General features: G+C 43.1%; 87 protein-coding genes and 5 pseudogenes (1 of these 92 only partly in view). 26 read left to right on the top strand and 66 right to left on the bottom strand.

The genetic code is table 11. The features are described 5' to 3' along the window. Positions 1-199: 199 nt before the first annotated feature. On the bottom strand, positions 200-4,402 hold the full coding sequence (locus G4V62_RS02960) for an S-layer homology domain-containing protein (protein WP_165199262.1): 4,203 nt from the start codon (positions 4,400-4,402) through the stop codon (positions 200-202). Between the two features lie 560 nt (positions 4,403-4,962). Here G4V62_RS02960 and G4V62_RS02955 point away from each other — a divergent pair. Next, on the top strand, positions 4,963-5,412 hold the full coding sequence (locus G4V62_RS02955; protein ID WP_165199261.1) for a C40 family peptidase: 450 nt from the start codon (positions 4,963-4,965) through the stop codon (positions 5,410-5,412). A gap of 629 nt (positions 5,413-6,041) precedes the next feature. Here G4V62_RS02955 and G4V62_RS02950 read toward each other — a convergent pair. From G4V62_RS02950 to nagA, 4 genes are all read right to left on the bottom strand, one after another. Further along, a complete protein-coding gene (locus tag G4V62_RS02950) occupies positions 6,042-6,227 on the bottom strand; it encodes a YwzD family small protein (RefSeq protein ID WP_165199260.1) in 186 nt (61 codons plus the stop codon). A 480-nt stretch (positions 6,228-6,707) separates the two neighbouring features. After that, complete coding sequence (locus G4V62_RS02945; RefSeq protein WP_165199259.1) at positions 6,708-7,430, bottom strand: GntR family transcriptional regulator; 723 nt, start codon at positions 7,428-7,430, stop codon at positions 6,708-6,710. Then, complete coding sequence (nagB, locus tag G4V62_RS02940; RefSeq protein ID WP_165199258.1) at positions 7,423-8,178, bottom strand: glucosamine-6-phosphate deaminase; 756 nt, start codon at positions 8,176-8,178, stop codon at positions 7,423-7,425. The genes G4V62_RS02945 and nagB overlap by 8 nt, the downstream gene beginning before the upstream one ends. Then, positions 8,175-9,359 carry an N-acetylglucosamine-6-phosphate deacetylase gene (nagA, locus tag G4V62_RS02935; protein WP_165199257.1) on the bottom strand — a complete coding sequence of 395 codons (1,185 nt, stop codon included), beginning with the start codon at positions 9,357-9,359 and terminating at the stop codon, positions 8,175-8,177. The genes nagB and nagA overlap by 4 nt, the downstream gene beginning before the upstream one ends. Positions 9,360-9,533: 174 nt before the next feature. Here nagA and G4V62_RS02930 point away from each other — a divergent pair, with 174 nt between their 5' ends. After that, positions 9,534-10,349: a SurA N-terminal domain-containing protein gene (locus tag G4V62_RS02930; protein WP_165199256.1), complete on the top strand. Its 816-nt coding sequence runs from the start codon at positions 9,534-9,536 to the stop codon at positions 10,347-10,349. Between the two features lie 76 nt (positions 10,350-10,425). On the opposite strand, the gene G4V62_RS02925 is transcribed toward G4V62_RS02930, so the two are convergent. From G4V62_RS02925 to G4V62_RS02895, 7 genes are all read right to left on the bottom strand, one after another. Beyond that, entirely contained in the window at positions 10,426-11,610 is a 1,185-nt protein-coding gene (locus G4V62_RS02925) for a hypothetical protein (protein WP_165199255.1), read from the bottom strand. 174 nt (positions 11,611-11,784) lie between these two features. Next, the gene (locus G4V62_RS02920; protein WP_165199254.1) at positions 11,785-12,216 is read right to left on the bottom strand and encodes a hypothetical protein; all 432 of its coding nucleotides are present in this window, start codon (positions 12,214-12,216) and stop codon (positions 11,785-11,787) included. Positions 12,217-12,531: 315 nt separating this feature from the next. After that, complete coding sequence (locus G4V62_RS02915; RefSeq protein WP_312855419.1) at positions 12,532-13,161, bottom strand: O-methyltransferase; 630 nt, start codon at positions 13,159-13,161, stop codon at positions 12,532-12,534. A 316-nt stretch (positions 13,162-13,477) separates the two neighbouring features. Then, entirely contained in the window at positions 13,478-14,815 is a 1,338-nt protein-coding gene (locus G4V62_RS02910; protein WP_165199252.1) for a TolC family protein, read from the bottom strand. A gap of 80 nt (positions 14,816-14,895) precedes the next feature. Beyond that, on the bottom strand, positions 14,896-18,171 hold the full coding sequence (locus G4V62_RS02905) for an efflux RND transporter permease subunit (protein WP_165199251.1): 3,276 nt from the start codon (positions 18,169-18,171) through the stop codon (positions 14,896-14,898). 1 nt (position 18,172) lies between these two features. Then, positions 18,173-19,579: an efflux RND transporter periplasmic adaptor subunit gene (locus G4V62_RS02900; RefSeq protein ID WP_165199250.1), complete on the bottom strand. Its 1,407-nt coding sequence runs from the start codon at positions 19,577-19,579 to the stop codon at positions 18,173-18,175. Continuing rightward, the gene (locus G4V62_RS02895; RefSeq protein ID WP_165199249.1) at positions 19,563-20,465 is read right to left on the bottom strand and encodes a TetR/AcrR family transcriptional regulator; all 903 of its coding nucleotides are present in this window, start codon (positions 20,463-20,465) and stop codon (positions 19,563-19,565) included. The genes G4V62_RS02900 and G4V62_RS02895 overlap by 17 nt, the downstream gene beginning before the upstream one ends. Positions 20,466-20,617: 152 nt before the next feature. On the opposite strand from G4V62_RS02895, the gene G4V62_RS02890 reads away from it, so the two are divergent. Continuing rightward, on the top strand, positions 20,618-22,087 hold the full coding sequence (locus tag G4V62_RS02890; protein ID WP_165199248.1) for a hypothetical protein: 1,470 nt from the start codon (positions 20,618-20,620) through the stop codon (positions 22,085-22,087). Between the two features lie 415 nt (positions 22,088-22,502). On the opposite strand, the gene G4V62_RS02885 is transcribed toward G4V62_RS02890, so the two are convergent. From G4V62_RS02885 to G4V62_RS02830, 12 genes and pseudogenes are all read right to left on the bottom strand, one after another. After that, positions 22,503-22,685: a hypothetical protein gene (locus G4V62_RS02885; protein ID WP_165199247.1), complete on the bottom strand. Its 183-nt coding sequence runs from the start codon at positions 22,683-22,685 to the stop codon at positions 22,503-22,505. A 131-nt stretch (positions 22,686-22,816) separates the two neighbouring features. After that, positions 22,817-23,467, bottom strand: a complete 651-nt coding sequence (locus G4V62_RS02880; protein WP_165199246.1) for a response regulator transcription factor — start codon at positions 23,465-23,467, stop codon at positions 22,817-22,819. Between the two features lie 33 nt (positions 23,468-23,500). Then, entirely contained in the window at positions 23,501-24,019 is a 519-nt protein-coding gene (locus G4V62_RS02875) for a sensor histidine kinase (RefSeq protein WP_165199245.1), read from the bottom strand. Next, positions 24,016-25,833 (bottom strand): hypothetical protein, encoded by a 1,818-nt coding sequence (locus G4V62_RS02870; protein ID WP_165199244.1) that lies wholly within the window; start codon positions 25,831-25,833, stop codon positions 24,016-24,018. The genes G4V62_RS02875 and G4V62_RS02870 overlap by 4 nt, the downstream gene beginning before the upstream one ends. A gap of 96 nt (positions 25,834-25,929) precedes the next feature. Further along, a complete protein-coding gene (gene comX / locus G4V62_RS02865; protein WP_165199243.1) occupies positions 25,930-26,100 on the bottom strand; it encodes a competence pheromone ComX in 171 nt (56 codons plus the stop codon). A gap of 384 nt (positions 26,101-26,484) precedes the next feature. Further along, positions 26,485-27,353: pseudogene (gene galU / locus G4V62_RS02860) on the bottom strand (UTP--glucose-1-phosphate uridylyltransferase GalU). 198 nt (positions 27,354-27,551) lie between these two features. Continuing rightward, positions 27,552-27,704: a hypothetical protein gene (locus tag G4V62_RS02855; protein WP_165199242.1), complete on the bottom strand. Its 153-nt coding sequence runs from the start codon at positions 27,702-27,704 to the stop codon at positions 27,552-27,554. 393 nt (positions 27,705-28,097) lie between these two features. Next, positions 28,098-29,052 (bottom strand): annotated as a pseudogene (gene manA / locus G4V62_RS02850) (mannose-6-phosphate isomerase, class I). 171 nt (positions 29,053-29,223) lie between these two features. After that, entirely contained in the window at positions 29,224-30,195 is a 972-nt protein-coding gene (locus tag G4V62_RS02845; RefSeq protein WP_165199241.1) for a sugar phosphate isomerase/epimerase family protein, read from the bottom strand. Positions 30,196-30,238: 43 nt separating this feature from the next. Continuing rightward, the gene (locus G4V62_RS02840) at positions 30,239-30,976 is read right to left on the bottom strand and encodes a sugar phosphate isomerase/epimerase family protein (RefSeq protein WP_165199240.1); all 738 of its coding nucleotides are present in this window, start codon (positions 30,974-30,976) and stop codon (positions 30,239-30,241) included. Positions 30,977-31,203: 227 nt separating this feature from the next. Further along, positions 31,204-33,540, bottom strand: a complete 2,337-nt coding sequence (locus tag G4V62_RS02835; protein ID WP_165199239.1) for a methyl-accepting chemotaxis protein — start codon at positions 33,538-33,540, stop codon at positions 31,204-31,206. A gap of 145 nt (positions 33,541-33,685) precedes the next feature. After that, entirely contained in the window at positions 33,686-34,060 is a 375-nt protein-coding gene (locus tag G4V62_RS02830; RefSeq protein ID WP_212508643.1) for a single-stranded DNA-binding protein, read from the bottom strand. Between the two features lie 546 nt (positions 34,061-34,606). On the opposite strand from G4V62_RS02830, the gene G4V62_RS02825 reads away from it, so the two are divergent. Next, positions 34,607-34,756 (top strand): hypothetical protein, encoded by a 150-nt coding sequence (locus G4V62_RS02825; RefSeq protein ID WP_165199238.1) that lies wholly within the window; start codon positions 34,607-34,609, stop codon positions 34,754-34,756. Between the two features lie 198 nt (positions 34,757-34,954). Further along, complete coding sequence (locus G4V62_RS02820) at positions 34,955-35,278, top strand: helix-turn-helix domain-containing protein (protein WP_212508642.1); 324 nt, start codon at positions 34,955-34,957, stop codon at positions 35,276-35,278. A gap of 128 nt (positions 35,279-35,406) precedes the next feature. Here G4V62_RS02820 and G4V62_RS02815 read toward each other — a convergent pair whose 3' ends face one another. Beyond that, positions 35,407-36,672 carry an S-layer homology domain-containing protein gene (locus G4V62_RS02815; protein ID WP_165199236.1) on the bottom strand — a complete coding sequence of 422 codons (1,266 nt, stop codon included), beginning with the start codon at positions 36,670-36,672 and terminating at the stop codon, positions 35,407-35,409. 248 nt (positions 36,673-36,920) lie between these two features. Between G4V62_RS02815 and G4V62_RS02810 the strand changes: the two genes are divergently transcribed. Next, complete coding sequence (locus G4V62_RS02810; RefSeq protein ID WP_165199235.1) at positions 36,921-37,106, top strand: hypothetical protein; 186 nt, start codon at positions 36,921-36,923, stop codon at positions 37,104-37,106. A gap of 70 nt (positions 37,107-37,176) precedes the next feature. Here the strand turns inward: G4V62_RS02810 and G4V62_RS02805 are convergent, their stop codons facing one another. From G4V62_RS02805 to G4V62_RS02790, 4 genes are all read right to left on the bottom strand, one after another. Next, on the bottom strand, positions 37,177-38,244 hold the full coding sequence (locus G4V62_RS02805) for a Ger(x)C family spore germination protein (RefSeq protein ID WP_165199234.1): 1,068 nt from the start codon (positions 38,242-38,244) through the stop codon (positions 37,177-37,179). After that, entirely contained in the window at positions 38,234-39,331 is a 1,098-nt protein-coding gene (locus tag G4V62_RS02800; protein WP_165199233.1) for a GerAB/ArcD/ProY family transporter, read from the bottom strand. Before G4V62_RS02800 ends, G4V62_RS02805 begins: the two co-directional genes overlap by 11 nt. A 21-nt stretch (positions 39,332-39,352) precedes the next feature. Further along, positions 39,353-40,861 carry a spore germination protein gene (locus tag G4V62_RS02795; RefSeq protein ID WP_165199232.1) on the bottom strand — a complete coding sequence of 503 codons (1,509 nt, stop codon included), beginning with the start codon at positions 40,859-40,861 and terminating at the stop codon, positions 39,353-39,355. Between the two features lie 206 nt (positions 40,862-41,067). Next, complete coding sequence (locus G4V62_RS02790) at positions 41,068-41,190, bottom strand: DUF4025 domain-containing protein (RefSeq protein WP_165199231.1); 123 nt, start codon at positions 41,188-41,190, stop codon at positions 41,068-41,070. Between the two features lie 146 nt (positions 41,191-41,336). On the opposite strand from G4V62_RS02790, the gene pdxK reads away from it, so the two are divergent. Next, positions 41,337-42,140 carry a pyridoxine/pyridoxal/pyridoxamine kinase gene (pdxK, locus tag G4V62_RS02785; RefSeq protein ID WP_165199230.1) on the top strand — a complete coding sequence of 268 codons (804 nt, stop codon included), beginning with the start codon at positions 41,337-41,339 and terminating at the stop codon, positions 42,138-42,140. A gap of 128 nt (positions 42,141-42,268) precedes the next feature. On the opposite strand, the gene G4V62_RS02780 is transcribed toward pdxK, so the two are convergent. From G4V62_RS02780 to G4V62_RS02730, 11 genes are all read right to left on the bottom strand, one after another. Next, complete coding sequence (locus tag G4V62_RS02780) at positions 42,269-43,771, bottom strand: potassium/proton antiporter (protein WP_165199229.1); 1,503 nt, start codon at positions 43,769-43,771, stop codon at positions 42,269-42,271. A 129-nt stretch (positions 43,772-43,900) separates the two neighbouring features. After that, on the bottom strand, positions 43,901-44,296 hold the full coding sequence (locus G4V62_RS02775) for a hypothetical protein (protein WP_165199228.1): 396 nt from the start codon (positions 44,294-44,296) through the stop codon (positions 43,901-43,903). A gap of 275 nt (positions 44,297-44,571) precedes the next feature. Beyond that, complete coding sequence (locus tag G4V62_RS02770; protein ID WP_165199227.1) at positions 44,572-46,158, bottom strand: extracellular solute-binding protein; 1,587 nt, start codon at positions 46,156-46,158, stop codon at positions 44,572-44,574. A gap of 141 nt (positions 46,159-46,299) precedes the next feature. Then, positions 46,300-47,670 carry an extracellular solute-binding protein gene (locus G4V62_RS02765; RefSeq protein ID WP_165199226.1) on the bottom strand — a complete coding sequence of 457 codons (1,371 nt, stop codon included), beginning with the start codon at positions 47,668-47,670 and terminating at the stop codon, positions 46,300-46,302. Continuing rightward, complete coding sequence (locus G4V62_RS02760; RefSeq protein ID WP_165199225.1) at positions 47,667-47,894, bottom strand: hypothetical protein; 228 nt, start codon at positions 47,892-47,894, stop codon at positions 47,667-47,669. The genes G4V62_RS02765 and G4V62_RS02760 overlap by 4 nt, the downstream gene beginning before the upstream one ends. Positions 47,895-48,029: 135 nt before the next feature. Next, positions 48,030-49,400 carry a type 2 periplasmic-binding domain-containing protein gene (locus tag G4V62_RS02755; RefSeq protein ID WP_165199224.1) on the bottom strand — a complete coding sequence of 457 codons (1,371 nt, stop codon included), beginning with the start codon at positions 49,398-49,400 and terminating at the stop codon, positions 48,030-48,032. Beyond that, positions 49,397-49,627 (bottom strand): hypothetical protein, encoded by a 231-nt coding sequence (locus G4V62_RS02750; RefSeq protein WP_165199223.1) that lies wholly within the window; start codon positions 49,625-49,627, stop codon positions 49,397-49,399. The genes G4V62_RS02755 and G4V62_RS02750 overlap by 4 nt, the downstream gene beginning before the upstream one ends. A gap of 342 nt (positions 49,628-49,969) precedes the next feature. Further along, the gene (locus G4V62_RS02745; RefSeq protein ID WP_212508641.1) at positions 49,970-51,586 is read right to left on the bottom strand and encodes an extracellular solute-binding protein; all 1,617 of its coding nucleotides are present in this window, start codon (positions 51,584-51,586) and stop codon (positions 49,970-49,972) included. A 52-nt stretch (positions 51,587-51,638) separates the two neighbouring features. Next, a complete protein-coding gene (locus G4V62_RS02740; protein ID WP_165199222.1) occupies positions 51,639-52,538 on the bottom strand; it encodes a carbohydrate ABC transporter permease in 900 nt (299 codons plus the stop codon). A gap of 15 nt (positions 52,539-52,553) precedes the next feature. Beyond that, a complete protein-coding gene (locus G4V62_RS02735; RefSeq protein ID WP_246218224.1) occupies positions 52,554-53,471 on the bottom strand; it encodes an ABC transporter permease in 918 nt (305 codons plus the stop codon). A gap of 504 nt (positions 53,472-53,975) precedes the next feature. Beyond that, the gene (locus G4V62_RS02730) at positions 53,976-56,225 is read right to left on the bottom strand and encodes a helix-turn-helix domain-containing protein (RefSeq protein WP_165199220.1); all 2,250 of its coding nucleotides are present in this window, start codon (positions 56,223-56,225) and stop codon (positions 53,976-53,978) included. Between the two features lie 265 nt (positions 56,226-56,490). Here G4V62_RS02730 and G4V62_RS02725 point away from each other — a divergent pair, with 265 nt between their 5' ends. Next, on the top strand, positions 56,491-56,862 hold the full coding sequence (locus G4V62_RS02725) for an Hsp20/alpha crystallin family protein (protein WP_165199219.1): 372 nt from the start codon (positions 56,491-56,493) through the stop codon (positions 56,860-56,862). 172 nt (positions 56,863-57,034) lie between these two features. On the opposite strand, the gene menC is transcribed toward G4V62_RS02725, so the two are convergent. Continuing rightward, positions 57,035-58,168 (bottom strand): o-succinylbenzoate synthase, encoded by a 1,134-nt coding sequence (gene menC / locus G4V62_RS02720; protein WP_165199218.1) that lies wholly within the window; start codon positions 58,166-58,168, stop codon positions 57,035-57,037. Then, positions 58,165-58,797 (bottom strand): uracil-DNA glycosylase, encoded by a 633-nt coding sequence (locus G4V62_RS02715; protein WP_165199217.1) that lies wholly within the window; start codon positions 58,795-58,797, stop codon positions 58,165-58,167. Before G4V62_RS02715 ends, menC begins: the two co-directional genes overlap by 4 nt. 102 nt (positions 58,798-58,899) lie before the next feature. Between G4V62_RS02715 and G4V62_RS02710 the strand changes: the two genes are divergently transcribed. The 3 genes from G4V62_RS02710 to G4V62_RS02700 are packed head-to-tail and all read left to right on the top strand — an operon-like array spanning position 58,900 to position 60,864. Continuing rightward, on the top strand, positions 58,900-59,322 hold the full coding sequence (locus G4V62_RS02710) for an HIT family protein (RefSeq protein WP_165199216.1): 423 nt from the start codon (positions 58,900-58,902) through the stop codon (positions 59,320-59,322). A 57-nt stretch (positions 59,323-59,379) separates the two neighbouring features. Further along, positions 59,380-60,468, top strand: a complete 1,089-nt coding sequence (serC, locus tag G4V62_RS02705) for a 3-phosphoserine/phosphohydroxythreonine transaminase (protein ID WP_165199215.1) — start codon at positions 59,380-59,382, stop codon at positions 60,466-60,468. Between the two features lie 15 nt (positions 60,469-60,483). Further along, the gene (locus tag G4V62_RS02700; protein WP_165199214.1) at positions 60,484-60,864 is read left to right on the top strand and encodes a YtxH domain-containing protein; all 381 of its coding nucleotides are present in this window, start codon (positions 60,484-60,486) and stop codon (positions 60,862-60,864) included. Positions 60,865-61,234: 370 nt separating this feature from the next. On the opposite strand, the gene G4V62_RS02695 is transcribed toward G4V62_RS02700, so the two are convergent. Genes G4V62_RS02695 through G4V62_RS02685 form a run of 3 tightly spaced genes read right to left on the bottom strand, consistent with a single transcriptional unit; the run spans position 61,235 to position 64,291 of the window. Beyond that, positions 61,235-62,209 (bottom strand): glycine betaine ABC transporter substrate-binding protein, encoded by a 975-nt coding sequence (locus tag G4V62_RS02695; RefSeq protein ID WP_312855420.1) that lies wholly within the window; start codon positions 62,207-62,209, stop codon positions 61,235-61,237. 50 nt (positions 62,210-62,259) lie between these two features. Beyond that, positions 62,260-63,108: an ABC transporter permease gene (locus G4V62_RS02690; RefSeq protein ID WP_165199213.1), complete on the bottom strand. Its 849-nt coding sequence runs from the start codon at positions 63,106-63,108 to the stop codon at positions 62,260-62,262. Next, complete coding sequence (locus tag G4V62_RS02685) at positions 63,074-64,291, bottom strand: quaternary amine ABC transporter ATP-binding protein (protein ID WP_165199212.1); 1,218 nt, start codon at positions 64,289-64,291, stop codon at positions 63,074-63,076. The genes G4V62_RS02690 and G4V62_RS02685 overlap by 35 nt, the downstream gene beginning before the upstream one ends. A gap of 414 nt (positions 64,292-64,705) precedes the next feature. Here G4V62_RS02685 and G4V62_RS02680 point away from each other — a divergent pair, with 414 nt between their 5' ends. The 5 genes from G4V62_RS02680 (at position 64,706) to G4V62_RS02660 (ending at position 68,227) form a co-directional block, all read left to right on the top strand. After that, entirely contained in the window at positions 64,706-65,161 is a 456-nt protein-coding gene (locus G4V62_RS02680; protein ID WP_165199211.1) for a GbsR/MarR family transcriptional regulator, read from the top strand. Positions 65,162-65,465: 304 nt separating this feature from the next. After that, the gene (locus G4V62_RS02675; protein WP_165199210.1) at positions 65,466-66,011 is read left to right on the top strand and encodes an HTH-type transcriptional regulator Hpr; all 546 of its coding nucleotides are present in this window, start codon (positions 65,466-65,468) and stop codon (positions 66,009-66,011) included. 316 nt (positions 66,012-66,327) lie between these two features. Next, complete coding sequence (locus G4V62_RS02670) at positions 66,328-66,870, top strand: DUF3267 domain-containing protein (protein ID WP_165199209.1); 543 nt, start codon at positions 66,328-66,330, stop codon at positions 66,868-66,870. A gap of 117 nt (positions 66,871-66,987) precedes the next feature. After that, on the top strand, positions 66,988-67,176 hold the full coding sequence (locus tag G4V62_RS02665; RefSeq protein ID WP_212508640.1) for a hypothetical protein: 189 nt from the start codon (positions 66,988-66,990) through the stop codon (positions 67,174-67,176). 136 nt (positions 67,177-67,312) lie between these two features. Next, a complete protein-coding gene (locus tag G4V62_RS02660) occupies positions 67,313-68,227 on the top strand; it encodes a peptidylprolyl isomerase (protein WP_165199208.1) in 915 nt (304 codons plus the stop codon). 110 nt (positions 68,228-68,337) lie between these two features. Here G4V62_RS02660 and G4V62_RS02655 read toward each other — a convergent pair whose 3' ends face one another. The 10 genes and pseudogenes from G4V62_RS02655 to G4V62_RS02610 form a co-directional block, all read right to left on the bottom strand. Further along, positions 68,338-68,556 (bottom strand): sporulation YhaL family protein, encoded by a 219-nt coding sequence (locus G4V62_RS02655; protein ID WP_165199207.1) that lies wholly within the window; start codon positions 68,554-68,556, stop codon positions 68,338-68,340. 56 nt (positions 68,557-68,612) lie between these two features. Next, a complete protein-coding gene (yhaM, locus tag G4V62_RS02650; RefSeq protein WP_165199206.1) occupies positions 68,613-69,563 on the bottom strand; it encodes a 3'-5' exoribonuclease YhaM in 951 nt (316 codons plus the stop codon). Between the two features lie 27 nt (positions 69,564-69,590). Beyond that, positions 69,591-70,136, bottom strand: coding sequence for a GbsR/MarR family transcriptional regulator (locus G4V62_RS02645; RefSeq protein WP_165199205.1), 546 nt, complete (start codon positions 70,134-70,136; stop codon positions 69,591-69,593). Between the two features lie 524 nt (positions 70,137-70,660). Further along, positions 70,661-70,738: pseudogene (locus G4V62_RS19720) on the bottom strand (YjcZ family sporulation protein); the annotation flags it as partial. Positions 70,739-70,899: 161 nt separating this feature from the next. Beyond that, positions 70,900-71,001, bottom strand: a complete 102-nt coding sequence (locus G4V62_RS02635; RefSeq protein ID WP_165199203.1) for a YjcZ family sporulation protein — start codon at positions 70,999-71,001, stop codon at positions 70,900-70,902. A gap of 156 nt (positions 71,002-71,157) precedes the next feature. Continuing rightward, a complete protein-coding gene (purU, locus tag G4V62_RS02630) occupies positions 71,158-72,054 on the bottom strand; it encodes a formyltetrahydrofolate deformylase (protein WP_165199202.1) in 897 nt (298 codons plus the stop codon). Beyond that, positions 72,005-73,552, bottom strand: a complete 1,548-nt coding sequence (locus G4V62_RS02625; protein WP_165199201.1) for a coproporphyrinogen III oxidase — start codon at positions 73,550-73,552, stop codon at positions 72,005-72,007. The genes purU and G4V62_RS02625 overlap by 50 nt, the downstream gene beginning before the upstream one ends. 94 nt (positions 73,553-73,646) lie before the next feature. Then, positions 73,647-74,512: pseudogene (locus G4V62_RS02620) on the bottom strand (Cof-type HAD-IIB family hydrolase). Between the two features lie 150 nt (positions 74,513-74,662). Then, positions 74,663-75,016 carry a YlbF/YmcA family competence regulator gene (locus tag G4V62_RS02615; protein WP_165199200.1) on the bottom strand — a complete coding sequence of 118 codons (354 nt, stop codon included), beginning with the start codon at positions 75,014-75,016 and terminating at the stop codon, positions 74,663-74,665. 68 nt (positions 75,017-75,084) lie between these two features. After that, entirely contained in the window at positions 75,085-76,272 is a 1,188-nt protein-coding gene (locus G4V62_RS02610; RefSeq protein WP_165199199.1) for a DUF445 domain-containing protein, read from the bottom strand. Between the two features lie 84 nt (positions 76,273-76,356). Here G4V62_RS02610 and G4V62_RS02605 point away from each other — a divergent pair, with 84 nt between their 5' ends. The 3 genes from G4V62_RS02605 to G4V62_RS02595 all read left to right on the top strand — a co-directional run bounded on the left by G4V62_RS02605 (position 76,357) and on the right by G4V62_RS02595 (position 79,311). Further along, positions 76,357-77,712 (top strand): YheC/YheD family endospore coat-associated protein, encoded by a 1,356-nt coding sequence (locus G4V62_RS02605; RefSeq protein ID WP_165199198.1) that lies wholly within the window; start codon positions 76,357-76,359, stop codon positions 77,710-77,712. A gap of 48 nt (positions 77,713-77,760) precedes the next feature. Beyond that, positions 77,761-77,955: a hypothetical protein gene (locus tag G4V62_RS02600; protein ID WP_165199197.1), complete on the top strand. Its 195-nt coding sequence runs from the start codon at positions 77,761-77,763 to the stop codon at positions 77,953-77,955. Between the two features lie 258 nt (positions 77,956-78,213). After that, on the top strand, positions 78,214-79,311 hold the full coding sequence (locus G4V62_RS02595) for an oligosaccharide ABC transporter ATP-binding protein MsmX (RefSeq protein ID WP_165199196.1): 1,098 nt from the start codon (positions 78,214-78,216) through the stop codon (positions 79,309-79,311). A gap of 134 nt (positions 79,312-79,445) precedes the next feature. Here the strand turns inward: G4V62_RS02595 and G4V62_RS02590 are convergent, their stop codons facing one another. Next, positions 79,446-79,649, bottom strand: coding sequence for an alpha/beta-type small acid-soluble spore protein (locus tag G4V62_RS02590; protein WP_165199195.1), 204 nt, complete (start codon positions 79,647-79,649; stop codon positions 79,446-79,448). Between the two features lie 203 nt (positions 79,650-79,852). Between G4V62_RS02590 and G4V62_RS02585 the strand changes: the two genes are divergently transcribed. Then, entirely contained in the window at positions 79,853-80,071 is a 219-nt protein-coding gene (locus G4V62_RS02585) for an alpha/beta-type small acid-soluble spore protein (RefSeq protein ID WP_165199194.1), read from the top strand. A gap of 52 nt (positions 80,072-80,123) precedes the next feature. Here G4V62_RS02585 and fumC read toward each other — a convergent pair whose 3' ends face one another. From fumC to G4V62_RS02555, 6 genes are all read right to left on the bottom strand, one after another. Then, positions 80,124-81,518 (bottom strand): class II fumarate hydratase, encoded by a 1,395-nt coding sequence (fumC, locus tag G4V62_RS02580; protein ID WP_165199193.1) that lies wholly within the window; start codon positions 81,516-81,518, stop codon positions 80,124-80,126. Positions 81,519-81,654: 136 nt separating this feature from the next. Then, positions 81,655-81,975 carry a thioredoxin family protein gene (locus G4V62_RS02575; RefSeq protein WP_246218214.1) on the bottom strand — a complete coding sequence of 107 codons (321 nt, stop codon included), beginning with the start codon at positions 81,973-81,975 and terminating at the stop codon, positions 81,655-81,657. An 8-nt stretch (positions 81,976-81,983) separates the two neighbouring features. Continuing rightward, positions 81,984-82,466: a peptide-methionine (S)-S-oxide reductase MsrA gene (msrA, locus tag G4V62_RS02570; protein ID WP_165199191.1), complete on the bottom strand. Its 483-nt coding sequence runs from the start codon at positions 82,464-82,466 to the stop codon at positions 81,984-81,986. Positions 82,467-82,596: 130 nt separating this feature from the next. Then, positions 82,597-83,625, bottom strand: a complete 1,029-nt coding sequence (locus tag G4V62_RS02565) for a TolB family protein (protein ID WP_165199190.1) — start codon at positions 83,623-83,625, stop codon at positions 82,597-82,599. 22 nt (positions 83,626-83,647) lie between these two features. Then, complete coding sequence (locus G4V62_RS02560) at positions 83,648-84,490, bottom strand: permease prefix domain 1-containing protein (protein WP_165199189.1); 843 nt, start codon at positions 84,488-84,490, stop codon at positions 83,648-83,650. Then, complete coding sequence (locus G4V62_RS02555) at positions 84,480-84,821, bottom strand: PadR family transcriptional regulator (RefSeq protein ID WP_165199188.1); 342 nt, start codon at positions 84,819-84,821, stop codon at positions 84,480-84,482. Before G4V62_RS02555 ends, G4V62_RS02560 begins: the two co-directional genes overlap by 11 nt. Positions 84,822-85,514: 693 nt before the next feature. On the opposite strand from G4V62_RS02555, the gene ectA reads away from it, so the two are divergent. The 4 genes and pseudogenes from ectA (at position 85,515) to thpD (ending at position 88,983) form a co-directional block, all read left to right on the top strand. Beyond that, positions 85,515-86,072: a diaminobutyrate acetyltransferase gene (ectA, locus tag G4V62_RS02550; protein WP_165199187.1), complete on the top strand. Its 558-nt coding sequence runs from the start codon at positions 85,515-85,517 to the stop codon at positions 86,070-86,072. Next, positions 86,069-87,357: pseudogene (gene ectB, locus G4V62_RS02545) on the top strand (diaminobutyrate--2-oxoglutarate transaminase). The gene ectA and the pseudogene ectB overlap by 4 nt, the downstream one beginning before the upstream one ends. A 277-nt stretch (positions 87,358-87,634) precedes the next feature. Then, on the top strand, positions 87,635-88,021 hold the full coding sequence (locus G4V62_RS02540; RefSeq protein ID WP_165199186.1) for an ectoine synthase: 387 nt from the start codon (positions 87,635-87,637) through the stop codon (positions 88,019-88,021). 59 nt (positions 88,022-88,080) lie between these two features. Next, positions 88,081-88,983 carry an ectoine hydroxylase gene (thpD, locus tag G4V62_RS02535; protein WP_212508638.1) on the top strand — a complete coding sequence of 301 codons (903 nt, stop codon included), beginning with the start codon at positions 88,081-88,083 and terminating at the stop codon, positions 88,981-88,983. Between the two features lie 39 nt (positions 88,984-89,022). Here the strand turns inward: thpD and G4V62_RS02530 are convergent, their stop codons facing one another. Beyond that, entirely contained in the window at positions 89,023-90,423 is a 1,401-nt protein-coding gene (locus G4V62_RS02530) for a SpoVR family protein (protein WP_165199270.1), read from the bottom strand. A gap of 333 nt (positions 90,424-90,756) precedes the next feature. Here G4V62_RS02530 and G4V62_RS19715 point away from each other — a divergent pair, with 333 nt between their 5' ends. Beyond that, entirely contained in the window at positions 90,757-90,999 is a 243-nt protein-coding gene (locus G4V62_RS19715) for a YhdB family protein (RefSeq protein WP_165199185.1), read from the top strand. 193 nt (positions 91,000-91,192) lie between these two features. Here G4V62_RS19715 and G4V62_RS02520 read toward each other — a convergent pair whose 3' ends face one another. The 3 genes from G4V62_RS02520 to G4V62_RS02510 form a co-directional block, all read right to left on the bottom strand. Continuing rightward, on the bottom strand, positions 91,193-92,932 hold the full coding sequence (locus tag G4V62_RS02520; protein WP_165199184.1) for a phospho-sugar mutase: 1,740 nt from the start codon (positions 92,930-92,932) through the stop codon (positions 91,193-91,195). 163 nt (positions 92,933-93,095) lie between these two features. Further along, positions 93,096-93,944: a MeeY/MeeF family manganese export membrane protein gene (locus G4V62_RS02515; protein ID WP_165199183.1), complete on the bottom strand. Its 849-nt coding sequence runs from the start codon at positions 93,942-93,944 to the stop codon at positions 93,096-93,098. 265 nt (positions 93,945-94,209) lie between these two features. Continuing rightward, positions 94,210-94,683, bottom strand: a complete 474-nt coding sequence (locus G4V62_RS02510) for a hypothetical protein (RefSeq protein ID WP_165199182.1) — start codon at positions 94,681-94,683, stop codon at positions 94,210-94,212. Positions 94,684-94,873: 190 nt separating this feature from the next. Between G4V62_RS02510 and G4V62_RS02505 the strand changes: the two genes are divergently transcribed. Continuing rightward, positions 94,874-95,023, top strand: partial view of a TrkH family potassium uptake protein gene (locus G4V62_RS02505; protein ID WP_165199181.1) — the beginning only. The gene runs 1,224 nt beyond the window's last position; the window shows 150 of its 1,374 coding nt (coding positions 1-150); the start codon lies at positions 94,874-94,876; its stop codon lies off the right edge, out of view.

The following is a 95,023-nucleotide window of genomic DNA, read 5'->3' as shown; positions in this document are numbered from 1 at the left end:
CTCTCTTGTTTTCGACAACTCAAGTGTAGTAAAGATATAGGAGCTTGTGTGTATTTTTTTGTTCTTTTTTTCGTAAACCCCAACAAATATTGTAGAGCCGTATTTTTTTTCTTTTTTCGTGAAGCCCAACACATATTATAAAGCCAAAAAAGTTGGATACCGAGTTAAATCTCGGTATCCAACTAATCATAAGGAGTATTTACAGATTAATAGTAACTTCTGCAGTTAAATCATCCGCATCTAATCCATTATCCGCAGTAACTTTAATCGTGATTGAAGATAGATCATCGTTGACAGTTACATTGTCTACACTAGTTGGTACTTGACCATTAGCGGCTGATGTAACAACAACTTCAGTAGCATTTTGAATATCTTCTTTAGTAACGTCGCCTTCAACTGTAAGATCGGCTGTGATTGTAGCCTCAGTAGCAGTATTACCAGAAATACTTACATTGCTTGCAGATGCTTCAGGAGCTGGCGCTGGCTCAAGTCCTGAAACTTCACCAGTTGCTGAAGTTTCACCATCTACAACGCTAACTGTAACTTTTTGGCCATTTTCAAGCTTACCCTCAGTTACTGTAAATACTACATTCCCAAGGCTGTTAATAGAGACATCAGTAATCTCTACTCCTTCTACAGGTTCTCCTGCTTCAGTTTCTACTACAATTTTAAATTCTTCAGCAGTTAAATTATTGATTTCATTGGTTACGTTAGCTTTAAACGTATTTGAACCAAATTCATCAAGTGTCTCGCCAAGTTCAGGAATAACTACTAATTCTTCAGATTGAGCAGAAGTGTCGTCATTTGTGTTAGTCACTTCTAGCTTTTGACCATCTTTTAGACCAACATCTTCACCCAATGTTACAGTCGCAGTAGCACCATTAGAAGCTACTTTAACAGTCGCATCAACATCTTCAGAAACAGTTTGACCTTTATGGTCTAAAATGTTTACAGTGTAAGCATCTGCTTCAAAGTTTTTTACATCAGCAGTTTCACTACCAAAATCAATTGTTGCTGATTTTCCATCAGCAGCTAATTCAACAGTGTCTACTGCTGGGGCATTATCTGTTGCTAATGCATCAAAGTTTAGTGATTTCGTTGACACACGGTAGTTGAAGTCTTCAACATTTGTACCGTCAGCGTATTCGAGTGCATCAGTATCTCCGTCGAAATCAACGTCAACATACTCATCTACGTTAGTTTCTCCAGATTGATTACCTTCACCGAATTCAGGGAACACTTTGATTGTCATAATGTCATCATCATTATTATCAACAAATTGGTATGTTCCTTCAGCTTCTTGAGTGGAGTACTCGATCTCTTCGCCGTCAGAACCAGTCAGTGTGAATTCACCGCTATCTGCTAGATCAGCGCCAATGAATTCAACATCGTCAGTGAATACAAGGTTAAATTCAAAGTATCCTAGGTCAGTGCCATCAGCAGCAACATAGTTCATGTCTCTGTTAGCGAAATTAGTGTTCGTCTCGTCAATGACGTCTCCGTCTCTTTCTTCACCTACAGAAAACTCTTCGCCTTTATCTCCGTACTCTACAGAAGTTAAGCCAAATGGTGTTTCGAAGGCTTCTGGCTCAGCAGTAATCTTGTCACCAACAGAGATATCATCTTCAAGTGTCAATTCAACGATTGTTCCACCAGACAACAACTTAGCTTTGTCAACATCATGACCACCCACACGGATGTCATTCTCGTCAACTGTGTCAACTGCTTTGTTTAGTGTAAGTTTCACTTTGTCGTCATCTGTTTTTACTGCATCTACAATTGTTACTTGGTTAGACTTTTCGTCTTTCTCAAGTACTTTAATCTCATCTTGATCAGTCTCATTTGAACGGTTGCCATAGTCATCTTCAAGATTGTCGAAGCTTAGTGTTAGGCTATCTCTGTCTTCAGAATCGAAAAGAAGCGCTTTATAGTCTTCTGGCTCATCTGCTTCAATCGTCACTTTAGCAGCGTAACCATTGTCAGAAGCTGTAACTGAAACGTCAAACTCATCTTCTTCATCTAGAGCACCAAGAGTATATTCACCATTGTCGATGTTTTCATCGCCATCGTACTTAACTTCTACTTTATAGTTTTCTAGGTTTTCGATAGAGTAACGATCGTCACCAGTTACCATTTTGCGACCGAAATCAACGATGAATTCTAGTTCTTCATCATTTCCAGTTTCGAAAGCTAATGTGTTTTCTAACACTTCTTGTGCGTCAAAGTCATCGTCAGCATCTACGTCGAAATCGTCAGTAAGTGTATCAATCGCATTTCCGAAAGTATCTTCTAGATCAGATACTTCAAGATCATACGTACCAGAAGGAAGTTCATCTTCAAGAGTGATGACGACACCATTGTCGTTTTCATCATCGATATCAATCAACTTGATATCTTCGATGTCGACATTGATTTCATCTCCGTCTTCATCAGTGATCTTGTAGTTGTCTTCATCTTCAGCAGAATCTTCGTCAAGCTCTTTGTTGAACTCAACTGTGATTTCTTTATTATCATAATCGATGTCTTCAATTTCAGGAGCAGAGTTGTCTTCTCCAACTTCTACTGTGTACTCAAGAGTTTTGTCTTGATCGTTACCCCAGTAGTCTTCTAGCGTGCCAGAAGCTACATAAAGTTTTGCAGATCCTTCAGGAAGAGCATCTTCAGATTTGAAAGTAAGTTTTACTTCATTTCCGTTGATCACATCTGCTGTATCAGCTCTATTAGAAGTATTTGTGTGATAAAAATCATCTGCATCAAGATTGTCACTGCTCAAGTCTTTGTTAAAGACAAGTGTGATTCCCGTTTGTGAAGCGTTACGGAAGCCAACGATTTCGATTTCTTCGTCGTTCTCCTCAACTTCTACGTCAACTCTTTCTGGAGATACGTTAAAGCCAGCAAGGTCTTCAACCTCATTGTCAACGTCAACTGTTACTGTGTCGCCGTTAGAGAAGTTTGCACCACTCAATTCGATGACTGCAACGTCGTTACGCGTACCTACTTTGACTTCACGGATGTTTTTCTCGTCGCCATCTTCTTCAACTGTGAAGATGTCATCCCAGTCACTGTCTCTTGCATCAAGGTCAGATACGTCCATCGGCTCAGAGAAGAATACTTTTACAGCATCTTCACCAATGACTTGAACGTCTGTTACTTCAGGAATTGTGCTGTCGCTGTATTCAACGTCAAACGTTTCTTCTTCACCAAGAACGTTCTTGTCAACGATCACTTTTCCATCAGTTTGGTTTTCGACACCTTTGATAATGCTGTTGTCATCTTTGTTACCAAGAGTAAGCAATGCTTTGTTTCCGTCGATGACTACGTCAACAACTTCAACTTCATCGTCGTCTTGGTCTTCAAGATCGTCGCCATCTTCATCTTCGAAAGAGTAGTTTTCAGGGTTGCTTGCCTGTACTTTGTCGAATTCGCTGTTAGAGAATGTAACTTCGACTTGACCAAGGTTGATTGCTTCAACAGAGTCGATGACAGTTTCAGCGTAGTTAAACTCAGCTTCAACGTCGTTCACTGTCAAAGTACCTTCTTTGCCGTCAAGGCTTTCGTGAGTCAAAGTAACTGTTAGGCCATCTTCAGATACTTCGGATAGCTCAACTTCAACTTCTTCGCCGTCAACGAGTACTTCGAAGTTCTTCGCAGATAGTTCTTCGCCTTCTTCACCTTCGAAAGCTTCTGGAAGAGTTACTGTAGTTGTCGTGCTGTTTGTAGATTCAACAGACTCAACTTCGACAAGATCAACAAGCTCGCCGTAACCAGCTTGAACTGATTTGTAAAGGAAAGCTGCAGCTTCTGCACGAGTTACGTCAGCGCCAGGTACATAAGTTGTAGCTGTGCGGCCTTCAACGATTCCAGCTTCTACTAGTGCAGCGATTGAATCTTCTGCCCAGCCGTAGCCTTCAAGGTCTGTGAATGGTGTGTTTGTAGAAGTAGCTTCTACGCCGAATGAGCGAGAGATAACTTCTGCAAGCTCAGCACGGTTAATTGATTCGTTTGGTTGGAAAGTGCCGTTTGGATAGCCTTCGAAAAGACCAGCGTCAACAGCAGCTGCAACCGCACCGTAGTACCAGCTGTCAGCGTCTACATCAGAGAAGCCAGGAGCTGTTACATTTTCAGTGTCTAGGTCTAGGTAGTTTGCATATAAAGTAGCGATTTGTGCACGAGTCATAGACTCATCTGGAGCGTAGATGCCGTTTCCAACACCTTCGATAACTCCTTCTGCTGCTAGGCTGTATACAGCTTCTGCGAACCATGCATCTGCAGGTACGTCAGAGAATGATACGTCTTGTGCGTTGGCAACTGCAGGAGCAGCCGCGCCAATGGCACCGGCAGCAACAGTGGCAGTGGTTGCTGTAGCTAAAAATTTACGAAATGACTTTGGTTGATACGCCATGCCAATAATTTCCTCCCTTAATATGTAGCTTTTTTTAGTTTATATAGTTCACCGCTCCAAATGCGAAGCGGGGGAACCCAAAATCAATGAAACTCAAAATCTAGTATAATTTTCTATGCGAACCATGTCAACTCTCGAAAAGCGATCTTTGTTAGATTTACTAATGACTGGTAGGTTCGCTTCGATATGCCTAGTGTACCTTAACCTTCCATAGATTCAAAGACCAAAATTATGGAAATTTGTCCACTGACCATCCAGCAACGCTTTATTTTGTTAGCTTGCTGAGACATACCCTAGCATAATTACGCAGAAGAGGCAACCTCTTCCTTGTAAATCCATCATACCACGTTCTTTTCATAAATCGACAGTTGTTGTCGTTTTGTTACGAAACTGTAAAAAAATAAGAGGCTTCTTATGATAGACTACCGTCAGAGAGAAAAAACAGAAAAAGTTACCTGTTTTACCACATGAGGGTTCAAAAGGTAGATATATAGAATAAACGCTTTTGAGTCGCCTCTACATAAGAAAGAACAAAAACAAAACATAGGGTGGGTTCTACAATGTTCAAGAAAATCGCGACAGGAATTGCTGCTTTTTCAATCGCAGCTTCATTATTCGTACCAACAGCAGACGCAAGTTCATCAAATGAAATCATCTCAACAGCAAAAGATTACATCGGAACACCTTACGCTTACGGTGGCACATCGGCTGCTACAGGATTTGACTGCTCTGGCTACATTAGCACAGTCATGGATTCTCACGACGTGTGGGTGCCACGGACAACAAGTGCACAATTCAGCGCTGGGACAAGCGTTGCTAAATCAGACTTGCAAGAAGGTGACCTCGTCTTCTTCAATACGACCGGTAACGGCGTATCACATAGCGGTATCTACATTGGAAATGGACAGTTCATTCACTCCGCGACATCGAATGGTGTGTCGATCTCCGATATCGATGACCCTTACTACTGGGGTTCACGCTACATTGGCGCTCGCCGCGTCCTCAACTAATCTGTTACATAATGATTTACCACAAGCCCATGGGTGTTAAACCCTTGGGTTTTTCTTTTGCGACTAGGAATGGTAAGAATTTTACACTCGCTAGTCAGTGTATGAGCATTTTTGGAAATCAGACGCGTTTTTTCTTTACGATTCCATGACAGCCGTTAAGAAATTGATATATTTGCAATCTCTTTCCTGTATTGATCTTCTCACGTATATAGACGGATTGCGGCGTAGAAAAGTTTCACCTTTTTATTATTTTTTTATGATTTCCCGATCGATTGTACTCAAATGGAAACAAGTCGTTGTCGAGTTTCTTCCTTATTATATAGATAAAAAAAAGCACCCCGGCGATCGTGTGCTTTTTAATCGTGGCCTATACTGCTGAAAGTCAGCTTTTTTCTTCTTTCTTTTGCCTTGTAGCTTCTGATCGTAGAAAGTCTTTTTGTAAAAACAGCGGCGTCAAAAGAGTGCTTATCGCTAAAGTCATTTGGACGTTGACATCAAAATATGCATCCGAGTTTCTTCATATATTAAAACGCTTCTTCAAGCTTCCAAAGTTGTCTCCGCACACTTTTCGCTAAACGCAATCACTGCCTTACCTAAGTTTACATCGCTGCAACGAAAAAGGTGCGTTTTTAATCGTTTGTCTGCCGTTCGCTAATCAGCAACGGCTGCAGCTCTCCGATCATCACCCGCACTAATTCTTCCACTGTCATCGCCTCGGACGTTTCCGCTTTTTGGTACGCCTCGCGCAGCACGTCGATCATAGAATGGTGGTCGACCGTTGTCCTGAATAATGAGTCCTTCTTTGCCTGAGACATTTGTTCACCCCGTCTGTTATCATCACAATCCTTGAATTTCTGTATCTATGTCTTTATCTCTCTTTCGACACGAAGTACACCTTTTCTGTCTGTTGGTGCTACTTTGTAAAGATGTTCGCTTCTTTTGCATCAATTGACACAATCTTACATCACTCTCACGCTTTCGACAAGGTCATCTTTGAAAATGGCATGACGGCGCCAACTGCACGTTCAAACAAATGTAACATCTCGTGTAACTGTTGATATAAACCCTTTGAAGAACGTCGCTTGTCACCACGTGTTTATGGTGAAAGCTCATCCAAATCAATCTTAAGATTTTATCGATCGTAACATGTAAAAAAACCTGCAATTCTGCAGGCTTCGGAGTGTAGACAAAGTCATTCGTTTGTTTTGAAAAAAAGGTAGCGCCGGCTTTATGGAAAACAATTGTCACCCTCAGGTGCAGTGTAACAAGGCGGGTACGACCAATTGGTCACTGGCTTAACGTTTCATTTCCGTCATAAATTTATATTGGTCGGCTTTTAAGGTTGTTTTCGTCCATTCAATGGGCACCTGCTCGTCATTGTACGTACAGCGGGTTATGACGAGGAGGGGCTCTCCGACATCAATCTGGAGCTTTTTTGCCTGTGAGCGATCGGCGACAGCCGCTTCGATCTCCTGACGCGCGTGGTCGATCGTCATGCCGCAGTCGTTTTCGATGTACGCATATAAAGAGGTTTTCGCCTGCTGTGGTGTCCAATTGGGGAATAACGTAACCGGCAAACACGTCTTTTCAATCGCGAGCATGTCTTTGCCGACGTGACGTAACCGTTCAAAAATATGACCGTCTTGTGCATTCGAGAGCTTTAATGCGTCGCGCATGACAGCGGGAGGCTGTTTTTTTTCATAGGATAAAAGGGTCGATTGTAAGCTGAGTCCCCTTTCCTTCATTTCTTCGGTAAAGCTTTTGACACCTAAGAGCGTTTTGGCGAATTTTCGTTTGGCGACAAAGGTGCCTTTTCCTTTTTTCCGCGTGACATAACCGTCGTGGACGAGCTCGGTTATGGCTTGCCGGGCGGTCATGCGACTGATCTGAAAAGACTGGGCGAGCTCGCGTTCGGAAGGTATCATCTCTCCCGCCGCGAGCTCGCCCGTTATCATCGCCGTCTTCAGGCGCTCGTAAAGCTGATAATACATCGGCACCGAAGACGATTTATCAAGCATGCACGTCTTCCTCACCTGGCACTTTCGCAGCTGCATACGCTTCTTGGTCAACGATCATCGTGACGTCAGGGTGGTTACGCAGCGCTGTCGCCGGTACGTCCTCACGAATGGTTCCGTACAATACTTCCGCTAGTGCTTGTCCTTTCTTTGCTCCTGAAATTAAGAGAAGGATCTTTTTCGCTTCGAGAATGCTTTCGATGCCCATTGTAATCGCATGGGTCGGGACCTCATCAATTGAAGCAAAATAGCGGGCATTTGCTTCGCGCGTCGATTCATCAAGGGCAATGACGTGCGTGCGTGTGTTAAATGGTGTGCCTGGCTCATTAAAACCGATATGTCCGTTCGTGCCAATCCCGAGAAGCTGGAGGTCAATGCCGCCGGCGTTTTTAATTTTTTCTTCATAGGCTTTGATTTCCGCATCGATATCTTCGGCCATGCCGTCTGGAATGTGTGTGTTTTCCCGGTCGATATCGACATGGTTAAACAGTCTGTCCTCCATATAGTAACGATAGCTGTTTTGATCGCTTGCCGGTAAGCCGACGTATTCATCGAGATTAAACGTCGTCGTGTTTTTAAAGCTGACCTGACCTTCGTTGGCCGCTTTGACGAGCTCGCGGTATGTCGTCTCCGGTGTCCCGCCTGTCGCGAGTCCAAGCACAGGCGCTTCCTCTGTCTTCATGATCTCCATCATGATTTTTGCAGCTTCGACGGCCATTTCGGCACTGTGATCGACAACTTTAATGTTCATTCGTCTTCTCCTTCTTTCTTCGCAAATGATAATGTTCCACGGCAATACGTTTCAATCACCGAGAACGAGTCGTCCATGACGACGATGTCAGCATCTTTCCCGACAGCAAGGCTGCCTTTGCGGGCGAGGACGCCGAGCTCCTGCGCTTGATTATAGGCGGTCATCGGCAGCAGGTCGCGCAAGCTTTTCCCGGAGTATTCCACCATATTTTTCAAACCGTCGACCATACGTAAAATACTTCCGGCGAGGGCGCCGTTTTCTAAAACCGCTCGATCATCCGTGACCGTCACACTCTGTCCGCCTAAATCGTAATTGCCACGTTTTAAACATTTTGCCCGCATCGCATCGGTAATGAGCACGAGCTTGTCCGGACCTTTCATCCGCAATGCGAGATCAAGCATTTCCGGACGGGAGTGAATGCCGTCCGCGATTAACTCGGCGGTAATGCGGTCGTTCATATAAACAGCCCCGACGACACCAGGCTCACGATGGTGCAGCCCTTTCATCCCGTTATACAAATGCGTTGCATGCGTCACGCCGTGGTTGACGGCTTCCATCACTTCTGTGTAATCAGCATCGGAATGACCGATCGACGCGATGACGCCGTTTGCCTTTAAATAAGCCGTCAACGCATGGTCTTGATCAAGCTCAGGTGCTAACGTGACGAGCTTAATATGTCCACCCGCAAGTGCTTGCCAGTTTTTAAACACGTCAACACTCGGCGTGACCATATGCTCTTTTGGCTGAGCGCCACAACGCTTTTCGTTTAAAAACGGCCCTTCTAAATGCACCCCTAACACTTCTGCGTGACCAGGCTTTTGCTCGGTTTCAATATAGTTTTTCGCATTGGCTAATGCGGCTTCAATCGCTTCCTGCTCCTGGGTTATCGTCGTCGCGAGAAAACTCGTCGTTCCTTCTTCCGGCAGACCACGGCTCATCGTATCGAGCGCTTCTGTCGTTGCGTCCATCGTATCCGCGCCGTGCGTCCCGTGAATATGAACATCGATCATGCCCGGGATCACGTGGACGGGCTTATCGTAGGAAATGACGCTCGCGCCTTCAGTAGACAGGCGTCCTGCTTCGCCAATGCCGACGATGCTGCCGCGTTCAAATGCAATTTCTCCGTCTTCGATCACACCTCGTTCAGTATAGACTGTAACGCCACGAAGTATTGTTTTCATCGTTTTGTACCCATCCTTTGTTTAAAAATGCCGTGCATCCTCTTTCTTCTCTCTATTATATGCCGATGAAGCACAGGCTGTCTATACCAGTGGTCGACTCTTTTTTGACAGAACCCCATCTCTCTGTGGTACGATACGAACCATTACGTAGAATGCTTGAAAGGAGATTGTTTTATGTCAAAAAAATGGACCACACTTTTGTTCACGGTGCTATTAACGATGGCGGCGTGCTCAAACGATGATACGAAAGCCCCTGAGGAAGGTGAGCAGGCACCTGAAAATGGCGCTGAGCAAACTGAATCAGGAGATGTTGCTCTGACGGAAATCCCTGATGTCGTGGCGAAGGTCAATGATACAGAAATTCAAAAAGACCGTCTTGAAGATCAAATCGAAGCCCAGCTCGGGCAATACGGGCAAACCGTGGAAGACGCGCCAAATGAGCAATTAAATCAAATGTACTACTCTGCAGCCCAGTCTCTCGTCAATGAAGAGCTTCTGCTCACGGCATCCGCTGACTTTAAGCCGTCCGATGAGGAAATTAATGCGGCATGGACAAAAGAAGCCGAGCAAATCGGCGGTGAGGACAAGCTGAAGCAAGGCATCGAGCAGGCGAATTTTACAGAAGATGAATATCGCGGTCTGTTAGCCGAACGTATTCAAGTAGAAAATTACGTCGCTGATCGCACGGGTGAGGTTGAAGTGACCGACGAGGAGGCGAAGGAATTTTACGATCAGCAGTCGCTCATCCTTGGCGGGGCTCAAGGTGAAGGCGGCGAAGGCGAGGGCGCTGAAGGCGAAGCGACACTCCCTCCGTTTGAAGAAGTGAAAGAAACGATCGTCGCTCAGCTTAAGCAACAGAAGCAAGGTGAGCAAACGTCCGACATTATCGAAGAATTACGTGCGGATTCGTCGATTGAAGTGTTTATCGAAGAGCCAGAAGCACCGGCAATGCCAGGAGCGCCACAAGAAGAAGCGAACGAAAATGCATAACGTATCCTTCAGCTAAATAAAAGTGCAATCAAAGTTTTGTATGCTTTGGTTGCACTTTTTTCGTTTGGGGCGGTTTTCACATCGGCGTCCGATTCCACAGCGTAACTTCAAGCAATTGCTCGTTTACTTTGACGACGTCGTTGTTGAGCAGCGTAGATGTGTGCAGCTGTTGTGCTAAACGGTGCTGAAGCTGAGCGATGGACGCTTCCGTGTGCCCTTGGAGGAATATGCGGGCTTGTTGCTGCTGTTGGTCAGCGACCCGGCATTCGATCTGAAAATGACGGATGTCTTCGTGCAGTGTGGCTTGAATGATGGTGGTCAAAGCGTGGTAGAACAGAATCGCCATTTTCGGCGGCAGCAAAGCTTTTGGGTCGTCGGTCGTCAAGTGGTACGTAAAAACAGCGAAGTGCTTCTGATGGTCAAGCGTTTCTTTTAACAGCGATGTGAGAGCTGGCATCGATAAGGCATAGGTTTCCCCATCTGTCGCGGCATTCAAATTTTTTGCCGGAGAATGATTGCGTTCAGCCAAAACGAGCGCAACCTCGTGTTCTGCTTTACGAAGTGTAGCGACTCGTTGAGCAAGCTGGTGTTTTTCGACCTCATTCATATGCTGTTTATGTGCAACAGCATGCTCTGCCATCCAAAGGGAACGCCTCAGCTTTTCGTGTTGGATGATCCGTTGCCAAAGGACAACAGCGACAATTCCGAAAGATGAGAATAAATAAGGCTCTCGTATGAAGAGCGCACTAGCGATGCTTATGTAAAACGCAGCCGGCATGACGGCCGACCAAACGGTTAAATGGGCTTGTTTGCGGTATAACGTCCACATCAAATGGCACGAATAGAGCAGTAAGCCGACCATCCATACCGTAAAAGCCGTCGGCGGTAGAAAGATGACGACAACTGCTCCAGCACCAATGAGCAGCCAGTCAAGATGGTTGGTCATTCTTTGCCAGTTGTCTACGTGGAGTGAACGTAGCAAACTTGTCACGATGGCTAAGCTAAGAAACAACGTAAGCTGGTCGATCTGTTCGACGATTTGCGGACTCAGCACGCTGTTGACACCAACGGAGAGCGCACTCGTCATACCGATCAGACAGAGTGCCACCAAGATAAACGGCACGTGTCTCCCTGTCCGGTGTATACTAATGCCGGCAAGGAGCTGTTCAAGTGCGAGCACAAACAGCATACCGAATACGAAAAAAGTCAACGCCAGCGTGCCTGTAGAAGGATTGAGTATGTTTGTCCATTCTAGTGCCATTGTGTATACGATCCACCTCGCCTTTTTCATGCATGACTAAGAAGAGCGAGACGATCAACACCGGACGTCATTTGGCTCAATTCACTTTTTACCGCATCGATCCACTTTTAACCGCACGCTCACAGCCAGCCATTTTTTCTCATTGTAGCATGCAAAAAAGTCTTGTTTCACGACTTATTGTGCTTTTTTGGCGAGGGTGACGAAGCGTTCGACGAAAAACCAATGATTTTCTCCGACAAAAGCAGCAGGCTGCTCACTTTCCTTCACTAAAGCAGCGAGCTCCGCTTTGACAAGTGCCGACGGTTGTTCCGAAATCACTTTCGTCGCTTCCGTTGCATAGCTGAAATATTGTAATGCATCCGTTTGCGAATCGCTTTGCTTGGCAAGGGCGCGCAGCTGCTTTAGCATAACCAAGACGTCATTCTCCGCCATATCAGACTGACGTAGCATGTCATCGATATCGACATAGGAGCCGTGCGGCAATTCTTCTACAGCCACCGCCGATTGACTTGTCTCAGCAGCAGAAGATGGCGCTGCACTCCATGAGCCGACTGCAAGCACAAAGCCGATCAATAATACTTTTCCACCAATGAACTGGCGCTGCATGCTGTCCCCTCCTCTAAAACGAACAGATTTGCCTTAACCAAGGCTTCTAAACGTTCATTATAAAGGAGGAATTTTAAGGCCACGTAAAGTGAGCGTAAACATTTCGTAGAAAAAAATATTTCTCAGCGATCGAAGCTTTAGCCTAGACGCAAGGCTTTCGTTTTTGAGGAAAAGAGCGTGGCAGCCGCTGACGAAGCAAAGCGGTGATCAGCCTGCTGACCAACGGGGGAATGCTGTACGCTAAGCTTACAGAGAAAGAGTGCAGAAAAATCTAGTTTGATTTCGTCTACACTCGGGCAGTTGAATGACATCGCCCTACTTCACGCGCGCTGCTACGATCCCGTCGCCGACAGGGAACAAAAAGCTGTCGAGCTGCGGATGGGCGGCGATTTTTTTATTAAATGCTTGCATGTTTTCATTTTGCGGTGATGCATCATTTTCATCGAGTACTTTTCCACGGCGCAATACATTATCAGCTAAAATCACTGTTCCTGACGTCGACAGACGAATTGCCGCATCTAAATAATCACTATACTGTTTCTTATCAGCATCAATAAAGATCAGATCAAACGTCGCCCGTTCTTTGCTGAGCTTTTCCATCGTTTCGAGCGCTTCACCAATCCGGTATTCGACTTGATTGCCAAGCCCTTCCGACTGTAGTGTCTCATGAGCAACAGCGGCATACTCCTCCTTTAGTTCAAGGCTGACGAGGCGCCCTTTTGCCCCCATCGCCTGACAAATTAAGGCGCCGCTATATCCGCCGAGAGCACCAATTTCAAGTGCGCTCTCTGGCTGATACAGACGAATGAGCCACTGCAGCATTTGCCCTGCAGCTAAATCTATAGAAATATGCGGCATATCGTGCTCATTTAGTCGTGCGTTCACCCGTTCAAGTAACGTTTTATCCTGTACAAACCATTGTTCGATATATTCATTGACATTCACTTTTATATTCCCCTTTCTCGACTTGGCAAAGCTTTCGTCTCTTGCTCGTTCATTCGTTGCGAGCATCTTCAAGGCTTTCGCTTGTCGTCTCCATACAATAATGCAGGAAAAAACGTATGCTAGCTGCATGTCTGAAAATAACTTCAGCAAGCTGTGAGACGAACGAACGTTTCGCAGCTTTTTTGTCTAAAAATTCAACCTCTATTATACATTGCTTTCACTCATCGTGTGAATGGCGAAAGATAGATTTATTTTTTCGCAATGGCATTGAAAAATCGCCAGGCACATTCACCTGACGATTTACGAGTGTATTTTTTTAAAATCCGCCGCCTGCACCGCCACCGGCGCTTGAGCCACCACTGCTTAAACCTTCTTTAAAGAGACGCAGCTCTTCTCGTAACAAAGCATAGTCTTTTTGCGCACTTAGCAGCTGAAGCTCAGCATTGCTCACTTGGAGACGGGCATTTTCAAGCTCGTTTGGCGTGATCGTTCCTTGTTCAAGTGCCTCAACTGAGATGTCGTACCCTTTTTTCGCCTTCTCGATATTTTGTTCATAGAGGGCGATTTGCTCGCTCATGGCTAAAAATTGGTTTTCAAAGTCTTGGCTTTTCAGCTTGAGCGCCTGATGCTGCTGCATTAACCGAACTTCACTGTCGCTCTTTTGCGCTTCGTAATACCGTTCCAGCTCTTCCTCGGCATCGTCTCGGTCATCTTTCGCATCTTCAAGCGCTTCTTCAGCTGCGTCACGCTGGGCAATGAGCTGATCCTTCTGACCGGCGACTTGCTGTTGTGCCATAAATTGCATGAGCAAGTTCATCGCCTCGTCTGAAATATCCTCGATGTCCTCCGCATTTTCGATGTCATCGATAATATCGCCAAAGTCAATGTCGTTGTCTAAGACTTTGAGCTGTGCATTGATCGAATCGATCGTCTGCTCATACTGCTCAGCCCCTAAAACGTCAAGCGAGGTGGCATCATCAGCAATGTCATCGTAAATGTTAACGGCTGTTTTGATCGGCTTTAATGACGGATGATCGTCTTTGACAGACTTGTATAGATTGTCGGCTTGGTATTGCCCGACGCTAATTTGCGTAAAGGCTGGCACGTTGACGAGCAAATCCTTACGGAGCTGGTCGTTGCCGAGCATTTGGTTTAACTGATTACGAAGTGACTTCATTTGCTGCCGGCTGCCTTCTAGCTCGGCTTTCGCATTATTGACGGACACCTCAGCTTGGATCATCTCTTGACGGGAAGATACACCTTCTTTATAACGAAGGGTCGTCAAGCGTAGCTCTTCCTCGGCATTTTCAAGTGATTTTTGCTGTACTTTATCACTCTCTTTCGCCAACCAGTAGTTGTATAGCATTTGATAATAGCCGAATTCTCGACCAAGCTCGGAGGCTAACGTTTGATATTCCGTTTGCGCATCTTGAATATCTTCAAGATCGTCGGAAAACTCCCCTTGATAAGGCTGTGTTTCATCAGACAAATCGGGCAAGGTTTCGTATAAGTCGTTCGCTAAATCTTCTTTTTCCATTTTATTAACAGCCTGTTTTAAATCCCAGTTCGTTGCTTCATCGGCCTTTAATGTGAAGAGCGGTCCTGCGGCAATGACAGTCGTTGCTAGTACAGGAATCCATAGTTTCTTTTTCACAGGTGTTAACTCCTCTCCCTTTTAGCTAAAAGATGTTGGCAGAGAAGGAGACTCCTTCAAGCCCCCTCTTACACCAAAATTTATACATTCATGCCTGTATCGTCAGCGGTATCCTTCGGCTTGCGTTTAAACGGCATGCGTGGACGCCATTTTCCTGAAAACACGCGTTTCATAAAGTTGGAGAAATCGTCCATATACGTATACATCAACGGAACGAGCAACAGGGTAAAGAAGGTCGAGAACGAGAGACCAAAGATGATAACGACCGCAAGCGGTTGTTGTGTCTCACTACCTTCACCAATACCTAACGCCAAAGGAATCATCGCAGCAGCTGTTGTGATCGTCGTCATTAAGATCGGACGCATCCTGCTTTTCCCAGATTCAATGATGGCTTGCAGACGTTCCTCGCCGCGCTCGCGTAAGATGTTGATGTATTCAACGAGTAAGATCGCGTTGTTTACAACAATTCCGGCGAGCATGATAAACCCTATAAAGGCAGGGATGCTGAGGGACGTATTGGTGATAAAGAGTCCGATGAGCACACCGATCACCGACGTCGGCATCGAGAACATAATCACAAACGGGAAGACCATCGATTCAAACTGGATCGCCATGACCGCGTAAACGAGGAAGATCGCGAAAACCATCGCTACGGCGAGATCGGCAAACGACTCTGCCATGTCTTCAGTCTGTCCGCCCAAAGAGTAATCGTACCCCTCTGGGAAGTTCATTGATCCTAAGTTTGCTTCAATCGCTTGAGCAGCCCCCGCAAGGTCGTTTCCTTCTACATCGGCGGTAATATTAATTTGACGTTCCTGGTTTTGCCGCGTGATCTCTACCGGCCCACTCACTTGATCGAGCGTCGCGACAGTCGATAATGGAATCATTTGCCCGTTCGGTGTTTGAATGGTCGTATTTTCCAAGTCAGCGATGCTTTGACGCTCGTCTTCAGGAAGCGTCACGGTCACATCGATTTCGTCACCGTCTTCACGGTATTGCGTCGCTGTTGCTCCGTTAAAAGCGAGCTCGACTTGTCCGGAAATGTCTCTGTACGTCAACCCGTACATCGCCGCTGTTTCGCGATCGACGTTAATTTGCATCTCTGGACGTGATGCTGTCGCTGAGCTTTCAATATTATACACACCTTCAATATCTTCAAGCACCCACGTCACCTGGTCAGCCAGCTCACGCAGCACTTCATTTTCCTCACCGCGGAGCTGCACTTGCAACGGCGATCCCGTACCAAGCCCTGCATCCATTGCCGCAACGGTCACTTCCGCACCGACAATATCGTCAAACAGACCTTGCCATTCGTTCATCATTTGATCTGTCGTTACGTCACGTTGGTCAGGCGGTATGAGCTGAATCATAAAGGTCGCGACATTTGCCGCACTACTGCCGACGCCACCGCTGGCACTTGAGCCGGCGATTTCCAAGTAATTTGTCTCGATGACATCATTATACGGCTGAAGCGCCTCGTTCACTTGGTTCGTCACACCTTCAGTCTCTTGTAAACGTGTGCCATCCGGAGTTTCTACGTTAATCGATAACTGACCTTGATCGGAAGCCGGGATGAGCTCGCCGCCAATCATCGGAATTAAGGAGAAGCTGGCGATAAAGAGAAGGAACACAGTGAGCAAGCTCGTTTTACGGAACCGCAAGACTTTCCGTAGTGCTTTTTCGTACACGCTTGTCAACTTGCCTAACAGGCGATCGAACCAATACGCTTTCTTTTTCGGCGCATCACCTGCGTCTGCTTCAGCTGCCGGCACGACGGTGTCACCTGCTTCGGTCACACGCTCATCCGTATCGTCATCTTCAGACGAAGCTTCTTCGTCTGCAAGGTTCTGTTTCCGTTTGAACAAGCCGCGCTTTTTCTTCTTCTTGTTCGTTAAAAACTTCGACGCGAGCATCGGCACTAACGTGAGTGCAACAATGAGCGACGACACCAACGAAAACGATACGGTCGATGCCAGCGGTGTAAAGAGCTCTGACGCAATCCCGGACGTAAACACGATCGGCAGGAAGACGACGAGCGTCGTCATTGTCGCGGCAAAGACGGCTGAGCCAAGCTCTGAGCCACCGATAATTGCCGCATCCTTGATCGAATAGCCCCGTTCCTTATAAGAAAATATATTTTCCAGAATAACGATCGAGCTGTCGACCATCATCCCGATGCCGAGCGCCAGTCCACCCATCGTCAACGTGTTAATCGTCGAACCGGTAAAGTACATTAACGAGAAGGCGGCAATAATCGAAATTGGGATCGATAAGCCAATGACGAGCGTCGAGCGAACGCTGCGCAAAAAGAGGAGCAGGACAAGAACGGACAGCACCGCTCCAATGATAATGTTATTAATTACTGAATCGATCGCGTCGCGTATAAAGGTCGACGTATCTTGGACGACCGAAATGTTGACTCCTTCAGGGAGCTCCTCTTGAATATCGTCCATCGCTTTATACACTTCATCAGCGACGCTAACAGTATTCGCGTCCGACTGCTTCAAAATCGAGATGACGAGTGCTTCTTCACCGTTCACTTGCGTGACACTGCTCATCTCTTTAAACGAATCGACCATCGTCGACACGTCAGACACTTTCACTTGACCGCCATTTGGCAAGGAGATGAGCGTATTATTAATGTCATCCAATGAATCGTACTCGCCCTCGATCCGGATTTGCAGCTCTTTGTCTCCTCGCGAGAGTACACCTCCAGAAGCGTTGGCGTTTTCTTGCTGGACCGTCGATAAGACTTGGTTCGGCGTCAGGCCGTAACGAGCGAGCTGAGCTTTGTTCAGCTCAAGACGAATTTCCCGCTCTTGCCCTCCGTTGATCGTCGCCGAGCCGACACCAGGCGCTCGCGTGAACGCTGGCTCTACATCTGTTTCGGCAATGTTTTGCAGCTCGTCTAAATCTGCACCAGTCAAGCCGACAAACATGACCGGAATTTGCTGCGGATCAAAGCGAAGCACTGACGGATCGTTAGCACTATCCGGCAGCATCGCCTTGACCGCATCGACGCTCTCCCTGACGTCAAGCATCGCATTGTCTAAGTTCGTCCCCGTCTGGAACATGAGCATGACGAGCGACGATGACGGTGAAGAGTTCGATTGAATCATATCGATCCCTTCAATCGTACTTAACTGGGATTCTAATGGTTTAGAGACGAGATTCTCAACTTCCTGCGGCGCCGCTCCTGGATAGGACGTCGCAACAACGGCGACCGGAACTTCGACATCTGGAAACAAGTCAACCGGCAAATTACGTAAGGACACGAACCCGAGCGCCAAGATCGACAAGACGATCATGATGACGCCGACAGGTCGTTTTACGGACGTACCTACTAGGCGCTTCACGTTATTCGTCCCCTTCCATTATGCGAACAAGCGAGCCGTCGTTTAACGTCCCCTGCCCTTTCACAATCACTGTATCTCCCGCTGAAAAGTCTCCTGACACGGCGGTCACATCAGACTGCATTTCCACAATCTCAACGTCCTTTTGCACCGCACGGTCATTTTCAACAACATAGATCATCGCCTCATCGTTCGCTTCAACGACGGCTTCTGTTGGCACGAGCAATGCATTGTCAACAACACTTGTCGTGACCGCGATTTTCGTCACCATACCTGGCTTCAGCACTTTGTCTTCGTTCGGCAGCGTCACTTCCACGGTAAACAAACCATTGTCTTCAGAGGCAGCCGCGACATATGAGACCGTCGCCTCACGCGTTTCATCAATAGACGGGATGATAACATCAACGGTCTCCCCTTTTGTAAACAACGAAAGCTGCTCTGAGCTAACTTGCGCACGCACGGTTGCCGGCGTTAGGCTGACAATTGTCGCAAAAGGATTTGCCGAAGACACCATTTCTCCGACTTTATTAGAAATCGAAGTGACTTCACCAGTCAATGGCGCATATAACACAGGGTCGTTCAGCTGACTGCGCGCCTGCTCCAGCTCAGTTTGTGCTTGCTGAACACCATTTTGTGCTTGTTGCACGCTATTTTCCGCATTTTTAATGTTTTCTTTCGCATCCGCGATACCGATCTCAGCCGCTTTCTTTTGTGATTCAAGCATTTGGATATCCTCTGTGTTTTCCGAGTTTTCCGCGGCGAGCTGCGCCTGCTCTAAGGCAATACGGGCCTGCTTTTCCCCATCAATCGCTGCTTGATAGTCTTGATAAGGAATGGCCCCTTCACGATACAGGTTCGCTAATTTCTCTACATTTTCTTTCGCATCTTCCCATTGAATCCGGGCATTATCGACATTCAAGTCTGAATCGGTCATGCCTGTATCGTAGCCCTTTTTCCCTTGCTCAATACTAATGTTTGCTTGCTCAAGCTGGTTTTGCGCCGACTTCAAGCCGTTTTGCGCAGTCTGGCGTGACAGCTTCGCCTGTTCCAGCTGCGCCTGTGCCTGCTGCAAGCCAATTTGCCGCAATTCAACTTGCTCGCGCAAGCTTTCATCATCTATTTTTCCAAGCACGTCACCTTTTTGAACCGTATCACCTTTTTTTACATTTAAGCTGACAAGCTCACCTTGTACTTTTGGTGTGACATTTGCTTGTGTTTCCGGAACAAGGTTGCCAACGATTTCTTTCTTCACATCTAATGAGCCGCCTTCAACATTTTCAACCATCACAGGCGTGCTCGGCTCCTCCTCCTCAGTCGTAGAACTTGCGGAAGGCTGCTGTGAACATCCAGCTGCAAAAACAACGAACATAATACTGATGATCAGCCCTAGTGCATTACGTTGATTTCTCATCTGTTTTCTCCTTCTCCTTCATGGATAACATTCTTTCAACCATTGCTAGAATACGAGATTGATTGTCTTTAAATTCCGGGTACTCGTCGAGTGTCGAGAGCATCCCTTGAAAAACGATCTTCTGTGGCGCGTCCTTGTTCAGCTCATGGGTCAAAACGTCCAGCATCACATGGAGCTCAGCCTTTTTATCTTTATCCAACTGGCTTTTTTCAATCTCCGTTTCCAAATCGGACAGTTCATGATGAACAGACTTGACGCCCACTTTAAGTTGCGCTGCTTGTACATCCTGTAACACCATTTCATCTCTTTGTAAGAGTCCTGCTACAACGTCGTCTATTCTCCGCATCACATAGTGAGCAAATTCTGTCGGCTTTACGTCAAACCTTTCGATTAACAGCATTTTTATGTATGATAAAAGGTAGGCTTCCACAAAATTGCTGATATCGTAAGCGTATTTCTCTGCTTCTGCTGGCACGATGGATTTGACCGCAGCAATCAGCCATTCAGCCGATTCACATTTCTCTTTTTCGATAAATCGGATGGCTTTCGTGCCTTGAGCAAGCAAGAGGTTATCTTGGATAAAAACGTGCAATGCCGCTTTGTGTTCTTCAAGCATGAGAAACAGGCTTTCGATTTGCTTGATCAATCGTTCTTTCGGAGTTAACGAAGGGTCGGCAGAAATATTGACAACCATTTCATGAAAGCGTTCATGATAGTACGTATGCATTGCTACGTTCAGCTCATCTTTAGACGAAAAGTGTAAGTAAAGCGCTCCTTTTGACATACCGCTTTTCTTAGCGATATCTTGCATCGATGTCGCATGAAAGCCTTTTTCACCAACTAACGACAGTGCGGATTCAATAATTCGTTTCTTTTTTTCATTCAAACTTCTCCACCCCATCAAAAAAATGACCGGTCAGTCACCGGTGTATACATTCATCACATACTACTTTATGATAAAGTGACTGTACGGTCAATTTCAATGGTTTTTACTGGTTTTTAATACAAATGTGGCAAAAAAGTGACGGAGGACTAGCAATGATTTATGATGAAGTACCGAAACAGGACATTCAGCAAGCGATGACCGACTGGCTTGACTCCATTCATGCATCGATTGAGCGCGACGCGCGCCAGGCTAAAAAGGGCTTGTCGCTCTTTCGCCAAGGAAGTGTATACAATGTCGTCTTTTCCGAAGGCCAGCTGTCTGGTTCAGTGCAAGATGTCCGCAAGCTGGACACGCGGGTGACGCTGACACAGCCGGACGTTCATGAATGTACGTGCGGGCTTCCCTATTGCGGCCATGTGCTCGCGCTCTTACTGTACGTTCTTTCACATTTTGAAAGTCCAGGTGAGCGTCTCGCCAACTGGGAGCAAGATCGATCAGCCCCTAAAGCAAACGTCACGCTGCGGAAACAACAGCCTTTAACGATAGAAGACATTCAGTCATTAGATGAAGCCCTTCGTCCAATGAATTGGCAGTTTGACCCTTTCTTACGACCAAACGCGCTGCAGCGCAATTATGCACGTCTCGTCGAAGCGTATAAAGGGCCGTGGCAGCTCCGTCGTCTCTATGCGCTTGTCGCTGGCTTGTACATGCTGAAGCAATGGGACGACATTAGTCATGAAGGAGATGCTGCACCATTAATGAATGAAATGAAGGAGCTTGCGCTAGCCTGCCATGAGCTTAACGTCAAAGACGACGCCAAGCCTCATCTTCAAGAGCTATGTGCAAAAGCTTTTCACCCTTATCTTTCACTCGCCATTTCCTATATCGATATTTTTTCCGTATTCATTTCACTTGATCGGTGGCTCCAATCTGAAGCATTAAACAGACCATTGTTGAATCCGTCTCCCGAAGACATTCGTACACATTATTTTCTCGAAACACCAAACCCACTCGATCAAAAAACAGAAGCGATGCTTGAGATGATTCACAAATACCAGTCCCTTGAGCAACGTGATGCAGAAATGCAAAAATGGGTGGAATCGTGTCGTGACTGGCTTCAGGAAACTTGGGACGCTTGGAAGGACGAATCGCTCCGAAATACACGTTTACGGCAGTTGCTCGAAGAACAAAAGCATTATGCAGAAAAAAAGAATGCCCTTGAAGCATTTGGCAATATTTTAATAAAATGGCTACCCGAAAGCCTCACAGTGTTTTCCGCCCTTCTGCTTGAGCAAGGTAAAGATGAGGAATGTATTGAATTGTGGTTATTTCAGGCGGTCGATCTTGAACAGATTGCCGAAAATCATTTACAGACGATCGCAGAACGCTCGCCAAACGCTCTTCTCCCACTCTACCACCAGCTCGTGGAAAGGTATGTCGCGAAAAAAAATAAAAGCGGCTATAAAAAAGCCGCTGAAACGCTTGAACGACTCCGCGATCTGTACGTCCGTCTAGACAAACAGGCGGTGTGGGAAGCTTACTTTACAAATTTCTTAGATCGGTATGAGCGTCTGCGTGCTTTACGACGCCAAGTGGATGACTTGCTGACTACAGGTCAATGATGTTTTGGTATGACAACCACGGTTCATTTTGCAGGGCGATTTCGGTAAGCTAACTTAAGGTCCAAATCATTTTCGATTTGACTCAGCCTGTTGACAAACGCTTTCATTCGTCGTTGCTTATCTCGCTCGTCCTCTCATGAACTAGGGTTCTATTCGAGTCTTCGCTCGCTTTCGCGCCTAGAATGATAAGCGTTTTCAAATCAGGCTGAAAAGTTTTACAAGCTAGCTTACATAGACTTTGTCTTCACTCTGTGTCCAAATCATTTTCGATTTGGACTTTTACTATTTTCCTGATCAAAAAAAAAGACCTCAGCTCCTTCTGAACTAAGATCCCTTCCCCTGTACAATAAACCTCCCTATTCAATTACAATACACTAGCCCTGCATCCTTCTCTCGGACGTCAACACACCAAATGTCACATGCTTTCAATGGCTTTTTCCTGACCTTCACGGCGGACTAATTCGATTGTCAAATCGTTAATTGTCAGAAAAACTTCTCGCTTGTCTGCTTCCGAATGCTCATCTTGAAAAACACGAATCAGCGCACGAATCTCTTCAATCAGCTGGTAAGTTGTTCCATGATAATGATCAAGGTGCACATCTATCATCCTTTTTCAATTGGTCTAGGGCTCACCGGTTATTATCTGATAATTCCATCATACAGGAATTCAAGCAGGTTTACACCGTAAATCTTTTTGCGGTTTTCCGCAATTAGCTTTAGCCCTTTCACTTACGACAGGATGTTTAACAAACCGAGCTCTTTCGCACGCAACATCGCTTCTGTCCGCGACCGTACCGACAGCTTTTGAAAGACTTTCGTTAGATGATGCTCCACCGTCCGCTGACTCATATGAAGTTCGAGCGCGATTTCGCGATTCGTCTGTCCTTTATATACGTGTTCTAAAATGGAACGCTCTTTTCCATTGAGCTGCAAGCTTTCTTCATTTTCTGCTCGCTGCAATGACACATCCGTGCTTCTTTTACGGAGCTGACGAAACAATGAGAGCGGAAGGACCGCTTCTTCATCGAGCGCACAATAGATCGCTCTAAGCAGCTGTGCCTTAGACGCTGTTTTACTTAAAAATCCCGAAGCACCTGCTTCGACAACCATATTAAAGTGGTCATGAATATCAAACCCCGTATAAATGAGCACGATCGCATCAGGGAGTTGTCTGCGAATGTGCTTCGTTAGCTCAAGACCATTCATTTCTGGCATATATAAGTCAAATAAAAACAGGTCGTAACATTCGTTTTCTTCCTTAATGAGTCGCAAAACGTCTCCGGCACTGACCATCACATCGACATCAAACTGCTCCTCTTGAAGCATCGCTTTTGTCCCTTCACCTACAGCTGGGTGATCATCGACAATTAAAATTCGCATAACGCTCTCCTTTCATTTAAGATCAACGCTTCATTATTCAGCGATTTTTTCAATATTCTCTTCATGAGGCAGGTGGATATCAACGGTTAAACCGTATCCAAGTGTTGAGTTAAATCGAGCTCGACCACCAAGCGCATTGACACGCTCCCTTATGCTGTAAATACCCATATGCTGATCGTAATTTTTAATTTGCTCCACATCCATGCCAACGCCGTCGTCTTTATATTGAATGTACCAAATTCCTTGACCATCGAAACGAAGCGTTAATTGGACGACGTTCGCGTTTGAATGTTTCATTGCATTATTCAACAGCTCCTGAACCATGCGAAATATGGTCATGGATATATCATCATTGAGGGGATACGTCTGCTCAGCAAACGAATATTCAACTCGAAAGTTCGCCGACAGCTGTGTGCGTTGAATGAGATGCTCGAGCGCTTGATGAATGCCTTGTTCTGCCAAAAAAGGGGGTCTCAGCTCATTACACGTTTCGCGAATAAGGTGGACGCTGTCGAGGACATGCTCTTTTAAATGATTCATTTCCTTTTTCAAATTTTCACGACCTTCCAAAGCATCATTGGAATGGTATTGCGTAACGTGTCTAATTTCCGATAAAGAAAAAGCTGCTCCTGCAAAATCGTGTCATGAAGATCATTGGCGAGCCGGCTTCGTTCGCGCTCAGAGATCGTGAATAGCATTTTGGATAACCACGCCGGATGACTCCCTGGCTCATGCAATTGATCAATTCGGTCAATCAGGTTCTCAATTAAATAGAGATTTTCCAGTAAGATGCTCGTATAGTAGCTCAACGCCCTTTGCCATTGTTTCTCATCAGGACTGAGCGTGCTTCGGTCTGTTTTTGAGCTGATCCAAAGCATCGTATAGGCATTTTGCTTCATCCCAATCACAAGTGCAAAACCATCTATGCACTCTAAAGCATCACCAGGCAAATACGCCTTTCGTGCCCATTTATTCTTCGACATGCGAATCATTGTTTTGAGATGGGGTTTTTCCTCACATACAATGTCCCCTTCACGATCCATAGAAAATACAGCCGTTTCCCGCACATGGAGGACTTCCTCCAATTCATTCTGCAGAACGGTAATCAAGTCCTGAACTTTCTTCACTTGTTTTACTTTTTGCGAAAAGCGATAAAGGCTTTTCTGGTAATTATATTTCTCGGAAAATCTTTTAAATTGTAATTTGTAATCTAACCATTCCTTCATATATAAAAATAATAGCGTCGAGCCGTATGTACTCAATAAAATAACAAGCCACAAAGTTGGTGATACATCGGTTCCTTGAAAAAGGTATGTCGAAAACATCACAAAGCCGGTTGGCATGAGGGCAAGGAGCGCGTAATATCGGAGTCGATAAAAAATATAGTTCATATCTAACAATCTTTCTGTAACCATTAAATAAATGAAGGAGGCAGGTAGAAAGAGGATTGCCAGACTGGTCAAGTCAACGTTAATTAATGGCAAGCCTGTAATCATTGCTGGGATTGCCGTGAACAAAACAAACGGTAAAAGGCTAAGGAAAAATCCCGATAAGATCACTTTTAAGGTTGTATGATAAGCCGTTTTTCGCATGTGGATATAGTTCGCAATGAGGACAAAACTCGTCCAGTTCGTAAAAAGGACAAAGAGGGTGAACTGTATCAACCATACAGTTCCATCCAATTCAGGACGAATAAAGCTGAGAATTTCCATCCCACATGAGCCAACCATAGCACCATAAAGGAGCGAAAGATGCCCTATCTGCAAAAAACGCAAAGAATGGCTACGAAAATAACGACGAAAAAACTGTAAAAATAAAATCGGAATAAGTAGCGAGCTTGCGCTGTAGGTCAAGCGGCCAAGAAGATCTTCCCGATCAGCGACTGGTGCGGACAAAATAAACAAACCGATGACAAACGTTAAAAAAATGAGCAGTCTTGTCACCCGTAAATGATGCTTTCGAACATAGATTTGCCAGCCGAGAAAGAGGCAGAAGAGGAAAAAACTAACTGGCAGCAACAAGTGAAAAATCATTTGATTTTGCAAATGAGAGCGGGATGGTGTCAGCATTCTATCATCACCATCTGATTCCTGAACGCGCAAACGGTGAACTTTCTCCAAGCGATTTGACCAATTGAGAGGAAAAAATGCTTCTGGGGGTTTCCCATTGATTTCTAACAGCATAGAACCCTCTTCAACTCGGTGTGCTTGTCCCCACTCTCCGGGTACAACTTGAGCAATTTGATAATCACCATTGGGTGTATTACTGATCGTCAAGCCCATAAGTGGAAACTGAACGATGACATACGCAAAATATACGGCAAGGCCCAATAGTAAAACAATACCCATACGGTAGACCCTGTCCACGTTATCGATCTCCCTTCGATTTCTGCCATCAACAGAATCCTGTATGATTCACATTGGAAAGGCACCCCCATAGAAGCGGCTGCCTCAACGTTTTTTCTATGGTTGTGTATTGCTGTCAAACCGACTGGTTGTCCGTTCTTTTGCGACGAAGGCGTTTAACAATGTTTGCTGTTCTTCCTCTGAAAAGCCGATGCACGTCAGTTTTCCAGCCTTCAGCTTTTCCATGAGCTCCGGCTTATCAAGCAGTAACTGAATCGCATACTTCATCTACTTCCTCCTTCAATACAAATTGTTTAACGAAGTCGATCACTAAACAGCAGGTAAAGAAGTTTTCTATAAACGAATGTGCTGGCATAATCGCTCGTAATGAACAGCCATCGTTAGGAAAAACGTTTTGCTTTGTCTCCATTTGTCAAGTGACTCACTTTTGCATCCGACAACATGATTTCACTTTTTTTTACAAAGAAGGACACCGATAACACTTTCTTCACAAGACCACAATATCCTGCACTAATTTCAGAATTTTCCTTCGACATTTTTCTTAAATTGATGTCATTTTTTGTTACATACTAAATTCCAAACATCTCACAATTAAAAAACAAAAAAAGCTGATGTTATCACTAGACAATTCGATAACACAGCCTTTTTCGGTTATATCATTTGATTCTTTTTCATATAAGCAATGAGCTCAGCTCGCATGTCCTCACGACTCATCGCCCAATGCAATGTTGCTTTCACGAAGCCGATTTTGTCTCCTACATCAAAACGAAGGCCTTCAAATGCAAACGCGTATACATTTGAAGTGTTTTTCAGCTCCTGAATGGCGTCGGTCAGCTGAATTTCGCCCGCTCTTCCAGGTGGAAGGTGCTGTAAAACGTCAAATATCGCCGGATCTAACAAGTACCTTCCCATAATCGCATAGTTAGAAGGTGAGTCTTGAATTGATGGTTTCTCAACGAGTGCTTTTACTTCATGCAGACGTTCAGATAATTGCTTTCCTGGGTCAATAATTCCGTATTTATTCACGTTTTCTGGCGGAATTTGCTGAATGCCGATCACATTCCCACCATATTGCTGATGGACATCCATCAACTGTTTTAAGCAGGGCGTTTGATGATGAACGATATCGTCACCCAACATCACTGCAAAAGGTTCATCTCCAATAAATGAACGGGCACAATAAATGGCATGCCCTAGGCCAAGCGGTTCCTTTTGTCTTATGTAATGAATATTAGCCATCTGAGATATGTTACGAATTTGCTCGAGCCGCTCCCATTCTTCCCTTTTCTCGAGCGTCTCCTCTAATTCGTATGATTTATCAAATGATCTTCAATTGCTCGCTTACCACGTCCGGTCACAATCATAATATCTTCAATTCCTGATGACACAGCTTCTTCAACAATAAATTGTATTGTAGGCTTATCAACAATAGGCAGCATTTCTTTCGGTTGTGCCTTTGTCGCAGGCAAAAAGCGTGTCCCTAAACCAGCAGCAGGTATAATGGCTTTTTTGATTCCCAAAATAAGCGCGCCTCCCTTCCATCTTTCAAGAGTATACCATATTTAACTAAGTCAGCACATGAACAGATGAAAGGGCTTTTTGCGGATGAAGAACCCCCAAAGCTCAGGAGGGGCTAAGCTTTGGAGGTGATGTCTAGAAGAATGTGCTAGAGGTTTGTTATGTGAGGGTCATTTAAGAGGAAGTGCAACATCAAGTGATCAATTTTTCGTGTGCAGACCTTCAGCATTGGCTGCAACTTGCTCAATAATCGCGTGAATTCGTCGTGACGAAGGGATTTCATTCCCGAGCAAGTATACTTGCTTCCGAAGCCAGCGCAACTCCTCTTCAATTTGAGACAAACGGTCAGCCATTGAAATTATCCTCCTTTCGTATGTCTTGCGACCATCATATCGCGACGAAAGTCCTTATAAAAGGAAGTGAAATTGAATTTCTCTAAGCAATTCTTATTATAAACAGCGGATGCATATATACACGTGAGCTCTCTTAAACTGTTAAACTACGCTCATTTCAGGAAATATTCAAATTCAGGCCAATTTAAAAAACGCCCTCAAAAGGACGTAACTGTCATTCTCTTGCTTTTATCGATAAATCGAGTACTTCCAAGACAGCCTTTATCGCTCACCTGTTCGGAAGTACTCGACAGCAGAATTGTCTTAACGTCGTTTCAGGAAAAAACGCCTTTAGAAAAAACGCTCGATGAGACGAACACCTACATCCTCATAAAAGCAGTCAAACGATATTCATTATACATGCGATACGATACACTCTGCGTTCCCCCGGATTTGAAAACGGTCCACTGTTGACGGAATAAGGAAGTGTTGACTTTTTGCAAACGCAAACGTGCCGTCTTCAGTTTCAATCTCGCCTTGACCATCCAATACGCTGACGAGTAAAAATGGCGCCTCCATTGGAAATGAAGTTTCTCCTTCAATTGTCCAATGATAAACAGAAAAAAACTGTGGATCTTGAATTAAAGTCACAACCTTTGTGCCCTCTCGTTGTTCCTCAGTAGCAGTTGTTTTCGCATCTACGTGTGGGACCGTCGTCACATCGATCGCCTGCTTTAAATGAAGCTCACGAGGTTGACCATCGGCTCCCTTTCGATCATAATCATACACTCGGTACGTCGTGTCTGAACTCTGCTGTGTCTCTAGCACGAGTGTGCCTTCGCAAAGAGCATGGATTGTCCCGCTCGGCACATAAAAAAGTCACCTTTTTGATAGGCACACGGCGCAACAAATCATCCCATTGACCGTGATCAATCATCTGCTGCAGCTCTTCCTGCGTTTTGGCGTGATGACCGTAAATTAATTCTGCGCCTTCCTTGGCATCAATGATATACCAGCATTCCGTTTTTCCTAATTCACCTTCAGCTTCATGCGCCTTTGCGTACGTATCATCAGGGTGAACCTGCACTGATAAATCGGCGTTCGCATCTAAAATTTTTGTTAATAACGGAAATACAGATGCATCGTGATTGCCGAAAAGCTCACGGTTTTCTTCATATAATGCCCGAAGCGTCTTTCCTGAAAATGGACCATTTTCAATTTGGCTTTCTCCGTGAGGATGGGCAGAAATTGCCCAGCATTCGCCTGTTTCCTCAGAAGGTATTTCATAACCGAAGGCTTCCCGAAGTTTCGTGCCTCCCCAAATTCGCTCTTTAAACACAGGCTGTAAAAACATAGGTGTTTTTGTCATTGTATGGCCACTCCTACTTTGAAGATTTTATGTACGTTACACTACAGTATACCATGCTTTAGACGATGAGGAATCTGGAGATTTTGAAGCAATCATGATGTTCGGGACGCCCAGTGTATTCAACAACGCAAAACACCGCGACTTTTTATTTCAGCCGCGGTGTAATTTAATTTATGCCCACCAAGCTTCCGCTGGTTTTTCTGTAAATAGTAAAGGCTTTAAGAAATCAATGGCACTTTGGAGCCCTTCATCAATGGAAGCAAGCATGTCCTCATGCTCAATTGACATGACATAATCGTAATTGACCATCTGTAACGCAGAAATCATGTCCCGCCAAAGCTTTTCGTTTTGTCCGTAGCCGCACGTACGGAACGTCCATGAACGATCTAAGACTTGACCGTAATGCTTCGTATCGAGGACACCATTAATGCTCTTATTCGCTTCATCTACATAAACGTCCTTCGCGTGGAAGTGGAAAATTGCATTTTCTTTGCCAAGATGCTTTATCGCTTCAACAGGATCGATTCCTTGCCAAACGAGGTGACTTGGATCAAAGTTTGCTCCAATGATGTCACCGACGGCCGCCCGCAAACGTAAGAGTGTCTCCGGATTATAAACAACAAATCCTGGATGCATTTCAAAAGCAATTTTTTGAATACCATGTTCCTTTGCAAAAGCAGCTTCCTCTTGCCAATAAGGAATTACTTTTTCTGTCCATTGCCACTCTAAAACCTCAGCATATTCAGGAGGCCAGGCACACGTGACCCAGTTTGGATTTTTCGAAGTTTCAGAGTCTCCTGGGCATCCAGAAAATCCGTTGACAACATCAAGACCTAGCTTCTCAGCCAATAGGACCGTATTTCTCCAGCTTTCATGAGATTTTTTTGCGAATTCAGGATCTGGATGCAATGGGTTTCCATGAAAACTTAACCCGCTTAAAGTGAGACCTCTTGAGGTAATGGCTTCTTGAAACGCTTTAACTTTTGCGTCATCTGCCAACAAATCTTCAAGAGGTGCGTGAGCCTGTCCAGGATATGCTCCTGTACCTACTTCTACAGCTTCAATCCCCATCGCTTTCACTTTATCAAGCATGTCTTCAAAAGCTAAGTCTTGATAAAGTACTGTAAAAACACCAAGTTTCATCATTATTTCTCCTTTCAACTTCAAATGGTTTTCTATATTTAGTTTATCTGTAAATCGTCTTCAAATATTCTCTGCTTTTTGCGACAGATTCAAGCGCAGGGCCAGGTGTCACATCTTGCTCAACAATCCACCATTCTACCTCACTGCTTTTCTCTTCTGCCAGAATGGCTTGAATGTCTGTATCCCCTTCTCCAAGCGCTGCAAAGGAGCCGTCTTGCGTCATATCTTTTAAATGAACGAGTGGAGTACGTCCTTTGTGGGCCCGCAACCATTCCACTGGTGATTTTCCAGCTTTACGAAGCCAATACACATCAAATTCAGCAATAAGCTCTTCGGCTGACAAATGAGTAAGCAAATAGCTTAAACCGTCCGTCCCTTCGTATGGCTCCAGCTCGAAATCATGATGATGGTACCCAAAGGTCATCCCTTCTTTTTGACAAGCCGCGGCCACTTCTTTAAATAAAGGAACAAGCTCCTTGTACTTTTGACGATCTTCTTCACTAAGGTAAGGACAAACGATATACTTTGCACCGATTGCCTTTTGATAAGCAATCGTATCAGCAAGGTTATCGCGTAGCTGTGGAATAGGTACATGCGCTGAAATCGCTGTCAAATTAAGTCGATCCAACTCGTGTTTTAAATCTGCCGCTGACATACCATAGTACCCGGCAAATTCTACCCCTTCGTAACCTAAAGCCGCCACCTTCTCGAGTGTTCCAACGAAGTCCTCTGCACATTCTTCTCGCAGTGTAAACAGTTGTAAGCCTAATTTTGCTGCCATCGTACTCCTCCTCTAAATGTAATGCATTACATTAACACTTATATGTAGCTTACTTCCATCATAACAAATGGCTTCCGTTCTGAAAAGGTTAACTGCACCTCATTCATGAAAAAAGAAGCATTTGAGAAAGACTTTATCACCTGCAAGGAAGATTCAGCGAAAAACTGCACCCCCGATACATCTAACAATTGAGGTGCAGTTCACAGATGAGGCATATATTTCTGTTTTTATCGTTGCGTGTGATCTTTTTCTTCATTGTTTTCTTCAACGTGATGCTGGTCGGATTGCTCAGTGAACTCACTTTCCGGAACACCGTCTTCTTTACTATCATAAGACGATGACTCGTAATCATCCTCATGATCACTCGTTGAAGCAATTTCTTCTACGACGTCGTCTTCGACTAGCTGAAGTGCTGTGTGATCACTCATTTTTCGTTCGTGCATGTGCGGTTGTTCTTCAATATGAAAGGAAGAAATTCGACCTTGTAAATCATTAATTTCATGGTCCATTTCTTTAATTTGATGCGTTAGTTCACTGACAGATGCCATTTGCTCCTCGGCAGATGCAGACACCTCTTCACAAGTCGCTGCTGTCTCTTCAGACACATTTGCGCTGAGCTCCATCATTTCAACAATCTGCTCACGATACGTCAGCATCTCTTTTGCTCCCTCATCTAACTGAGCCATTTCGTGTTTGACATCATCAATCCCAGTAATGATTTGTGTGAACGCATCCGCGTTGGAATCAATCAGTTCACCTTGTGACTCAAATAACGTGCGAACCTCATTCATCTGACCGGCTACACGATTCATATCTGACCGCGTTGAATGAACGATATGCGCAATTTCTTGCGAAGCAGTTTGCACTTGCTCTGCAAGGTGTCGAATTTCAGTAGCGACAACCGCAAAGCCACGACCGGCTTCACCGACACGTGCCGCCTCAATCGATGCATTTAATGCCAGTAAATTCGTTTGATTAGCAATGTCAGTAATTGTTTCAACAATCGAATCAATTTTTTCAGACTCTTTTTCAAGCGTTTCGATTTCAGCAGCCATTTCCTGAAGTCGACTCATGCTTTCTGATGATGATTCGGTTAAATAAGTGACTTTTTGCTGTCCTTCATTCCCTGCTTTTTCCGCATTCATTGCCGATTGACGAACCGTTTGAATCGACGCAACGACTTCTTGAATTTTCTCAGAGAGCGTGTCGGTAATACTTGCACCAGCATTCACCGACTCAGATTGGTCGCTGGCGCCAACTGCAATTTGTTCAACCGCTTGAGAGATTTCATTTGATGCTTGATTAACCGTAGCTGAATTGACTGTCAGGCGATCACTGGAGGTCTTCAATCCTGTCGTCGCCTCCTTAACACTGAGGACAACTGTTGCTAGTTGAGAGACCATCGTATTAAAGCTGCCAGCAAGTTGTTGAATCTCTCCTTTGGCTTTTATATCTGCCTTTACAGTTAAATCTCCATCCTCTACCTTTTTCATTGCGTCTCTTAATTGATTTAACGGTCGAGTAATATGGATTGCCATCAAAGTGCCGATCACAAGTGCTAACAAAACTAAAATAATGCCTGTAACAATCGTCCATATTTTCACCGTATTTACACTACCGAGTATGTGCGTGAGAGGAATGACACTCGCTAAGGTCAAATCTGTTCCTTTAACGTTTTGAAGTACAGCGATTTGCTCTTCTCCATCTACATTTATACTTTGGATGACTGGCTGATCTCTTTCTAGCTCTATTTCTTGAATTTCTTGAATGAAATCCTCATGAAGTGGTTCATTTGGATTCAAAAAATTTTGATTGTTTTTATTTAAGACGATAAAATTGACTCCTGTGTTTTCGTTGTAAACGACACCCCTCGGTTGTGTCGATGAGTCAGTTGTCTCGCCTTCTTCAGTTTCTCCTCTGGCTAAGGCGTCTTCAATATTTTCTTCAGCTTGCCCTAAAGAGGTTAACAATTGATCTGGATGAATGGAAATCCGGATCACTGCTAACGGATCACTACTACTCATGCTGTTCAGCAAACGAACATAGCTGACGCGCTCTCCCTCTTCGACGAAGTCCTCTTCAGAGGCTACCCAAAACCCTTTTCCTGAAAGCTCTTCCGCCCTTTTATACCAATCCTGATTGTTAAGGTTATTTAATTCTTCTTCAGACAACAAAGAAGATTGCCCCCTGCTCGTAATCATCGAGCCATCCGCTTTAATTAAGGCAACATTTGCAATAAGATCATTACCGTGTGTTAAAGAAAATAAGAAGTCTTCCGTCTCCTGTCTGAATTGTAATGTATCATAGCTTAATTCCCCTGCATTAAAATGAGCCAAACCCTCTTGAATACTGTTGTTCAGTAAGATTTGCGTCGTCACCTCGGCCATACGCGAGTTGACCGTTTCCGCATTATTGATTTTTAACCCCATTTCTGTTTGCAAATGGTTTTGCGTATTTTCTTGCATCCCTGTTGATGTTTGCATAAAAATCACAGTCCCTAACACAATTAACGGGATAGTGATGACTAAGACCATAGTTGTGAGCAGTTTTCCACGGATTCCCATACTCAAAGCCCCTCTCTTTTTCTTTAAACCGTCTTTAGCTCATCGTCATTTTTTCATCGACATATTTCGCTGACAATTTAATAGCAAGAGAGAAATTTCTTCAGTTTTCTTCCAAAAACGTCAATCAATCGACCTATTTTCAAACTTATGAAAACGGGGTTTGCTGCGCCTTTCGCTTTTCCCGTACTTCTTTTGACTCAAGAAACTGCACTGAACTCGCAACAATTTCTAACTGTTCGACCTTTTGTCCATTGTCACTTTCAAACGTGTAAGAACGCAACCGCCCTGTCACAGCAACGAGAGACCCTTTCTCACAATATTCAGCGGTCGTCTCTGCAAGCGTACGCCACGCTGTGCATGGAATAAAATCAACGTCGTACTCACCTTCATTATTTTTGAATGAACGGTTTACAGCGAGCATGAAGCGGGTCATCGCCACCCCTTCATTTGTCGTATATCGAAGCTCTGGGGGGCGCGTCAGTCTACCGACTAAGAGCATTTGGTTAACGATAAGACTCATTCCTTTCTAATTGGAGGATATGACTTAGAAAGTAACACGACTGCCTTGACGTAGACCAATCTCCTTTTTTCTGTTTTGCCTGCCTAAATGCCAGATTGTTTCAAAAACTATAGACATCGAATTATCGCTCTTTTGACCAAATCGTTAAGCTGCTAAAAAGGTGACAAGATAAAAAGAGCTACCCATTGTAGGATAGCTCAACAACCTTTAAAAAGAAGCAGCCTGAATCGTTCGGCTTTAAGGAAGAGAGCAGTGTTGCCGCACTGCTCTCCGTATATCTATATATGATCATGGCGTATATGGATATATTACCACAGTTTTGCATCACAGCCAATTTTTTTTACATAAATGAAACATTATCCTTTGATAGTAAAATAGCTCATTTTGACTTTGCAAAAAAGCACTTTTTTCTTTGGCTTATTCTACCGTAATGTGGCCATTTCGTCGTGTTTTTATATGCTCTACGCCGTGCCTTTTGAAAGCAATGCACACAAGAGGGAAGGGTTGCTTATAATACAATGGTCAATTGAAAGGAGGAGCAGACTGATGGAGGCATCAAATCAAAAGCTTTTTCTTCTCAAAAAAGAGCTTTATCAGTTTATTGAACGAAGTGAGAACCGCGCGAAGGATTATCCGCTATCAGAATCCATCTACGAGCTGAAACAGTTGATCAATCACATTTTACACTCGACTTAAGAAAATTACCCAAGAGATTCAATTTAGCCGTTTTGGCACATAAAAATAATTGACTTTTGCCGAACAAATATACAGAATAGGCATATATACACCCTCGAATAAGCAATTCAACATGAAATAGTCCTTATTTTATATTTTTATGACCTTCCGATAGTCGAAAAGACTTGTGCCAAAATCGCTAGAAAGGATAGTTGCATGATGACCCCTATCAATCTACAGCGCATCCGACAAGAACATAATGTTTCGCGACAAGCCATAGCTGATCAATTAGGATTAACACCTCAAGCCTATGGAAACTATGAAAATGGTCGCAGACAGCCGAGCCTTTCTATTTTATGTCAGCTCGCTGACCTTTTTAATGTTTCGTTAGACGAGCTTGTTGGCAGACAAAGCCCATTAAACTCCCCATTAAGAGGGCGCTTTGTTTACGTAGGTGAGCTCTCTGAAGAAAACCTTCTCAAAATTGACGCCTTTGTAAAAGAATTGCACCGCAAAGAAAACTTTGAAAAAAAGCATCTCTAGTTCAAAAACCGACCTACTCCTCGCTAGACACGCCCGTTGCTTATCTCCCGGTATGCATTGAGATTTAGACTTGTATAAAAAAAAGCCTTCGTCCGTAGACGAAGGCCTTCTGAGTAAAGATTCGATTCTTATTCAACCATCATTGTATCTTCAAAAGATAGCTCTTCAGCATTTTCTGCTGCTTCTGGTAATTCAATTGGGCCGGCTTCATTATAATCCGTCATTGTCATGTCAAAGAAAATATCCATGCCGGAAAAGCCCATAGATTCCTCATCCATTGAAATCGTCATGTCAGCGACTTGACGAGTAACAGCCGCAGAACTCTCTTCAATCCACATTTGACCGCTCATACCAACAGATGCATCTCCTGGCATCATCATTTCTAGGGAAAGCTCTTCCTCACCCATTTGCATTTGCAATGCTTCTAAAAGTTCAGTGATCGAAGGAATGACACCGCGAAATGCAATGTTACGCAAGCCGTCTTCTTCGCCTAAATCTTTGTAGAAGAAAAACTCATTGTTGAGCTGCTCATAAAACTCAAGGCTGTCTGCCTGCATTGTAAGCATTTCATCGAATGGCATTGTGTAAGCTTCATCTGCTGGGATCTTCATCCATTCTTTCTCACCAGATTCTGAAAGAGGAATGGACATGTAAATCCCATCTTCTACTAGATACTGCTCAATTGTCATTTCAGCTGGAAGCTCAGGGTCTTCAAACGGCATTTGTACCGTAATGACTTGGTGAATTCCAGTGTCTAAATCAACACTCATGTCAAATGTCGCATCCATAGAAAACATAGCAGCTGCTTCTTCGCCTAATTCTTCCATCATTTGCATCGTTTCGTCATCAAACTTCATTTCCATTGTCATATCTGCACTTGCGTTAAAAGACGCAACATCGATAGACGCTTCAGTGGAACGATTCACCCATTCCAAGGCGCTTTCATCGCTCACAAGTGCTTTCGTAAAGATTTCATCGACTTCTGTTTGGGTTGTAAACGTGCCGTCCTCAATAGACAGACCAAAAGTATCTACTAGATCCGCCACAGCTGTATCTTCATCAACATGAAGTAATCGGGCTAAGATCGCCGCGGCTTCAATATCAAAAAGTGGACGCTCTGGCTGAATTTTGTTTCCTGGATATCCTTCCAAAACGCCTCTTTGCATGAGCGCTTTCACTGAATCAGCGTATGGCGATGTTTCATCAATATCTGCTGGCCAGAAAAAAGGCTCATCATTTGGCTCAACATCTAGCTGCTCAGTGATTTGGTTAAAAAATTCCCCTCGTCCGAGTACGTCATCAGTCTGATAAACGTCTCCGCTGTCGGCACTGGCAGGAATTAAAGGCGCCAATACGACGAGAAATGCTGTTATCATTGCAGCAATCTTTTTCATATATCTCTCTCCCCTAGTATAATTTGGTGTCTCCACCTTTTTTCACTCTAAACAAGTGTAAGCAAACTCTTTGCGTTTTTCAATGAATAACAATCTGCGACAAAGAATTTCTGAATATCGACGACACTGAAATCTAAAAATCCATAGTCTTTTTATCATTCCGACAAATTTCCTCTAAATGTCCTATATACAATAAGAATCGCTTATTCGTATAATAGAACATATCATGGGTACAAGGAGGGTTTCGAATGACCAGCCACTCCCAAGGAAAACGCACGATGCAACAGTGCAGTCAACATTTAGATATGCTTCATGTCGACAATAAGGTAAAGCAGATCGTTTACATGTACATGGAAACTTTATACCGTGACGCCTATGCGGAAGGCCAAACCGACGCCCAAGATGAAGCGAAAAATGACCCTGTGTCCAAATAAAAGTGCCATACAGCATGACACCAACAAATAGATCCCCCTGGAGCGCTGTCTCCAGGGGGACTTTCATCACTTATTCTGAAATTCCTTTATTTACAATGATTACGTTCGCGGTTACGTTCATTTTTAGGTTTGGGTAGGTTTGCTGCCATTCCTGCCAAGAAAAGCCTGCACGTCCTTGAATATCATCTCCAAATCCAAGTGGATCAACATTTAATTCTTGAAAACGTTTAAGCATTTGTAATCCTTTTTCCTCAATTCGATTTTTTAAGTTTTCCTCAACTTCTTTGCTACGCTCTTCTGTAAAATGAGACCCCGTATATTCTAGGACTTCTCCCTCCATATCAACAGACAACGTCAACGAATGATCTTTCTTATTAAAATTGACTGTGCGGATTGAATCAATTCGTCGAATATAGGCGATATTCCCTTCTTCGTCTTTTGCCCGATGTGCCCCTTTTGCTACATCATCGTAAATGGCGTTAAAGTAAAAAGTGTCTTCAAAGGGGATTTTTTCGACAAATTTGTCCTTGTCCATAATTGCAATTCCAGAAATTTCAACGACATCTTTGCTCTGTTTTAAAATCGGCAAGATTGGGTCTCCGCCCGTAGAAAATAGAGCGTATTGATACAAATGAAGGTTCATTTCAGGAATCATTCTTTTGTTCATATTTTGTTGCAGCATGCTGTCTAAATAAACGCCTAGGTCTTGCGCTGCGTATTCTCCTTTAAGCAGACTTTGAGCCGGGCTTTCCGAGATCACAATGTAAAGCTTGGCACCCGTATTAGCCCCACGCTTTAAGAAATCAAGATAGTCTGTAATGCCTTGCTTCGCTAATTCCTCGTTGATCACAATCGTATCCAGTTTTCCAGTTTCAATCACTTTTGAAGACTGAGCCCCTGCTCCGTTAAGGTTCTCATTTAACGTTCGCGCTTGTGTCGTAAACGTTTCGTTTGTTGTCGTCTCGTCGGGGTTAAACACCGGAAAAGAAATGGTCATCTTCACATCATGATTTTCAGCTGGATCAAGCCCGATGACGGTTGCAAGTTGTACATCATCAAGTATTTTAGGTGTGGCACCGCAACTCGACTGTAGCAAAAGAAAGGTGCACAAAATAAAGAAAAGACCTTTACGTTTCATTCCTTTTCCTCCCCTCCCCTTTAAATAGAGCACCCAGCGCTAAAACAGGCACGTATATAAACAGAACAACAACGCCATACGCTCTATAAAAATCTGCAAACATATTTAACTTTTCGGGTTGAGTAATAAGAAGAAGCGAGATGTAGATTCCTGCAATCACGATCCATACATACGTTCGCTGTCGAGCGCCCGTAAGTCGTTTTAGCATTTTCGTTCCTGCCCAAATCGCTAAACATGTGTAAGGCAGTAAAATTAAAAGCCAAAAAGCAATCGTAATGATCTCGAACCTCTCAACAAAAGGCAAGGTGACAACTTGCAGCAATGACAGCGTCGGCCAAATATGATCCATCAATTGATTTGGACTAAAAAAGCTGAAGCTGACAAATGCCGTTACAACATACAACGCAAACGATATTAAGTTTGCTAAGTGCGCCCATTTCTGTGATTTTTCCGGCTCATTAATAAAGGGATAATAAAAAATAATGAATAGATAACCGAAGAATGCAGGCATCATTCCTAAAGCAGCCTGCCAGATATTTGTGACTGAGCTTGTAAACACGGGGAGTAATGGAGAGTACTGCGCATATTGCATCGGGAAAAATACAACGAAAAGAAGAAATGAAGGGATGAAAACGCTATATACCGTAATCCCTGTCACCACCCGAAATCCTCCTGCAACAATATACCCTACAAGTAATAATAAGACGAGAGCAAACAGCCAAATGATCATATCTGGAAAAACCCACGTTTGTATAATTTGAATATAGGTCCGCAAAATTAGAAATGCACCTACAAAATAACCAATACTTAACAGCATTAATAAGGCGCGCCCAAGAACGCGCCCAAAAATACGGTCATGCAACCGATCAATACTTCCACCCGATCGCTTCATCGCCACATAAATGAGCGCAATGATGATATGAGATAAACCAGCAGCTAAAAGGAGGCTCAACCAAGCATCATAGCCAACGTATGGCACAAGAGAATGTTGGAAATTTAAAATAAAAATACCTGTTTGTGCGCCATGCACTAAAAACAGAACAAAAAAAGGAGACACGCGAAATTGCTTTTTAATATGAGAAGTCACGTCACTAGCTCCTCCTTTTTATTACTCATCGATATCTTTTTTCTTGGCGGCACGTTTCCTTTTAAACCGCTCAATTTTTTCTGTCTGCATTTGAATTGGTCGTAACGACTGCTTCGAAAATGGGAGGCGAACGAGCGTATCTTTAAAATCTGACAAGCGTAGCGGAAAGAGCGGTTCAAGATAAGGTCTTCCTAATGAAGTCAACCTCAGTAAATGTGTCCAAATCAACGTTCCACAAATGACAATACCGATTAAGCCCCAAAATTGAGCAGCGAGTAGCAGCGGAAAACGAAGCAAACGAATCGTATTACTCATTTTATAAACAGGTGTTGTAAACGACGACAGTGCCGCTAAAGCGACAATAATGAGAAGAACGTTACTCGTCAGCCCAGCTTCAACAGCGGCTGTCCCTATAACAATACCACCCACAATCCCAATGGTCTGTCCGACTTTTGTAGGCAGTCTTGCCCCAGCCTCCCTTAAGAGCTCGATCGTCAATTCAAGAAATAGCGCTTCGATAATGGGGGGAAACGGTACTTCTCGTCGCGTCGTAATCAGTGTTGGCATTAAATCCCTTGGGATCATTTCGTAATGAAAAGTTAAAATAGCAACATACAACGGAGTCGCAAAAATGGAAAACAGAACCGAACAAACACGGATCACACGAAACGAGGTGGCAATAATCCAGTTTAAAAAATAATCTTCAAACGCTACAAAAAACTCTAACAGCGTCGTTGGCGCCAGCAATGCCATTGGAGAGCCATCCATTAAGATGGCGACTTTTCCCTCTGCTAACGCTGAAGCGACGCGATCGGGACGCTCTGTATCAATAAATTGCGGAAAGATTGAGTTCGAATTATCCGCCATCATTTGTGCTAAGAACGAACTGTCATTAATCTGGTCAAAGTCGATCTCATTTAATCGTTGCTTGACCGTATCGACGTTTTCTTTATTCGTAATCCCTTCCATAGATAGCACTGCAATTCTCGTTTTCGTTAGCCGTCCTGAGCTAAGTTCATCTACTTTTAGTTCATGGACCGGTAATCGTTTGCGAACGAGATTCAAATTCGTATCCAACGCTTCGAGAAAAGCTTCCTTCGGTCCCAATACAGAAAACTCTACTTCTGCAGTTGCGACTTGCCTCGCTCGTGATAAACCAGCAGGAACAAGGATCGTCTGGTGATCTCCTTTTTGCAACTGAACCGAGACAAACCCGTTCATGATCTTTTTTTCCGCTTCCTCGGCATCCATCGTCATTGATTTTTGTTCAAAAGGAATCGCTTTAGACAAGTCTTCAATTGAGTTAATGTCATATTTCACAAGTTGAGGAAGCAGATGATTATGCAGAATGTCCGCGTCTACCAAAGGATTACTGTAGCTCAAATAGACCGTTCCATTGTTTGTATGTGCATTATACGCGAGAAAATCATTAGATTCCGCTAATTGGTCAAGCATTTCTGGTATTGTAACCGTTGAATGTGCTTTATCGTCTGAACTTTTCCACGAGCGCTTTAGCCATTTCCATATCATGGTGAAAATTCCTCTCTCACGTCTTACATGTCAGCTTTTCCTGAGCGCAAATGAATTATACGAAACGGACAATCGAATTAAATAACTAAATAAACACCTTTTTCGTTTGTGGAAAAAGGTGCCATCATACTGGAAAACATAAGAATTGACGTTCGGGGGATTCACTCATCTTCCCGTCTATTCCTAAGACAGACTAAACAAAGAAATTAATGCTGAGGCGTTTCTTTTTGGTCTATCGTTCCTTCTTTGTACACATCCGAAATTTGCTCCTGCGTCGTCTGCTGATCCGACTGTGTGCCTTTATTTTTCTTGGCTTTTCGCTGTCTCAATGCTTGTTTCCCCTCCTTTTCAGAGATGTTTTTTTATTTTTTGTCATTGTGCCATTTCTATACGGGTGACAGGAATCAATCAGATGCAATGCTCACAATGTCGATTCTTGTTATAATAAAGAAATGTATAGAAAGGGGAATGTTTAATGGGATTACCGAAAGCAGTGACCATCGCAGGCTCAGATACAAGTGGCGGTGCTGGAATTCAAGCCGATTTAAAGACTTTCCAAGAACGAAATGTGTACGGCATGAGTGCAGTGACCACTATTGTCACCATGGACCCAAACAATCATTGGAATCACCTCGTTTTCCCTCAGGAAACAGCGACGGTGAAAGCGCAGCTTGATACCTTGTTCAGTGTGAACATTGATGCCTTAAAAACAGGCATGCTTGGCTCTGTTGAGATTATTGAGCTTGTCGCAGACACCATCCAAACGCACGGAATAAAAAATGTCGTCGTTGACCCTGTCATGGTTTGTAAAGGAAATGATGAAGTTCTTCATCCAGAGACATCTGTTGCTTTACGAGACGTCTTAGTCCCTGTCGCAACAATCGCGACACCAAACCTATTTGAAGCGAGTCAATTAGCGCAAATGCCACCGCTTAAAGGAATTGATGATATGAAAAAAGCGGCTGAAAAAATTCATGCGCTTGGGCCAAAATATGTGTTAATAAAAGGTGGTCAGAATAAAGCCGATGGCAGAGCAACTGACTTACTTTATGATGGCACAACCTTTGAAATGTTTGAGGCTGATCGAGTAGCTACATCTTACACCCATGGCGCAGGCTGTACGTACTCGGCAGCAATTACAGCTGAACTCGCACGTGGCGCGGCAATTAAAGAAGCGATCGAAACGGCAAAAGATTTCATTACTGCTGCGATTCAACACGGCTTTAAGTTAAATGAATACGTTGGACCGACGATGCACAGTGCATATCGAAACAAATAAAGTTTGTCAAGCACCGTTCGCTTAATGGATGCTTCTACTTTTCGCCTGTTTTAAAAAGCGACGGCTTTGTCAACAACCTGAAACGGACATCCTTAACAGGATGTCCGTTTGCATTGACAAAGTATAGATTACATGGAATGCGTTCTTGCCTCTTCTTCAACCTCTGATTGCTCGAGATATTCCATCAGTTGCGGCTTTCTCGTTTTGGGAACGAGAAAATAAAGAACATCACCTGGAAGAATGGTTGTGTCACCATAAGGCGTCACCAGGTTTTCTCCGCGAATGATCACACTTACAATGACTTTATTCGGAAAATCTAGATCGATCAGACGTTGATTGATAAAATGATCATTGGGAGACACGACATATTCCATCATCTCTGCATTGGCTTTACCGATGGAAATCAGTTCAAGCGAATGCGGTGGAGTCGGTCGGCCATCCTCTGACAAGCCTAGAATGCGGGCTAATAAAGCGATCGTCGAACCTTGGATAAGCGTTGACGTTAAGACGACAAAGAAGACGATGTTGAAGAAAAGCTGGGCGTTCTCGAGCCCTTCGGCAAACATAAATGTTGCGAGAACGATGGGGACAGCTCCGCGTAAACCGGCCCATGAAATAAATATTTTTTCTTTCAACGTATAGCGGGAAAAAGCGAGCGACACGAAAACGGCGATTGGACGAGCAACGAGAATGAGGAATACAGAGAGCAAAAGGCCACGCCAGATAAAGTCACCAGATAATAAATTATCAGGAAACACGAGGAGTCCGAGAATAATAAACATCGTAATCTGCGCGAGCCAAGCAAAACCTTCATTAAAGCGCAAAATAGAATGCTTATAGGTCAACTCAGAATTACCGAGTAAAATCGCAGCAATATAGACTGCAAGTAAGCCACTGCCTTGAATCATCGTCGTAAAAGCGTACGTAAACATGGCAAATGCGGTCGCCAACACTGGATATAAACCACTCGAGTCCAGATTAATGCGATTAATAATGGTTTGTGCAAGTTTTCCAAAACCTAGACCGCATAAAATACCTAGACCCATCTGTAAAACAAAAAATCCCATCATTTCAAATATATTAGAGCCTGGCGACATAATCCACTCAATTAACGAAATGGTTAAGAACATCGCCATCGGGTCGTTTGTTCCTGATTCCGCTTCGAGAGTTGCTTCAATTTTTTTTCGAATGTTCTGTCCCTTAATCACTGCAAATACAGCGGCAGCATCCGTAGAACCAACGATTGCTCCGAAAAGCAACGCATAGAGAAATGATATTTCATCGAGAACAAAATAGGCGACAACACCAAGTACAAACATTGTGACGACGACCCCTAAAGTCGCTAAAGAGATCGCCGGTTTCATGACTGGCTTAACATCCGTCCATTTCGTTTGCAATCCGCCCTCAAACAAAATAATAACAAGTGCAATAATTCCTACTAACTGACCATAGTGTGGATTATCAAAATAAATGATGCCAAGCCCATCACTGCCAATCAACATTCCAATACCGATAAAAAAGATCAGTGCTGGTACATTTAATCGCGTAGAAAATTTGACTGATAGGACACCACATAAAAATAATATTGAAAAGAGTAAAATAAAGTAATCCACTTGAAAAAATTCCGACATACACATTCTCCGTTCTGCTACAAATCCTTAATCATGAACAGTGTAAAGTCCTATAATCCCCTCCCCGAACCTTCAATGACCGAGAAATATACACAAACACTCAAAAGCTGACATTCTTACTTGTTCATTTTATGCAATGACACCTGTCATTCCACCATATGTGGCAATTCGCTGAATATATTTTTGACGTATTGGAAAGACAATAGAAGTTGTACCGATCTCAGAAATGCCGCTCCGGCGATGCACATACGCTTTTTTTACATGAAATTGATAATGATTACGATGTTGATTCATCATTGCTACTTCTCTGGCATTTTCTAAACCTGTGCTTAAGGAAATACTTTTAAAACGAGGGGATTCAAACGGACGAATACTGACAATATCATCTAATTTAATGTGATAATTCATATGGGGCTTTTGAACGATAAGCTCTTCTGTAGATAGTGTAATCCCAAAATCCTTTTGCTTGTGAGAGAGCTTTAGTTCTCCGTCAATTTCCTTAATCTTCATTAAATCTTTAAACATACTGCCACTCCTTCACTGATTTGTCATACCTTTGACTGCACGTTCTTCACAGAAATCGATTAAAAATGAAAGATGCTAAGAATGGGACATCGAGTGTATCGGTGGTTTAAAAGGGAGTGGGGTATGGGGAAATATATCTTTAAAGTCTTAGATTTTTGTGTATAAGTCTTCTTATTATTGTATCATGGCGTCTTTTTGAACGAAAGTATCAACCCTTGCGTAAACCTTATCCAAAAAAGGCGCTGACCTTTGATAAGGTTACAGCGCCTTTAAGATTATTCAGCCGTATTAAATTTCTCGTAAGCTTCGGCATAAATTTCAATCAATCGACCAACTTTCATTTTGTTAACTGTATCAACATATTCATCCCATTTTGAAAGCGGTTCTTGCCCGGTAATAAACTTGGCTTCCATTTGCTCAACGTAAGCATCTAAGTCAGCTCGAATTCGCCCGACCTCATTTTGCTCTTCTTTCGTAAGAAACATTTTTGGAAGAGCAACTTGCGCATAAGGCTCAAATTTTTCCGCTGTCTCATCAAGGGTAAACGTTGAGCTATCTTCCCAGCTTAAGCCGATTTCTGTATAGCCCCTTTTTGGAATTGGCACGCCAAAGTCAGGGGTCAATGAGCCACGCCACTCTTCCCCGCTGCCATATTGTGCTGGTGTTTCTTTATTGACACGAATGCCTTTCTCTTCGTCCTTCCATTCCCAAAACACCCCTTCTTTCCCGATGTTGGCAAGCGTCGCTCCTTCTAAAGAATATAAATAGTCTACCCAGCGGATCGCTACTTCAGGATAAGGATTCGATGAAGTGATAGCAAATTGGCCTGGTGAAATCCCATCTCTTTTTGGCAAACGAGGCTCGTCAACGATATCACTTCTCACAGGCTGCATCATTGGGTGGTCACCCGGTTCTGCCTCCCCACCTAATGTAAAATGCGGCGACCAGTCGGCAAACAAGCCAATTTGGTTGGCCTGACCTTTTGCTTTTTTCTGATCTCCAGTTTGCGAAAAGCTTTCTGGGTCCAATAGCCCTTCTGCGTATAACTTATTCATGTATTCAAGGTATGCTTTATAGCCAGGTTGAATCGCACCAAAAATCACTTCTCCATCAATTACTTCTAATCCTGGATCGAGATGACCAAAGAAGCCTAGGAACCATTGGCGAATATCTTCAATCTTAAAGGCCGTTAACGGTATTTCATCAGCTTCTCCATTGCCATTCGGATCTTCCGTTTTAAAACGCTTTAGCAGCTGATACAATTCATCTGTCGTCTCAGGTAGCCCCTCCACCTCAAGAGCATCCAGCCATTTTTGGTTATACCACATTGGTCCACGATCCCATGTAATGCCCATATCCACATTCGGTAAAGCATATATGTTCCCATCCGTTGCTGTAATGACTTGTTCGACCAATGGGTAATCTTCCAAGACCTTTTGCACGTTAGGAGCGTGTTCTTCAATTAAATCATTGAGAGGAATGAGAATTCCTTGACTCCCATAATCCACTTGTTCTTCAAGTGTTAAACTAGCTCCAAATAATATATCTGAGTAATCACCACTGGCAAACATGAGGTTTTTCTGTGTTTCAAGGCTTTCCAAACTTGGATTTAAAAACGTCAGCTTCACATTTGTGATCTCTTCCATTTCTTTAAAAAAGTGCATATCTTCCCAATCAGCGATGCTTGTGCTTGGACCAAACATCTCCATCGTCACAGGCTCTTCAACGATCGGAAACCCTTCTTTGGTCAAAGAAATTTCTTTACTTCTCTCACTAACACTACTTTCACTTTCGCTGCAGGCAACGAGCATAACGACAGACAACATAAAAGAAAGCAAGAACCCTACCTTCGCTTTGTTCATTGAACCCCTCCTTAATGATTCATCCATTCTTACCTTTAGATTTTTCGTCAGAATATAGCGAAAAATCTAAAGGCGAATGACTTCTCTCAATCAGCTTCATATGAAAGACGCTGCTCTTTTTTAGAGCAGCGCTACGGTCTTTTACTCTGCTGAATTATGCCGGTCATATGCAGTTGAATAAATTTCTACGAGACGATCGACGTTCATATTTTTTGCCGTTTCTACATAATTGTCCCATTCGGACATCGACGTTTGCCCGGTGATAAATTTGGCTTCCATCTGCTCAACATAAGCATCTAAGTCAGCTCGAATTCGGCTTACTTCGCTTTGCTCTTCTTTCGTTAAAAACATTTGTGGCAGCGCAACCTCAGCATAAGGTTCATATTTCTCAGCAGTTTCTTCATGGGTAAATTGCGCGAATTCATTATCGTCCCAACTTAAGTCAATCTCAGGAAATGAGCGTCCTGGCATCGGTGCACCATACGCCGGGGTCAGCGTCGCTCTCCATTCCTCTAGCGATTTATGCTCAGCAGGTTTTTCATTGTGGACACGAACACCATTTTCCTCGTCTTTCCATTCCCAAAATACACCTTCCGGACCCATGTTCACCAAGGTTGCCCCTTCTAATGAATAGAGATAATCTATCCATCGCATGGAGGCTTCCGGGTTTGGATTCGTTGAGGTAATGGCAAACTGTCCGACTGAAATACCTTCATTCATTGGCAAAACTGGCTCGTCAACAAGATCACTTTTGATAGGTTGCATCATCGGGTCATCTGTACTATTTGGCTCTCCACCAAGGGTAAAGTAAGCAAACCAGTCGGAAAATAAACCAATTTGATTCGCTTGACCTTTCGCCTTTTTCTGTTCAGCGGTTTGTGAGAATGATTCGGAATCTAGCAAACCTTCTGAATAAAGTTTGTTTACATACTCAAGATACGCTTTATACCCTGGCTCAATACCCGTATAAATCACTTCGCCATCTTTCACCTCTACACCTTGATCACGATGCCCAAACGCTCCTAACATATACATACGAATATCATCCATTGTGTAGGCACTTATCGGAAATTCGTCTTGTTCACCGTTTCCATTTGGGTCTTCTGTTTTAAAACGTACGAGTAGGTCGTACAGTTCGTCTGTCGTTGTCGGTAGCTCTTCAACATTTAATGCTTCCAGCCAGTCGTTGTTATACCACATTGGACCGCGCGCCCAAATGATTCCACCTTTAGTAATTTGAGGAAGCGCATAAATATTGCCGTCCGTCGCTGTAATAACTTTTTCTACCTCAGGATACTCTTCAAGCATTTTTTGTACATTAGGGGCATGCTCTTCAATGAGATCATTTAATGGAACGAGGATTTCTTGACTGCCGTAATCGACTTGCTCTTCCATTGTCAGGCTTGCTCCAAATAACACATGAGGGTAATCACCACTCGCAAACATTAAGTTCTTTTGAGTTTCAGCACTCTCTAACGTTGGCGTCGTAAAATCAAATTGAATATTCGTCATTTCCTCCATCTCTTGGAAAAAAGCATATCTTCCCATTCAGCCAATCCGTGGTTCGGGCCGAACATCGTCATTTCAATCGGCTCATCCACAATTGGAAACCCCTCTTTGTTGATGGCGTTTTCTTTGCTTTTCTCACTAACAGTACTTTCACTTTCACTGCAAGCAACGAGCATAGCGACAGACATCATCATAAAAAATAATAATCCTCTACTGATTTTGTTCATTTAAATCCTCCTCAATGATTCATTATATTTATTTGTTTTTATATCAGAATAAAAAGAAAAATCGAAAGATAAGACAGATGATGACATTATCTCATGTGAAAGACGCTGCCCCTCTTTGGAGCAGCGCTGCTGTCTTTACTCTGCTGAATTATGTCTTTCGTATGCACTTGAATAAATTTCGATGAGACGATCAACGTTCATACTTTTCACCGTTTCAACGTAGCTATCCCATTCGGACATCGGTGTTTGTCCAGTAATGAACTTCGCTTCCATTTGCTCAACATAAGCGTCTAAGTCGGCACGAATTCGGCTAACTTCATTTTGTTCTTCTTTCGTTAAGAACATTTGTGGTAAAGCTACCTCAGCATAAGGCTCATACTTTTTAGCTGTTTCTTCATAGGTAAACGTCGTAAATTCATTGTCTTCCCAGCTCAAATCTACTTCAGGATATCCACGTTTTGGCATTGGCACACCGTAATCAGGGCTTAATGTTGCTCGCCATTCTTCAAGTGACTTATGCTCAGCTGGTTTCTCTTTATGAACGCGTACTTCTTGGTTTTCATCCTTCCACTCCCAGAACACGCCTTCTTTACCCATATTTAATAAAACAGAGCCTTCTTTTGTATACAGATGATCAATCCAACGCATCGATGCTTCAGGGTGAGCATTGGCGGACGTAATCGCAAACTGACCAACTGAAATGCCTTCACTCATTGGCAGCGTCGGCTCGTCAACAAGATCACTTTTAACCGGCTGCATCATCGGGTCGTCTGTACTATTCGTCTCTCCACCGAGGGTAAAGTATGCATACCAATCGGCAAATAGACCCACTTGATTCGCTTGCCCTTTCGCTTTTTTCTGTTCTGCCGTCTGAGAGAATGTTTCTGCATCTAACAATCCATCTGCATAAAGCTTACCTACATATTCAAGATATGCTTTATATCCAGGCTGAATGCCAGAATAAATCACTTCGCCATCTTTTACCTCTACACCTTGAGCGCGATGCCCGAATGCACCGAGCATATACATACGAATATCATCCATTGTATACGCACTCATCGGAATTTCGTCTTGTTCACCGTTGCCATTTGGATCTTCTGTTTTGAAACGCATGAGTAGGTCGTATAATTCATCTGTCGTTGTTGGCAATTCTTCTACGTTCAACGCTTCTAACCAATCGTTGTTATACCACATCGGTCCACGCGCCCAGATGATTCCCCCTTTATTGACCTGAGGCAGCGCATAAATATTGCCATCTGTAGCTGTAATGACTTTTTTAACTTCAGGATAGTCTTCGAGCATTTTTTGCACGTTTGGAGCATGCTCTTCAATAAGGTCATTTAAAGGTACAAGGATTTCCTGTCCACCATAATCGACTTGCTCTTCCAATGTTAAACCGGCTCCAAATATCACATCTGGATAATCTCCACTTGCAAACATCAAGTTTTTCTGCGTTTCAGCACTTTCTAACGTTGGCGTCGTATAATCAAATTGCAAATTCGTCATTTTTTCCATCTCTTGGAAAAATGCATATCTTCCCATTCTGCCAACCCGTGGTTTGGACCAAACATCGTCATTTCAATCGGCTCATCAACAATTGGAAATCCATCCGTATTTACCGTTATATCCGAAGAAGCTTCGCTAGAGCCACTGTCTCCTCCAGAACAAGCCGCTAAGATCATCATACAACCAATGACCAGAGACAAAGCTGACCATTTCTTTCTTTTAAACATTACATTTCCCCCTATCGATTTATGTTCTTTAATTTTAATAATGTCATAGTAGCCGGGCATCCCCTCCTTCAAAGGAATCTACGCACCGTCACAAAGAGCAATTCATGTGATTCCACGGTCAAATAAACTTTAGTGTATGCCTTGCAAAGAGATGATCATGGAACCAATTTAACACCATTAAAAGTCATTTTATGCTAACGCTTTCATATTTCTGTAAATGTAAATTCCTTTCTTTGGAAGATGAAGAAAAATCTGTTAACAATCTCTAAAAATAAACATAGGGTTTTCTAAAAGAACAAGGACCAGACGAGACAGTATTGCGCTGTCTGGTCCTTGACGTCTTTATTCGCTTTCTTCTTCAGAATCTGTACCTGCGCTATTGAAGCGTTCGTACGCTCCTTCATAAATTTCAAGCAAACGGCCAACGCGCATGTCTTCGATCGTCGCTACATAATCGTCCCATTCCGATAAAGGTCGCTGTCCTGTGATAAACTTGGCTTCCATTTGTTCTACGAAAGCATCTAAGTCGGCGCGGATTCGACTGACTTCACTTTGCTCTTCACCCGTTAGGAACATCTGTGGCAGTGCGACTTGCGCATATGGCTCAAATTTTTCTGCTGTTTCTTCATGCGTAAATTTCGTAAATTCATTATCAGCCCAGCTTAAATCAATCTCAGGATAGGCAAGTTTCGGTGTAGGGATACCAAAGTCCGGTGTCAACGAACCTCTCCATTCTTCATGACTCGTATATTGAGATGGCAATTCATTATGGGTTCGAATTCCCTCAGCTTCATTCTCCCACTCCCAAAGCACACCTTCTTTACCGATATTCAGAAGGGTTGATCCTTCTTTAGAATACAGATAGTCAACCCAGCGAATGGCTACTTCAGGATAAGGGTTTGCTGATGTGATCGCAAATTGTCCTGGAGAAATACCGTCACTCTTAGGGAGCATTGGCTCGTCAATGAAGTTACTAGTAACTGGGTGCATCATTGGGTTTTCTGTACTGCTATCATCACCGCCAAGCGTAAAGTGCGGGAACCAGTCAGCAAACAATCCAATTTGATTGGCTTGGCCTTTGGCTTTTTTCTGATCTCCTGTTTGTGAGAAGCTCTCTGGATCTAGCAATCCTTCACTATACAGCTTATTCATATACTCTAAATATGCTTTATAACCTGGCTGCATTGCTCCAAACATGACTTCCCCGTCGATCACTTCAACGCCTGGATCTAAATGGCCAAATGCGCCAAGGAACCATTGACGAATATCTTCTATTTTAAATGCCGTTAATGGGATTTCATCTGCTTCCCCATTACCATTCGGGTCTTCTGTTTTAAAGCGTTTCAGAAGCTCATATAGCTCGTCTGTCGTTTTCGGCAACTCTTCTACGTTTAATGCTTCTAACCAATCATTGTTATACCAAAGCGGTCCACGCGCCCAAGAAATGCCTTTATTCACATTCGGCAATGCATAAATGTTTCCGTCTGTAGCGGTAATTACCTTTTCAACCTCAGGATACTCATCGAGCATGTTTTGAATGTTTGGCGCATGCTCCTCGATCAAGTCGTTGAGTGGGATAAGAATACCTTGGTTTCCGTAATCGACTTGTTCTTCTAACGTTAAGCTAGAAGCAAACAAGATATCTTCATAGTCACCGCTGGCAAACATGAGGTTTTTCTGCGTTTCAAGGCTTTCCAGATTCGGTGTCGTAAATTCCAACTGGACGTTCGTTAATTTTTCCATTTCCTCAAAGAATTGCATGTCTTCCCACGCTGCAACCGCCGTACTTGGGCCAAAAATGCTCATCGAAACTGGTTCATCAACGATCGGAAAACCCTCCGGATTTACAGCTACTTCCTTTGCTGCTTCTCCACCACTGTCACTTCCACCACATGCTGATAGAATCAACCCGGCACCTAAGATCAGTGGTGCTGCTGTCCACTTATTACGCTTCCACAATATGAAATACCCCTTTTCTCTGTTGAATCTTACCTTAGCTGCGATCAAACAATTAACCTTTTAATGAACCGATCATGACACCTTTAACGAAGTAACGCTGCATAAACGGATAAATAATAATAATCGGTAGCGTTGAAACGATAATGACAGCGTACTTAACGATACTAGCAATTTCGGCTTGCGTAGCAGCTGCCTGCCCATCAACGACTCCTGACATTTCTGACCCAACCTCTTGTAAGACGAGGATTTGACGAAGTACGAGCTGTAATGGGAACCACTCGCGGTCTGAAATATAGATTAAAGCATTGAAGTAACTATTCCAATGACCTACCCCGTAGAAAAGCGCCATCACAGCAATGATCGGCATAGACAATGGAAGGACAATTTTGAAAAACATTTTTGTCACCGAACAGCCATCAATCTTTGCTTGTTCCTCAAGCTCTTGAGGAATCGTCGCTTGGAAAAATGTGCGACAGATAATAATGTTCCATACCGCTGCTGCGTTCGGCAAAAGCAGGGCAAGCGGTGAGTTAACCATTCCAAGGTTTTTAATGAGCAAGTACGTCGGAATTAATCCACCGCTGAAAAACATTGTAAACACAAACATTGCCATGAAAAAACCGCGTCCAACAAAATCCTTACGAGCAAGTGCATACGCTGCTGGTAACGTCACCGCTAAGTTAATCAATGTCCCGACAACGGTGTAAAAGATCGTATTTCGATAACCAAGCCAAATTCGCTCATCCGCAAATACCCTTTGATACCCTTCCCACGTGAAATCAACTGGAAACAGCCACATTGCCCCTGAGTTTACAGCTGCCGGATTACTGACTGAAGCGCTCACAATGTACACCAAAGGGTAAAGAACGATGATCAAAACGACGAATAGGAGCAAACGATTAAAATTGACAAATATCTTATCTCTGAACGTATCTTGAATTCCATTATTCAACGATCATATCCCCCTTTACCATAAGCTCGTCTCGCTGACTTTTCTGGAGATCTGGTTGACTGCTATCAATAAAGCAGCATTAATAAGAGCATTGAAGAGCCCGACTGCCGCGGAGAAGCTGTATTGTGCATCTAATAAACCAACCCGGTAAACGAATGTGGCAATGACATCAGACGTTTCCATATTCAAAGGGTTTTGCAGCAAGAGAATTTTCTCAAATCCTACCGACAATAAGTTTCCTGTATTTAAAATTAAGAGGATGACCATTGTAGGAGCGATGGCAGGAATATTAATGTGCCAGATTCGCTGCAGGCGCGTCGCACCATCGACAATCGCTGCTTCATGTCGTTGTGGGTCAACCCCTGCAAGAGCCGCCAAATAGATGATAGTCCCCCAACCTGTATTTTGCCAAACATCGGAAAATACAAAAATCGTTTTAAACCATTCAGGTTGACTCATAAAATTGATCGGCCCAATGCCAAACAATCCTAAAAAGTGATTAATCATTCCGGTCGATGGCGATAGAAAGGCGATAATCATCCCTGACATAACAACGACGGAAATAAAGTGAGGTGCATAAGTCACCGTTTGTACCGTTCTTTTAAATATCGTGTCTTTCAATTCGTTAAATGAAAGCGCTAGCAAGATTGGTAATGGAAAGCCCACCGCTAAGGAGTATAAACTAATCCCGATTGTATTTCGAATGAGGTCCCAGAAGTAATAAGAATTAAAGAAGTCTATAAAATGCTGGAAGCCGACCCATTCACTTCCCCACACCCCTTGCGTAGGTACGTAGTTTTTAAAAGCAATGAGTACGCCGTACATAGGAAAGTAGTGAAATATTAAGAAATAGAGAAAAGCAGGTAAGATAAAGATGTACAATTCCCAACTTTGTAATGCCATTTTCCATCTACTCTTCCGATTTCTTTTCATAATGTCTGCCGAGAGTTCACTGGATGTGGACGAGCTTGTCTGTGAATTAGATGTAGATCCAGACGCCATATCCATTCCTCCTTTCTTTAATTAAGGTAATGATGACGCCAACGTTTGCGACGTGTTAATCCAATAGTATGCAATTGTCACACTTTCGTAAATATGTGCATTCTCCAGCGCTTGTTTAGGACAATTGCCGTCTGTAAGTTGTCCCTGTAAGGGCTTTCAGTAGTGTGTAATTGTCACTATTGTTACACTGTATTTTTAGACAACATATAAACAACTCCCTTGTCCTACAAGCATTTGCCTGCTTGTACACCCCGCCGTTGACAAGAAGCTTCTTAAAGAAACCATCGCGTTGAAACATTTGGTTACTGTCTACACAAGATGCTTTTCCACGTAAAAAAATCCCTCTCTATTTCTAGAAAGGGAAAATGAATGTGAAGAAATTTAGTTGATAGACAGGCAGTTTCACATTTCATGTGATAACGATCACTAAGGTCACTATGGATGTGTCGTCGTTTTAGACAATTGCATTTGTCTGCGAAATTGCCCTGGTGTCAGATCTGTTGTCTTTTTAAACTTCCTTGAAAAGTTGGCGACATCGACGTAGCCCACTTCTTTGACAATGTCTTTCACTGACAAATCGGTCGATATCAGTAGTTCCTTCGCCTTTTCTAAACGAAGCTCCCATATATACGTAGTAAAGGTCGTTCCTGTCCATTCTTTAATCAGTCGACTAATGTTTGTTTCCGTTAATTGAAAGACACTGCCGACTTTGTCTAAGCTTAAGCTATGGTCACAATAATTCGCATCTATAAAATCCATCACTCGCTTCAAGTCTTCTTCCTTTTTCTCATGCAGTGTTGAGCGGACGATTTGACATAGCTGCACTGTATATTCTTGCAGAGCAGATTCAAGTTCATCAATATTTTGTAATGAAGTAAGCTCGTTTACAGATGTTTGCATCGCAATCCCTTGTTCATGAGCAGTCCTTAATACGAGGTTAATGACATCATAGTACATGCACTTAATTAATGCTGGATCTAACTGGGATGTCCGCAAATGGGTAAACATTTCCGTTAAGACCTTACTCGCCACCTGACTTTCCCCTGCTGCAATACTTTGACTAAGCTTCACATGATACTCTTTTGAGTACCAAAGATCGAGCTTTGAATTTCGTCCCATTTCTTTGAAAAAGACAATCTGCTCCCCTGTCACTTGTCCATAATCTAAAGCACTCATCGCTTCAATAAAAGATGAATTAAAGTCCTCAACAGCTGCATGTGTATTTCCAATACCAATCACTGGCGCTTCAGTCCACCCGTCCATCAGAGCCTGTTGGATATTAGAAACGACCTCCTGCTGCAGACCTTTGTCTTGTTTATGAAGCTGTACCATGTAAGCAACACATTGGTCGTGAACAAGCTCCACAGCGTAAGCAAACGCCTTCTCCAATTGAATATGCTTCAATGGCCCTCGAAGTAGCGGATCAATTTCTTTATCATGGGCTGAAACGATCATTACAAAAAAGCCTTCTCCGTCCAATTCTATGCCATGCTGCTTAAGAATCTCTAAGGTTTGTTCTTTATCGGCATGATCCCCTTTTAGAAGCTCCAAAAAACATTGCTGTAATACAAAGGGTTCTTGTTTGTCATATTGCTTTGTCAACATATCCTTTTCATCAAACACCCATTCGATCATCTCAGCAAGTCTGGAAAGCTCATTTTTATGTGAATGACGCATCGGACGTACAAGTTTTTGCTGAACAAGATTTGTTAAATGACCAACAGGCTTATAATTTCTAAGAGACAGCAAAAATGAAGCCAGCATGCCAACTAGCACTAACCCAAGCCCTTGTAATAACAGTGACCATTTCAAAGTATCAAGTCCGCTGAAAAAAGATTTCTCTGGAATTGCAGTCATATATGACCACTCCGTCCCTGGCGTCTTCACCTTCATGACAGAATACGATTCATCAAAAAGTTGTGTTGTAACGACGCCAGTATTAGTCGCCAGCATAGGCTGCAACACGGTATCAAGATACCCGTTTTCCATCCCGCGATTCACTTCAGACAGCACGTTCCCATCCCCATCTGTAATGATGACCGTTCCTTCAAGCTCTCCAAGCACATCATCCATACTTTGGGTGATGTGATGCTGATTCACAAAGTACATGACAACACCGTGCTTTGAAGGTGTGTTTGGCGGTATTGGATAGAGGAATGCCATCATGCTGTTATTTGGCTGATAAACTTCACGGGCCGCATCAGAAAGAACAGTCGGCTTATTAAGCGCTTTCATTTGCGACTCAAAAATATTGGCATTCCAACTTGAAAAAAGGTACGACCTTTGAAAAAAAACGTCTAACGAGTTCATCCCTTTGGATGAAAAAATTTTGTTTTGATTTGGATAATACAAAAAAATCTCTTTAATCATCGAGCTGTTTACTCTATACTTTTCTAGCTCTTCCCTTGCTTCAAGGCCATAATATGAGTGATTGACCATATATGGGGTCAATCGTTGGTCATAAGCAATTTGTGTTGATATTTCTCTTAGTTCTTCAACACGAGAGTCGACAAACATTTGCAGTTGCTTTAGTTTATCAACATTTGAATTCTCAATCGTAGACTTTAACTCAATGACCGACTGCTTATATAGTGAGCTCCCCATGACAAGAAACGGCACGAGAAATATCACAAGATACGAAAGAAAATATTTTAAGAAAAGCTTCGTTTTCCATATCTTTCTCATTTACCTGTCCCCCCCACATTATTTTCAACAACAGCTCTCACTTGATTAAAGTAAGAAAGGAAGCTCATCATTTTTGTTATGTATCAACACATATCTTTTATAGACTACGTTTAATCATACCATATCAATTTAGATTTTTATTCTATTTTTTTACTTATCATGATTTTAATAACGAAAAAGGTCGCACAACATGGAATTTCCTGGATTGATGATCATAGAAAGTTTAGGTACACTTGCTTAAAAGATAACAAAGGGGGAAATGATTGTGGGTCATCGTTTGATAAAGTCTGCAGATCGCAATCAGACTGAGGGAGGGCTCGGTCAAATAGAAACAAATATTCAAACACCGCAAGGTCCTTCTACACAAAAAACCAGTGTGCTTGATACGAAGGACGCGTACGTCATTGAAATTGATATAGACGAAGAATTCCATGAAATATCTGTGAACGTCGATGCGCATACGATTACTTTGAGCGCAACGTGCGTACACCCTACTTTAGAAGATGAACAATGGCAAAAAGTATTTTACTTTGACGATATATTACCAGGTCTCACGGAAGCCATTTACGATAACAATGGATTAATGCTGATTTTGCCTAAAAAGCCTTCGCAGGATCAGACGAGGTTACTGCAATAATATAGACAACGTCTCAAAATGACGTTGTCTCAGTCTGCGGAAACGCTTTTTTCCGTCGCTCTTCCTCTCATGAAAAGGCTTGACTCATTTTGGCGCTTAGATGAACAAGCGATGTCAATTTAGGCTGATAAAAATGACTGTCAAACTAACTTTTCTCCCTTATAAGCCGCCGTTATTCACCCATCACCTTAAAAACGTCCACCGCCTCGCGCTTTTTTTCCAAATTGGCTTGATTGAGTTGAAAACCAATCCCATACCGATCATTCGGAACCTCGACAAATCCTTGCTGTACAACAATTTCAGGAGCAATAATATCTTCTGTCCAATAATGCGAAGAACTTCCTAAATCACCTGGAAGTGTTACGCCGCTAATGGACGCCAATGCTACGTTATGTGCTCTGCCAACGCCTGCTTCCAACATCCCCCCACACCAAACTTCAATGTTCTCTCTTGCGCACCGCTCAATCATTTGCTTCGCTTGGGTAAGTCCTCCAACACGACCAATTTTAATATTCAATACTTTGAAACTGCGGAGTGTTATCGCTAAGTCTACATCGTGAAGTGTTACAATACTTTCATCGAGGCAGACAGGGGTATCGATGACTTCCTGAAGTCTGGCATGACTCAAAAGATCATCATGAGCAAAAGGCTGCTCAATCATCATCAATTGATAGTCATCCAGCTGTCTGAGCCGGTCTTTGTCCTTCCACGTATATGCAGAATTGGCGTCGGCCATAAGTGGAAGGCTGGGGAAAGATTCTCTAACCGCGCGAATGATCTCAATGTCAGCCCCTGGAGAAATTTTTAACTTCACACGATGATAACCGTCTGCCATTTTTTTCTCGATCTCTTGTAACAGCTCACGTGTCGTTTGTTTTTGACCAATGGCTACACCAACACTCACTTTAGAGCGTTCTCCTCCTAAGCATGCTGAAAGTGACGTCTGCTGTTGCTTCGCATAAAGATCCCACACTGCTCCTTCCAACGCAGCAATCGCCATTTTATTGCGCTTTACACCAGAAAAAATAGTAGTCACGTCTGTCGGGTGCTGCACGGTTCCTTGCTGGTACGCCATTTGGAAAAGAGGCCACAAATGTTTCTTTAACACGACTGCCGCACTTTCAACAGATTCCTCAGTATAGAAAATGTGTGGTAGAGCGACAAGCTCTCCATACCCGGCGTTACCTTCACGGTCGATAAGTTCTACAATGACGACGGGCTTTTCCGCAACAGTTGATGTATGCGTTACAAAAGGATTTTTCAAGGCCATTCGTACGTAATGGAGTTTCATAGCTTGAATGTTCATTTTGCGTCGGACTTCCTCTCCCTAAGAGACTTAACCTGCTTCCAATCTAATTGAATCTGCTCTTTAAGCGCCGGGTTATGCAGAGCGGCTGCGGGATGATACATCGGTAGTAACGTGTAACTTTTTTTACCCATCTTGAAATGACCGCTATTTTCATCATACATTGACAGCGGAACATGAAGCAGCTGACCATGAAGCGCAGAAATGTTCTTCGTCATTCCTGTCAGCCTGCGTAACGCTACATTTCCAAGCGTGATGATCATTTCTGGTTGGATCAACTGAACGTGCATATCCAACAAGGGTGCATGAGCGATGATTTCTCCTTTTGACGGCGGACGGTTAGGTAAGTTCCCTTGACGGTCACGCTGTCCGTTTTCTTTGTATGGACGACTTCTCACAACACTTGTGATGAACATGTCTTCTCTTGTTAACCCAGCGATTGCAAAACAATCATCTAAGAATCGACCTGAACTCCCTGTAAACGGCTCCCCTGTTTTCATTTCTGTTTTCCCAGGTGCCTCTCCTACGATTAATATCTTGGCTGAAACAGGTCCATTCCCTGCGACGAACCCTTCACACGGAAACGGAGATATCCTTTCCTTCGCTTTAGCGATGAACTCTTCGACCATACGTATTCTCCTTCACATCATTGTAAGACAGCTTTAGGCATCCAAAGCAAACTATGATAAAATATAGTTAGCGAACATTGACAAAGAAAGGACGGTAATTACATGAGCGATCAGTGTATTTTTTGCAAAATTATTCAAGGAGATTTGCCTGCTGCAAAAGTGTATGAGGACGAAAATGTATTTGCGTTTCTTGACTTGAGCCAAGTAACAAAAGGGCACACACTCGTTATCCCTAAAAGCCACCATAAAGATATTTACGAACTTCCAAAAGACGAAGCAGCCCAATTGTTCTCAGTTGTTCCAACCATCGCATCGGGCATTGAAAAGTCATTCTCACCAATTGGTTTAAACATTTTAAACAACAATGGTGAATCGGCAGGACAATCGGTCTTTCATTACCATTTGCACCTCATTCCCCGCTACGGAAAAGGGGACGGCTTTGGAGCGATTTGGAAAAGCAGCGAGAGTCAATATACTCAAAACGACCTTGCTACAATTGCAAAAACAATTAAAGAGGCGCTGTAATCCGCTAACTATTGAATAGTTAAAGCCCCGATGCAGTAAAGAAAGGACACAGGACACATGAGTACACCTACCTACAATTTTAACGCAGGGCCAGCTGCTCTGCCAAAAGAAGCTTTACAAAAAGCCCAACAGGAATTTATGGATTTTAATGCAACGGGTATGTCGGTCATGGAGCTTAGCCACCGGAGCGACGATTATCGACAAGTTCATGACGAAGCAGAACATCTACTGCGTGAATTAATGGACATTCCTGCAGAATATGAAGTGCTTTTTTTACAAGGTGGAGCAAGCCTCCAATTTGCGATGTTGCCAATGAACTACTTACATTCCGAAGCAACGGCTGACTATATTGTCACGGGGTCCTGGTCTAAAAAAGCTGTGAAAGAAGCGACACTTTTTGGTAATACCCATATTGCGGCCACTTCTGAAAATAGCTTGTTCAACTATATTCCAGGAGAACAGGAAATTCAACTGTCAGAGAGCCCTGCTTACATCCACTTAACATCAAATAACACGATCTATGGAACACAGTGGCAAAGATTTCCAGATACTTTACAGACCGCGCCACTTATCTGTGACATGTCGAGTGATATCCTTTCAAGACCCGTCGATGTAAGTTCATTTGCAATGATCTATGCAGGCGCACAAAAAAATTTAGGTCCTTCAGGCGTCACTGTCGTCATTCGTCGTAAAGATTGGATGCCTGTGAACGAAGCAGTTCCAACGATGCTAAAATACGAAACACACGCGAAAGCACAGTCTTTATTTAACACGCCGCCAACCTTTGCAATTTATATGTTAAAGCAAGTTCTGCAATGGGTAAAAGATCAAGGAGGCGTTCAATCAGTTGCTGCTGTCAATAAGCAAAAGGCTATGCGACTTTACAACGCCATTGAAGAAAGCAATGGGTTCTACACAAAGCATGCAGCTACAGGCAGTGAGTCTATGATGAATGTCACCTTCACCTTAAAAGACGAAGATACAACAAAGTTATTTTTACAGAAAGCTAAAGAACAAGGCTTTGTCGGCCTTGGCGGTCACCGTTCAGTGGGTGGGTGCCGAGCGTCTATTTACAATGCTGTACCGCTTTCTTCAGTCGATGCTTTGGCTGAATTTATGAATGACTTCCAGAAAAACCACAGTTAGAAAGGAGCACATTGGATGGGTAATAAAACAAAATCTTTTACGATAGGCTTTTTAATAGGTGGCATCGCCGCAGGTGCTTACACATTACTAAATACACCTAAATCCGGAAAGCAGTTACGCTTTGACGCGAGAAGGTCTGCGGAAAATTGGAAAGAACAACTTGAAGAAATCAAACACGAGGCACGAGAGCTCGCTCAACAAATTCAGCATACATCGAAAGAAAGCATGCAATCGATCAAAGATGTGGCTGCTGAGCTCCAAGTCAGTGTTGAAGAATGGAGACAATCCGTCGCCCCTCATCAGAAAAAAATCCAAAAAGAGCTTGCTGCTATTGAAAAATCAATGAAAGAGCTGGAGGAAATGTCTCAGCCTCCCTCTTCTCAGCCCTACTCATAAGGTACAAACATGAAAACCCCGTCCTCGAGCAGACGGGGTTTTAGCCTGTAAAAAAACACTTCCTTTCACTGTATCGCTTGCTCGCTTATTTGAGTATCCCCCGCCTAGACTGACAGCAAGCTGATAAAAGTTAAGCGAAAGTAATGCTCAGTTAACGAGCTACACAAAAATTCACTTTCGTCCACATTAGAGCAAACAAAGCTCGATAGGGCCGAAGACCTTAATCATTACTATTCATATCCATTTTCGAGCCACCATTTGTTCATCTCAAAGCTCACATTGTTTGCTTTTGTTCCGCTAAAAAGAGTGCAGACAAAGTCTTAAAAGACTTGATCTGCACTCTGCTCTTCATAGGTTATATGGTCAATTGTTATTCAGCTGGCATCAAGTCTTCAATTGAATCAATATCCATATAAGAAGGAACCGCTAATCCAATGCTTGCCCCTTCTAAGTTACCACCTAAGTCGACAATTTCATCGCCGAATTGGTCAATATACTGACCGTGAGTTACAGGTAACCAAGCTGCTACTAGACCATCACCTTCTCCTTCAGCAAGACCGCTAAACATGAACTGTGGCTGTAAGGATGTTAGCGTGACATTGAAACCTACGTCTTCAAGAACGGTTTTAACGACATTCGTAGACGCCACTTCAGACACCCACGTCACGTAAAGAAGCTCAATGTCTTTGCCGTCAACTTCTTCTACGCCTTCTTTCCATTCAGACACTAACTCTTCGTTTTCATCTACCCACGTGCGGGCCGCTTCCTCAACTGGTGTTCCTTCCTCAACAGCGAGCATCACTTCACCCATATCATCGAGCGTCCAATTAAACTGATCAAGAAGTGTATACGCATTTGGCATATCTTCTTCTAATCCTTTACGAACCATCGTATGGATCGTTTCATCCTCACCGAAAACCCCTTTTGGATCTTCTAAATATTTAATATCAAACTTTGTAAATTTCCAGTGCGGTTGCCAAGCCGTTACGACGATCGGCTCTTCATTTTCAATTGCTGTTTCTAGGGCCTTCGTCATCGCTGCACCTGATGAAGATTGAATTTCAAAGTCTTCTAGACCATATTCTTCAATTGCTGTTTGTGTGGAGGCCATCACGCCTGCACCAGGGTCAATTCCTGTAATTGTATAGTCCAATTCTTCAGCAACATTTGTACTCGTCTGCTCTGTAGTGCTTGCTTCCTCGGAAGTTGAACTAGAAGAGCTTGATTCTGACGATGATGGTGTTGTTCCGCTTGCTTCCTCTTGAGAGTCGCCACCACCGCCACAGCCAGCTGCGACGAGTGTTAGTGATAATCCTAATGTCATACCAACTTTTTTCCAGTTCACATTAAACAAATGAAACTCCCCTTTTAATTTTAATTATATTGTTCAAACGATTAAGCTCGTTTGGAACTATTTAGCTGTTGGGTAATCCGGTCTAAAATAATGGCCAAAACAACAATCGCCAATCCAGAGGCAAAGCCGACGCCAGCCTGGTTTCTAGTCACCGCTTCAAAAACAACTGGTCCGAGACCTTTAGCCCCAATCATCGCTGCGATAACAACCATCGATAGCGCTAGCATGATCGTTTGGTTAACTCCTGCCATTATGGTTGATCTCGCCATCGGCAGCTGTACTTTAAATAATTTCTGCCCACCTGTCGATCCGAAGGCGTCCGATGCTTCAATAAGCTCTGTAGAAACACCTCGAATACCGAGATTTGTCAGCCGGACCGTCGGTGGCATTGCGAATATCACCGAGGCGACAATACCAGGAACCATTCCGATGCCAAAAAAGGTCACAGCAGGAATTAAATAAACAAAGGCGGGCATCGTCTGCATAAAGTCAAGAATCGGGGTGAAGACACGCTGCACTGACTCACTGCCAGACATCAATATGCCAAGAGGAATACCGATCAAAATTGAGATGAAAGTCGTGACGAGCACGAGTGCTAATGTTGACAGCATATTTTCCCAATAGCCAATACTAATGATGAATACCATGCCGACTAGTATAAATACCGGGAGTCCAAAACCACGTTTATTTCCCGCGAAATAAGCGATCGCCATGAATAGGATAATAACGAGCCATGCCGGCATCCAATTTAATAAATCGATAAGAGCTGTCGTTGTCACGTCTAATGTCGAGTCAATCGGACTGAAAATAAAATCTAGATTGTCTTCAGCCCACTCAACAATCGCTTTAATCCATTCAGCCAGAGGAAGCTGCGGTATCCATTCCGTCATCTTCTCCCACCTCACTTCCTGCCAGGGCAGCCAGTACGGCGCCACGAATCACGATTCCGATCAATTTGTCATCGCGAACGACCGCTAACGGTACTGGCGAATCATAAATCGTTTCAAACAGTTCATTTAATGATGTATCTGGAGCGACAACCGGCGCATCGGTCGAGAGAATCTCTTTTAGCGTAAGGTTGTTCTGCACACCTCTCGCAGCATCCTCTGCTGTGACATACCCCATGAGTTGTCTTTGATTATTCGTCACAAAAATACTGGAAATCCCCGCTTCGCGAATACGCTGTAGAGCGACACGCGGACCTGCTTTTTCTCCGTTAATCGTCTCTGGTCTCTTCATGACGTGTTCTGCTGTAAATACTTTTGAACGATCTACATCTTCTACAAATCGTTCTACATAATCGTTAGCTGGAGACATCATAATTTCTTCTGGCGTTCCAATTTGTACAATCGAACCGTCCTTCATTAATGCAATTCGATCACCAATACGCAGCGCCTCATCTAAGTCATGAGTAATAAACACGATCGTTTTTTGCATCTTTTGCTGTAAATCGAGCAATTCATCTTGCATATCCTTCCGAATGAGGGGGTCAAGTGCCGAGAAAGCCTCATCCATTAAGAGGACATCAGGGTCATTCGCTAAAGCACGTGCTAACCCTACACGCTGCTGCATTCCTCCCGATAACTCGTCAGGATATTTTTCTAAGTAGGCGCCAAGACCAACCAAATCAAGAGCGTTTTTCGCTTTTTCTTCACGTTCCTGCTTTGGCAGCCCTTGGATTTCGAGCCCATATTCGGCATTCGCCAATATTGTCTTATGAGGGAAGAGAGCGAATTTTTGAAAAACCATTCCAAGCTTTTTCCTTCTCGTCTCCCGAAGTTCAGCCTTGTTCATTTTTGATAAGTCGTCATTATCAATCAAAATGCTGCCCATCGTCGGTTCAATCAAACGATTGATTAATCGTATTAACGTTGATTTACCACTACCGGACAGGCCCATAATGACAAAAACTTCCCCAGCTTCTACATCGAACGTTGCTTGGTTGACACCGACGGTCATACCCGTTGCCTGCAAAATCTCATCTTTATTCTTCTCTTGTTCGAGAAGCTCAATGGCTTGCTTCGGGTGTTTGCCAAACACCTTCGTCAATTTTTCCACCTTAATTTTCGGCATTCATGCCACCTCACTTTTCTTAAAACCATTAAGGTATTTGCTTCGACGCCGCCAATAAATCATATAGCGATCGAAATAGTCACAATTATTCAATTGACCCTAACTCCTTTTTTCATTGTCTTACACTCTACAAACTATACAGGCTGAACTTGTTTATATCAAACAGTATAATTAGTACTCACAGTCTTAATTTTTTGTTCAGTTTAAACTGTACAAAATATACATCGTCATGCTCCTATTTTCGGCAAATCCCTCCTAAATCCTTATAAAAACCTGCCTTTCACCTTGTCACTTTGTTCTGTAACATAATAAGGGACATACGTCACACCATTTACTAATTTCAGCAAAATCAATATGTTCTAAATCCTTATCATTTATTTTTTATCAATAGACGAATAATATAGGAGGCTTATCATGGAAAAGAAAACTGCCTCAGAATTGTTTCAAGTATACACACAATGGATTCAAATTTATGGACTTACTACTTCTGAAGCAAGGGTACTTAGTCGTCTATATATAGATCAAGAACCAAAATCGACTGATGACCTTAGTTTTTCTCTCGGAATGAGTAAAACGACCGTCAATAAAAATTTAAGAACGCTCGCCCATATGAATATGGTCCAAAAAGTCTGGGTGAAAGGGTCGAGAAAAGACCACTTCATTCCCGAACAGGACTTATACAAACAGTTTAAACATGGGATGACAGACCCATTATTGTCGCATATAAAAAAACAGCAGGAAAGCCTCATACAAATTCAAAAGCATGGTCATTACTCTGATTTAGATTGTCAAGTTAAGACATTGGCACATTTTTTAAAAGTGACTCGTAAGCTTATCGAGGATTTAGATCACGGGATGACGAAGTCATAGCAAATCACATACTTACTCTCTCCACATTTAGCCTACCTGCTAAGCAATCTCATCAAAATAATACAATCGATATCGCCGAATTGATTATTCATGAATATTAATTAACATGCAAATGATGTGATGCTTTAACTTTCATTAGCAAATATCGGTTCCCGCACCCTATATTTACACAATACGTTTCTGTTCCCACGCCTTAACGCGATGATGAGATGAAAAATAATGAATTTTTATTCATCTCCTCTTTAACTTTTTTATTTTTGTGGCATAATAGTATATAAAGATGAGGGGGGCTCGAGGCGGACTAATGAAAGAAATAGAAAAAACCAACGTTACAGAAGCGCTATTGTTCAGCCATCGGGTAGCGCAATTAAGCAAAGCCTTATGGAAGTCGGTTGAAAAAGATTGGCAAGCTTGGCTAAAGCCTTTTCAGCTCAATATAAATGAACACCATATTCTTTGGGTTACCTATCATTTGGACGGTGCTTCGATATCTGAAATTGCCAACTTTGGCGTGATGCATGTGTCCACCGCATTTAATTTTTCTAAAAAACTAGAAAATCGAGGGTATTTATCATTCTCAAAAAAAGAAAATGATAAGCGAAATACGTACATTCAATTAACCGAGCAAGGTGCTTCACTCTTTGAAGAAACGATGCATGCTTTTAACCCGAATGAGTTTGCGATTTACACTGGTGCCGAACCTCTTCGCAACGTATATGGTAAACATCCCGAGCTGATTGAAATTGTCAGCATCGTCCGAGAAATTTATGGTGATGATTTTATGCGTATATTTGAAGCATCTTTGCAAACTCATCATTTAAACCGTTCAACGCCGGCCACAGTCACTTAAAGTCAAGGGTGTGAAACAGGCAGGTGTTTAACCGTAAACGGAGTGCAGATAAAGTCTAAAACGACTTTGTCTGCATTTTTTTATGCCCCTCTCCGAATTGCAAATGATTAGGGTGTAAAATGTTCGTTCACTAGTGAAAGGATGCGGTTCATTCCCAAACAACATGTCGAGTTTTTTCAGGTTATTTAACACGATTGTAAACATTTAATATCAGATTCATATTGTTTTAAAAAAAGGGTTGTAAAAACCAGTTAAACACGCTACATTATCAAGGGTTCTATCTAAATGAGACTTCTTTTTATGGGTGGTGAACATGATGAATTGCTGGAAAAGTATTAACCTTGAACATGAGTTTGGCAGCAAGCGATTGCGGTTATTAGCTAGTGTAACGACTATTTTTGCTTTTATTTTGCTGTATCTCCCCATTGATTTGCTGATCAACGTTCCACCGCAGGATGATGCGCTCGTTCTATTCGCCGCACTTCTTTTGACACAACCGTTGCATGTCGTGCTCCACTATTTGCCGTTTCGCTTTGCTAAACAAAAAGCCGGCGTCTGTATTCAATGGGTTCATCGCTTTCCGGTAGTTCAAATGAAGTATCCGCGACAAATCACTAAACCCTTAATGGTCTCTTCCTTATGGGCACCAACCTTTATTGGAACACCGATATTGTTTAGCTTGATTTTGCTTTTCCCGCAATATGCCCACTTTATTAGCATGGCGGCCGCTTTAAATATTGGGTTAAGCACAACGGACTATGCCTATCTGATCGCAATGTCGCGTGCACCGAAACATAGTGTCATTGAAAAACACAATGAAAATTATGAAGTATTAATTCAAAAACAAAGCCCAATGTAAGGTTGCGCTTTAACCTTATATCTTGTTGAAAATACACTTCGACCGATAGACAAGACTGTATCTTTTTTTGTTTTTTTGCTATGGTAAACGTATGCTTCGATTGGAGGGAGTCTTTTCATGTTATGGCTGTTTTTTATGTTCACACTTTTTGCCCTGCTCATTCTGTTCTGGATTAATACACTCACGAACTCCCTTGTCACGCAAAGGGAAATCCCTGATGAGCGCCAACAAAAAGTGTTCCGTACCATTAATGTTCTTATTACTATATTGTTGGTTTCTTCTTATGTTGAGGTTTTACTAGCATAAAGATATGTTCTCACACGCCTTTCTCTATGAAAGGTGCTTTTTTTCCAATTGCTCGCTTGAAGTACAGTAGAAAAAATGGTTTAATACTCGTTAGGGAAGGGAAAAGATATTATTCCATGTTTAGGAGTGTACGTAGATGAAAAAAGTATTTGCTTCGGTCGCACTTTCGACAAGCCTCCTTGCTCTCGCCGCCTGCAATAACGGTGATGATTCTGAGGCAACTGCTCCGAATGGAGGAGACGATTCACAAGTCCTTGTCGAGATCGACGGCGCACAAGTGACTCAGAATGAACTGTACGAAGCGATGAAGGAACAGGCTGGGAAACAAGTGATGCAGCAGCTTGTGACCGAGAAGATTTTAGATAATAAATACGACGTCACTGACGAAGAAGTAGATGCGGAGTTTGCTCGTCTGAAAGAAGGCTTTGAAGACGAGGAAACGTATGAGCAAGCATTAGAACAATCCGGACAATCTGAAGAAGATTTGCGTGATGAAATTTATAGCTTTAAGCTTCAACAAAAAGCACTAACCGACGGTGTTGAAGTGGCTGAAGAGGATGTTCAAACGTTTTACGATCGTATGGGAACACAGGTGAAGGCAAGTCATATTCTAGTTGAAGATGAAGAAACAGCGAATGAAGTTAAAGAAAAATTGGACAACGGTGGATCATTTGAAGAGCTTGCTAAGGAGTATTCAACAGATGGCTCTGCTCAGCAAGGCGGCGATCTAGGCTTCTTCGGTCCTGGACAAATGGTAAAGCCGTTTGAAGATAAAGCTTATTCACTAGAGGTTGATGAGATTAGTGCGCCTGTTGAAACAGAACACGGTTTCCATATTATTAAAGTTACCGAGAAGAAAGACTCTGAAGAAGAGGTTGAAGCTTTCGAAGACATGAAAGAAGATATTACGATGCAATTAAAATTAAGTAAAGCTGATCCGATGAAGGTGCAGGAATTAATTAACTCAGCGAAAGAAGATATTAAATACAATGATGCCTTTTTTGAAGGACTCTTTGAACAAAACCAAATGATGATGCCACCTGGTATGTAGTCGTATAATAGTCCAGTACTTAAAGAAGGTAGCGTTGCAGCTATCTTCTTTATCTTAAAAACTGGCTACTGGTCATATCACGTATAAAAAGCTGATCCGCTTTTTCAGGATCAGCTTTTTTCGTGTGCGTCGGTTTTGTTCAATGGCAACACCGACTCCACATGCTCGCTTCTTCGTCTTTTTTCTTCTTCAAGCCGCTCAATATATTTTTGTCCTTCTTGTTCAATGTACGCTTCATTTTGTTTATCTTCTTGTCGACCTGTTCGTAAAATCATTGTCGCACAAAACAAAATCCCTGCTAACAAACCGTATAAAATGAAGGATTCCATCCGTTACATCGCCCTCCTTTTATGACTTGTCTTACTCTATGAGAAGGGCGTTTTAATTATGATTCATTCTCTGTAGATGGTTTATAAAATTTACGATTTTCCATAGGAAACAAACGTTCCGTAAATTCTCCAGGCTTCGTCCGTTCCAATGCCCGGTCCATAATATTCATTCGAGCGTCGATATTATCAATGTAATGAAGAATTTCCGCTTCTCGAAGCATCGGTGGCTTAGGACTTCCCCACTCTCCCTTACTATGGTGAGAAAGCACGAGATGCTGCAGGAGTGTAACCTCTTCGGCTTGAATGTCTAATTCAAGCGCTGTTTGTGCAATCTCATTAGCCATTAGAGAAATATGCCCTAGCAGGTTTCCTTCAACGGTATAAGTCGTACTGACAGGACCTGAAAGCTCTGTTGTTTTTCCAAGATCGTGCAAAATGACACCTGAATACAAAAGATCAGTGTTCAGACTCGGATAAATGCCCGAAATCGCTTTAGCTAGTCTGAGCATATGTACAACATGATAGGCAAGCCCAGATACGAATTCATGATGGTTTTTTGTCGCTGCTGGATATTCAAGAAATGCCTGTTGATGCTTTTTCACAAGATGTCTCGTAATTCGTTGTAAATGCGGGTTTTTCATATCAAAAATATATGATGTGATCTCATCCAAAAGCTCATCCTTTGATTGAGGGGCAGTTTCTAAAAAGTCCGTCACGGAAACACCATCTTGGGGTGTTGCAGGACGAATTTTTTTAATTTTTAATTGTTGGCGACCTCTATAATTCGTCACCTCGCCAAGAACTTTTACAATGTTCTCCGCATGATATGTTTTTTCTTCTTCCGCCCCTGTATCCCAAAGCTTGGCCTCAATCTCGCCGCTTTTATCTTGAAGCATGAGCGTTAAAAATGGCTTTCCATTGCTCGCTACGCCTCGCGTAGAAGACTTAATTAATAAGAAATCCGAAAATTGCTCCCCAACTTCACAAAATGTTACGCCTTTCTTCATGACCATTTCCCCCAGACTTTACTCCGTTTAGCTTGGCGGCTCTTTCGGCACAAATTCAAAAATTTCTCCACTCTCCATTGTGACAATCAACCGTAGAAGCCAGCGATAATAGCTCGCACCGTAATTTAATCGCTTTAAGTCTTCTTCAATATGACTAGCGAGCACGGTGTCCTCTGTCTTTGCTTGAAGCTCCTTGAGCACTTGCTCTGCTTCATTCAGCTCTTCTAAGTTTTTTTCAATGCTTTTTCTCCAGCGTGCGGAAAATAAAGCTGTAAAAGATTTATACCAGTCTTCTTCAGACGTATACAAATCTTTTCGTACCCCGCGCTTAAATACAGGCTCAACCATCTTTAAATCCATTAGCTGTCTAACGCCTGTACTCATGCTCGTCTTGCTCATGCCGAGTGCGTCCCTCATGTCATCCAAAGTCATAGGTTCGTCTGAAAAATATAAAGCGCCATACAGACGACCGACAGACGGGGTAATTCCATATAAATTCATATTTTTAGCGATGATATGAATAAATTGTTCTTTTGTTTGCTCATATAGGTACCAATCTTTTTCGGCAGTCATGCACTCATTCCTTTCTACAGCGGACGGGGCCACCTGCCTTCCGGACAGAGCACTTCTGCCCCCCTCATCATTCCGCCATTACACCACTCGCCTGGCTTTTTCTTTCAAGTTACCCGTCCATCAATTACTTCACACATTTCTAATCGGCTTTCATGTGCCTTATAGATAGCATGTACTTTGTCCTCAAGGTATGAAACACTAATGTTCATTTTATCACGGAACGTTATTTAACGCACTCGCAATCGAGAACCTATAGCTTCAATTTCATTCGTCAAGTGCACCTTATCTTCATGTATACCCAAATCATCTCTTATTTAAAAGATAGCCTTCGGAAAGCTCCTTTCAGAGACGCTTGTACAATTGTTTCTTCTCATCCCTCTTCTCTGTGGATGAGCTTCCGTTCTTCCATTCAAGACTTTCGTTCGCTTTACACTTCAGATGAGAAAAATTATTACAAAAACACATGTTAAATGTTGTCTACAATTCTAAGAGGAGGACTTTTAAAAAAGCCCTCCCACATTATCTTAGAGCCACGCTGCTCCTACAATGATCAAGAGAATAAATAATACGACAATTAACGCAAATCCTTTACCATAGCCGCCACCACAGCCGTATCCACCATAGCCAGCGGTAGGTCCACCATAACCGTAACCACAGCCGCAACCTCTACCATAGTAACCCATATTAAAACGTCCTCCTTTCAAAAATCCTTGGAGATGGCCCCGCATGAAGCCATTCTCTATCGCATGCTATTTAACAACAATTAGCAAATGCCTGAAGCACCTGCTCCAACAATAACGAGTAAAATGAACAATACGACAATCAAAATGAAGCTAGAGCCATACCCATATCCACAAGCACTCATGTAAGCCACCTCCTCTTTTCCTTAGCTAGCATATGCAGAGGCACATATAATGCGCTAGACAAATGTCCCGATTTGCCATTTTTATCTCCCTTGTTTGAACGTCTTTCGCAGGAAAAGCCGGGTCCTTAAAGGACTCGGCTTCTGTACATCATGCTGTTAAAAAACAACCGTTTTATTATTGTAAACAATGACGCGATCCTCTACATGCCAAGCGACTGCTCTGGCGAGAACGTTACGTTCAATGGTTCGGCCAATTCTTTTCATATCTGCCAGTGAGTCTTTATGATTGACCCTCGCAACATCCTGTTCAATAATCGGCCCTTCGTCAAGATCATTTGTGACGTAATGCGATGTAGCCCCGATCAGTTTTACTCCACGTTCGTATGCTCTTTCATACGGGCGTGCTCCGACAAATGCTGGCAAAAAAGAGTGATGAATATTAATAATTCGTTCAGGCAAGGCTTGAATAAAATCTGGAGACAGAATTTGCATATACCTAGCCAGGACGACGAGGTCAACATCGTTATCGAGCAAGCGAAGCTGTTCCGCTTCAGCTTCTTTTTTCGATTCTTTTGTAACAGGGATATAATGGAATGGAATACCGAGTGGCTCGACAAGCTCGCGCAAGACCTCATGGTTACTAATGACCATTGGGATATCGACCATGAGCTCTCCAGCTTGCCAACGCCATAGCAGTTCAAGCAAGCAATGTTCCCCTAACGATGCGAAGATGACCATTTTTTTTCGTTTTGTTGCCAATGCAAGACGCCATTCCATCTGAAACGATGCAGCGGTTTTCTTCATTTCAGGCTCAAAGGACGCCGTAAACTGGTCAAGCTCTTTAGCCTCAAATTCAATTCTTAGAAAGAAACGCCCGCCTACAGGGTCAGTCGTATACTGACTTGACTCAATAATATTCGCTTGATGTGTTGCTAACAATGCCGTAACCGCCGCGACAATGCCGGGTTGATCAGGACAGCTGATCAGTAACCGCGCACGATGTTCATTCTTTTGCTGATACTCCTGCCACTTTTCTTGACGAATGTGATTCATTCTGCTCCCCCATCTCATGCTGCTCATTCGTATGTGGATCTATGGAAAATGTCTGATTGAGCAAATGTATTTTTTTTGCAATGGCTTCTTTATGTGTCATTAAATAAGAGGCAGGATCTTTCGGATTGGCAAAGCGTTCAATTTTTCCAGTTTGTGGGTGAACAAACTTACTCGCTGCTCCACAACCAATACCGATAATCGTCTGTCTCTCCTCCATAATCATGATATTATAAAGACTCTCAGCGCCTTTTTTAGAGTAGCCTGTGTTTTCTAAGTTGCCAAGGATATTTTTTTGTCTGTAAACATAATACGGCAAATACGAACGCTCTGCCATCCACTCCTGTGCCATTTGCATCATCCGTCCAATTTCGTCTCTAGTGGCCACTTGATATTTATCCCGCTGCTTTGTCATCTTTGAGGCACGTTTAAAGGACAATGTATGAACAGTGAGTGAAGCAGGCATGAGCTTTTCCGTCTCATCTAACGAGTGTTTAAGCTCTTTCGTCGTTTCACCTGGCAAACCGAGGATTAAGTCCATATTTATATTATCTAGCCCCATGCTTTTCGCAAGCCAATATTTTTCAATGGTTTCCTCCACGGTATGATGGCGCCCAATGGCCTTTAATGTTTCTTGGGTATACGATTGTGGATTAATACTAATTCGATCAATGTTCCATTTTTTTAATACATCAATTTTTTCGGGTGTAATCGTATCAGGTCTGCCCGCTTCTACCGTGAGCTCACGGACTGATGAAACGCCCGGAATGGTTTTATACATATGAGCATACAGCCTGTCCATCTCCTCAGCAGTGATGCTCGTCGGTGTGCCTCCCCCGAAATAAATGGTTGTCACTTTAATATTATTTTGGACAAGCCAAGCGCCGATCGTTTCCATTTCCTCTTCAAGCGCGAGAAGAAAACCGTTTACCTGTCCACTTTTTCGGCGTATGGCATACGCTGGAAATGTACAATAAGCACATTTTGTAGGACAATAAGGGATTCCTATGTAAATACTAACCTCTTTGCGCAGCTCATATAAATCAGGTAATGCCGCGAGCTGACGTTCGGTGATCTGGTTCATTAAAGCTGTCTTTTCCGAATGAATCCTGTATTGCTTCTGAAGATTTGTTTCTATCTCATCCGGTGATTGCCCTTGGCGTAAACCCGTATGGAATAGCTTCGTCGGACGAATGCCGGTCAAAATCCCCCACGGCTGCTTCATCCCTGTCATTTCCTCAAGAATCTGTAAAAACACGTCGTTGACCTTTCGCTTCCATTCTTGAGGATCATCACTATTTTCTAAATGAATCCAGCGTTCCCAACGATTGTCAGATGTCGCCACACATACAGTAAGTCGATCATCCTCCACAACATCAAGGTGAAGATCAGCTTCTTCTTTCGTCGTGACAATATCTGTCGTTTCAAAGAACAAATCTGCAATACGGCGTAACGAAGGATGAACACGTTCTGGAACTCCAGTGATATAAATTGTACGCACCTTATTCGCCCCCTTTCATGAATGATTGCTGTATTTCAGTGTACAAAACCATTGAACGAAAAGCAATTGCCTTCCCCATTTAGAGGAAGGCAATCTATTTTTTAATCGTCACCGAGTGGACAAAGCCTGTGTCAAGCTGTTTGCGAAAAAGTTCTTTGACCATATACGCGACACCATTCTCTTCTTGTGAGCGAGTAATCCAGTCAGCAGCCTGTTTCACTTCAAATGGTGCGTGCCCCATCGAAACACCGAGGCCAGCCCACCGAATCATCGGCATATCAGACAGGTCGTCTCCAATGGCGACGACTTCATCCTGTGAAACCTCAAGCACTCGTGCCAACTGTTGCAGCCCGTATGCTTTATGAACACCAGACGGAAGAATTGAAATGTGCCGCGAGCCTTCTTTGACGATTGTTAAATCTTCAAACGCCGTTTGGATGTATTCAATTGCTTTTTCCATCACGTGGTCTTCAAAAAATGGCAATCAATTTTGGGTACATCGAGCGGCTGATCGCGCACATAGTCTCCCAGAGATTCAACGTATTGAATCGGGTACATGACTGGGTCTCCGAGGCCAAACACCGTTTTAGAAACGAGTTGTGGCTTTGCTGGATGACTATTGCCAAGCGCGTACTTTTCATGAAGCAAGCGAATGCTACACTTAAAGGCTTCAAGGATTTGCACAATAGAAAAGACCGTATCCCCTGTCAAGCGTCTGTTCACAATGGGAAAATCGGTGTCTTTTGCAATGAAAGCTCCCCCGTGTGTGACAATCTCTCCTGAAAGCTTTAAAGCCTTGGCAACTTTTCGCGCAGCCAAAAAATGACGGTTTGTTACGAGGGTGATATGAACACCTTTATCTCTTACATAATGAATCGCCTCTTTTGTTTGCTTGGTCAGGCGCCCATTTGACTTTAGGAGCGTGCCATCTACATTTAAAGCCAGTAGTCGATAGACCATTGTCATGCTCCTCCCCTTTCAATTGTCTTATATAATATATGCCCTTGAGCATAAGACTAGAACAACCCTGACATCCATGATGCATTTTAGAATAAAAAAAGAAGCAGTAAGCCTCTATATGTGCTTACTGCTTTTTAGCTTGTTTATATCTTAAGATTCCATTGTTCCGTATAGCTCTTCGAGAGGCTTCATAATAATTTTATTAATGTCTGTCAACGACTGGGAAAGACGTTGTTCCACTTCCATGACTTTAGAAATAAGATCGTGCTGTTGCACAAGCTGAGCCTGCTTTTGGGCTTGTTCGATATCTTCTTGAGTAATTTCTTCTCCTTGCATTTGCTTTTGTTGCAAATCCATTTGAACTTGACGGAAGTTATCAAAAAGCTTTTTAGCCATTTCATCAGCCTGTAGCTGTTCGTAAAGCTCTGATAGCTTTTGAAATTCTTCACTTCCTCGGATTGCTTTCTCAAGATTATACGCTTCATCATACATATTTGCCATCATATTCCCTCCAAAAAAAACGAGATGTTCCCATCGTAACAAAAGAATACGTCAAGGTATAGGATGAACGATCAAAAAGGGAAAAGAAGTACAATGCCTGCCTGCAATAAACCAATTAATCCGCCAAGAAATGCACCGAGATAGGTAATCATAGAAAATTCCCGTTTCGATATGCTTAAAACGAGCTCTTCCAGTCGCTCAACCGGAAACGACGCCACTTGTTTTTCTACAATTTCATCTAGACGCAGCGTGTTAAATATGCGCTCAACATACACACCTGCTTGATTAATGAAGCGTGGACATGCTTGAACCCAAAGCTGCTGGAGCTTGGCTTCCATCTCCGCATCAATCAATTTGTAGAGCGGCGTCTGTAACGTCTTTTCAATAGCTAAGCGCTTGACGGCAAAGCGTGCAATGTCCGCCACTTGAGGCATTTTAGAGGCTGGCAGCCAACGGACGAGCTCACAGATTTGCTGCGTTTTTATTTCACGCCATTTTTTATGCAATATCTTTTCTACCATAGGCCGCGATTGCTCCCGTCTGAGAAAACGAACGAGTTCATGCTGAATTTTATCCTCAATACGATCTTGTCCAATAAACATTTGCATCATCCCAAGCCATTGATTGCGCGACGCAAAAAAGTCGTCAACAGCTTTACCAATTTCTCGACGGCCCTCATCACCTTCTAACCAACGAACTCCCTCATGTAATAACAAATCCGCCACCTTAGGAATTTCTTCGTCAACGTGTCGAACGACTTCAGCAGGTAACGCATCCTCAAGTGTCTTGTTCTGTATGAGCTCCCACCATTCTGTCATCCGTGTCTCCAAATGTTGCTCCATAAAGGGAGGTACAGATGAGACGAGCGAAACCTCTCCCCATTGCTTGGCTATCTCCTCAGGAGAACGCTCTGATTGGCATACTGCTGAAATGAAAGAAGCACCCTTTTCTTCTATCTTTGCTCGAAGCTCATGTTGGTTTAGCAGTTCGGTAAATTGCTGCGGTGTAATTAAATGTGTTGCAACCATCCGACCGAAGCTACGCGCCATTTCTTCACGGCGCTTTGGAATTAATCCGGGCGTAAAAGGAATTTTCCACGAACCGAGATAAACAGGGTAATACGGACGAAAGAGCATTTTTATCGCTAAAAAGTTGGTCACCCCACCAACAAGCGCGCCGATGATCATCATCGTAAAAATAACAAAACAATCTCCATAGACAACCTCCTCGCCAATAAGAAAAGCCTTCTTACTTTCCATTCTATTGCATACGTTTATAGCATTCATCATACCTTGCCGCATAAGTATTGTCTATTTGACTTCAGTTCATTAGGAGGCGCAGAAATGCAGAACGTTTTTCCACTCGTTGTCGAGCCATCTGATCAGTTATTTGTACAGCTTCCAAAACCTCTTCGTTCTCAAGAGCAAACGGCCGTTATTTACCATACTCATCTTAAACAAGATGTTGAGGTGTCGACAAGACATGACAATTCACTCGTTTTATCAAAGAGGGTAGCGCAAGCTCTTCTTCTCCCTGCAAGTCTCCCCAGCGCTTCCGTTTGGACGGTTGATCATAATGATCATTTAGAAATTCATCTTGGTCCTATTATTGGCATTGTCACTGCAGGGTTTACAGACAATGAAGAGCAGCCTTTAGGTAAACGGACGCCTTCCTTTAAACAGCTTTTACAAGCAGCAAGTAAAGCGGGTGTCATCGCGTACGTATTTGGCCATCACCACGTATTCTGGGAAGATCAGCAGATGAAAGGGTGGTTCTTTTCTGAACAAAGAGGTTGGCAAAGTCACATCTGGCCAATGCCAGACTGCATTTATGACAAAATACCAAACAGACAGGCTGAGCAATTATACGAATTAACAGCACTACGTTATAAGACGAAAATAGTGCGAGACATTCCATGGTTTAACCCAGGTTTTTTCGACAAAGCCGAGCTCTACAGTCAGCTACTTCGTCATGAAAAGACAAAGCACTTCCTACCCGAAACAATCTTATCCCCAGATCGTCTTGACTTAGAGGCGTTTCTTGACCGACATGACACCGTTTATCTTAAGCCCACATCAGGAAGCTCAGGCAGAGGGATTATCCAGCTAAAGAAAGAGCAAAAAGAGAATGCTTATACATGTGTGTATTACCAAAATGAAAAAACGATGTATAAGGAAGAATGCTCTTTAACAGATATCAATGAACTCATTCAACAGCATGGTTATCAGCTTGACCAATGCGTTCTTCAGCAAGGGGTCGCTTTAAAAAAGTATCAAGGGCAAGCAACAGATTATCGTATTCATATGAATAAGACGGACAACGGACGTTGGCAATTTACCGGCATAGTCGCAAAGCTTGCAGCTGACCACAACCCAACGACTCATTCAAAATATGGCGGAACGGTTTTACCAGCTGAACAAACATTCCGTTCAAATGAAGCAAAAAGCCGAAAAAACGAAATGATTCAGCTCACGTATGAGGTTTGTGACGTTCTTGATGACATGTACGGTGATGAGGTCGGGGAAGCAGGCGTTGATATAGCGGTCACCGCTGACGATCAGCTCTGTTTACTTGAAATTAACTCAAAACCAGGAAAGTCCGCCTTTGACCACCCTTCTTTTTCAGGCGAATGGGCAGATATTCTTCAACGACCGTTTCATTACGCACGGTATCTCGGGATGTTAAAAAGGAGCGAATGAGCTTACTTCTCCCCTCACATACTAATACTATAGAAAGGATGTGAGTTAATGGGCAAAGAGCGAGAAGACCTTCCATACGAAGGAAGAGCAGAAGCTTTTATTGATGTAGATCGGATGCTTAGTGAGGGGATGGCTGCCAGCACAATTGGCAAAGGTCAGCCTACAGCTCAGGTCGACGAAGCGAGAGATCTCCCACCCGAATCTCCCCCTCGCCAAACGAATAAAGAAAAAAAGGAAAAATAAAGCGATAGAAGTATTTCCTCTCAGTTTAGCCTAAAGCGTAAAAACGTGAGAGAGTGAAAAATAGGAATGTCACCACTCCACTTGCGCCAGAGAGTCACTTTTGCTCTCTGGCCACTCTGTCATGATCAAGGGATTTTAGCAGAGGTGCACAAAAGTATATTCTTTTTTTGTGCATCCCGTCCATTTACGCAACGAATGAGTTTAGATACAATAAAGTCAGTAGATAAAACGCTTTCAGAAAAAAGGGAGGAATACTTCATGGCTACACTCAGCCTGCAAAATATTTACAAAGTTTACGACAAAGATGTCACTGCTGTAAAAGATTTTAACCTCGAAATCGAAGACAAAGAATTTATCGTAATGGTCGGTCCTTCTGGTTGTGGTAAATCAACAACGCTTCGAATGATCGCCGGTCTCGAAGAAATTTCTCAAGGTGACTTTTACATTGATGATCGCCGTGTAAACGACGTCGCTCCAAAAGACCGCGACATCGCCATGGTGTTCCAGAACTATGCCCTTTATCCACATATGAACGTCTATAACAATATGGCCTTCGGTTTGAAATTGAGAAAGTTTAAAAAGGAAGAGATTGACCGTCGCGTTAAGGATGCTGCCCGCATTCTCGGTCTTGAAGAGTATTTAGACCGTAAGCCTAAAGCTCTATCCGGTGGTCAGCGTCAGCGTGTTGCTCTTGGACGTGCGATTGTTCGTGACGCAAAGGTTTTCCTTATGGACGAACCACTTTCAAACTTAGATGCTAAACTCCGTGTCCAAATGCGTGCCGAAATTACGAAGCTTCACCAACGTCTACAAACGACAACGATCTATGTAACGCACGACCAAACTGAAGCGATGACGATGGCGACGCGTATTGTTGTTATGAAAGACGGCGTTATTCAGCAAGTCGGTTCTCCGAAAGAAGTATATGAACTCCCTGACAACGTGTTTGTCGGCGGATTTATCGGATCTCCAGCGATGAACTTCTTCAGTGGTAAGCTTGACGATACGCATTTGCATATTGCAAACTCTAAAATTGCTGTGCCTGAAGGAAAAATGAAGCTTCTTCGTGAGCAAGGGTATGTGAACAAAGAAGTCATTATGGGTGTTCGTCCAGAGGACATTCATGATGAGCCAGTATTTATCGAATCTTCCAGTGAAACGACTGTTGAAGCGACCATTGATGTTGCCGAATTGATGGGTGCTGAAACATACCTATACTCTAAATTAGGTGACCATGACTTTATTGCACGTGTTGACTCTCGTACTGATATTCAAAACGGTCAAAAGCTAAAAGTTGCCTTTGATATGAACAAAGCTCATTTCTTCGATATCGATTCTGAGCTGCGTATTCGCTAAAAAGATTTTACGGGGTAGATGACGTCTCTTAATGACGTCGTCTATCCTTTTTTATGTATGGTTCGTTAGCGAAAACAGTAAAAAGCAGGGTGGCCTATGACCACCCTGCGTTTCCATTTGTATGGGGCATGTTGTTACTGTTGTTGGTAACCGCCCATTTGTTGTTGAGCCATTTGAACCAAACGTTTTGTGATCTCTCCACCGACAGATCCATTCGCACGTGAAGTAGAATCTGGACCAAGCTGTACGCCGAACTCTTGAGAAATCTCATACTTCATTTGATCAATTGCTTGTTGTACGCCAGGTACAACCAATTGGTTAGAAGAATTGTTAGCCATGTTTTTTTCACCTCCTCACGTGTTGTAAGGATAGTGTGTGTGAAAATGAAGCTCTTATGTATTTCAATCGATGGTAATTCCTTCTATTTATTAATTTTAAAAAACAATGATCGGCATGAATAATATCGACCGTCTAAGCAAAAAGTATACGTGTCTCACATCAATGAGACCATTCAAATTATATGAAGGAGTTTGATGAACAAATGGCTCAAAATCAATCTCGAAGCAACAGTAGTAATCAACTTGTCGTCCCTGGATCTCAGCAAGCCATTGACCAAATGAAATACGAAATCTCTCAAGAATTTGGTGTACAGCTAGGCCCTGACTCTACTTCACGTTCTAACGGTTCTGTTGGTGGAGAAATTACGAAGCGCCTTGTCCAAATGGCTCAGCAGCAAATCGGCGGCAGACAACAACAATAATTGCAATATCATGGACAAAACCCCGGAACTCTACATTCCGGGGTTTTTATGGTTACTTCCGCGCTTTAACGTTCGGGTAAACCATTGCGGAAGGATTGACATATTCCTCAAACTCTTCTTCTGTAAGAAAGCCGCTGTTCATGGCTTCTTCTTTTAATGTCGTCCCATTTTGGTGCGCTGCCTTCGCAATAGCAGCTGCTTTCTCGTATCCAATGTGTGGATTTAACGCTGTGACGAGCATTAAAGAGTTTTGAACGAGCTGTTGAATATTTTCATGAATCGGCTCGATACCGACGGCACAATTTTTATTAAATGATGTTAATCCGTCAGTAAGCAAACGACTCGATTGCAGGAAGTTATAAATAATTAAAGGCTTATAGACATTTAATTCAAAGTGTCCTTGGCTGGCAGCCATACCGATGGCTGCGTCATTCCCCATGACCTGAAGTGCAACCATCGTTAGCGCTTCACTTTGCGTCGGATTCACTTTTCCTGGCATAATGGAACTTCCTGGCTCATTTGCCGGAATGGTTAATTCACCAATACCACTGCGAGGACCACTTGCAAGGAGACGTACATCGTTCGCAATTTTATGCGCATCGGCAGCCAAAGCTTTTAATGCGCCATGTGCATACACGATCGGCTGATGGCTCGTTAGAGCGTGGAAAAAATTATCAGAAGCAACAAATGGCTGGTTCGTTTCTTTTGCAATCTGCTCTGCTACGCGTGCACCAAACTCTGGATGTGTATTAATACCGGTACCAACCGCCGTTCCACCAATCGCAAGCTCGAATAAATGCACTTTACTTTCGGCAATAATCGTTAAATTCTTTTCTAACATGCTTCTCCAGCCGCTGATTTCTTGACCGAGTGTAAGTGGTGTTGCATCTTGGAGATGCGTCCGACCAATTTTGACAACATCTTTAAATGCTTCTTCTTTTTCAGCTAGTGTCTCTTTCAACGCCTCAACAGCTGGGAGAACATCATTTGTCATCGTTAAAACGGAAGCAATATGCATTGCCGTTGGGAACGTGTCATTTGAACTTTGTGATTTATTCACGTCGTCATTCGGATGCAACGTATGCTCACTACCCTCAAGGAGCTGATTACCTTTAAACGCGATGACCTCATTCACGTTCATATTACTTTGTGTACCGCTTCCAGTTTGCCAGACGACTAATGGAAAATGGTCATTCAGCTCGCCGGCAATGATCAGATCGGCAACATCTGCAATCACGTTCGCTTTTTCTTCTTCCAACAAACCGAGATCTGCGTTAGCACGAGCCGCCGCTTTTTTAAGGATAGCAAAAGATTTAATCAGCAACGGAGGCATTTTCTCCTCACCAATTTCAAAATTTTGCAGGCTGCGCTGCGTTTGCGCACCCCAGTATTTGTCCGCAGGGACAGCAATTTCTCCTAAGGTGTCTTTTTCGATACGTTTTGACATGATCGATCTCCTCCAAACACATCTTATGTAGATTTGTGTCACATACAACGTTCGACACAGTTCTTATTTCTCCTGTCGTTGCATGCTTCAAGCATATCAAAATAGCCAAAAAAAGAAAGCCCCGAAATGGGACTTCTTACACACCAGTTTCTGCGAGGAAGCTCTCGACACTTTCTGGAGTTTTTGCATTTGCACTATGAAGATGAGCTACTTTCTCACCATTTTTAAAGACGAGTAAACTTGGGATGCCCATGACGGCATACTTATCAGCGAGCTCTGGAAAGTCATCACGATTCATTTGGTACCATTCATAGTCAGTGTGCTTCTCGATAATTTCTGGAATGAACATATCCATGCGTACACAATCCGGACACCAGCCTGCATAAAATTTTATGACAACAGGTTTCTCGGAAGAAATAAGCTGCTGAAATTCCTCTGTTTTTGTAATGTCCTTCATTGTTTTCATCATCCTTTCGCTGCCACTGAACAGGACGTTTGTCCACGTTTCTCAAGATATTTTTGATGATACTCTTCTGCTGGAAAAAAAGTCGCTGCTTTTGTGATTTCCGTAACGATCGGAGTTTTAAAGTGACCTGAAGCATCCATTTGACGTTTACTGTCTTCTGCTGCTTTTTTCTGCTTCTCATTATGATAAAAAATGGCTGACCGATACTGAGTCCCGACATCTTCTCCTTGGCGGTTTACAGTCGTAGGATCATGCCATTCCCAAAAGTGTGTGAGCAGCGTCTCAAAACGAATCACCTGCGGGTCAAACATGATTTCCACAGCTTCTGCATGGCCGGTATTGTCTTTACATACTTCTTCATATGTCGGATTTTCGAGCGTCCCGCCGATATAACCTGCTCGCGTACTTTCAACACCGTCAAGTTTTGAAAACGCCAACTCTACACCCCAAAAACAGCCCGCTCCAAACGTTGCTTTTTCCATATACCGTTCTCCTTCTTTAACAAGGCTCTTCGTTAAGTTTGATCCTTTTCCACAAGATATCATACTTGCTCACCTTTGCCTAGAAAATTGATTTTAAGTTCTTTGGCAAAGAGCGATCTCCGTCTTTATTTCAAATGCGACTTCCCGTAGACATGTGCGAATTTATGTCGATTGGCTCTAATTGATTGTTCTCTAAATCATACCGATAATAAGCAAACCTTGGCTCATAAGAACCAAACCCTTTATTCTCTACAAAATAAACATACGCATCATCGTTTGCAAAAACAAGCTCATGAACATTTGTCCCTAGTGATGTTCGTTGCTCTACTTGCCGCGTATCCATATCCATTGTAAAGAGCTCATACTCATACAGCGGGTCGTTTTCTCCAAGGTTTGCTGGTCTCGTAAACGCGACAAGCTCCCCGTTGGGTGAAAACTCAGGCGAGTAGATATCTTTTTTATCTATAGGCGCAATGCGTGTTTGCGTAGAAGGCGCTTCTGTCTCCACCTTCATCAACGATTGGGCTGTGCCGTCAAAGGTACTGAAATAAAGCTCGGAACCGTCCAGTGACACAGATAAATCACTCATACTGTAATGATTCTCATCGGTCATTTGAGTATGTGTTTTCTCGCCTAAAGAATATCGGAATATATTTAAATCGTGCGGTGCTTTTTTCGCTATTGGTGAGTAGTTGTCAAAGGTCTTCGCCTTACTATAGTACAAAACGTCACTTTCAGGCGCAAAAGCGATCGACGTCACGAGCACGTCGCGAGCGGTGATTGTCCGTACCTGCTTGCTCTCTAAATGCATCAGCTCAATCAATGATGCGGGTGGCTCATTTTCGTTACCTTGTGTTGTCACAAGATACGCCATTTGCGTTCCATCTGCGGATACGACAGGTTGGGTGTGTTGCTCACTAGGAGCTTCCTCGGTTAGTTGCACCACTTCTTTCGTCTCCAGATCAAACATATAGATCCCAGATTGTTTTAGTTCCGGGCTGTCAACTGTATACACCAGTTGGTCCTCATGAATATCGATCGTGCCACCAAGCTGAAAAAACGCCTCCTCGTCATCAGGCAAAGAAAAGCCAACGAGACAAAGTGCCATCGTCCAAACCACTATTCCTGACCACCATTGCCACAATCGGGTTCGTTTCATTTTTCAGTCACCTTCCTTTAAATTATATCAACAGCAATAGAGAATAACTCGTCACGACAAGCATAGACAGCCCGCATAGAGACCAGGCGACTTTTGGGTGATGAGCTAAAGCTTTCCATTGTATCCAATACAATAGCCCCCATAAGAAGATCAGCCCTCCACCGAAAGTGACAATCGGCCATATCGATCCTAACCAGAAAAGGCCAAAAAAGCTGAGCAACAACCCATGATAAAAGACAACACCGCCAATTGTGAGCTGTATACCATGAATGGCATATCGCTGTTTTCGAGACACGAGTACCTTTTTGTCCTTAGGTTCGCGCAGGACATGAAGATAAATGAATACGACCAGAGTTAGCTGTACAATCCAAGTCAACGCAACGATTTCTTGTGGCAATGATAAAGAATGAGCCATACTGACCAACAATAGCATGAATAAAAGGCTTGCACTGACGATCACCTTGTTGTGACCTAAAACCGCGCGTTTGCCACAAGTGCCGATCCAGCCCGCAGCGATGTTAAGTAAAATGAATAAGACGATACCTGCTTGATCGTGGGCAAAAGCAGTTGGTACAAATACAGCAAAGCTATACAAAAGTAAGCTTGAAGCGAGCGGCCATAACCATTGAACCGGCAAAGGTGTCAACGCTTTTTCCATGATAGGAATAAGCTCATGCTGATCACCAAATTGCCGAATCGCTTCTTTCTCAGCCCCTTCATTAGTCCAACCGTGTTGACGTAGCTCTTCAGCCGTATTTTGCAAATGATCCATCCATTCGTCGTACACCTCTTCTTTCTGTCGTGGAAGAAGGTTCATTTTTTCTACAGTACGTCGAATATACGCGCGTAATTGATTATTTTTCATGAATGACTGATCCACTTTCCTCAATCATTTTCACGACCATATCATTTAACCGTGTCCATTCCTCGTGTCTTTCCTCGAGCGCTGTTTTCCCTTTCCCGGTGAGGGAATAATATTTCCGTCGACCAAAATCACCATCTGTCCAATAAGACCGCACCCACTCTTTTTTCTCCAGTCTTTTCAATGCGGGATACAATGTCCCTTCTTTCATTTCAAATACACCCTCGCTCACCTTGCGTAAGTACTGCACGATTTCATACCCATAACGGTCCTTCCGCTTCACAGATGACAAAATTAATAAATCGATACTCCCGCGAACAACTTCTTTATTCACAAAGAAAACCTCCTCTAGATACATGCATTGTACAACGATGTACATCGTTACACAAGGTATAAGACAAAAAACTGCCTTAACAGCAGTTGTTTTTCTCTTATGACTGAGGCTCTGGTCGTGACCATTGTTTAAGACAGGGACTGATACGGGATCGCGGGCTACAAATTTCTGCTTTAACACCTTTTGCTTTTAACTTGGTCACCAATTTTTTTGCTGTTGAAAGATGCCCATCACTCATTCCTATCCTCCTGTTCCTCCAGCACTTGCGTCGTTTTATTACTTCCTCTTATAGATACATCATAAACGTTTCGTTATATCTTATTTATACGTTTTTAAGAAGAAATTGTTTCGTTTCTTTTTACTATTTTTATTCGCCATAAATTCATGACATCCTTTATCAATTCTTTTTTTCATCAAGTACAAGCATTCTTTAGGATAAAGGCGCTTAGGCAAGCAATCGTAAGAACAAAAAATACACTTCGCTTCAATTCACGAAATGTTTCTAAAGCGCTCAACCCTTTTGTTTATCTGAATTTGCTCTTTATTCTCGTTAGGCAAAGTGATCATCTTTTCACGCGAGGTCAATTTACGAAATTGCGCTATATGCACGCTTAGCCTTTCAGAGCACTTTTTAAGCGTTTTGACGTCTTTTTAAAAGCCCTTTATGGTTAAAGAAGTATATTTTTTGGAGGTGTGCTGCACATTACCTTTATTCAAGAAGCAACGACAAAAGACAAATCACTCGTTTTTAAAAAACCAACGAAAACAGATGGACAGCATGTGTGGGAGCTTGTCAAAGCGACGGGTAAGCTCGATGTAAACTCATCGTACAGCTACATTTTATGGTGTCATTATTATCAGGATACTTCTGCCGTCGTCTACGATGGAGATCAGCTGGTTGGTTTCGTTTCAGCTTTTTTACTTCCAAAAGAACCTGAAACACTTTTTGTTTGGCAAGTCGCGACGCACCCCTCTTATCAAGGGAAGGGAATTGCGACCTCATTACTTCAACACTTGTTGCAAAGACCTTTCTGTCAACCAGTCGTCTATGTAAAAGCGACCATATCCCCGGACAACAATGCCTCTTGTAAGTTATTCCAGAGATTAGCTTACTCGCTAAACACATCTTTTGAAAAAACGTCTTTATTTACAAAAGAGTTGTTTCCGGACAGCCACGATGATGAAGATCTTTACAGTGTTGGACCTATATCACAAAAAGAACTTACCAATCAGGAGGATATCCATTCATGAAAACAGGAACAATTGATACAATGCAAGCGATTGCAACAAACGAATCACAGGTAAGAAGCTATTCCAGAAGTTTTCCGACCGTCTTCAAAAAAGCCAAAGGGCATCATTTATGGGATGCAGAAGGGAAACAGTATATTGACTTTTTGCAGGGGCCGGCGCACTGAATTATGGCCACAATGAAGCGGCGATGAAAGAAGCAATGATTGAATATTTGCAAAGCGACGAGGTCACCCATAGCCTTGATATGATGACTGATGCGCGTGGAGCTTTCCTACACACATTTAAAGAAACCATTTTAGAGCCACGTCAGTTAGACTACAAAGTCATGTTCCCAGGCCCAACAGGAACAAATACAGTTGAAGCCGCACTTAAAATTGCTCGAAAGGTGACAGGTCGCGAACTTGTGATTAGCTTTACAAACGCCTTTCACGGGATGACCATCGGCGCATTATCGGTAACGGCAAATTCGTTTAAACGCCACGGTGCAGGTATGCCGCTGACACATACGACGTCGATGCCCTTTGATGATTACCTCGATGGTTCAGATAGTTTGAAATATCTTGAAAAATATTTAGAGGATCGAGGCAGTGGCGTCGCTTTACCGGCAGCGATCATTTTAGAAACAGTCCAAGGCGAAGGCGGCATTAATGCGGCAAGTATGAAATGGATCAAAGAGGTCGATAAGCTATGTAAGCGTTGGGATATTCTCTTAATTATTGATGATGTTCAAGCAGGTTGCGGCCGAACGGGTACGTTCTTCAGCTTTGAACCAGCTGACATCGAGCCCGACATTGTCTGCCTTTCAAAATCAATCGGCGGATATGGTCTACCTTTTGCCATTACACTCATTAAACCAGAGTATGACCAATGGGGCCCTGGAGAGCATAACGGCACATTTCGCGGCAATAACCTTGCGATGATCGCCGCAACTAAGGCGTTAGAAACATATTGGACAAACGATACGTTCCAAAAAAATGTCCAAGGGAAAGCAGTACTCATTCAAGAAACATTAAACAGCTTTGTGGAAAATTATCCAGAACTTGAGGGCACGGCACGAGGACGTGGCTTTATGCAAGGCATTTGCTGTGGCAAAGAAGGACTTGCTGAAAAAATTTGTGCAGAAGCATTTACGCGCGGCTTAATCATGGAGACATCAGGTCCAGACAGTGAAGTTGCCAAGCTGCTACCTCCTTTAACGATTACTGAAGAAGATCTAGTCAAAGGATTAAACATCCTTGAAGACAGTATAAAAGCTGCCATTAAGGACACGGCATCATCACATTGACGTTTTTAAAATACATTCTCTCGCCGGGCTAATCATCGCCCGGCTCCATCATGTATTTCCGTACTTAAAAAAGCTTGGCAACCTTCCCTAAAAACGGGGAATGACGACGCGAGGACAGATACTTCTCAGTTCTCAGCCTAGCTTAAAACGCTTGACAAGTTACGCGCCAACGCAAATAGAAGCGCTTGTTCATAAGCGGACGAGCGATCCAAAGAGCTGGAAAGCGTTTGGCAACAGGCTGGCTTACAATACGATAAAAAAAGGAGTTATTACATCTATGATTGTTCGTCACTTGCAAGACATTATTGGCACAGAAAATGAGACAACCGCAGAAACCTGGTCAAGCCGCCGTATGCTGCTTAAAAAAGATCAGATGGGCTTTTCATTTCACGACACTGTGATTTATGCGGGTACAGAAACGCATATTTGGTACCAAAACCATTTAGAAGCTGTCTACTGTGTCCAAGGTAAAGGGGAAATTGAAACCGTTGCCGATGGAAAGGTGTATCCGATAAACGATGGTACGATGTATGCGTTAAATGAGCATGATGAGCACTACTTACGAGCAACTGAGGACATGCGTCTCATTTGTGTGTTTAACCCTCCATTAACAGGAAGAGAAACACATGATGAAAATGGTGTATATCCTCTCATCGAAGAGTAAGTCAACCATTGCTAATCTCATTCAAAACTTTATCGTTTTAGAAAGGATTGAAAGCGATTATGCAACTCAAAGTGGAAGATCTATACCCTTCAAGGCAGGAAGACAAGCCGCAAATCATGAAGCGCCAAGATCCGGTTATTCATGGTAGAGGAAAAGGAATTCCTACGTCTCTGACGACGAAACAGGAAGATTTTTATGAGAGGAATGGCTATCTCGTCATTGAGGACTTCTTTTCCCAAGACGAGGTCAGCCGTATGCAAGAGGAAATCTTTGCTTTAAAAGAAGCCAAAACAGGGCTGACATATCCTGAAATCATTACAGAGCCGGAAAATGACGATATTCGTTCCGTCTTTGCGATCCATCGTGACAACCCTTATTTTAAAAAGCTTTCCGAAGACCCACGCCTGCTTTATATCGTAGAATACTTACTTGGCAGTGAGGTTTACATTCATCAATCTCGTGTCAACTACAAGCCGGGATTTAAAGGCAAAGAGTTTGATTGGCATTCAGATTTTGAAACGTGGCACGTGGAGGATGGCATGCCGCGGATGCGAGCTGTCAGTCTATCGATCGCCCTTTCGGATAACTATACGTTTAACGGACCTTTAATGTTAATTCCTGGATCACATAACGAATATCTCTCTTGTGTTGGTGCTACCCCAGCGAATAATTACACATCTTCCTTAAAGAAACAGGAAGCCGGTGTTCCCGACGATGATTCTTTGAGAAAGCAAGTCGATCAATATGGCATCGACGTGCCGACACCAAAAGCTGGCTCTATTCTTCTTTTTGATTGCAATACGATGCACGGCTCAAATAGTAACATTACACCTTATGACCGCAATAACGTCTTTATGGTGTATAATTCTGTCGAGAACAAGCTCGTTCAACCTTTTATGGATGGTCCGCCGCGTCCAGAGTATATCGCAACTCAAATGTCTGCAACAGGAAACCAATTATAAACTACTTTACCCCCATGATTTATGCCATGGGGGTCATCATTATAATTGCTTTCGTGCTACTTGCGTACCGTTGTACGAAAACAAGCAATCCTTCCCTTCTACAACCGTGCGCAAATGCACATTTCGCCCCCAAAGCTGATAAATGTAGGGCAGCACCTTTTCAAGATATTTAAGGTCAAGCTCTATTCCCTCATATTCATGCGTAATGTATAGTTCGTTGTTCTTTTTATAGTCCCCATCTGTGACGACTAAATACGGAAAGCCTCCATTCACACGCATGCCGATTAATTGATCCCGCACATCTTTCCAATCTTTATCAACAATTTTGTAATCCTTGCCTTGCTTTTGGAATAAATACAAGTCTTCACGATGCGCCAATTCTTTCGTTAAATAATTGCGAATAAATGACGTATCTGATTCAATTTCCCGTACTTCGAATATTTTTTCACGACCGCTATTTGGCTCTATACCACGTTTTTTCATGTCCTCACTCGGTTTATTATACCGATCTTCAATATCTTCAAAAATTTTCAACCCTAAATAATAAGGATTAATTTGCGTTCGGGAAGGTTGGACGACGCTTGCATTCAGTTTGGCAAATTCCACCGCCTCGTCGCTCGGTAAGTCCATTTCTCTAATAATACGAGCATGCCAATAAGAAGCCCAGCCTTCATTCATAATCTTCGTTTCCAATTGAGGCCAAAAATACAGCATTTCCTCACGCATCATCGTTAAAATGTCACGTTGCCATTCTTCCAACTCCCTTGAGTGCTGTTCAATAAATAGCAGGAGATCTTTCTCTGGCTCCGGTGGAAACGACTTCTTTTTCTTATTCTTTTCTTTCGCCGGCACACCGATATTCCATAAATCATCATACTCTCCACGAGGCTGTTGGTCATTAGATTCCTCTTCCTCGTCATGAGACCAAAGCAATTGTGGTCTCATGAGCGAGGGGTCGATATGTTCTTGAATCGACAACACCGCATCTAAAAACCCTTCAACCTCAGCACGACCATGAATCAATTCATAACGCTTGACACGTTCGGCTGTTGCAGCCATGCTCTCAACCATATCTCGTTTCGTTCCGGAAAAGCGCGCGTTATTTTTAAAAAAATCACAATGGGCCAAAACATGAGCGACAATCAACTTATTTTGTACGAGACTATTCGTGTTCAGCAAAAATGCATAGCAAGGATTGGAATTGATGACCAGCTCATATATTTTACTTAACCCTAAATCGTAATGAAGCTTCATCTTATGGAACTGTTTCCCAAAACTCCAATGGGAAAAGCGTGTCGGCATCCCATATGCTCCAAAGGTATAAATAATATCGGCTGGGCAAATCTCATAACGCATTGGAAAAAAATCTAAACCAAAACCTTCGGCAATTTCTGTAATTTCGTCAATGGCGCGTTCTAGTTCACTTCCCCCAGTCAATATGTCACAACCCCTTTATATGAAAAAAAGACTTTGTGCATTTTATGAGGGAATGATCAAAATCATGCAGATGTTCATCACTGGAAACGGATGTCATTGAAATTAAATATACTACAGACTTTAACATCCGTAGCATATTTTGGTCGGTGGTTATTGTGCGTTCCTTTAATGAACGCTTTATTGGTAGCCTTCGGCTTTTAATGCTGCGCTATTCCTTGAAGATTCATCCACCTAAGGCCAACATTTCACCCGATGATTTTGGCGTGGTTCCATACACTAAGTGTGCTGTTTTCACCCCAACCGTTGATCACTGTTGGAAAGAAAGGAGCCTACGTTGTGAATACACTCGATTATGATAAAGCCCTCTATTTCATGAACCGACTGCAAGTGGATGATATGCTCGTTTTAATGATTCGCACAAAAGATGATTTTCTTTCCAAAAAAATAGAGCATTATTTACACGCTTTGTATTACGAAACGGAGTACGAAAAGGTGGAAACACACCAAAACGAGCTGTACCATTATTTAGACCATGCGTACACAGCTTTCGGTGTCCCGACAACTGCTCATCATGTGTAATGAAAGGGAGGCGTTACTGCCTCCCTTTAGCCTGTTGACAAACGCTCGCATACGTCGTTGTTTGGCTCGCTCATCCTCTCATGGACCTTGCGCGCCTGCACGCCTGGGTTGACAGACGCTTTCATGACAGGCTGAACGGCTTGACAAAAACCTTTAGCCGCTTATGTGGCTGAATTTCCGCTTGCCTTTCGACTCACCTTTCTTCATCAAGTAAGGTATGTACTTTTGTCAGCAAGTCACTCTCTAGCGCTGTTAACCTTTTTTCTGCTTCTGTTTTTGACGTTTCCTTAACGCCTATATAGCATTTCACTTTAGGCTCTGTCCCCGAAGGTCGCAAGCAAACCCAAGCCTCATTTTCCAGCTTGTACTTTAACACGTTGGAACGAGGAAGTGATATAGAAGTCGACGCCCCTGATGCTAAATTGGTTTGCTTTTGTGCATCATAATCTTCGACCATAACAACATTGACGCCTCCTACTGTCTTTGGAGGGTTTTCCCGAAAGGCTGCCATTAATGTAGCAATGTCTTCAGAGCCTTTCTTTCCTTTTCGAGTGATGGATACTAAGCTTTCGCGGTAATGGCCAAATGTGTCATACATTTCTTGTAAAACCTCATAGAGCGTTTTTCCTTCGTTCTTGTAATGCGCAGCCATTTCAATAGCCATCATTCCTGCCTGAATGGCATCTTTATCACGGACAAAATCATCAATTAAATATCCATAGCTTTCTTCATAACCGAATAAAAATTCATACGACTGGTCTGTATTATATGTTTTAATTTTTTCTCCAATAAATTTAAAGCCTGTCAACGTATCTTCTGTCGTTATCCCGTAATGCTGAGCAATCGCACGCCCTAACTCTGAAGTAACAATCGTTTTGAAAATGATTCCATTTTCAGGCAAGCGTTTTTGTTGCTTTCGTTGTTCTAAAATATAATGTAGCAATAACGCTCCGGTTTGATTTCCTGAAAGAAGTTCATACGCTCCTTGTTGATTTCTTACAGCTAAACCTACGCGATCTGCATCTGGGTCAGTTGCAACCAATACATCAGCGTTCATTTGCTTTCCTTGCTCCATTGCTAAAGAAAAGGCTTGTTGTTCTTCAGGATTAGGGCTTGCTACAGTTGGAAACCCGCCATCTGGCGCCTTCTGTTGCTCAACAACCGACAAACCTTGAAATCCGTGGGCAGCAACGATACGAAGAAACGGTTCAAGCCCACTTCCGTGTAAAGGTGTATATACGACAGATAAATGACTTTTATGGAAAACAGATGGCTGGAGGCTCATTTGTTTTAACGCATTTGTATACGCCTCATCAATCTCTTCACCGATCATATGTAATTTTTGTCGACGCAACAATACGTCTTTTTCTGTGGTATTGATCGCTAACTCATCTTCAATCTGATTGACGTAAGAAATCAATTGATCCGCTTCTTTTGGAGGCAATTGGCCGCCGTCACTTCCGTACACTTTAAACCCGTTATATTCAGCGGGATTGTGGCTTGCTGTTATGACAATACCAGCGTCTGCCTGTAAATACCGTACAGCAAAAGACAACTCCGGTGTAGGTCTTAACGCGTTAAACAAAAACACGTCTGCCCCTTCGTGCCCGAGCACCTTTGCGGATTCTAATGCAAATTGCTCAGAATAATGTCTTGAATCATAGGCAATGACAACTTTAGCTGATGATTGCGTCTCATGGAGTAAATAGTCAGCTAATCCACGAGCTGCTTTTCGAATGGTATAAATATTCATTCGATTTGTGCCTGGCCCGATTTCTCCTCTCATCCCACCTGTACCAAAGGCGAGATTCGTGTAAAAACCATCAATAAGCCAAGACGTATTCTCTTTATTTTCTTCGATTATCGCTTTTAATTCTCTATCCAAGCGAGGGTGTAAAAGCCAGTGCTGTACATTCTCCTGCCACGCTTCCATAAGCATCTCCAATCATCTTTTTTATGTTATTGTATCATGAATTAAGAAAGCAGACCTTCTGTATTTAGGTCTGCTCAAATGGTGAAAAGTCGACGTTTATTGTCTTTCTGTTTAAAGAATCTCTTGTTTTTAAATTGACTTGGAAACGCTCGTTACCCTTCGTTTATTGCTCACGATCCTGTTGTTTTGTCTCGAGCGTCTCATCAGAAATGTCACCCTGCTCTTCAAGCACATCGTGGTTTTTGTCCTCGCTTGGTGTCGTATCTTTTTGTTCCTTTGAGAAAAACCAACCAAACAAGGCAATTCCAACGAGCACTGACCAGAAGAACAATTTCCACGCTGTCGACTCAGGAAAGTGTTCGTCCAAGACACCTACACCTGGGTGAGATAATGTATAAACCAATAGCTTAACTCCTACCCAGCCGACAATTGCAAAGGCAGCCGTTTCAAGTCCAGGCTTTCTATGAAGCAAGTCGACAAACAGATGAGCCGCAAACCGCATGATAATTAACCCAATGAGTCCACCTAAGAATATAATAATAAATTTCCCGCCATCTAAGCCACCAAATTCAGGAAGCGGCGAATCAGGCAACGTGAGCGCCAAGGCGACAGCAGCCAAAATAGAATCTACCGCAAAAGCAATATCCGCAAGTTCTACTTTGAGGACAGTCATCCAAAATCCAGACCCTTTTTTTGAACTGTCTCCGACGTCCTCGACTTTCTTCACCATATATTTCCTTATTAAATGATTGGCAGCCAAGAAAAGTAAATACGCTGCACCAACCGCTTGCACCCACCAGACATCAACGAGGAATGAAATAATAAATAATGACGCCAACCTAAAAACAAAAGCACCGAATAATCCGTAAAACAAAGCTTTCTTTCTTTTCTCCTCTGGCAAGTGCTTTACCATGATTGCCATGACGAGGGCATTATCAGCGGCAAGAATCCCCTCCAGCCCGATAATGACGAGTAATACCCAGGCATACTCCAACAATAACGTCCAATCCATCTATGCACTCTCCTCTCAATGTCTTTAAATTAAAGGCTTTGACTTTGTGATGCCCTCAATTTAAATGATCTATTCGCTGCTTCCGCTCCGAGGAAAGGCACACAAAAAGACCTTTACCGCAGGCTGAAAAAACAGCACTTTCGGCAAAGGTCTTGCTAACAACGGTTCCGTTGCCAATAAAGCCGGGGATTTCTCCCGTAATGACGACCTTATTGTCACAGCTACTCCCCTTTGAAAAAAATTATATGGGTTGAACCTTGGATTGTCAATGCTCTTCTTTCACAGAAGCCATTTGCGGTGTTGGCTCGCGGACAGCTTCGATTTTCGGTCGAAGCTTCCCATTATGCGTAAGTTCAAAGCCTTCTCTCATATCTTGAGTCGTATTTTGCACGGACTCTCCAATTTGTTTTATGTCTGAGCCAGCCTCTTTGACAATTGCTGCCGCATCGACCGTATGCTCCTTTGCATCCGTTAGCTTTCTGGAAATATCTTTCATATCTTGAGATACATTTTTCATTAAGGCTGTGAGCTGTTGGACACTTTCTTTGACTTGGGCAGAATAGTGACTAGGATTCGACCGTACTTCATTCACCATATTTGTTGTAAATTGCCATACTTTACACACGCGATTTTGCAAATGTTGTCTTGATTGTTGATCTTTCATTGCCAAAGTGAGACCAGCCGCACTTCCAACGAGCATACCGATCCACACTGTTTGCCTACCCGACAACCGTCTCATTCTATAGCTTCCTCCTTTAAGAGCGATGTTTTAACATAGATATACCTTATTATCCTTTGCTTTAAACACACTTTATTATGTCTTTTTTAAATCATTTATCGCTTTGTCTATGAGGTTGTGCTGAAATTATTTCATAAAACCTTCCTTTGTCTCTGTTAAAGGGTTTGCTATAATAGGTGACGATATTGCGATGGAGGACCAAAGGATGCTTAGACGAAAAAACCGGCACCAAAAATCGGCACCGTTCACAACTTTTCAATTAATTGTGTTGTTTTACTTTATTGCTGTAGCTCTTTCTACAGTCCTGTTAAGCTTGCCTTGGGTGCGTCAAGACGGAGCG

Origin of the sequence: Litoribacterium kuwaitense (genome assembly GCF_011058155.1) — a bacterium.
Taxonomy (GTDB): domain Bacteria; phylum Bacillota; class Bacilli; order Bacillales; family DSM-28697; genus Litoribacterium; species Litoribacterium kuwaitense.
The sequence above is the reverse complement of the archived record's forward strand: the minus strand, read 5'-3'. Positions and strand labels throughout refer to the sequence as shown.

What these genes read in the sequence shown, in the direction of transcription:
- G4V62_RS02960 (WP_165199262.1), bottom strand. Translation starts at nt 4,402, where the DNA reads ATGGCGTATCAACCAAAGTCATTTCGTAAATTTTTAGCTACAGCAACC.
- G4V62_RS02955 (WP_165199261.1), top strand. Translation starts at nt 4,963, where the DNA reads ATGTTCAAGAAAATCGCGACAGGAATTGCTGCTTTTTCAATCGCAGCT.
- G4V62_RS02950 (WP_165199260.1), bottom strand. Translation starts at nt 6,227, where the DNA reads ATGTCTCAGGCAAAGAAGGACTCATTATTCAGGACAACGGTCGACCAC.
- G4V62_RS02945 (WP_165199259.1), bottom strand. Translation starts at nt 7,430, where the DNA reads ATGCTTGATAAATCGTCTTCGGTGCCGATGTATTATCAGCTTTACGAG.
- nagB (WP_165199258.1), bottom strand. Translation starts at nt 8,178, where the DNA reads ATGAACATTAAAGTTGTCGATCACAGTGCCGAAATGGCCGTCGAAGCT.
- nagA (WP_165199257.1), bottom strand. Translation starts at nt 9,359, where the DNA reads ATGAAAACAATACTTCGTGGCGTTACAGTCTATACTGAACGAGGTGTG.
- G4V62_RS02930 (WP_165199256.1), top strand. Translation starts at nt 9,534, where the DNA reads ATGTCAAAAAAATGGACCACACTTTTGTTCACGGTGCTATTAACGATG.
- G4V62_RS02925 (WP_165199255.1), bottom strand. Translation starts at nt 11,610, where the DNA reads ATGGCACTAGAATGGACAAACATACTCAATCCTTCTACAGGCACGCTG.
- G4V62_RS02920 (WP_165199254.1), bottom strand. Translation starts at nt 12,216, where the DNA reads ATGCAGCGCCAGTTCATTGGTGGAAAAGTATTATTGATCGGCTTTGTG.
- G4V62_RS02900 (WP_165199250.1), bottom strand. Translation starts at nt 19,579, where the DNA reads ATGAGAAATCAACGTAATGCACTAGGGCTGATCATCAGTATTATGTTC.
- G4V62_RS02890 (WP_165199248.1), top strand. Translation starts at nt 20,618, where the DNA reads ATGATTTATGATGAAGTACCGAAACAGGACATTCAGCAAGCGATGACC.
- G4V62_RS02880 (WP_165199246.1), bottom strand. Translation starts at nt 23,467, where the DNA reads ATGCGAATTTTAATTGTCGATGATCACCCAGCTGTAGGTGAAGGGACA.
- comX (WP_165199243.1), bottom strand. Translation starts at nt 26,100, where the DNA reads ATGAAGTATGCGATTCAGTTACTGCTTGATAAGCCGGAGCTCATGGAA.
- G4V62_RS02855 (WP_165199242.1), bottom strand. Translation starts at nt 27,704, where the DNA reads ATGGCTGACCGTTTGTCTCAAATTGAAGAGGAGTTGCGCTGGCTTCGG.
- G4V62_RS02845 (WP_165199241.1), bottom strand. Translation starts at nt 30,195, where the DNA reads ATGAAACTTGGTGTTTTTACAGTACTTTATCAAGACTTAGCTTTTGAA.
- G4V62_RS02840 (WP_165199240.1), bottom strand. Translation starts at nt 30,976, where the DNA reads ATGGCAGCAAAATTAGGCTTACAACTGTTTACACTGCGAGAAGAATGT.
- G4V62_RS02835 (WP_165199239.1), bottom strand. Translation starts at nt 33,540, where the DNA reads ATGGGAATCCGTGGAAAACTGCTCACAACTATGGTCTTAGTCATCACT.
- G4V62_RS02830 (WP_212508643.1), bottom strand. Translation starts at nt 34,060, where the DNA reads ATGAGTCTTATCGTTAACCAAATGCTCTTAGTCGGTAGACTGACGCGC.
- G4V62_RS02825 (WP_165199238.1), top strand. Translation starts at nt 34,607, where the DNA reads ATGGAGGCATCAAATCAAAAGCTTTTTCTTCTCAAAAAAGAGCTTTAT.
- G4V62_RS02820 (WP_212508642.1), top strand. Translation starts at nt 34,955, where the DNA reads ATGACCCCTATCAATCTACAGCGCATCCGACAAGAACATAATGTTTCG.
- G4V62_RS02815 (WP_165199236.1), bottom strand. Translation starts at nt 36,672, where the DNA reads ATGAAAAAGATTGCTGCAATGATAACAGCATTTCTCGTCGTATTGGCG.
- G4V62_RS02810 (WP_165199235.1), top strand. Translation starts at nt 36,921, where the DNA reads ATGACCAGCCACTCCCAAGGAAAACGCACGATGCAACAGTGCAGTCAA.
- G4V62_RS02805 (WP_165199234.1), bottom strand. Translation starts at nt 38,244, where the DNA reads ATGAAACGTAAAGGTCTTTTCTTTATTTTGTGCACCTTTCTTTTGCTA.
- G4V62_RS02795 (WP_165199232.1), bottom strand. Translation starts at nt 40,861, where the DNA reads ATGATATGGAAATGGCTAAAGCGCTCGTGGAAAAGTTCAGACGATAAA.
- pdxK (WP_165199230.1), top strand. Translation starts at nt 41,337, where the DNA reads ATGGGATTACCGAAAGCAGTGACCATCGCAGGCTCAGATACAAGTGGC.
- G4V62_RS02780 (WP_165199229.1), bottom strand. Translation starts at nt 43,771, where the DNA reads ATGTCGGAATTTTTTCAAGTGGATTACTTTATTTTACTCTTTTCAATA.
- G4V62_RS02775 (WP_165199228.1), bottom strand. Translation starts at nt 44,296, where the DNA reads ATGTTTAAAGATTTAATGAAGATTAAGGAAATTGACGGAGAACTAAAG.
- G4V62_RS02770 (WP_165199227.1), bottom strand. Translation starts at nt 46,158, where the DNA reads ATGAACAAAGCGAAGGTAGGGTTCTTGCTTTCTTTTATGTTGTCTGTC.
- G4V62_RS02765 (WP_165199226.1), bottom strand. Translation starts at nt 47,670, where the DNA reads ATGACGAATATTCAATTTGATTTTACGACGCCAACGTTAGAGAGTGCT.
- G4V62_RS02760 (WP_165199225.1), bottom strand. Translation starts at nt 47,894, where the DNA reads ATGAACAAAATCAGTAGAGGATTATTATTTTTTATGATGATGTCTGTC.
- G4V62_RS02755 (WP_165199224.1), bottom strand. Translation starts at nt 49,400, where the DNA reads ATGACGAATTTGCAATTTGATTATACGACGCCAACGTTAGAAAGTGCT.
- G4V62_RS02750 (WP_165199223.1), bottom strand. Translation starts at nt 49,627, where the DNA reads ATGTTTAAAAGAAAGAAATGGTCAGCTTTGTCTCTGGTCATTGGTTGT.
- G4V62_RS02735 (WP_246218224.1), bottom strand. Translation starts at nt 53,471, where the DNA reads ATGAAAAGAAATCGGAAGAGTAGATGGAAAATGGCATTACAAAGTTGG.
- G4V62_RS02730 (WP_165199220.1), bottom strand. Translation starts at nt 56,225, where the DNA reads ATGAGAAAGATATGGAAAACGAAGCTTTTCTTAAAATATTTTCTTTCG.
- menC (WP_165199218.1), bottom strand. Translation starts at nt 58,168, where the DNA reads ATGAACATTCAAGCTATGAAACTCCATTACGTACGAATGGCCTTGAAA.
- G4V62_RS02715 (WP_165199217.1), bottom strand. Translation starts at nt 58,797, where the DNA reads ATGGTCGAAGAGTTCATCGCTAAAGCGAAGGAAAGGATATCTCCGTTT.
- G4V62_RS02710 (WP_165199216.1), top strand. Translation starts at nt 58,900, where the DNA reads ATGAGCGATCAGTGTATTTTTTGCAAAATTATTCAAGGAGATTTGCCT.
- serC (WP_165199215.1), top strand. Translation starts at nt 59,380, where the DNA reads ATGAGTACACCTACCTACAATTTTAACGCAGGGCCAGCTGCTCTGCCA.
- G4V62_RS02700 (WP_165199214.1), top strand. Translation starts at nt 60,484, where the DNA reads ATGGGTAATAAAACAAAATCTTTTACGATAGGCTTTTTAATAGGTGGC.
- G4V62_RS02690 (WP_165199213.1), bottom strand. Translation starts at nt 63,108, where the DNA reads ATGACGGAATGGATACCGCAGCTTCCTCTGGCTGAATGGATTAAAGCG.
- G4V62_RS02685 (WP_165199212.1), bottom strand. Translation starts at nt 64,291, where the DNA reads ATGCCGAAAATTAAGGTGGAAAAATTGACGAAGGTGTTTGGCAAACAC.
- G4V62_RS02680 (WP_165199211.1), top strand. Translation starts at nt 64,706, where the DNA reads ATGGAAAAGAAAACTGCCTCAGAATTGTTTCAAGTATACACACAATGG.
- G4V62_RS02675 (WP_165199210.1), top strand. Translation starts at nt 65,466, where the DNA reads ATGAAAGAAATAGAAAAAACCAACGTTACAGAAGCGCTATTGTTCAGC.
- G4V62_RS02670 (WP_165199209.1), top strand. Translation starts at nt 66,328, where the DNA reads ATGAATTGCTGGAAAAGTATTAACCTTGAACATGAGTTTGGCAGCAAG.
- G4V62_RS02665 (WP_212508640.1), top strand. Translation starts at nt 66,988, where the DNA reads ATGTTATGGCTGTTTTTTATGTTCACACTTTTTGCCCTGCTCATTCTG.
- G4V62_RS02660 (WP_165199208.1), top strand. Translation starts at nt 67,313, where the DNA reads ATGAAAAAAGTATTTGCTTCGGTCGCACTTTCGACAAGCCTCCTTGCT.
- G4V62_RS02655 (WP_165199207.1), bottom strand. Translation starts at nt 68,556, where the DNA reads ATGGAATCCTTCATTTTATACGGTTTGTTAGCAGGGATTTTGTTTTGT.
- yhaM (WP_165199206.1), bottom strand. Translation starts at nt 69,563, where the DNA reads ATGAAGAAAGGCGTAACATTTTGTGAAGTTGGGGAGCAATTTTCGGAT.
- G4V62_RS02645 (WP_165199205.1), bottom strand. Translation starts at nt 70,136, where the DNA reads ATGACTGCCGAAAAAGATTGGTACCTATATGAGCAAACAAAAGAACAA.
- G4V62_RS02635 (WP_165199203.1), bottom strand. Translation starts at nt 71,001, where the DNA reads ATGAGTGCTTGTGGATATGGGTATGGCTCTAGCTTCATTTTGATTGTC.
- purU (WP_165199202.1), bottom strand. Translation starts at nt 72,054, where the DNA reads ATGAATCACATTCGTCAAGAAAAGTGGCAGGAGTATCAGCAAAAGAAT.
- G4V62_RS02615 (WP_165199200.1), bottom strand. Translation starts at nt 75,016, where the DNA reads ATGATGGCAAATATGTATGATGAAGCGTATAATCTTGAGAAAGCAATC.
- G4V62_RS02610 (WP_165199199.1), bottom strand. Translation starts at nt 76,272, where the DNA reads ATGGAAAGTAAGAAGGCTTTTCTTATTGGCGAGGAGGTTGTCTATGGA.
- G4V62_RS02605 (WP_165199198.1), top strand. Translation starts at nt 76,357, where the DNA reads ATGCAGAACGTTTTTCCACTCGTTGTCGAGCCATCTGATCAGTTATTT.
- G4V62_RS02600 (WP_165199197.1), top strand. Translation starts at nt 77,761, where the DNA reads ATGGGCAAAGAGCGAGAAGACCTTCCATACGAAGGAAGAGCAGAAGCT.
- G4V62_RS02595 (WP_165199196.1), top strand. Translation starts at nt 78,214, where the DNA reads ATGGCTACACTCAGCCTGCAAAATATTTACAAAGTTTACGACAAAGAT.
- G4V62_RS02590 (WP_165199195.1), bottom strand. Translation starts at nt 79,649, where the DNA reads ATGGCTAACAATTCTTCTAACCAATTGGTTGTACCTGGCGTACAACAA.
- G4V62_RS02585 (WP_165199194.1), top strand. Translation starts at nt 79,853, where the DNA reads ATGGCTCAAAATCAATCTCGAAGCAACAGTAGTAATCAACTTGTCGTC.
- fumC (WP_165199193.1), bottom strand. Translation starts at nt 81,518, where the DNA reads ATGTCAAAACGTATCGAAAAAGACACCTTAGGAGAAATTGCTGTCCCT.
- G4V62_RS02575 (WP_246218214.1), bottom strand. Translation starts at nt 81,975, where the DNA reads ATGAAGGACATTACAAAAACAGAGGAATTTCAGCAGCTTATTTCTTCC.
- msrA (WP_165199191.1), bottom strand. Translation starts at nt 82,466, where the DNA reads ATGGAAAAAGCAACGTTTGGAGCGGGCTGTTTTTGGGGTGTAGAGTTG.
- G4V62_RS02565 (WP_165199190.1), bottom strand. Translation starts at nt 83,625, where the DNA reads ATGAAACGAACCCGATTGTGGCAATGGTGGTCAGGAATAGTGGTTTGG.
- G4V62_RS02560 (WP_165199189.1), bottom strand. Translation starts at nt 84,490, where the DNA reads ATGAAAAATAATCAATTACGCGCGTATATTCGACGTACTGTAGAAAAA.
- G4V62_RS02540 (WP_165199186.1), top strand. Translation starts at nt 87,635, where the DNA reads ATGATTGTTCGTCACTTGCAAGACATTATTGGCACAGAAAATGAGACA.
- thpD (WP_212508638.1), top strand. Translation starts at nt 88,081, where the DNA reads ATGCAACTCAAAGTGGAAGATCTATACCCTTCAAGGCAGGAAGACAAG.
- G4V62_RS02520 (WP_165199184.1), bottom strand. Translation starts at nt 92,932, where the DNA reads ATGGAAGCGTGGCAGGAGAATGTACAGCACTGGCTTTTACACCCTCGC.
- G4V62_RS02515 (WP_165199183.1), bottom strand. Translation starts at nt 93,944, where the DNA reads ATGGATTGGACGTTATTGTTGGAGTATGCCTGGGTATTACTCGTCATT.
- G4V62_RS02510 (WP_165199182.1), bottom strand. Translation starts at nt 94,683, where the DNA reads ATGAGACGGTTGTCGGGTAGGCAAACAGTGTGGATCGGTATGCTCGTT.